The 111,329-nt window shown below is 60.9% G+C and carries 114 protein-coding genes and 2 tRNA genes (2 of these 116 running past the window's edge); 83 read left to right on the forward strand and 33 right to left on the reverse strand.

The genetic code is table 11. The features are described 5' to 3' along the window. The 22 genes from tsf to ispD all read left to right on the forward strand — a co-directional run. A protein-coding gene (gene tsf, locus Q7F16_RS06320; protein WP_018603730.1) for a translation elongation factor Ts crosses the window boundary here: on the forward strand, window positions 1–755 show its 3' portion. Its footprint begins 109 nt before the window's first position; only the last 755 of its 864 coding nucleotides appear in the window; the start codon falls outside the window, past its left edge; the stop codon is at window positions 753–755. A gap of 213 nt (window positions 756–968) precedes the next feature. Continuing rightward, window positions 969–1,712, forward strand: coding sequence for a UMP kinase (gene pyrH, locus Q7F16_RS06325; RefSeq protein ID WP_003184915.1), 744 nt, complete (start codon window positions 969–971; stop codon window positions 1,710–1,712). Further along, window positions 1,709–2,266, forward strand: a complete 558-nt coding sequence (frr, locus tag Q7F16_RS06330) for a ribosome recycling factor (RefSeq protein ID WP_003198238.1) — start codon at window positions 1,709–1,711, stop codon at window positions 2,264–2,266. The genes pyrH and frr overlap by 4 nt, the downstream gene beginning before the upstream one ends. Window positions 2,267–2,279: 13 nt before the next feature. Further along, entirely contained in the window at window positions 2,280–3,035 is a 756-nt protein-coding gene (gene uppS / locus Q7F16_RS06335) for a polyprenyl diphosphate synthase (protein ID WP_014336792.1), read from the forward strand. Beyond that, window positions 3,035–3,841, forward strand: a complete 807-nt coding sequence (locus Q7F16_RS06340; RefSeq protein WP_046065310.1) for a phosphatidate cytidylyltransferase — start codon at window positions 3,035–3,037, stop codon at window positions 3,839–3,841. Before uppS ends, Q7F16_RS06340 begins: the two co-directional genes overlap by 1 nt. After that, on the forward strand, window positions 3,838–5,028 hold the full coding sequence (gene ispC / locus Q7F16_RS06345; RefSeq protein WP_095963146.1) for a 1-deoxy-D-xylulose-5-phosphate reductoisomerase: 1,191 nt from the start codon (window positions 3,838–3,840) through the stop codon (window positions 5,026–5,028). The genes Q7F16_RS06340 and ispC overlap by 4 nt, the downstream gene beginning before the upstream one ends. 52 nt (window positions 5,029–5,080) lie before the next feature. Next, complete coding sequence (gene rseP, locus Q7F16_RS06350) at window positions 5,081–6,433, forward strand: RIP metalloprotease RseP (protein ID WP_041475753.1); 1,353 nt, start codon at window positions 5,081–5,083, stop codon at window positions 6,431–6,433. 74 nt (window positions 6,434–6,507) lie between these two features. Further along, complete coding sequence (gene bamA / locus Q7F16_RS06355; protein WP_409555906.1) at window positions 6,508–8,883, forward strand: outer membrane protein assembly factor BamA; 2,376 nt, start codon at window positions 6,508–6,510, stop codon at window positions 8,881–8,883. A gap of 45 nt (window positions 8,884–8,928) precedes the next feature. After that, a complete protein-coding gene (locus Q7F16_RS06360; protein WP_003184901.1) occupies window positions 8,929–9,432 on the forward strand; it encodes an OmpH family outer membrane protein in 504 nt (167 codons plus the stop codon). Between the two features lie 3 nt (window positions 9,433–9,435). Continuing rightward, window positions 9,436–10,491 carry a UDP-3-O-(3-hydroxymyristoyl)glucosamine N-acyltransferase gene (lpxD, locus tag Q7F16_RS06365; RefSeq protein ID WP_046065024.1) on the forward strand — a complete coding sequence of 352 codons (1,056 nt, stop codon included), beginning with the start codon at window positions 9,436–9,438 and terminating at the stop codon, window positions 10,489–10,491. Between the two features lie 105 nt (window positions 10,492–10,596). Further along, on the forward strand, window positions 10,597–11,037 hold the full coding sequence (fabZ, locus tag Q7F16_RS06370; protein WP_003184897.1) for a 3-hydroxyacyl-ACP dehydratase FabZ: 441 nt from the start codon (window positions 10,597–10,599) through the stop codon (window positions 11,035–11,037). Next, entirely contained in the window at window positions 11,034–11,810 is a 777-nt protein-coding gene (gene lpxA / locus Q7F16_RS06375) for an acyl-ACP--UDP-N-acetylglucosamine O-acyltransferase (protein ID WP_018603708.1), read from the forward strand. The genes fabZ and lpxA overlap by 4 nt, the downstream gene beginning before the upstream one ends. Window positions 11,811–11,812: 2 nt before the next feature. Further along, window positions 11,813–12,943, forward strand: coding sequence for a lipid-A-disaccharide synthase (gene lpxB / locus Q7F16_RS06380; protein ID WP_409555905.1), 1,131 nt, complete (start codon window positions 11,813–11,815; stop codon window positions 12,941–12,943). Further along, window positions 12,940–13,593, forward strand: coding sequence for a ribonuclease HII (gene rnhB / locus Q7F16_RS06385; RefSeq protein ID WP_409555904.1), 654 nt, complete (start codon window positions 12,940–12,942; stop codon window positions 13,591–13,593). The genes lpxB and rnhB overlap by 4 nt, the downstream gene beginning before the upstream one ends. A 195-nt stretch (window positions 13,594–13,788) precedes the next feature. After that, window positions 13,789–17,310, forward strand: a complete 3,522-nt coding sequence (gene dnaE, locus Q7F16_RS06390; RefSeq protein ID WP_046065021.1) for a DNA polymerase III subunit alpha — start codon at window positions 13,789–13,791, stop codon at window positions 17,308–17,310. A 149-nt stretch (window positions 17,311–17,459) separates the two neighbouring features. After that, window positions 17,460–18,407, forward strand: coding sequence for an acetyl-CoA carboxylase carboxyltransferase subunit alpha (locus Q7F16_RS06395; RefSeq protein ID WP_046065020.1), 948 nt, complete (start codon window positions 17,460–17,462; stop codon window positions 18,405–18,407). A gap of 134 nt (window positions 18,408–18,541) precedes the next feature. Further along, entirely contained in the window at window positions 18,542–19,870 is a 1,329-nt protein-coding gene (gene tilS, locus Q7F16_RS06400) for a tRNA lysidine(34) synthetase TilS (protein WP_409555903.1), read from the forward strand. Window positions 19,871–20,144: 274 nt separating this feature from the next. Then, on the forward strand, window positions 20,145–21,776 hold the full coding sequence (locus tag Q7F16_RS06405) for a CTP synthase (protein ID WP_046065018.1): 1,632 nt from the start codon (window positions 20,145–20,147) through the stop codon (window positions 21,774–21,776). Window positions 21,777–21,780: 4 nt separating this feature from the next. Beyond that, window positions 21,781–22,626 (forward strand): 3-deoxy-8-phosphooctulonate synthase, encoded by an 846-nt coding sequence (gene kdsA / locus Q7F16_RS06410; protein ID WP_003198268.1) that lies wholly within the window; start codon window positions 21,781–21,783, stop codon window positions 22,624–22,626. Between the two features lie 252 nt (window positions 22,627–22,878). Then, window positions 22,879–24,168, forward strand: a complete 1,290-nt coding sequence (gene eno / locus Q7F16_RS06415; protein ID WP_013692387.1) for a phosphopyruvate hydratase — start codon at window positions 22,879–22,881, stop codon at window positions 24,166–24,168. Window positions 24,169–24,339: 171 nt separating this feature from the next. Continuing rightward, on the forward strand, window positions 24,340–24,618 hold the full coding sequence (gene ftsB, locus Q7F16_RS06420; RefSeq protein ID WP_003184873.1) for a cell division protein FtsB: 279 nt from the start codon (window positions 24,340–24,342) through the stop codon (window positions 24,616–24,618). After that, on the forward strand, window positions 24,615–25,322 hold the full coding sequence (ispD, locus tag Q7F16_RS06425; protein ID WP_409555902.1) for a 2-C-methyl-D-erythritol 4-phosphate cytidylyltransferase: 708 nt from the start codon (window positions 24,615–24,617) through the stop codon (window positions 25,320–25,322). Before ftsB ends, ispD begins: the two co-directional genes overlap by 4 nt. A 155-nt stretch (window positions 25,323–25,477) precedes the next feature. On the opposite strand, the gene Q7F16_RS06430 is transcribed toward ispD, so the two are convergent. Continuing rightward, window positions 25,478–26,374 carry a LysR substrate-binding domain-containing protein gene (locus tag Q7F16_RS06430; RefSeq protein ID WP_014336804.1) on the reverse strand — a complete coding sequence of 299 codons (897 nt, stop codon included), beginning with the start codon at window positions 26,372–26,374 and terminating at the stop codon, window positions 25,478–25,480. A gap of 107 nt (window positions 26,375–26,481) precedes the next feature. On the opposite strand from Q7F16_RS06430, the gene Q7F16_RS06435 reads away from it, so the two are divergent. The 8 genes from Q7F16_RS06435 (at window position 26,482) to rpoS (ending at window position 33,608) form a co-directional block, all read left to right on the forward strand. Beyond that, window positions 26,482–27,594: an S-(hydroxymethyl)glutathione dehydrogenase/class III alcohol dehydrogenase gene (locus Q7F16_RS06435; protein ID WP_046065014.1), complete on the forward strand. Its 1,113-nt coding sequence runs from the start codon at window positions 26,482–26,484 to the stop codon at window positions 27,592–27,594. A gap of 8 nt (window positions 27,595–27,602) precedes the next feature. Further along, window positions 27,603–28,448: an S-formylglutathione hydrolase gene (gene fghA / locus Q7F16_RS06440; RefSeq protein ID WP_018603685.1), complete on the forward strand. Its 846-nt coding sequence runs from the start codon at window positions 27,603–27,605 to the stop codon at window positions 28,446–28,448. Window positions 28,449–28,491: 43 nt separating this feature from the next. Further along, entirely contained in the window at window positions 28,492–28,965 is a 474-nt protein-coding gene (gene ispF, locus Q7F16_RS06445; RefSeq protein ID WP_003184863.1) for a 2-C-methyl-D-erythritol 2,4-cyclodiphosphate synthase, read from the forward strand. Then, window positions 28,962–30,020, forward strand: a complete 1,059-nt coding sequence (gene truD / locus Q7F16_RS06450) for a tRNA pseudouridine(13) synthase TruD (RefSeq protein WP_409555901.1) — start codon at window positions 28,962–28,964, stop codon at window positions 30,018–30,020. The genes ispF and truD overlap by 4 nt, the downstream gene beginning before the upstream one ends. Next, window positions 30,008–30,757, forward strand: a complete 750-nt coding sequence (gene surE / locus Q7F16_RS06455) for a 5'/3'-nucleotidase SurE (RefSeq protein ID WP_038856712.1) — start codon at window positions 30,008–30,010, stop codon at window positions 30,755–30,757. The genes truD and surE overlap by 13 nt, the downstream gene beginning before the upstream one ends. Before the next feature lie 41 nt (window positions 30,758–30,798). Then, the gene (locus tag Q7F16_RS06460) at window positions 30,799–31,434 is read left to right on the forward strand and encodes a protein-L-isoaspartate(D-aspartate) O-methyltransferase (protein WP_170862085.1); all 636 of its coding nucleotides are present in this window, start codon (window positions 30,799–30,801) and stop codon (window positions 31,432–31,434) included. Between the two features lie 211 nt (window positions 31,435–31,645). Beyond that, window positions 31,646–32,494 carry a peptidoglycan DD-metalloendopeptidase family protein gene (locus Q7F16_RS06465; protein WP_409555900.1) on the forward strand — a complete coding sequence of 283 codons (849 nt, stop codon included), beginning with the start codon at window positions 31,646–31,648 and terminating at the stop codon, window positions 32,492–32,494. A gap of 106 nt (window positions 32,495–32,600) precedes the next feature. Beyond that, complete coding sequence (rpoS, locus tag Q7F16_RS06470) at window positions 32,601–33,608, forward strand: RNA polymerase sigma factor RpoS (RefSeq protein ID WP_003198289.1); 1,008 nt, start codon at window positions 32,601–32,603, stop codon at window positions 33,606–33,608. Window positions 33,609–35,106: 1,498 nt separating this feature from the next. Here rpoS and fdxA read toward each other — a convergent pair. The 3 genes from fdxA to Q7F16_RS06485 form a co-directional block, all read right to left on the reverse strand. Next, a complete protein-coding gene (fdxA, locus tag Q7F16_RS06475) occupies window positions 35,107–35,430 on the reverse strand; it encodes a ferredoxin FdxA (RefSeq protein ID WP_079302086.1) in 324 nt (107 codons plus the stop codon). Between the two features lie 142 nt (window positions 35,431–35,572). After that, window positions 35,573–38,140, reverse strand: a complete 2,568-nt coding sequence (mutS, locus tag Q7F16_RS06480; RefSeq protein ID WP_172436073.1) for a DNA mismatch repair protein MutS — start codon at window positions 38,138–38,140, stop codon at window positions 35,573–35,575. Window positions 38,141–38,888: 748 nt separating this feature from the next. Continuing rightward, window positions 38,889–39,242 carry a DUF6124 family protein gene (locus Q7F16_RS06485; RefSeq protein ID WP_079303593.1) on the reverse strand — a complete coding sequence of 118 codons (354 nt, stop codon included), beginning with the start codon at window positions 39,240–39,242 and terminating at the stop codon, window positions 38,889–38,891. Window positions 39,243–39,785: 543 nt separating this feature from the next. On the opposite strand from Q7F16_RS06485, the gene Q7F16_RS06490 reads away from it, so the two are divergent. From Q7F16_RS06490 to Q7F16_RS06645, 32 genes are all read left to right on the forward strand, one after another. Beyond that, complete coding sequence (locus Q7F16_RS06490) at window positions 39,786–40,520, forward strand: LexA family transcriptional regulator (protein ID WP_041476255.1); 735 nt, start codon at window positions 39,786–39,788, stop codon at window positions 40,518–40,520. A gap of 460 nt (window positions 40,521–40,980) precedes the next feature. Continuing rightward, window positions 40,981–41,139: a Com family DNA-binding transcriptional regulator gene (locus tag Q7F16_RS06495; protein ID WP_079303843.1), complete on the forward strand. Its 159-nt coding sequence runs from the start codon at window positions 40,981–40,983 to the stop codon at window positions 41,137–41,139. Window positions 41,140–41,178: 39 nt separating this feature from the next. Further along, on the forward strand, window positions 41,179–41,760 hold the full coding sequence (locus Q7F16_RS06500) for a DUF642 domain-containing protein (protein WP_046065009.1): 582 nt from the start codon (window positions 41,179–41,181) through the stop codon (window positions 41,758–41,760). Between the two features lie 65 nt (window positions 41,761–41,825). Continuing rightward, window positions 41,826–42,176, forward strand: coding sequence for a phage holin family protein (locus tag Q7F16_RS06505; RefSeq protein ID WP_024618257.1), 351 nt, complete (start codon window positions 41,826–41,828; stop codon window positions 42,174–42,176). A 36-nt stretch (window positions 42,177–42,212) separates the two neighbouring features. Next, window positions 42,213–42,725, forward strand: coding sequence for a hypothetical protein (locus Q7F16_RS06510; RefSeq protein WP_409555899.1), 513 nt, complete (start codon window positions 42,213–42,215; stop codon window positions 42,723–42,725). 3 nt (window positions 42,726–42,728) lie between these two features. Beyond that, window positions 42,729–43,340 (forward strand): phage baseplate assembly protein V, encoded by a 612-nt coding sequence (locus tag Q7F16_RS06515; protein WP_014336816.1) that lies wholly within the window; start codon window positions 42,729–42,731, stop codon window positions 43,338–43,340. A gap of 11 nt (window positions 43,341–43,351) precedes the next feature. After that, a complete protein-coding gene (locus Q7F16_RS06520) occupies window positions 43,352–43,684 on the forward strand; it encodes a phage baseplate protein (RefSeq protein WP_014336817.1) in 333 nt (110 codons plus the stop codon). Next, window positions 43,681–44,676, forward strand: a complete 996-nt coding sequence (locus Q7F16_RS06525; protein WP_409555898.1) for a baseplate J/gp47 family protein — start codon at window positions 43,681–43,683, stop codon at window positions 44,674–44,676. Before Q7F16_RS06520 ends, Q7F16_RS06525 begins: the two co-directional genes overlap by 4 nt. After that, a complete protein-coding gene (locus Q7F16_RS06530; RefSeq protein ID WP_014336819.1) occupies window positions 44,673–45,308 on the forward strand; it encodes a phage tail protein I in 636 nt (211 codons plus the stop codon). The genes Q7F16_RS06525 and Q7F16_RS06530 overlap by 4 nt, the downstream gene beginning before the upstream one ends. Beyond that, entirely contained in the window at window positions 45,309–47,462 is a 2,154-nt protein-coding gene (locus Q7F16_RS06535; protein ID WP_409555897.1) for a phage tail protein, read from the forward strand. Between the two features lie 10 nt (window positions 47,463–47,472). Next, window positions 47,473–47,877, forward strand: a complete 405-nt coding sequence (locus tag Q7F16_RS06540) for a phage tail assembly chaperone (RefSeq protein ID WP_095974586.1) — start codon at window positions 47,473–47,475, stop codon at window positions 47,875–47,877. Between the two features lie 101 nt (window positions 47,878–47,978). Next, a complete protein-coding gene (locus Q7F16_RS06545; RefSeq protein ID WP_409555896.1) occupies window positions 47,979–48,188 on the forward strand; it encodes a hypothetical protein in 210 nt (69 codons plus the stop codon). 2 nt (window positions 48,189–48,190) lie between these two features. Then, a complete protein-coding gene (locus Q7F16_RS06550) occupies window positions 48,191–49,357 on the forward strand; it encodes a tail protein (protein ID WP_014336823.1) in 1,167 nt (388 codons plus the stop codon). Continuing rightward, window positions 49,357–49,863 carry a phage major tail tube protein gene (locus Q7F16_RS06555; RefSeq protein WP_409555895.1) on the forward strand — a complete coding sequence of 169 codons (507 nt, stop codon included), beginning with the start codon at window positions 49,357–49,359 and terminating at the stop codon, window positions 49,861–49,863. Before Q7F16_RS06550 ends, Q7F16_RS06555 begins: the two co-directional genes overlap by 1 nt. Before the next feature lie 151 nt (window positions 49,864–50,014). Next, entirely contained in the window at window positions 50,015–50,581 is a 567-nt protein-coding gene (locus tag Q7F16_RS06560; protein WP_046065000.1) for a phage tail assembly protein, read from the forward strand. A gap of 128 nt (window positions 50,582–50,709) precedes the next feature. Then, window positions 50,710–52,863: a phage tail tape measure protein gene (locus Q7F16_RS06565; protein ID WP_409555894.1), complete on the forward strand. Its 2,154-nt coding sequence runs from the start codon at window positions 50,710–50,712 to the stop codon at window positions 52,861–52,863. Continuing rightward, on the forward strand, window positions 52,863–53,246 hold the full coding sequence (locus Q7F16_RS06570) for a phage tail protein (protein ID WP_409555893.1): 384 nt from the start codon (window positions 52,863–52,865) through the stop codon (window positions 53,244–53,246). Before Q7F16_RS06565 ends, Q7F16_RS06570 begins: the two co-directional genes overlap by 1 nt. After that, entirely contained in the window at window positions 53,239–53,451 is a 213-nt protein-coding gene (locus tag Q7F16_RS06575; protein ID WP_186651676.1) for a tail protein X, read from the forward strand. The genes Q7F16_RS06570 and Q7F16_RS06575 overlap by 8 nt, the downstream gene beginning before the upstream one ends. A 9-nt stretch (window positions 53,452–53,460) precedes the next feature. Continuing rightward, complete coding sequence (locus Q7F16_RS06580) at window positions 53,461–54,477, forward strand: phage late control D family protein (protein WP_409555892.1); 1,017 nt, start codon at window positions 53,461–53,463, stop codon at window positions 54,475–54,477. A 143-nt stretch (window positions 54,478–54,620) separates the two neighbouring features. Continuing rightward, the gene (locus Q7F16_RS06585; RefSeq protein WP_409555891.1) at window positions 54,621–55,205 is read left to right on the forward strand and encodes a phage tail terminator protein; all 585 of its coding nucleotides are present in this window, start codon (window positions 54,621–54,623) and stop codon (window positions 55,203–55,205) included. After that, complete coding sequence (locus tag Q7F16_RS06590) at window positions 55,202–55,384, forward strand: DUF2635 domain-containing protein (protein WP_003198311.1); 183 nt, start codon at window positions 55,202–55,204, stop codon at window positions 55,382–55,384. Before Q7F16_RS06585 ends, Q7F16_RS06590 begins: the two co-directional genes overlap by 4 nt. Then, window positions 55,384–56,880: a phage tail sheath subtilisin-like domain-containing protein gene (locus tag Q7F16_RS06595; protein ID WP_409555890.1), complete on the forward strand. Its 1,497-nt coding sequence runs from the start codon at window positions 55,384–55,386 to the stop codon at window positions 56,878–56,880. The genes Q7F16_RS06590 and Q7F16_RS06595 overlap by 1 nt, the downstream gene beginning before the upstream one ends. 67 nt (window positions 56,881–56,947) lie before the next feature. Then, on the forward strand, window positions 56,948–57,295 hold the full coding sequence (locus tag Q7F16_RS06600) for a phage tail tube protein (RefSeq protein WP_003198314.1): 348 nt from the start codon (window positions 56,948–56,950) through the stop codon (window positions 57,293–57,295). Beyond that, window positions 57,292–57,588: a phage tail assembly protein gene (locus Q7F16_RS06605; RefSeq protein WP_003198316.1), complete on the forward strand. Its 297-nt coding sequence runs from the start codon at window positions 57,292–57,294 to the stop codon at window positions 57,586–57,588. The genes Q7F16_RS06600 and Q7F16_RS06605 overlap by 4 nt, the downstream gene beginning before the upstream one ends. 130 nt (window positions 57,589–57,718) lie before the next feature. Further along, on the forward strand, window positions 57,719–59,293 hold the full coding sequence (locus Q7F16_RS06610) for a phage tail protein (RefSeq protein ID WP_409555889.1): 1,575 nt from the start codon (window positions 57,719–57,721) through the stop codon (window positions 59,291–59,293). After that, entirely contained in the window at window positions 59,280–60,518 is a 1,239-nt protein-coding gene (locus Q7F16_RS06615) for a DNA circularization protein (protein WP_409555888.1), read from the forward strand. The genes Q7F16_RS06610 and Q7F16_RS06615 overlap by 14 nt, the downstream gene beginning before the upstream one ends. A 3-nt stretch (window positions 60,519–60,521) precedes the next feature. Further along, entirely contained in the window at window positions 60,522–61,562 is a 1,041-nt protein-coding gene (locus tag Q7F16_RS06620) for a phage baseplate assembly protein (RefSeq protein WP_409555887.1), read from the forward strand. Window positions 61,563–61,810: 248 nt separating this feature from the next. Continuing rightward, a complete protein-coding gene (locus Q7F16_RS06625) occupies window positions 61,811–62,320 on the forward strand; it encodes a phage baseplate assembly protein V (RefSeq protein WP_409555886.1) in 510 nt (169 codons plus the stop codon). Continuing rightward, a complete protein-coding gene (locus tag Q7F16_RS06630; protein ID WP_186705541.1) occupies window positions 62,320–62,718 on the forward strand; it encodes a phage GP46 family protein in 399 nt (132 codons plus the stop codon). Before Q7F16_RS06625 ends, Q7F16_RS06630 begins: the two co-directional genes overlap by 1 nt. Beyond that, entirely contained in the window at window positions 62,708–63,748 is a 1,041-nt protein-coding gene (locus tag Q7F16_RS06635; RefSeq protein WP_409555885.1) for a baseplate J/gp47 family protein, read from the forward strand. Before Q7F16_RS06630 ends, Q7F16_RS06635 begins: the two co-directional genes overlap by 11 nt. Beyond that, on the forward strand, window positions 63,736–64,335 hold the full coding sequence (locus tag Q7F16_RS06640; RefSeq protein WP_046064986.1) for a YmfQ family protein: 600 nt from the start codon (window positions 63,736–63,738) through the stop codon (window positions 64,333–64,335). The genes Q7F16_RS06635 and Q7F16_RS06640 overlap by 13 nt, the downstream gene beginning before the upstream one ends. Before the next feature lie 10 nt (window positions 64,336–64,345). Further along, window positions 64,346–65,611: a phage tail protein gene (locus tag Q7F16_RS06645; RefSeq protein WP_409555884.1), complete on the forward strand. Its 1,266-nt coding sequence runs from the start codon at window positions 64,346–64,348 to the stop codon at window positions 65,609–65,611. A gap of 67 nt (window positions 65,612–65,678) precedes the next feature. On the opposite strand, the gene Q7F16_RS06650 is transcribed toward Q7F16_RS06645, so the two are convergent. After that, complete coding sequence (locus Q7F16_RS06650; RefSeq protein ID WP_046064984.1) at window positions 65,679–66,341, reverse strand: hypothetical protein; 663 nt, start codon at window positions 66,339–66,341, stop codon at window positions 65,679–65,681. 109 nt (window positions 66,342–66,450) lie between these two features. On the opposite strand from Q7F16_RS06650, the gene Q7F16_RS06655 reads away from it, so the two are divergent. From Q7F16_RS06655 to recX, 5 genes are all read left to right on the forward strand, one after another. Then, complete coding sequence (locus Q7F16_RS06655) at window positions 66,451–66,996, forward strand: glycoside hydrolase family 19 protein (protein ID WP_046064983.1); 546 nt, start codon at window positions 66,451–66,453, stop codon at window positions 66,994–66,996. Next, entirely contained in the window at window positions 66,993–67,508 is a 516-nt protein-coding gene (locus Q7F16_RS06660; RefSeq protein ID WP_409555883.1) for a lysis system i-spanin subunit Rz, read from the forward strand. The genes Q7F16_RS06655 and Q7F16_RS06660 overlap by 4 nt, the downstream gene beginning before the upstream one ends. A 71-nt stretch (window positions 67,509–67,579) precedes the next feature. Beyond that, window positions 67,580–68,080 carry a CinA family protein gene (locus Q7F16_RS06665; protein WP_409555882.1) on the forward strand — a complete coding sequence of 167 codons (501 nt, stop codon included), beginning with the start codon at window positions 67,580–67,582 and terminating at the stop codon, window positions 68,078–68,080. Window positions 68,081–68,163: 83 nt separating this feature from the next. Further along, window positions 68,164–69,216: a recombinase RecA gene (gene recA / locus Q7F16_RS06670; RefSeq protein WP_014336835.1), complete on the forward strand. Its 1,053-nt coding sequence runs from the start codon at window positions 68,164–68,166 to the stop codon at window positions 69,214–69,216. Between the two features lie 8 nt (window positions 69,217–69,224). Next, complete coding sequence (gene recX, locus Q7F16_RS06675) at window positions 69,225–69,692, forward strand: recombination regulator RecX (protein WP_409555881.1); 468 nt, start codon at window positions 69,225–69,227, stop codon at window positions 69,690–69,692. 47 nt (window positions 69,693–69,739) lie between these two features. Here recX and Q7F16_RS06680 read toward each other — a convergent pair whose 3' ends face one another. After that, the gene (locus tag Q7F16_RS06680; RefSeq protein WP_018607948.1) at window positions 69,740–70,858 is read right to left on the reverse strand and encodes a TIGR00730 family Rossman fold protein; all 1,119 of its coding nucleotides are present in this window, start codon (window positions 70,856–70,858) and stop codon (window positions 69,740–69,742) included. A 454-nt stretch (window positions 70,859–71,312) separates the two neighbouring features. Here Q7F16_RS06680 and Q7F16_RS06685 point away from each other — a divergent pair, with 454 nt between their 5' ends. After that, window positions 71,313–71,507 carry a hypothetical protein gene (locus Q7F16_RS06685; RefSeq protein WP_014336838.1) on the forward strand — a complete coding sequence of 65 codons (195 nt, stop codon included), beginning with the start codon at window positions 71,313–71,315 and terminating at the stop codon, window positions 71,505–71,507. Here Q7F16_RS06685 and Q7F16_RS06690 read toward each other — a convergent pair whose 3' ends face one another. Beyond that, entirely contained in the window at window positions 71,508–71,930 is a 423-nt protein-coding gene (locus Q7F16_RS06690) for a quorum-sensing-regulated virulence factor family protein (RefSeq protein WP_018607947.1), read from the reverse strand. 184 nt (window positions 71,931–72,114) lie between these two features. On the opposite strand from Q7F16_RS06690, the gene Q7F16_RS06695 reads away from it, so the two are divergent. The 3 genes from Q7F16_RS06695 (at window position 72,115) to Q7F16_RS06705 (ending at window position 74,162) form a co-directional block, all read left to right on the forward strand. Continuing rightward, window positions 72,115–72,861, forward strand: coding sequence for a tRNA-uridine aminocarboxypropyltransferase (locus tag Q7F16_RS06695; RefSeq protein WP_079303635.1), 747 nt, complete (start codon window positions 72,115–72,117; stop codon window positions 72,859–72,861). A 212-nt stretch (window positions 72,862–73,073) separates the two neighbouring features. Further along, on the forward strand, window positions 73,074–73,727 hold the full coding sequence (gene erdR / locus Q7F16_RS06700; protein ID WP_046064978.1) for a response regulator transcription factor ErdR: 654 nt from the start codon (window positions 73,074–73,076) through the stop codon (window positions 73,725–73,727). Between the two features lie 72 nt (window positions 73,728–73,799). After that, window positions 73,800–74,162: a diacylglycerol kinase gene (locus Q7F16_RS06705; protein WP_046064977.1), complete on the forward strand. Its 363-nt coding sequence runs from the start codon at window positions 73,800–73,802 to the stop codon at window positions 74,160–74,162. Window positions 74,163–74,166: 4 nt separating this feature from the next. Here Q7F16_RS06705 and Q7F16_RS06710 read toward each other — a convergent pair whose 3' ends face one another. Beyond that, window positions 74,167–75,093: a LysR family transcriptional regulator gene (locus Q7F16_RS06710; RefSeq protein ID WP_024617637.1), complete on the reverse strand. Its 927-nt coding sequence runs from the start codon at window positions 75,091–75,093 to the stop codon at window positions 74,167–74,169. A 121-nt stretch (window positions 75,094–75,214) separates the two neighbouring features. On the opposite strand from Q7F16_RS06710, the gene fpr reads away from it, so the two are divergent. Next, on the forward strand, window positions 75,215–75,994 hold the full coding sequence (fpr, locus tag Q7F16_RS06715; RefSeq protein WP_003184787.1) for a ferredoxin-NADP reductase: 780 nt from the start codon (window positions 75,215–75,217) through the stop codon (window positions 75,992–75,994). A gap of 220 nt (window positions 75,995–76,214) precedes the next feature. Here fpr and tsaA read toward each other — a convergent pair whose 3' ends face one another. From tsaA to rimO, 5 genes are all read right to left on the reverse strand, one after another. After that, window positions 76,215–76,913, reverse strand: a complete 699-nt coding sequence (gene tsaA / locus Q7F16_RS06720; RefSeq protein ID WP_046064976.1) for a tRNA (N6-threonylcarbamoyladenosine(37)-N6)-methyltransferase TrmO — start codon at window positions 76,911–76,913, stop codon at window positions 76,215–76,217. Between the two features lie 214 nt (window positions 76,914–77,127). Further along, complete coding sequence (locus Q7F16_RS06725) at window positions 77,128–77,589, reverse strand: DUF1456 family protein (protein ID WP_014336844.1); 462 nt, start codon at window positions 77,587–77,589, stop codon at window positions 77,128–77,130. A 57-nt stretch (window positions 77,590–77,646) separates the two neighbouring features. Beyond that, window positions 77,647–78,357 carry an rRNA pseudouridine synthase gene (locus tag Q7F16_RS06730; protein WP_024617635.1) on the reverse strand — a complete coding sequence of 237 codons (711 nt, stop codon included), beginning with the start codon at window positions 78,355–78,357 and terminating at the stop codon, window positions 77,647–77,649. Between the two features lie 83 nt (window positions 78,358–78,440). Beyond that, window positions 78,441–78,914, reverse strand: a complete 474-nt coding sequence (locus Q7F16_RS06735; protein ID WP_014336846.1) for a GNAT family N-acetyltransferase — start codon at window positions 78,912–78,914, stop codon at window positions 78,441–78,443. Between the two features lie 157 nt (window positions 78,915–79,071). Then, on the reverse strand, window positions 79,072–80,412 hold the full coding sequence (gene rimO, locus Q7F16_RS06740; protein ID WP_003198379.1) for a 30S ribosomal protein S12 methylthiotransferase RimO: 1,341 nt from the start codon (window positions 80,410–80,412) through the stop codon (window positions 79,072–79,074). A gap of 334 nt (window positions 80,413–80,746) precedes the next feature. On the opposite strand from rimO, the gene Q7F16_RS06745 reads away from it, so the two are divergent. Next, on the forward strand, window positions 80,747–82,588 hold the full coding sequence (locus Q7F16_RS06745; RefSeq protein WP_409556033.1) for a potassium transporter Kup: 1,842 nt from the start codon (window positions 80,747–80,749) through the stop codon (window positions 82,586–82,588). Window positions 82,589–82,843: 255 nt separating this feature from the next. Here the strand turns inward: Q7F16_RS06745 and Q7F16_RS06750 are convergent, their stop codons facing one another. The 4 genes from Q7F16_RS06750 to Q7F16_RS06765 form a co-directional block, all read right to left on the reverse strand. Further along, the gene (locus Q7F16_RS06750; protein ID WP_046064974.1) at window positions 82,844–84,133 is read right to left on the reverse strand and encodes a virulence factor family protein; all 1,290 of its coding nucleotides are present in this window, start codon (window positions 84,131–84,133) and stop codon (window positions 82,844–82,846) included. Beyond that, complete coding sequence (mprF, locus tag Q7F16_RS06755; protein ID WP_046064973.1) at window positions 84,133–86,775, reverse strand: bifunctional lysylphosphatidylglycerol flippase/synthetase MprF; 2,643 nt, start codon at window positions 86,773–86,775, stop codon at window positions 84,133–84,135. The genes Q7F16_RS06750 and mprF overlap by 1 nt, the downstream gene beginning before the upstream one ends. A 151-nt stretch (window positions 86,776–86,926) precedes the next feature. Next, a tRNA-Met gene (locus Q7F16_RS06760) sits at window positions 86,927–87,003 on the reverse strand. A 232-nt stretch (window positions 87,004–87,235) separates the two neighbouring features. Continuing rightward, window positions 87,236–87,312, reverse strand: a tRNA-Met gene (locus tag Q7F16_RS06765). A 282-nt stretch (window positions 87,313–87,594) separates the two neighbouring features. On the opposite strand from Q7F16_RS06765, the gene dinB reads away from it, so the two are divergent. Beyond that, a complete protein-coding gene (dinB, locus tag Q7F16_RS06770) occupies window positions 87,595–88,656 on the forward strand; it encodes a DNA polymerase IV (protein ID WP_409555880.1) in 1,062 nt (353 codons plus the stop codon). Between the two features lie 136 nt (window positions 88,657–88,792). Here dinB and Q7F16_RS06775 read toward each other — a convergent pair whose 3' ends face one another. The 4 genes from Q7F16_RS06775 to Q7F16_RS06790 all read right to left on the reverse strand — a co-directional run bounded on the left by Q7F16_RS06775 (window position 88,793) and on the right by Q7F16_RS06790 (window position 93,566). Further along, a complete protein-coding gene (locus Q7F16_RS06775; protein WP_409555879.1) occupies window positions 88,793–89,746 on the reverse strand; it encodes a hypothetical protein in 954 nt (317 codons plus the stop codon). Between the two features lie 17 nt (window positions 89,747–89,763). Then, window positions 89,764–91,479: a proline--tRNA ligase gene (locus tag Q7F16_RS06780; RefSeq protein WP_014336853.1), complete on the reverse strand. Its 1,716-nt coding sequence runs from the start codon at window positions 91,477–91,479 to the stop codon at window positions 89,764–89,766. Window positions 91,480–91,608: 129 nt separating this feature from the next. Beyond that, window positions 91,609–93,168: an AmpG family muropeptide MFS transporter gene (locus Q7F16_RS06785; protein ID WP_409555878.1), complete on the reverse strand. Its 1,560-nt coding sequence runs from the start codon at window positions 93,166–93,168 to the stop codon at window positions 91,609–91,611. 44 nt (window positions 93,169–93,212) lie between these two features. Beyond that, window positions 93,213–93,566 carry an MGMT family protein gene (locus Q7F16_RS06790; RefSeq protein ID WP_014336855.1) on the reverse strand — a complete coding sequence of 118 codons (354 nt, stop codon included), beginning with the start codon at window positions 93,564–93,566 and terminating at the stop codon, window positions 93,213–93,215. Window positions 93,567–93,730: 164 nt separating this feature from the next. On the opposite strand from Q7F16_RS06790, the gene Q7F16_RS06795 reads away from it, so the two are divergent. Continuing rightward, on the forward strand, window positions 93,731–94,738 hold the full coding sequence (locus tag Q7F16_RS06795) for a DUF481 domain-containing protein (RefSeq protein WP_079303645.1): 1,008 nt from the start codon (window positions 93,731–93,733) through the stop codon (window positions 94,736–94,738). 197 nt (window positions 94,739–94,935) lie between these two features. Here the strand turns inward: Q7F16_RS06795 and Q7F16_RS06800 are convergent, their stop codons facing one another. Beyond that, window positions 94,936–95,145 (reverse strand): cold-shock protein, encoded by a 210-nt coding sequence (locus tag Q7F16_RS06800; RefSeq protein ID WP_002554837.1) that lies wholly within the window; start codon window positions 95,143–95,145, stop codon window positions 94,936–94,938. 354 nt (window positions 95,146–95,499) lie between these two features. On the opposite strand from Q7F16_RS06800, the gene dcd reads away from it, so the two are divergent. Next, window positions 95,500–96,066, forward strand: a complete 567-nt coding sequence (gene dcd, locus Q7F16_RS06805; RefSeq protein WP_003184751.1) for a dCTP deaminase — start codon at window positions 95,500–95,502, stop codon at window positions 96,064–96,066. Window positions 96,067–96,165: 99 nt separating this feature from the next. Further along, window positions 96,166–96,372 (forward strand): hypothetical protein, encoded by a 207-nt coding sequence (locus tag Q7F16_RS06810; protein ID WP_014336858.1) that lies wholly within the window; start codon window positions 96,166–96,168, stop codon window positions 96,370–96,372. A 501-nt stretch (window positions 96,373–96,873) separates the two neighbouring features. Here Q7F16_RS06810 and Q7F16_RS06815 read toward each other — a convergent pair. The 6 genes from Q7F16_RS06815 to Q7F16_RS06840 all read right to left on the reverse strand — a co-directional run bounded on the left by Q7F16_RS06815 (window position 96,874) and on the right by Q7F16_RS06840 (window position 103,863). Next, the gene (locus tag Q7F16_RS06815; RefSeq protein ID WP_046064968.1) at window positions 96,874–97,638 is read right to left on the reverse strand and encodes an ABC transporter ATP-binding protein; all 765 of its coding nucleotides are present in this window, start codon (window positions 97,636–97,638) and stop codon (window positions 96,874–96,876) included. Window positions 97,639–97,651: 13 nt separating this feature from the next. Then, the gene (locus Q7F16_RS06820) at window positions 97,652–98,770 is read right to left on the reverse strand and encodes a succinylglutamate desuccinylase/aspartoacylase family protein (protein WP_095962784.1); all 1,119 of its coding nucleotides are present in this window, start codon (window positions 98,768–98,770) and stop codon (window positions 97,652–97,654) included. A 27-nt stretch (window positions 98,771–98,797) separates the two neighbouring features. Then, on the reverse strand, window positions 98,798–99,508 hold the full coding sequence (locus tag Q7F16_RS06825) for an ABC transporter permease (protein WP_046064966.1): 711 nt from the start codon (window positions 99,506–99,508) through the stop codon (window positions 98,798–98,800). Beyond that, complete coding sequence (locus tag Q7F16_RS06830; protein ID WP_014336862.1) at window positions 99,505–100,233, reverse strand: ABC transporter permease; 729 nt, start codon at window positions 100,231–100,233, stop codon at window positions 99,505–99,507. The genes Q7F16_RS06825 and Q7F16_RS06830 overlap by 4 nt, the downstream gene beginning before the upstream one ends. 58 nt (window positions 100,234–100,291) lie before the next feature. Further along, complete coding sequence (locus tag Q7F16_RS06835) at window positions 100,292–101,074, reverse strand: transporter substrate-binding domain-containing protein (RefSeq protein ID WP_409555877.1); 783 nt, start codon at window positions 101,072–101,074, stop codon at window positions 100,292–100,294. Between the two features lie 338 nt (window positions 101,075–101,412). Further along, complete coding sequence (locus Q7F16_RS06840; RefSeq protein WP_409555876.1) at window positions 101,413–103,863, reverse strand: penicillin acylase family protein; 2,451 nt, start codon at window positions 103,861–103,863, stop codon at window positions 101,413–101,415. A gap of 208 nt (window positions 103,864–104,071) precedes the next feature. Here Q7F16_RS06840 and Q7F16_RS06845 point away from each other — a divergent pair, with 208 nt between their 5' ends. Continuing rightward, window positions 104,072–104,629, forward strand: a complete 558-nt coding sequence (locus tag Q7F16_RS06845) for a cysteine hydrolase family protein (protein WP_046065452.1) — start codon at window positions 104,072–104,074, stop codon at window positions 104,627–104,629. Between the two features lie 158 nt (window positions 104,630–104,787). Here the strand turns inward: Q7F16_RS06845 and Q7F16_RS06850 are convergent, their stop codons facing one another. The 4 genes from Q7F16_RS06850 to Q7F16_RS06865 all read right to left on the reverse strand — a co-directional run bounded on the left by Q7F16_RS06850 (window position 104,788) and on the right by Q7F16_RS06865 (window position 106,540). Continuing rightward, window positions 104,788–104,991, reverse strand: a complete 204-nt coding sequence (locus Q7F16_RS06850; RefSeq protein WP_003198420.1) for an SEC-C metal-binding domain-containing protein — start codon at window positions 104,989–104,991, stop codon at window positions 104,788–104,790. 5 nt (window positions 104,992–104,996) lie between these two features. Next, window positions 104,997–105,482 (reverse strand): LEA type 2 family protein, encoded by a 486-nt coding sequence (locus Q7F16_RS06855; protein WP_409555875.1) that lies wholly within the window; start codon window positions 105,480–105,482, stop codon window positions 104,997–104,999. A gap of 69 nt (window positions 105,483–105,551) precedes the next feature. After that, window positions 105,552–106,040, reverse strand: coding sequence for a YchJ family protein (locus Q7F16_RS06860; RefSeq protein WP_409555874.1), 489 nt, complete (start codon window positions 106,038–106,040; stop codon window positions 105,552–105,554). A gap of 2 nt (window positions 106,041–106,042) precedes the next feature. Further along, window positions 106,043–106,540, reverse strand: a complete 498-nt coding sequence (locus Q7F16_RS06865; RefSeq protein ID WP_014336870.1) for a DUF6231 family protein — start codon at window positions 106,538–106,540, stop codon at window positions 106,043–106,045. A gap of 191 nt (window positions 106,541–106,731) precedes the next feature. Between Q7F16_RS06865 and Q7F16_RS06870 the strand changes: the two genes are divergently transcribed. The 4 genes from Q7F16_RS06870 to Q7F16_RS06885 all read left to right on the forward strand — a co-directional run bounded on the left by Q7F16_RS06870 (window position 106,732) and on the right by Q7F16_RS06885 (window position 109,412). Then, entirely contained in the window at window positions 106,732–107,427 is a 696-nt protein-coding gene (locus Q7F16_RS06870) for an OmpA family protein (protein WP_046065446.1), read from the forward strand. 90 nt (window positions 107,428–107,517) lie between these two features. Further along, entirely contained in the window at window positions 107,518–108,243 is a 726-nt protein-coding gene (locus Q7F16_RS06875) for an OmpA family protein (RefSeq protein WP_003198431.1), read from the forward strand. 145 nt (window positions 108,244–108,388) lie between these two features. After that, window positions 108,389–108,661 (forward strand): DUF1145 domain-containing protein, encoded by a 273-nt coding sequence (locus Q7F16_RS06880; RefSeq protein ID WP_046065445.1) that lies wholly within the window; start codon window positions 108,389–108,391, stop codon window positions 108,659–108,661. Further along, entirely contained in the window at window positions 108,654–109,412 is a 759-nt protein-coding gene (locus Q7F16_RS06885) for a collagen-like protein (RefSeq protein WP_409555873.1), read from the forward strand. The genes Q7F16_RS06880 and Q7F16_RS06885 overlap by 8 nt, the downstream gene beginning before the upstream one ends. 125 nt (window positions 109,413–109,537) lie before the next feature. On the opposite strand, the gene Q7F16_RS06890 is transcribed toward Q7F16_RS06885, so the two are convergent. After that, the gene (locus Q7F16_RS06890) at window positions 109,538–110,002 is read right to left on the reverse strand and encodes a CopD family protein (protein ID WP_014336875.1); all 465 of its coding nucleotides are present in this window, start codon (window positions 110,000–110,002) and stop codon (window positions 109,538–109,540) included. A gap of 99 nt (window positions 110,003–110,101) precedes the next feature. Between Q7F16_RS06890 and dinG the strand changes: the two genes are divergently transcribed. After that, window positions 110,102–111,329, forward strand: partial view of an ATP-dependent DNA helicase DinG gene (dinG, locus tag Q7F16_RS06895; protein ID WP_003198440.1) — the 5' portion only. It continues 917 nt past the right edge of the window; only the first 1,228 of its 2,145 coding nucleotides appear in the window; its start codon is at window positions 110,102–110,104; its stop codon lies beyond the right edge, outside the window.

The following is a 111,329-nucleotide window of genomic DNA, read 5'->3' on the forward strand; positions in this document are numbered from 1 at the left end:
CCATTGATGACATGCGTGCTTCGGGCGCCATCAAGGCTGCCAAGAAAGCTGGCAACATTGCCGCTGAAGGCGCGATCGGCATCAAGGATGACGGTAAAGCTGCCGTTATCATCGAAGTCAACTCGCAGACTGACTTCCTGGCCCTGCAAGACGACTTCAAGGCATTCGTTGCTGCCAGTGTAGAAAAAGCATTCGCCGACAAACTGACCGACGCAGCTCCGCTGATCGCCGCTCAGGAATCGGCTCGTGAAGCCCTGGTTGCCAAAGTAGGCGAAAACGTCAACATCCGTCGTCTGGTTCGCGTCGAAGGTGATGTTGTCGGTTCCTACCTGCACGGCAACAAGATCGGTGTCGTCGTAGCCCTCAAAGGCGGCAGCGTCGAGCTGGCCAAAGACATCGCGATGCACGTCGCTGCCAGCAACCCTGAGTTCCTGCTGCCGTCGGAAGTTTCCGCTGATGCCATCGAGCGCGAAAAAGCCGTGTTCATGCAGCTCAACGAAGACAAGATCAAAGGCAAACCAGCCGAAATCGTTGAAAAAATGGTTGCTGGTCGTATCACCAAGTTCCTGGCTGAAGCCAGCCTGGTTGAGCAGGCGTTCGTCAAGAACCCTGAAATCAAGGTCGGTGAACTGGCCAAGAAAGGCGGCGCTGAAATCGTTTCCTTCACCTACTTCAAAGTGGGCGAAGGCATCGAGAAGCCAGTAGACAACTTCGCTGAAGAAGTTGCTGCTCAGCTGGCTGCCAGCAAGCAATAAGACAGTTTTTATAACTGTCGCCCTGAAGAGGCTGCCCGCTTAACGCGCGCAGCCTCTTTTTGGATGGGGATGCCGATTTTTATTGGTTTCCTATCGGAACTGGCTTACAAAGCCGTGTTCCGATGGCGCTGTGTCAGCGTCAAGCTAGAGTGAACGCAGGCTGAAAACAGCTTGCAAAGAATTTTCGAAAATACGCCGCAGGAGAGATTCGCAATGGCTCAGCAGGGCAGTGGTTATCAGGCTCGCTATAAACGCATTCTACTCAAGCTTAGCGGCGAGGCCCTGATGGGCTCGGAAGAGTTCGGGATCGATCCGAAAGTGCTGGATCGCATGGCCCTGGAAGTTGGCCAGCTGGTCGGGATCGGCGTTCAGGTCGGCCTGGTCATCGGCGGCGGCAACCTGTTCCGCGGCGCGGCGCTGAGCGCGGCCGGCATGGATCGGGTCACGGGCGACCACATGGGCATGCTGGCCACTGTGATGAACGCCCTGGCTATGCGTGACGCGCTGGAGCGTGCCAATATCTCGGCCATCGTGATGTCGGCCATTTCCATGGTAGGCGTGACCGACCACTACGACCGCCGCAAAGCCATGCGCCACCTCAATGCCAAGGAAGTGGTGATTTTTGCCGCCGGTACCGGTAATCCGTTCTTCACCACGGATTCGGCCGCCTGCCTGCGAGCGATCGAGATCGATGCCGATGTCGTGCTCAAGGCAACCAAGGTCGATGGCGTCTATACCGCTGACCCGTTCAAGGACCCGCATGCCGAGAAGTTCGATCATCTGACCTACGATGAAGTGCTGGATCGCAAGCTGGGTGTAATGGATCTGACGGCTATCTGCCTGTGCCGCGACCACAAGATGCCGCTGCGCGTCTTTAACATGAACAAGCCCGGTGCCCTGCTGAATATCGTCCATGGCGGCGCCGAAGGAACACTGATCGAGGAAGCTCAACAATGATCAACGAAATCAAGAAAGACGCTGAACAGCGCATGCAGAAATCCCTGGAATCCCTGGCGCACAACTTCGGTCGCATCCGCACCGGCCAGGCGCACCCGAGCATCCTCGAAGGCGTGATGGTGCCGTACTACGGCTCCGATACCCCGATCAAGCAAGTGGCCAACATCACCGTCAAGGACGCGCGTACCCTGCAGGTCGTGGCCTTCGAGCGCAACATGCTGGGCGCAGTCGACAAGGCCATCGGCAGTGCCGGCCTGAACCTGAACCCGACCAACCTGGGTGAGCTGCTGCTGATCTCCATGCCGGCCCTGACCGAGGAGACCCGCAAGGGCTTCACCAAGCAGGCTCGTGATGTGGCTGAAGACGCCCGTGTTGCCGTGCGCAACATTCGTCGTGACGCCAACAGCCAGCTCAAGGATCTGGTCAAGGAAAAGGAAATCAGCGAAGACGAGGAGCGTCGTGCCACTGGCGAGATCGACGACCTGACCAAGAAGTACGTGGCTAAGATCGACGCGGATTTGGCGCAGAAAGAAAAAGACCTGATGGCCGTATAAGGGTCTCGTTTTCATGGAAAAGACCAAGCAGGCCGTGCCGTTCGCGGTGCCGCGCCACGTGGCGATCATCATGGACGGCAATAACCGCTGGGCCAAGAAGCGCTTTATGCCTGGCGTCGCCGGGCACAAGGCGGGGGTCGATGCGGTTCGTGCGGTCATCGAAGTGTGCGCCGAGGCAGGGGTCGAGGTGCTGACCCTGTTCGCCTTCTCCAGCGAGAACTGGCAGCGTCCGGCCGATGAAGTCAGCGCCTTGATGGACCTGTTCCTCAAGGCCCTGCGTCGCGAGGCCAAGCGCCTCAACGAGAATCAGATCAGCTTGCGGATCATCGGTGATCGCTCGCGCTTCCATCCTGAGTTGCAGGCTGCGATGCGCGAAGCTGAGGCCGCGACGGCGGGCAGTGACCGGTTTGTCCTGCAGATCGCCGCCAATTATGGCGGTCAGTGGGATATTGCCCAGGCCGCCCAGCGGCTGGCACGAGAAGTCCAGGCCGGGCATTTGCGCCCGGAAGACATCACGCCGGAGCTGCTGCAGACCTGCCTGGCGACCGGCGACCTGCCGTTGCCGGACCTGTGCATCCGTACCGGTGGCGAACATCGCATCAGCAACTTCCTGCTCTGGCAGCTGGCGTATGCCGAGTTGTACTTCTCCGACCTGTTCTGGCCGGACTTCAAACACGAAGCCATGCGCACTGCGCTGGCCGATTTCGCTTCCCGTCAGCGTCGCTTCGGTAAAACGAGCGAGCAGATCGAAGCTGGAGCCCGGGTTTAATGCTTAAACAACGAATCATCACTGCCTTGATCCTGTTGCCCATCGCCCTGGGTGGTTTCTTCCTGCTCAAAGGTGCCGGTTTTGCGCTGTTCATCGGGCTGGTCGTGACCTTGGGGGCGTGGGAGTGGGCACGGCTGGCGGGTTTTCCTGCGCAGTCGGCGCGCGTGGCCTACGCAGCGGCCGTGGCGGCCATGCTGTTCATCATGTACGTGGTGCCTGGCCTCGGGCCTTGGGTGCTGGGTGCGGCGGTGCTGTGGTGGGCGACCGCGACCTTCCTGGTCCTGACCTATCCGCGGACTACCCATCATTGGGCCAACGCGGCGACCAAGCTGGTGATCGGCCTGTTGATCCTGCTGCCGGCCTGGCAGGGGCTGATCTGGATCAAGCAAGGCCCGCTGGGCAACTGGCAGATCATGGCCGTGATGGTGCTGGTCTGGGGTGCCGACATCGGCGCCTATTTTTCCGGCAAGGCCTTCGGCAAGCGCAAGCTTGCACCGAAAGTCAGTCCCGGCAAGAGCTGGGAAGGCGTCTATGGTGGGCTGGTCTTGAGCCTGGTGATCACCACTGTGGTCGGTTTCGTGCGGGACTGGACGGTCGCGCAATTGCTGATGGGCCTGATTGGCGCCGCCCTGATCGTCTTTGTATCGGTGGTCGGCGACCTGACCGAAAGCATGTTCAAGCGTCAATCCGGGATCAAGGACAGCAGTAACCTGCTGCCCGGTCACGGTGGCGTGCTGGATCGCATCGACAGTCTTACTGCTGCGATCCCGGTCTTTGCCGTGCTGTTGTGGATGGCGGCATCGTGAGTCGCCCCCAGCAGATCACGGTCCTTGGTGCGACCGGTTCGATCGGCCTGAGTACGCTGGACGTCATTGGTCGGCACCCGGAGCGTTACCAGGTGTTCGCCCTCAGCGGTTTCACGCGCTTGAGTGAATTGCTGGCGCTGTGCATACGCCACACGCCACGGTTTGCCGTGGTGCCTGAGGCTGGCCTGGCGCGGGGGTTGCAGGACGATCTGCGCGCAGCCGGTTTGCAAACCCGCGTGCTGGTGGGGGAGGAGGGCCTCTGCCAAGTGGCTTCCGACCCCGAAGTCGACGCCGTGATGGCGGCCATCGTCGGTGCGGCGGGCTTGCGCCCGACGCTGGCGGCGGTGGAAGCCGGCAAGAAGATTCTGCTGGCCAACAAAGAGGCGCTGGTGATGTCCGGCGCGCTGTTCATGCAAGCTGTGCGCAAAAGCGGTTCGGTGTTACTGCCCATCGACAGCGAGCACAATGCGATTTTTCAATGCATGCCGCAGGATTTTTCCCGTGGACTGGGCGCGGTAGGGGTTCGGCGGATTTTGCTGACAGCCTCCGGCGGTCCGTTCCGGCAGACACCGCTGGAAGAATTGGTGCATGTTTCACCCGAGCAGGCCTGTGCACACCCGAACTGGTCCATGGGGCGCAAGATTTCCGTGGATTCGGCCAGCATGATGAACAAGGGGCTGGAGCTGATCGAGGCCTGCTGGCTGTTCGATGCCAAGCCAGCCCAGGTCGAGGTGGTGATTCATCCCCAGAGCGTGATCCACTCCCTGGTGGACTACGTCGACGGTTCGGTGCTGGCCCAGTTGGGTAATCCAGACATGCGGACCCCGATCGCCAATGCCCTGGCCTGGCCGGAGCGCATCGACTCGGGTGTTGCCCCGCTGGACCTGTTCGCCATCGCTCGCCTGGATTTCCAGGCGCCCGATGAGCAGCGTTTCCCCTGCCTGCGCCTGGCGCGTCAGGCGGCCGAGGCGGGCAACAGTGCCCCGGCGATGCTTAACGCCGCCAATGAAGTGGCGGTTGCAGCGTTTCTCGATGGACGTGTCCGTTACCTCGAGATCGCGAGTATCATCGAGGAAGTCTTGAATCTCGAGGCCGTGGTTTCGGTCAATGACCTCGATACGGTATTTACGGCGGATGCCAGGGCTCGTGAGTTGGCGGGCCAATGGCTGCAGCGCCACGGGCGTTGAAGCTGCGATACGTTAGCCAGGGTTGCCCTGGACAGGATTGCGGAGAAAACAGATGAGCGCGCTCTATATGATTGTCGGCACCCTGATTGCCTTGGGGGTGTTGGTCACATTTCACGAATTCGGTCATTTCTGGGTCGCGCGGCGCTGTGGCGTCAAGGTCCTGCGTTTTTCCGTGGGCTTTGGCATGCCCTTGCTGCGCTGGCACGACAAGAAAGGCACCGAGTTCGTCGTGGCGGCCATCCCGCTGGGCGGCTACGTCAAGATGCTCGACGAGCGCGAAGGCGAAGTCCCGGCCGACCAGCTCGATCAATCCTTCAATCGCAAGAGCGTCCGTCAGCGTATCGCCATCGTCGCGGCGGGACCGATTGCCAACTTCCTGCTGGCCATGGTGTTTTTCTGGGGCCTGGCCATGCTGGGCAGCGAGCAGGTGCGTCCGGTCATTGGTGGGGTAGAGGCCGGCAGCGTTGCCGCCCGTGCCGGGCTGGGTGCCGGGCAGGAAATCGTTGCCATCGATGGGGAGCCGACGTCCGGCTGGGCGGCGGTCAATCTGCAATTGGTACGTCGCCTGGGTGAGAGCGGTTCGTTGCAATTGATGGTGCGCGAGCAGGGTTCCACGGTGGATTCGCCTCGCGAACTGATCTTGGACAACTGGCTCAAGGGTGCCGATGAGCCGGATCCGATCCGTTCCCTGGGGATCAAGCCATGGCGTCCGGCGTTGCCGCCGATCCTCGCCGAGCTCGATCCGAAAGGCCCGGCCCACGCCGCAGGCCTGAAGACCGGCGATCGGTTGCTGGCGCTCGACGGCCAGCCGGTCACTGACTGGCAGCAGGTGGTCGATTCGGTTCGCGTACGTCCTGATAGCAAAATTGTGCTTCGCGTCGAGCGCGAGGGGGCTCCAATCGACGTCCCGGTGACCCTGGCCGCCCGTGGCGAGAGCAAGGCGCCGACCGGTTACCTGGGTGCAGGTGTCAAGGCGGTCGACTGGCCGCCGGAAATGATCCGCGAGGTCAGTTTCGGCCCTGTGGCGGCGATTGGCGAGGGTGCGCGGCGTACCTGGACCATGAGCATCCTGACGCTGGACTCGCTCAAGAAAATGTTGTTCGGCGAGCTCTCGGTAAAAAACTTGAGTGGACCGATAACCATTGCTAAAGTGGCGGGCGCTTCTGCCCAGTCGGGCGTTGCTGATTTCCTGAATTTCCTTGCTTATCTGAGCATTAGCCTGGGGGTTCTGAATTTGCTGCCCATCCCGGTACTGGATGGGGGGCATCTGCTGTTTTATCTGATCGAGTGGGCGCGTGGTCGTCCCTTGTCGGATCGGGTGCAAGGTTGGGGGATACAGATCGGTATCAGCTTGGTGGTCGGGGTCATGTTGCTTGCCCTCGTCAACGATCTGGGTCGTCTGTAACGCTTCGCTGAATTGCGAATCTGCCGCATTTTGCGGCAGTTTGTTTATTGCCAGTTGGAATAAGAAAGGACTTCATGAAACGTCTGCTGCTAACTGCGGTTCTCACCGTATTGATGATCGCCGAAGTTCACGCCGAGTCCTTCACTATCTCTGATATTCGCGTCAATGGCCTCCAGCGGGTCTCCGCGGGTAGCGTCTTTGGTGCCTTGCCGTTGAACGTCGGCGAGCAGGCGGATGATCGGCGCCTGGTGGAATCCACGCGTGCGCTGTTCAAGACCGGCTTCTTTCAAGATATCCAACTGGGCCGTGACGGCAATGTCCTGGTGATCACGGTTGTCGAGCGTCCTTCTGTCGCCAGTATCGAGATCGAAGGCAACAAGGCGATCTCCACTGAAGACCTGATGAAGGGCCTCAAGCAATCCGGGCTGGCCGAAGGCGAGATCTTCCAGCGCGCCACCCTCGAAGGTGTACGTAACGAGCTGCAACGCCAGTACGTTGCCCAGGGCCGCTACTCGGCCACTGTCGACACCGAAGTGGTGCCGCAGCCGCGCAACCGCGTCGGCCTGAAGGTCAACATCAACGAAGGCACCGTGGCGGCCATCCAGCACATCAACGTGGTGGGCAACACGGTTTTCCCTGATGAAGACCTGATCGACCTGTTCGAACTCAAGACCACCAACTGGCTGTCGTTCTTCAAGAACGACGACAAGTACGCCCGTGAAAAACTCTCCGGTGACCTGGAGCGCCTGCGTTCCTACTATCTGGACCGTGGCTACATCAACATGGACATCGCTTCGACCCAGGTGTCCATCACCCCGGACAAGAAGCACGTCTACATCACCGTCAACGTCAACGAAGGCGACAAGTACACCGTTCGTGACGTCAAACTCAGCGGTGACCTGAAGGTCCCTGAAGACCAGGTCACGTCGTTGCTGCTGGTGCAGAAGGGCCAGGTGTTCTCGCGCAAGCTGATGACCACCACGTCCGAACTGATCACCCGTCGCCTGGGTAACGAGGGCTACACCTTCGCCAACGTCAACGGCGTGCCACAGCCGCACGATGAAGACCACACCGTCGACATCACCTTCGCCGTGGATCCGGGCAAGCGTGCCTACGTCAACCGCATCAACTTCCGTGGCAACACCAAGTCCGAAGACGAAGTGCTGCGCCGTGAAATGCGCCAGATGGAAGGTGGCTGGGCGTCGACCTACCTGATCGACCAGTCCAAGACTCGCCTGGAGCGCCTGGGCTTCTTCAAGGAAGTCAACGTCGAGACCCCGGCCGTGCCGGGCGTCGATGACCAGGTCGATGTGAACTACAGCGTCGAAGAACAGGCTTCCGGCTCGATCACCGCCAGCGTCGGTTTCGCCCAGAGCGCCGGCCTGATCCTCGGTGGTTCGATCACCCAGAACAACTTCCTGGGTACCGGTAACAAGGTCAGCATCGGCTTGACCCGCAGTGAATACCAGACCCGCTACAACTTCGGCTTCGTGGACCCCTACTGGACTGCAGACGGTGTGAGCCTGGGCTACAACGCCTTCTATCGCACCACTGACTATGACGAGCTGGACTCTGATATCTCCAGCTATGCGGTGGACAGCTACGGTGTCGGCGCCAACGTGGGCTACCCGATCAGCGAGACTTCGCGCCTGACGTTCGGTCTGACTGCCCAGCAGGACAAGATCAACACTGGTATATACACCGTTGATGAGATATTTGACTTCGTTGAGAAAGAAGGCGACAGCTACCTTAACTTCAAGGCCTCTGCCGGCTGGTCCGAGTCGACCCTGAACAAAGGTGTGCTGGCGACCCGTGGTCATTCCCAGAGTCTGGTGCTGGAAACAACTACGCCTGGCAGTGACCTGTCGTTCTTCAAACTCGACTACCGCGGCCAGCTGTTCCAGCCGTTGACCGACAACTACACCATGCGCCTGCATACTGAACTGGGCTATGGTGACGGCTACGGTTCGACCGACGGCCTGCCGTTCTACGAGAACTACTACGCGGGTGGTTTCAACTCGGTACGTGGTTTCAAGGACAGTACCCTTGGTCCGCGCAGTACTCCGAGTCAGGGCAACAATCCAGGCACCGTTCGCGACCCGGACCAGGATCCACTGCCGTTCGGCGGCAACGTCCTTATCCAGGGTGGTCTCGAGGTTCTGTTCCCGATGCCGTTCGTCAAGGATCAACGCTCCCTGCGTACCTCGGTATTCTGGGACGTGGGTAACGTTTTCGACTCCAGTTGCAGTGATACCACCAACGCCAACGGCACCAAGTCCAACACACAGTGCAACGACATCAGCCTGAGCAACCTGGCCAGTTCCGTGGGTGTGGGCGTGACCTGGGTTACCGCACTGGGCCCCTTGAGCTTCGCATTGGCGATGCCGATCAAGAAACCGGATGACGCTGAAACCCAAGTGTTCCAATTCTCTCTCGGCCAGACGTTCTAAGCGTCTGACCCATGACAACGACAATGGATTTTGTAGGAGTGCATCGTGCGTAAGTTGACTCAATTGGTTCTCCTGGCGACCGTACTGGTCGCAGGTCCGGCTTTTGCCGACATGAAGATCGCCGTACTGAATTATCAGATGGCCCTGCTGGAATCCGATGCGGCGAAGAAATACGCAGTGGATGCAGAGAAGAAATTCGGTCCGCAACTGACCAAGCTCAAGGGCCTGGAAAGCAGCGCCAAGGGCATTCAGGATCGTCTGGTGGCCGGTGGCGACAAGATGGCCCAGGGTGAACGCGAGCGTCTGGAGCTTGAGTTCAAGCAAAAGGCCCGTGACTTTCAGTTCCAGTCCAAGGAGCTGAACGAAGCCAAAGCTGTTGCCGACCGCGAAATGCTCAAGCAACTCAAGCCGAAACTCGACAGCGCTGTGGAAGAAGTCATCAAGAAAGGTGGTTTTGACCTGGTGTTCGAGCGTGGCGCAGTAATTGATGTCAAGCCTCAATACGACATCACGCGCCAGGTGATCGAGCGCATGAATCAGCTGAAGTAATCCATGACAGCGACTATCAAGCTCGGCCAGTTGGCCGAGTTCCTCGGCGCCACCCTGCGTGGCGACCCGGAGAAGGCAATTACTGGGCTAGCCACTTTGCAAGAGGCTGGCCCAGCTCAGTTGAGCTTTCTGGCAAATCCTCAATACCGCAAGTACCTGGCTGACAGCCGGGCGGCCGCGCTGTTGCTCAAGGCAGCTGATGCCGATGGGTTTGTCGGCGATGCCCTGATCGTGCCCGATCCGTACCTGGCGTATGCCCGCATTTCCCATCTGTTCGATCCCAAGCCGAAATCGGCTGCAGGTATTCATCCCAGCGCAGTGATCGCGGCAGATGCCGTGGTTGATCCCACAGCCAGCGTCGGCCCATTCGTGGTCATCGAAAGCGCGGCCCGAATCGGTGCCGGTGTCACGCTGGGTGCCCATTGCGTCATTGGCGCGCGCAGCGAAATCGGCGAAGGCGGTTGGCTGGCGCCACGGGTCACCCTGTACCACGATGTGCGCATCGGCAAGCGGGTAGTGATTCAGTCCGGCGCAGTGCTGGGCGGCGAAGGGTTCGGTTTCGCCAACGAGAAAGGCATCTGGCAAAAGATCGCCCAGATCGGCGGCGTCACCGTTGGCGACGACGTCGAGATCGGCGTCAACACCGCGATCGACCGCGGCGCCCTGGCCGACACGGTCATCGGCAATGGCGTCAAGCTCGACAACCAGATCCAGATCGCCCACAACGTCCAGGTCGGTGACCACACCGCCATGGCCGCCTGCGTGGGCATCTCCGGCAGCACCAAAATCGGCAAGCATTGCATGCTCGCCGGTGGCGTGGGGCTGGTGGGCCATATCGATATCTGTGACAACGTGTTCCTGACCGGGATGACCATGGTGACCCACTCGATTACCGAGCCAGGTGCCTACTCTTCCGGTACGGCCATGCAGCCGGCAGCCGAATGGCGCAAGAGCGCGGCGCGTATACGCCAGCTCGACGACATCGCGCGTCGCCTGAAACAGGTGGAAAAGCGTGTAGGGGACGTGACCCCTGGCGGTAATGCTTCATCAGATGGCTGATACCATTTCCATATCAAGTGTGCACAGCCGTTAGGGCATCTTGATTTGCTAGCGGAGTGCGCGTCACTCGTGCGCTCCCAATCTTTACATAGGCTTCCCCCCGAAATGATGGACATCAACGAGATTCGCGAATACCTGCCTCACCGTTACCCGTTCCTGCTGGTGGATCGGGTGGTGGACCTGGACGTTGAAGGCAAGCGCATTCGCGCCTACAAGAATGTCAGCATCAACGAGCCGTTCTTCAATGGTCACTTCCCCGCGCATCCAATCATGCCGGGCGTGCTGATCATCGAGGCAATGGCTCAGGCTGCCGGGATCCTTGGTTTCAAAATGCTCGACGTAAAACCTGCCGACGGCACGCTCTATTACTTCGTCGGTTCCGACAAGCTGCGTTTCCGCCAGCCAGTCACCCCGGGTGATCAGTTGATCCTCGAAGCCAAGTTCATCAGTTGCAAGCGCCAGATCTGGAAATTCGAATGCCAGGCTTCGGTCGATGGCAAGCCAGTCTGCTCCGCTGAAATCATCTGTGCGGAACGCAAGCTATGAGTTTGATTGACCCTCGCGCAATCATCGATCCGACGGCCGTTTTGGCCGCCGATGTCGAGGTCGGCCCGTGGTCGATCGTCGGCGCAGGTGTGGAAATCGGCGAGGGTACGGTGATCGGTCCTCACGTAATTCTCAAGGGACCGACCCGGATTGGTCGACACAATCGCATCTACCAGTTTTCTTCGGTAGGCGAGGACACGCCCGATCTCAAGTACAAAGGTGAAGAAACCCGTCTGGTCATCGGCGATCACAACGTGATCCGCGAAGGCGTGACGATTCACCGTGGCACCGTTCAGGATCGCTGCGAAACAACCCTGGGCGACCACAACCTGATCATGGCCTACGCGCACATCGGCCATGACAGCGTGATTGGCAACCATTGCATCCTGGTCAACAACACCGCGCTGGCCGGCCATGTGCATGTGGATGATTGGGCGATCCTGTCCGGGTTCACCCTGGTGCACCAGTATTGCCATATCGGCGCCCACAGCTTCTCTGGCATGGGCACCGCCATCGGCAAGGACGTCCCGGCCTATGTCACGGTGTTCGGTAACCCGGCCGAAGCCCGCAGCATGAACTTCGAAGGCATGCGCCGTCGTGGGTTCAGCGAAGAGGCGATTACGGCGCTGCGTCGCGCCTACAAGGTCGTGTATCGCCAGGGCTTGACGGTCGAGCAGGCACTCGCCGAACTGGCCGAGGCTTCAGCGCAATACCCGGAAGTCGCGATCTTCCGCGATTCCATCCAGTCTTCGACCCGCGGCATCACTCGCTGACCATGGCTAATTTGCGTGTTGCACTGGTGGCGGGAGAGGCTTCCGGTGACATTCTGGGCGCCGGTCTGATGCGCGCGCTCAAGGCGCAGCATCCCGCCGTCGAATTCATTGGGGTTGGCGGGCCGTTGATGGAGGCCGAGGGCCTGACGTCCTATTTTCCGATGGAACGCCTGTCGGTGATGGGGCTGGTGGAAGTGCTCGGTCGCCTGCGCGAGCTGCTGGCCCGGCGCAAGAAGCTGATCCAGACCCTGATCAACGAAAAACCGGATGTGTTCATCGGCATCGATGCGCCGGATTTCACCCTTAATATCGAACTCAAGTTGCGTCAGGCCGGGATCAAGACCGTGCATTACGTCAGCCCGTCGGTCTGGGCCTGGCGGCAGAAGCGGGTGCTCAAGATTCGCGAAGGCTGCGACCTGATGCTGACGCTGCTGCCGTTCGAGGCCAAGTTCTACGAAGAGAAGGGCGTGCCGGTGCGGTTTGTCGGGCACACCCTGGCCGATACCATTCCCCTGGAAGCCGACCGCGATGCGGCTCGCCAGGCGTTGGGCCTGCCCGATGGGCCGCTGGTGGCCTTGATGCCCGGCAGTCGGGGCGGCGAAGTGAGTCGCCTGGGCGGTCTGTTTTTCGACGCTGCCGAACGCCTTCGGGCGCTGCGCCCCGGTGTACGTTTTGTCCTGCCGTGTGCCAGTGCGCAGCGTCGCACCCAGTTGGAAGCGCTGCTGGTGGGCCGCGATTTGCCGGTGACGCTGCTCGACGGTCGTTCCCACGAAGCGTTGGCGGCCTGCGATGCCGTGTTGATTGCCTCCGGCACTGCTACCCTTGAGGCGCTGTTGTATAAGCGCCCGATGGTGGTCGCCTATCGCCTGGCGCCACTGACGTTCTGGATCCTCAAGCGCATGGTCAAGAGCCCCTACGTGTCCTTGCCGAACCTGTTGGCCCAGCGCTTGTTGGTGCCGGAGCTGCTGCAGGATGATGCGACCGTCGAGGCGCTGGCCACCACGCTGTTGCCCTTGATTGACGGCGGCGAGGAACAGACTCGGGGCTTTGACGAAATCCACCGTACCTTGCGTCGTGATGCTTCCAACCAGGCGGCTGACGCGGTACTGACCCTGATTGGCGCAAAACCATGAGCAACTCAAAGCTACAGATGGGCCTGGATTTCAACCTGGTCGCCGAAGTGGAAGATCTGGTTGCTGGTGTCGATGAGGTGGGTCGCGGCCCGTTGTGCGGCGCGGTGGTGACGGCCGCGGTGATTCTCGACCCGAAGCGGCCGATCCTGGGCCTCAATGATTCGAAGAAGCTCACGCAAGCCCGTCGCGAAAAGCTCTACGACGAGATCTGCGAGAAAGCCCTGAGCTGGTGCATCGCCCGGGCCGAAGTCGAAGAAATCGATGAACTCAATATCCTGCACGCCACCATGCTTGCCATGCAGCGTGCGGTGCAGGGCCTGCACATCACGCCGAAACTGGCGATGATCGATGGCAATCGCTGCCCGAAACTGTCGATGCGCGCCGAAGCGGTGATCCAGGGCGACGCCAAGGTGCCGGCCATTGCGGCGGCCTCGATCCTGGCGAAGGTCAGTCGTGACCGGGAAATGGCCGCCTTCGAATTGATTTACCCGGGCTATGGCATCGGCGGCCACAAGGGTTACCCGACCCCCGTTCATCTCGAAGCCCTGGCGCGCCTTGGGCCAACGCGGATCCACCGGCGGTCGTTCGCCCCGGTGCGGCTGGCTTATGAGGCCCGTGATAGCTTGATCGAAAGCGAAGGGTTCACCTGATTCATCGTGGCGAGGGAGCTTGCTCCCGCTTGGGTGCGAAGCGCCCATAAGAAGGGGGCTGCTGCGCAGCCCTGCGGGAGCAAGCTCCCTCGCCACGGGTTCAATCCTCAAGAGCATGGGTTGCTGGCTGATGTTTTACCCAAGGCCCGGTACAATCCGGGCCTTGTTGTTTTCATGACTTAACGCAGGATCACTATGCCGGCTTCATTCGTTCATCTACGCCTGCACACTGAATACTCCCTGGTCGACGGTCTGGTGCGGATCAAGCCCCTGGTCAAGACCCTGGTGGGCATGAACATGCCTGCCGTGGCGGTCACCGACCAGAACAACATGTGTTCGCTGGTCAAGTTCTACAAGGCCGCCATGGGCGCCGGGATCAAGCCGATCTGTGGCGCCGACCTGTGGCTGTCGAACAAGGACCCGGACGCTCCGCTGAGCCGTATCAGCCTGTTGGTGATGAACGCCCTGGGTTATCGCAACCTCACCGAGCTGATCTCCCGTGGTTTTATCGACGGCCAGCGCAACGGCTCGATCATCATCGAACGCGAGTGGGTGGCCGAGGCCAGCGAAGGGCTGATCATGCTGTCGGCGGCCAAGGAAGGTGAAATCGGCCTGGCCCTGCTCAGTGGCAACCCCGAGGAAGCCGAGACCCTGGCCCGTGACTGGATGTCGGTGTTCCCGGATCGCTTCTACATCGAAGTGCAGCGCACCAATCGTCCCAATGATGAAGAGCACCTGCACGCCGCCGTGGCCCTGGCCGACAAGATCGGCGCGCCGCTGGTGGCGACCAACGACGTGCGCTTTATCAAGCAGGAAGACTTCGAAGCCCACGAAACCCGCGTCTGCATCGGTGAGGGCCGGGCCCTTGACGATCCGCGGCGGTCGAAGAACTACAGCAACCAGCAATACCTCAAGAGCGCCGAGGAAATGGCCGAGTTGTTCAGCGACCTGCCCGAGGCGCTGGAAAACACCGTCGAGATCGCCAAGCGCTGCAACATCGAAGTGAAACTGGGCAAGCACTTCCTGCCCAACTTCCCGATCCCCGATGGCATGACCATCGACGAATATTTTCGCAAGGTGTCTTTTGACGGCCTGGAGGATCGCCTCAGCGTCCTGTTGCCCAAGGACACGACTGAAGATTACGAAGCCAAGCGCCAGGTCTATGTCGACCGGTTGAATTTCGAGCTGGATATCATCATCCAGATGGGCTTCCCCGGTTACTTCCTGATCGTGATGGACTTTATCCAGTGGGCCAAGAACAACGGCGTGCCGGTGGGCCCAGGCCGTGGGTCGGGTGCCGGCTCGCTGGTGGCCTATGTGCAGAAGATCACCGACCTCGACCCGCTGGAATATGACCTGCTGTTCGAACGTTTCCTCAACCCGGAACGGGTATCCATGCCCGACTTCGACGTCGACTTCTGCATGGACGGTCGCGACCGGGTGATCGACTACGTGGCCGAGAAATATGGCCGCAACGCCGTGAGCCAGATCATCACCTTCGGTTCCATGGCCGCCAAGGCGGTGGTGCGCGACGTGGCGCGGGTGCAGGGCAAGTCCTACGGCTTGGCGGATCGTCTGTCGAAGATGATTCCGTTCGAAGTCGGCATGACCCTGGAGAAGGCCTACGAGCAGGAAGAAATCCTGCGGGACTTCATCAAGGTCGACGAAGAAGCTGCGGAAATCTGGGAGATGGCCCGCAAGCTTGAAGGCGTGGTGCGTAACGTCGGCAAGCACGCCGGGGGCGTGGTGATCGCGCCGACCAAGCTGACTGACTTCTCGCCGATCTATTGCGACGAAGAAGGCGACGGCCTGGTGACCCAGTTCGACAAGGATGACGTCGAGGCGGCGGGGCTGGTGAAGTTCGACTTCCTCGGCCTGCGGACCCTGACCATCATCGACTGGGCGCTGAAAACCATCAACCGTGACCGGGCCAAGGTCGGCGAAGAACCGCTGGACATTGCCTTCATCCCGCTGGATGACAAGCCGACCTACAGCCTGCTGCAAAAAGCCGAAACCACAGCGGTGTTCCAGCTTGAGTCCCGGGGCATGAAGGAGCTGATCAAAAAGCTCAAGCCCGACTGCCTGGAAGACCTGATCGCACTGGTGGCCCTGTTCCGTCCGGGCCCTTTGCAATCGGGCATGGTGGATGACTTCATCAACCGTAAGCACGGCCGCGCTGAGCTGGCCTACCCGCACTCGGATTATCAGTACGAAGGCTTGAAACCGGTGCTGGCACCGACCTACGGCATCATCCTGTATCAGGAACAGGTGATGCAGATTGCCCAGGTCATGGCCGGTTATACCCTCGGCGGTGCGGACATGCTGCGCCGGGCCATGGGTAAGAAAAAGCCCGAGGAAATGGCCAAGCAACGCGGCGGTTTCATTGAGGGTTGCGCGACCAACGGCATCGACCCTGACCTGGCCGGTAACATTTTCGACCTGGTGGAAAAGTTCGCCGGCTACGGCTTCAACAAATCCCACTCCGCCGCCTATGGCCTGGTGTCGTACCAGACTGCGTGGCTGAAGGCCCATTACCCGGCGCCGTTCATGGCCGCGGTACTGTCGGCGGATATGCACAACACCGACAAGGTCGTGACCTTGATCGAAGAAGTGCGGACCATGAAGCTGCGCCTCGACGCACCGGATGTGAACGCTTCGGAGTTCAAGTTCACGGTGAACGACGAAGGCCGCATCATCTATGGCCTGGGCGCGATCAAGGGCGTGGGCGAGGGGCCGGTGGAAGCCATCACCGAAGCGCGCCAGGACGGGCCGTTCAAGGACCTGTTCGATTTCTGCGCCCGGGTTGACCTCAAGCGCATCAACAAGCGCACCCTCGACGGTTTGATCCGCAGTGGTGCCCTGGACCGGCTGGGGCCTTACTTCCAGGATGAGCCCAAGGCCTACCAGGCCAACATCGACCGCAACCGCGCGGTGTTGCTGGCGGCGATGGAGGAGGCGATCAAGGCCGCCGAACAGACTGCCCGTACCCATGACAGCGGCCACGCCGACCTGTTTGGCGGGCTGTTCGTCGAAGAAGACGCCGATGTCTATGGCAACCATCGCAAGGCCAAGGAGCTGACCCTCAAGGAGCGCCTCAAGGGTGAGAAAGACACCTTGGGCCTGTACCTCACCGGTCACCCGATCGACGAATACGAAGGTGAGATCCGCCGCTTCGCCCGTCAGCGCATCATCGACCTCAAGCCGGCGCGCGACACGCAAACCGTCGCTGGCATGATCATCGCCCTGCGGGTGATGAAGAACAAAAAAGGCGACAAGATGGGCTTCATCACCCTCGACGACCGCTCCGGGCGCATCGAGGCCTCATTGTTCGCCGATGCGTTCCACTCGGCGCAGTCGCTGTTGCAGACCGACGCGATGGTGGTGGTGGAAGGCGAGGTCAGCAACGATGACTTTTCCGGTGGCCTGCGGCTGCGGGTCAAGCGGGTGATGAGCATGGAAGATGCCCGTACCAACCTGGCCGAAAGCCTGCGCCTGAAGCTGCAGACCCAGGATCTCAAGGGCGATCAGCTACGTTGGTTGGGTGAGTTGTTCAAGCGCCATCGCGGTGCCTGCCCGATCACCATGGAGTATGTTCGCCCCGATGCCAAGGCTGTGTTGCAGTTCGGCGAAGGCTGGCGAATCGATCCGGCGGATGCGTTGATTCAAGCCTTGCGTGACCAGTTCGGCAAAGACAACGTCTTCCTCCAATACCGTTGACGGCCAGGGGTCATTCTTGAAACCGGAATACCCCTGATCTCGACCCGAATTTTTAATCTCGACCTGAACGCGCCTCTCCCTTAAGGTAGGCGCGAATAGACAACCGGCCGGCCCAAGCTCTCTTGGACGTCGACCCAAGACGGACGCCTATGAACCCGAATTTTCTAGATTTCGAACAGCCGATCGCCGACCTGCAAGCCAAGATCGAAGAGTTGCGCTTGGTCGGTAATGACAATTCGCTGAATATCGGCGATGAAATCTCTCGTCTGCAGGACAAAAGCCGCACGCTGACCGAAGACATCTTCGGCAAGCTGACAAGCTGGCAGATCGCCCGCCTGGCGCGTCATCCACGTCGTCCCTACACCCTGGACTACATCGACCACATCTTCACCGAGTTCGATGAACTGCATGGTGACCGTCACTTCTCCGACGACGCCGCGATCGTCGGCGGTGTCGCCCGCCTGGACGACCAGCCGGTGATGGTTATCGGCCATCAGAAAGGCCGTGAAGTGCGCGAGAAGGTGCGCCGCAACTTCGGCATGCCGCGTCCGGAAGGCTACCGCAAGGCGTGCCGCCTGATGGAAATGGCCGAGCGCTTCAAGATGCCGATCCTGACCTTCATCGACACGCCGGGCGCCTACCCGGGCATCGACGCCGAAGAGCGCAACCAGAGCGAAGCGATTGCCTGGAACCTGCGCGTCATGGCACGCCTGAAAACCCCGATCATCGCCACTGTAATTGGCGAAGGTGGTTCCGGCGGTGCATTGGCTATTGGCGTCTGCGACCAGTTGAACATGCTGCAGTATTCCACCTATGCAGTGATCTCGCCGGAAGGCTGCGCCTCGATCCTGTGGAAAACCGCCGAGAAGGCGCCGGATGCCGCTGAGGCCATGGGCATTACCGCCGAGCGTCTCAAAGGCCTGGGCATCGTCGACAAAGTGATCAACGAGCCAGTCGGCGGCGCTCACCGCGACCCGGCTGCGGCAGCGGCACTGATCCGCGCCGAGCTGAGCACGCAACTGTCGATGCTCAAGAAGTTCGACAACGAAGCGCTGCTGGCTCGTCGCTACGAGCGGTTGATGAGCTACGGCCTCTGATTCAAGCGCTGTACCCCTGTGTGGGAGCGAGCTTGCTCGCGATGACGGGTTAACATTCAACAGATAAGTTGACTGATACACCGCTATCGCGAGCAAGCTCGCTCCCACATTTGATTTGTGTGAAGGCAGTTGCGATGAATCAGCCCACGATTGATCTGCCAACCCGGCTCCTCAAGCACATGCTCCCCTGGCGCAACGCCGCCACCTGGCGCATCGCCTTCTCCGGCGGCCTCGACTCCACCGTCCTGCTGCACCTGCTCGCGACCCTTTCGCAACACCACTCCTTGCCCGCATTGAGCGCTATCCATGTGCATCACGGCCTCCAGGCGGTGGCTGAGGCGTGGCCGGACCATTGTCGTTCGGTCTGCGCGGCCCTGGGCGTGCGGCTGGACGTGGTGAGTGTGCAAGTGCGCCCTGGTGCCAGTGTCGAGCGCGCTGCCCGGGAAGCGCGTTACGCGGCCTTTGTCGCGGCGATCCACAGCAATGAAGTGCTGCTTACCGCCCAGCATCGCGATGACCAGGCCGAAACCCTGCTGTTTCGCCTGCTAAGGGGAGCGGGGGTGAAGGGCTTGGCAGCAATGCCGCGGCAGCGTCCTTTGGGCCGAGGGCATCTGCTGCGACCGTTGCTCGATGTGTCCCGTGTGGAGCTGGAAGCTTATGCGAGGCAGCACGGCTTGAGCTGGATCGAAGATCCCTCCAACGACGACCACCGGTACGCGCGCAATTACCTGCGCCAGCGGGTTTTTCCAGTGCTGGCCGAGCAATGGCCGCAAGCCTCGGCGACCCTGGCGCGCAGCGCTGCGCACATGGGCGAAGCCCAAGGCTTGCTGGATGACTTGGCGCGGATCGACCTGGCCCAGGCCGCGACCGCGGGCGCGTTCGACTGGCTTGGGCTGCAATCCCTGGCGCTGGCGCCTTTGCGGGTGTTGTCGCCGGCCCGTCAGCGCAACGCCTTGAGCCATTGGCTGGCGCCGATGACCCTGCTGCCCGACAGCGATCACTGGTCGGGCTGGGACTCGCTGCGCGATGCCGCCGATGATGCCCGGCCGATCTGGCGACTGGCCGGTGGTGAGTTGCACCGCGCCGCCGGGCGGGTCTGGTGGTTATCCGACCACTGGCTATGTTCGCTGCCAGGCGCCGTCGACTGGGCCGATCCGACGGTTGCGCTGAGCTTGCCGGACAACGGTCGCGTGATGCTTAGCGGTACGCCGCCTGCGGGACCGCTTTGCGTACGCTATCGTCAAGGCGGCGAGGTGCTGGCGTTAGCGGGGCGTGGTCATCGCGACCTCAAGCGTTTACTCAATGAAAAGGGCGTGCCGGCGTTCGTTCGCGGCCGATTGCCGCTGCTCTATCAGGGCCAACAATTACTGGCGGTGGCCAACCTGGCCGGGCTCGATGCACAGGCTGATGGCAGTTGGCAATTGATCTGGACGCCAGGAAGCCAAGATCTGGGTTTGAGCTGAAAGGGGCTTTCCGGTAGACTACGCTCCCTTCTTGATACAACTTCTGTGGATTCGCCTGAATTGCAGGAGTTGCCGATTACCAAGCAGTCTTTGCTGGGCGATTCCAAAAAATGTGTAGCGAGCAACGTACCGGTGATTTCACTTCCGGTCTGTCCCAACGCGGCGGTTTTTTTGAAAGGTGCACTGTGATTAATGCAGGTGATCGGGGGCTTCGGCCTTCCTTCGCTTTCCCCGGCGGCTCGGACCGCTTTAACGCAGACTTCTAGGGTTTTTCATGACGCGCTACATATTCGTCACGGGCGGTGTTGTTTCTTCATTGGGGAAAGGCATTGCCTCGGCTTCATTGGCGGCCATCCTGGAGGCGCGGGGACTTAAGGTCACCATGCTCAAGCTGGACCCGTACATCAACGTTGACCCGGGCACCATGAGCCCGTTCCAGCACGGTGAAGTGTTCGTCACCCACGACGGCGCCGAGACCGACCTGGACCTGGGCCACTACGAGCGGTTCATCCGCACGACCATGACCCAGAACAACAACTTCACCACCGGCCGTGTCTACGAACACGTGCTGCGCAAGGAGCGTCGTGGTGACTACCTGGGCGCGACCATCCAGGTCATCCCGCACATCACCGACGAAATCAAGCGCCGCATCATCAAGGGTGCTGGCGATGCCGACGTGGCGATGGTCGAAATCGGCGGCACCGTGGGCGACATCGAGTCCCAGCCGTTCCTCGAAGCCATCCGCCAGTTGCGTTTCGAAATCGGCGCCAAGCGCGCGATGCTGATGCACCTGACACTGGTGCCGTACATCGCCACCGCCGGCGAAACCAAGACCAAGCCCACCCAGCACTCGGTCAAGGAACTGCGTTCCATCGGCCTGCAGCCGGACGTGCTGATCTGCCGCTCCGATCACCCGATCGACATCTCGTCGCGTCGCAAGATCGCCCAGTTCACCAACGTTGAAGAGCGCGCGGTCATCGGCCTGGAAGACGCCGACACCATCTACAAGATCCCGGGCATCCTGCACTCCCAGGGCCTGGACGACTTCGTCGTCGAGCGCTTCGGCCTGCAATGCGCCAGCGCCGACCTGTCCGAATGGGAAGCCGTGGTCGATGCCAAGCTCAACCCGGAGCACGAAGTCACCATCGCCATGGTCGGCAAGTACATGGAGCTGCTGGACGCCTACAAGTCGTTGATCGAGGCGATGAGTCACGCCGGTATCAGCAACCGCACCAAGGTCAACCTGCGCTACATCGATTCCGAAGACATCGAGAACCAGGGCACCGGCCTGCTTGAAGGCGCCGATGCGATCCTCGTGCCGGGCGGCTTCGGCCTGCGGGGCGTGGAAGGCAAGATCACCGCCGTGCAATACGCTCGCGAAAACAAGGTGCCTTACCTGGGTATCTGCCTGGGCATGCAAGTGGCGGTCATCGAGTTCGCCCGTAACGTGCTGGGCTGGAAAGACGCCAACTCCACCGAATTCGATCGTGCCAGCGGCCATCCGGTCGTGGGCCTGATCACCGAGTGGGAAGATGCCACCGGTGCCGTGGAAGTACGCACCGAAGCCTCGGACCTGGGCGGCACCATGCGTCTTGGCGCTCAGGATTGCCTGCTCGAAGCCGGCTCCAAGGTGCACGATTGCTACGCCAAGGATGTGATCGTCGAGCGTCACCGTCATCGCTACGAAGTGAACAACAACCTGCTGCCGCAGTTGATCGAAGCCGGCCTGAAAATTTCCGGTCGTTCCGGTGACGGCGCGCTGGTCGAAGTGGTCGAGGCTCCGGATCACCCATGGTTCGTCGCCTGCCAGTTCCACCCCGAGTTCACCTCGACGCCACGGGACGGTCATCCGTTGTTCAGCGGTTTCGTGAAGGCCGCTTTGGCTCAACACCAGAAAAAGGCATAAGACGATGGCCCAGAAGATCATCCGCGTCGGCGACATCGAGATTGCCAACGACAAGCCCATGGTGCTGTTCGGCGGCATGAACGTGCTGGAAAGCCGCGACATGGCGATGCAGGTCTGCGAAGAGTACGTGAAGGTCACCCAGAAACTGGGTATCCCTTATGTGTTCAAGGCCAGCTTCGACAAGGCCAACCGCTCCTCCGTGACGTCCTACCGTGGCCCGGGCCTGGAAGAAGGCATGCGGATCTTCCAGGACATCAAGCAAGCCTTTGGCGTGCCGATCATCACCGACGTCCACGAGCCGGCCCAGGCCGCGGTCGTCGCCGAGGTCTGCGACATCATCCAGTTACCGGCCTTCCTGTCGCGCCAGACCGACCTGGTGGTGGCGATGGCCAAGACCGGTGCGGTGATCAATATCAAGAAAGCCCAGTTCCTCGCGCCCCAGGAAATGAAACACATCCTGAGCAAGTGCGAAGAGGCCGGCAATGACCAGTTGATCCTCTGCGAGCGTGGTTCGAGCTTCGGCTACAACAACCTGGTGGTGGACATGCTCGGCTTCGGCATCATGAAGCAGTTCGAATACCCGGTGTTCTTCGACGTGACGCATGCCTTGCAGATGCCCGGTGGTCGTTCCGACTCCGCTGGCGGTCGTCGCGCCCAGGTCACTGATCTGGCCAAAGCCGGCATCAGCCAGTCCCTGGCCGGTCTGTTCCTCGAGGCCCACCCCGATCCAGACAACGCCAAGTGCGATGGTCCTTGTGCCTTGCGTTTGAACAAGCTGGAACCCTTCCTGTCTCAGCTCAAGGCGTTGGACGAGCTGGTCAAGAGTTTTCCGACGATAGAAACCGCGTAACGCGGTTTTCTCCGGTAAAGTACCGCTCGATTATCGCTCTGGCCCGCTGGCCGCACTGCTCTTGTGGGAGCATGGCTTGCCAGCGATGGCGTCCTTGAGGTCCCCATCGCCGGCAAGCCGTGCTCTTGTGGCGAGGGAGCTTGCTCCCGCTGGAGTGCGAAGCGCTCCCATTCGGTCTGTTTTGGCTGAATCGCCGCTGAGGGTGAGCAAGTTTTCTGCAACGTTCTAGTCAACTTTGGAGTGTTTACAACAATGGCAAAAATCGTCGACATCAAAGGTCGTGAAGTTCTCGACTCCCGTGGCAACCCCACTGTTGAAGCGGACGTGCTTCTCGACAACGGTATCATCGGCAGCGCCTGCGCGCCGTCCGGTGCTTCCACTGGCTCGCGCGAAGCGCTGGAGCTGCGTGATGGCGACAAGAGCCGTTACCTGGGCAAGGGCGTGCTCAAAGCCGTCGCCAATATCAACGGTCCGATCCGCGAGCTGTTGCTGGGCAAGGATCCTGCCGACCAGAAAGCCCTCGATCACGCGATGATCAAGCTCGACGGTACTGAAAACAAAGCCACCCTGGGCGCCAACGCGATCCTCGCCGTGTCCCTGGCCGCTGCCAAGGCCGCTGCCCAGGACCAGGACCTGCCGCTGTACGCCCACATCGCCAACCTCAACGGTACCCCGGGTGTCTACTCGATGCCGGTGCCGATGATGAACATCATCAACGGCGGCGAGCATGCCGATAACAACGTCGACATCCAGGAATTCATGGTGCAGCCGGTTGGCGCCAAGACCTTCTCCGAAGGCCTGCGCATGGGCACCGAGATTTTCCATCACCTCAAGGCTGTGCTCAAAGCCCGTGGCCTGAGCACCGCGGTTGGCGACGAAGGCGGTTTCGCACCGAACCTGGCGTCCAACGAAGACGCGCTGAAAGTGATCTCCGAAGCCGTGGCCAACGCTGGCTACAAGCTGGGCACCGACGTGACCCTGGCCCTGGACTGCGCCGCCAGTGAATTCTACGAAGACGGCAAGTACAACCTGTCCGGCGAAGGCCAGGTGTTCACCGCCGAAGGTTTCGCCGACTACCTCAAGGGCCTGACCGAACGTTATCCGATCATCTCCATCGAAGACGGCCTGGACGAGTCCGACTGGGCTGGCTGGAAAATCCTCACCGACAAGATCGGCGAGAAAACCCAGCTGGTGGGTGACGACCTGTTCGTGACCAACACCAAGATCCTGAAAGAAGGCATCGACAAGAAGATCGCCAACTCGATCCTGATCAAGTTCAACCAGATCGGCACCCTGACCGAAACCCTGGAAGCCATCCAGATGGCCAAGGCTGCCGGCTACACCGCCGTGATCTCCCACCGCTCCGGTGAAACCGAAGACTCGACCATTGCCGACCTGGCCGTGGGCACTGCGGCAGGCCAGATCAAGACCGGTTCGCTGTGCCGTTCCGACCGCGTTTCCAAGTACAACCAACTGCTGCGTATCGAAGAGCAATTGAATGGCAAGGCCAAGTACAACGGTCGCGCCGAGTTTCGCGGTTAAGCGGTAAATGGTAAAAAGACAGCGGGTTAGGTCGCAAAAATCGCCATGGCGGCGGTTTTGCCTCTAATCTGATGCCTTATCAAGCACAAGCCTGGGTTCTCCAGGCTTCGTGCTATCAGACGCTTCAAAGTTTGGCATGGCGGTCTTTTTTCACTGGATACCTGATATTCGATGCGCAGTCCCAATTGGTTGTTTCTTGTCTTGCTCCTGTTGCTGGCCGGCCTGCAGTACCGCCTGTGGGTGGGCAATGGCAGCTTGGCGCAAGTGGCCGACCTGACTCAGCAAATTGCCGACCAACACGCCGAAAACGAGGCGCTGCTGGAGCGTAATCGGGTGATGGACGCCGAAGTGACCGAGCTGAAAAAAGGCATGGAGACCGTTGAAGAGCGGGCTCGACATGAACTGGGCATGGTCAAGGAGGGCGAAACCCTCTACCAGTTGGCCCAATGAGTATTCGTTTGCCGGCCTTCTGGGCCGTGATTCCAGCCGCGGGCGTTGGCGCTCGTATGGCCGCGGACCGTCCCAAGCAATACCTGCAGTTGGGCGGACGCACAATTCTTGAACACAGCCTCGGCTGTTTCCTCGATCACCCCACCGTCAAGGGTGTGGTGGTCAGCCTGGCACACGATGATCCCTACTGGCCGACCCTGGCCTGTGCCAACGACCCACGCATCCAGCGCGTCGACGGTGGTGAACAACGTTGCGATTCAGTGCTCAATGCCTTGCTGCACCTGCACGAACAGGGCGCCGACGATCACGACTGGGTGCTGGTGCACGACGCTGCCCGGCCCAACCTGGCCCGGGCCGACCTGGACACACTGCTCAGCGAGTTGGCGACCGATCCGGTCGGCGGCCTGCTGGCTGTCCCTGCGCGCGACACCCTCAAGCGCGTCGACAAACACGGCCGCGTGCTGGAAACCGTTGATCGCAGCGTGATCTGGCAAGCCTACACGCCACAGATGTTCCGCCTCGGCGCCTTGCATCGGGCCTTGGCCGACAGCCTGGTTGCAGATGCGGTAATTACCGACGAAGCGTCCGCCATGGAATGGGCGGGACAGGCGCCTCGGCTGATCGAAGGGCGAGCCGATAACCTCAAGGTCACCCGGCCGGAAGATCTGGAGTGGTTGCGCCAGCGGTGGGCGAATCGGCATTAAGCGAGAAGTGGAGGCGTCTTCTGAGTCGCCATCGCGAGCAGGCTCGCTCCCACAAGGGATTTTGGCTGTACACAAAATTTGTATCCGCTGAAGATCCAATGTGGGAGCGAGCCTGCTCGCGATAGCAATCGCTCAAGCAACATAAAAAACCACTGTCATCCCCGATATTCCGGCCGCCCAGCCAAGCCTTCCTTCAAGTAATCCACCAACTTGCGCACCTTCGGCGACAGGTGTCGCTGCTGCGGGTACAACGCCCACACCGCCGTATTCGGGGGCTGATGAGCCTCCAGCAGCGAGATCAACGCCCCACTGTGCAAATGCTCCAGCACGTAATAATCCGGCAGTTGACACAACCCCACCCCTTGCAACGCCGCATCCAACACCGCTTGCCCACTGTTGCAGCGCCAGTTTCCCTGTACCCGTTGGGAAAATTCCCGCCCGTTCTGCTCCAGTTGCCAGACGTCGGAGCTGCCGATCAGGCAGTTGTGGCGGCTCAGTTCCGACAAACTGTGGGGCCGCCCGTAGCGTTCCAGGTACGAGGGTGAAGCGCACAGGTACATGCGCCGCGGTGCCAGGCGTGTGGCGACCAGGCGGGAGTCCTGCAAGCGACCCAGGCGAATCGCCAGGTCCAGACCCTCATGCACCAAGTCCAGAGGACGGTTGCTTAGCTCAATATCGACCCGCAACTGCGGATACAGCCCCATGAATCGAGTCACCAACGGCACGATAAACCGTTCGCCATAGGCCACGGCGCAGGTCATGCGCAGCATGCCCTTGGGTTCGCTGGTGAGATCGCCCACCGCCCGCAGTGCTTCCTCACGTCCATCCTGCAGGCGTTGGCAATGCTGCAAAAACGTCTGGCCGGCCTCGGTCAGGGTGACCCGCCGGGTGCTGCGGTAGAGCAATCGTGTCTGCAAGCGCTCTTCAAGCCGTACGATTTGTCGGCTGATGTGGGAGGAAGAAACTCCAAGACGTTCGGCGGCGGCGGTGAATTGACTGCATTCAGCCACGGCGACGAACTCGTCGATGCCTTCCCAGCGGTTATCGGACATGAAGGATTATCCCTGTACAGCAATAATGTTTTGCTTTTGGTTGGATTATTCATCGTCCGGCGGAGGATTACACTCCCGGTCTTGTTTTTATTTGCTGGAGAGTCCGGATGATCAAGTCGCGCGCTGCCGTTGCCTTCGAGGCCAAGAAACCCCTGGAAATCGTTGAAGTCGACGTCGCCATGCCCAAGGCGGGCGAAGTGCTCTTGCGCGTGGTGGCTTCCGGTGTCTGCCACACCGATGCCTACACCTTGTCGGGCGCCGACCCGGAAGGGATCTTCCCATCGATCCTCGGTCATGAAGGCGGCGCCATTGTCGAAGCCATCGGCGAAGGCGTGACCTCGGTCGCGGTGGGCGACCATGTGATCCCGCTGTACACGCCGGAATGCGGCCAGTGCAAGTTCTGTAAGTCGGGCAAGACCAACCTCTGCCAGGCGATTCGCGCCACCCAGGGCAAAGGCCTGATGCCAGATGGTACTTCGCGCTTTTCCTACAAGGGCGAGACGATTTTCCACTACATGGGCACCTCGACGTTCTCCGAGTACACCGTGCTGCCGGAAATCTCCGTCGCGAAGATTCCAAAAGAAGCCCCGCTGGAAAAAGTCTGCCTGCTGGGTTGTGGCGTCACCACCGGCATCGGCGCGGTCCTCAACACCGCCAAGGTCAAGCCGGGTGACACCGTGGCGATCTTCGGCCTGGGCGGCATCGGCCTGTCGGCGGTGATTGGTGCCGTGAAGGCCAAGGCCGCGCGCATCATTGCCATCGACATCAACCCGGCCAAGTTCGAAATCGCCAGGCAACTGGGTGCCACCGATTGCGTCAACCCGAAAGACTTCGACCGTCCGATCCAGGAAGTCATCGTCGATATGACCGACGGCGGCGTGGACTTTTCCTTCGAGTGCATCGGCAATGTCCAGTTGATGCGTGCCGCGTTGGAGTGCTGCCACAAAGGCTGGGGCGAGTCGGTGATCATCGGCGTGGCCGGCGCCGGCCAGGAAATCGCCACTCGTCCCTTCCAGTTGGTGACCGGGCGCGTCTGGCGTGGTTCGGCCTTTGGTGGCGTGCGCGGTCGCACCGAGTTGCCAAGCTACGTGGAGATGGCCGCGACGGGCGAGATCCCGCTGGATACGTTCATCACCCACACCATGGGCCTGGAAGATATCAACAAGGCATTCGACCTGATGCATGAAGGCAAGAGCATCCGCACCGTTATCCATTTCTGAGGTCGGTCATGAGTCTGGAAAACATCTCCTGCCAGAAAAGCTTCGGCGGCTGGCACAAACGTTACCGGCATCGTTCCGACGTGCTCGGTTGTGACATGGTGTTTGCCGTGTACCTGCCGCCGCAAGCGGAGCAGGGCGGCAAGTTGCCTGTGCTGTATTGGTTGTCCGGGTTGACCTGCACCGACGAGAACTTCATGCAAAAGGCCGGTGCCCAGCGCATGGCGGCCGAGTTGGGCCTGATCATCGTCGCGCCGGATACCAGCCCCCGTGGCGCCGACGTGCCGGGCGATCCGGACAATGCCTGGGACTTTGGCCTGGGGGCGGGCTTTTATTTGAACGCCACGCAGGATCCGTGGGCACGGCACTATCGGATGCATGACTACGTGGTGCAGGAATTGCCGGCACTCGTCGAAGCGCATTTCCCAGCCTCGGACAAACGCGGCATCAGTGGTCACTCCATGGGCGGCCACGGTGCGCTGGTCTGCGCCTTGCGCAACCCGGGGCGTTACCGTTCGGTGTCGGCTTTTTCGCCGATCAACAATCCGATGGATTGCCCATGGGGCCAGAAGGCTTTCTCCCGTTACCTGGGGGAAGACCGCTCGAAATGGCGGGAATGGGATGCCTGTGCATTGATTGCCGAGGCACAGGAGAAGCTGCCACTGCTGGTGGACCAGGGCGATCGCGATGATTTCCTGGCCAACCAGCTCAAGCCCGAAGCCTTGCAACAGGCGGCCAAGGCTGCCGACCATCCGTTGGAGCTGCGCCTGCAACCGGGCTACGACCACAGCTACTTCTTCATCGCCAGCTTCATTGACGACCACTTGCAGCATCATGCGCGCGCTCTAAACGCCTAATGCAGGTAGAATCACGCCCTGACAAAAATCGGGGCGTTTTTTTATGCGTATTGGCCACGGCTACGATGTTCACCGTTTCGCTGAAGGCGACTTCATTACTCTGGGCGGCGTGCGAATCGCACATGGCTTCGGGCTGCTCGCGCATTCTGACGGTGATGTCCTGCTGCACGCCTTGAGCGATGCATTGCTCGGCGCGGCTGCCCTGGGTGACATCGGCAAGCACTTTCCCGACACCGACCCGCAATTCAAGGGTGCTGACAGCCGTGTGCTGCTGCGCCATGTTGTCTCGCTGATCCATGCCAAGGGCTGGAAGGTCGGCAACGTCGATAACACCATCGTTGCCCAAGCCCCCAAGATGGCGCCGCACATCGAAGCGATGCGCCAATTGATTGCCGAGGATCTTCAAGTTGAGTTGGACCAAGTGAACGTGAAAGCCACCACCACCGAGAAGCTGGGCTTCGTCGGTCGCGAAGAAGGCATTGCCGTCCACTCCGTCGCCTTGTTGCTGCGCCCATGACGGAACTGGAACTGTTAGGGCCGCGTGCCTACGGTGAACCGCTGGGCTGTGCGGTACTCAAGGCCACCGCTGAAGATTTCCAGGTCGATGAAGTACTCGATATCCCGTTGACCGGCGATGGCGAGCACCTGTGGATCTGGGTTGAAAAACGTGGCTTGAACACCGAAGAGGCTGCCCGGCGAATTGCCAAGGCGGCTGGCGTGCCGTTGCGCACCGTCAGCTACGCCGGGCTCAAGGATCGTCAGGCGCTGACCCGCCAGTGGTTCAGCGTCCAATTGCCGGGCAAGGCCGATCCGGACCTGTCGGCGGCAGAGAACGACACGCTGAAGATCCTCAAGACCGCACGCCACAGGCGCAAGCTGCAACGCGGCGCGCACTCGGCCAATGGCTTCACCCTGCGCCTGACCCAATTCAAGGGCGACACGGCGGCGATCGATGCGCGTCTGCAACAGATTGTCCGCCAGGGCATCCCCAACTATTTTGGCGCCCAGCGCTTCGGCCATGACGGCGGCAATGTCGTCGATGCCCGGGGCTGGGCGGCGCGCAAGGCGTTGCCGGAACAGCGCAATGTGCGCTCGCGTCTGTTGTCCACCGCCCGCAGCTTTCTGTTCAACCAGGTACTGGCGGCACGGGTCGCCAACGGTACCTGGCAGCAAGCCCAGGTAGGCGACTTGCTCGCCTTCACCGACAGCCGCAGTTTTTTTCCGGCCGGTGAGGCTGAGTGCAGCGACCCGCGCCTGGCCATTCTCGATTTGCACCCGACCGGGCCGCAGTGGGGCGAGGGACCTTCGCCTGCCGCCGGTGCGACGTTCGAGCTGGAACAAGCCATCGCCGCGGGTGAGGCCGATTTGCGGGACTGGTTGATAAACGCGGGAATGAGTCACGAACGTCGCATCCTGCGACTGCCCATTGGCGGGCTGTCGTGGCATTATCCCTCGCTAGACATTCTGCAACTGGAATTCGTCCTGCCGGCCGGATGTTTCGCCACTGTCTTGGTGCGCGAACTCGTCGATCTGGTGCCGGTGGGGCAGACGGACAGCCCATGCGTATTCTGATTTCTAACGACGACGGGGTGACAGCACCCGGTCTTGCCGCGCTTTATGCTGCGCTGGCGGATTTTGCCGAGTGCGTGGTCATCGCCCCGGACCAGGACAAAAGCGGCGCCAGCAGCTCGCTGACGCTCGACCGTCCGTTGCACCCCTGCTATCTGGATAACGGTTTCATCAGCCTCAACGGCACTCCGACCGATTGCGTGCACCTGGGCCTCAATGGCTTGCTGGAGCGTGAGCCGGACATGGTGGTGTCGGGTATCAACCTTGGCGCCAACCTGGGGGACGACGTGCTGTATTCCGGCACGGTTGCCGCCGCCCTGGAAGGTCGCTTCCTGGACAAGCCATCGTTTGCCTTTTCGTTTGTTTCACGGCAGGTCGACAACTTGCCGACCGCCGCCTACTTCGCCCGTAAACTGGTCGAAGCCCACGGCGAGCTGGAGCTGCCGCCACGCACGGTGCTGAACGTGAATATCCCCAACCTGCCGCTCGATCACATCCGTGGCATCCAGCTCACTCGCCTGGGCCATCGTGCCCGCGCCGCCAAGCCGATGCACGTCGTCGACCCGCGCGGCAAGGCCGGTTACTGGATCGCCGCCGCCGGTGATGCCGAGGACGGCGGGCCGGGCACTGATTTCCATGCGGTGATGCAAGGTTATGTCTCGATCACGCCGTTGCAACTGGACCGCACCTTCAACGACGCCTTTCGAAATCTCGATGGCTGGCTGGAGGGGCTGCGCTGATGGCTCGTGAGCAAGACGATATGCTGCGCCGCGGAATCGGCATGACCTCCCAGCGCACCCGTGAACGACTGATCCAAAGGCTCTACGAAGAAGGCCTGTCCAATGCCCAGGTGTTGGAGGTGATTCGCCGCACACCACGCCATTTGTTCGTCGATGAAGCCCTGGCCCATCGCGCCTATGAAGACACGGCGTTGCCGATCGGCCACAACCAGACCATTTCCCAGCCGTACATGGTGGCCCGCATGAGCGAGCTGCTGCTGGAGGCGGGGCCGCTGGACAAGGTGATGGAGATCGGTACCGGTTCGGGTTACCAGACGGCGGTGTTGTCGCAGCTGGTCGAGCGGGTGTTTTCCGTGGAGCGGATCAAGGTACTGCAGGATCGCGCCAAGGAACGCCTGGTTGAGCTGAACCTGCGCAACGTGGTGTTTCGCTGGGGCGATGGTTGGGAAGGTTGGCCAGCCTTGGCGCCGTACAACGGCATCATTGTGACCGCGGTGGCCACCGATGTGCCCCAGGCCTTGCTGGATCAGCTTGCCCCCGGTGGACGACTGGTCATTCCGGTGGGCGCCGGCGAAGTCCAGCAACTGATGCTGATCGTACGCGAAGAACACGGTTTTTCGCGACATGTCCTGGGTGCGGTGCGGTTCGTGCCATTACTCAATGGGCCGTTGGCCTGAGCATTTATAAACAGACGCTGAATTCCGTGGCCTGGCCTATGTCTTACAGCGGCACCGATTTGCTGAACAGAGTCCAACGGCGTCGAGCAAACGTGTGCGGTGACACGTTGCGCTTCATTAATAGAGGCGCAGTCGTTGCCAGCTATATTTGTATGAGGTCTGCCTGGACAGGCAGTTTCCAATTTTTCAGCCACCACAAAGGGAGCGGCGGGTGAGTCTCACAGTCATTGCGCAGTGTATGGGTATCACGAGCTTTCAGCGCCTGGTGACTGGCCTTGTCTTGAGTACTTTGCTGGTCGGGTGTTCCAGTACGCCGTCGGGTAATGTCCGGGTTGTCGATCGCAACAACAGCGCAACACCTCAACGTCCTACAGTAACGACCGGTCAATATGTAGTCCGTCGCGGCGATACCCTGTTTTCCATCGCTTTTCGCTACGGCTTGGACTACAAAGCCCTCGCGGCGCGCAACAACATTCCTGCGCCTTATACGATTCACCCCGGTCAGACGATTCGCTTCGATGGCCGTAGTGGCTCAACGCCTACCGCCGTGGTGACGCAGTCGGGTTCGACGGCTTCGTCGTCTAGCAAAACCACGGTTATTCGCCGGCCGGCGGGGGCTGGGACGGTGGTAATACCGTCCGTCGCGAGTAAACCGACCCCTGCTCCGATGCCTCCTGCAGGCCCCGCCCCGACAGGCTGGGGATGGCCTTCTAATGGCGTTCTCATTGGAAAATTCTCTTCAAACGGTAGTTTGAATAAAGGAATTGATATCGCCGGGGATTTGGGACAGCCTGTTTTAGCCGCGTCTGATGGGACGGTTGTGTACGCCGGGAGTGGTTTAAGGGGCTACGGCGAACTCGTCATCATCAAACACAGCGATACCTACGTCAGTGCCTACGGTCACAACCGCAGGCTGTTGGTTCGGGAGGGGCAGCAGGTCAAAGTCGGACAGACAATTGCCGAAATGGGATCAACGGGAACAGACCGGGTGAAACTGCATTTTGAGATTCGCCGGCAAGGTAAACCAGTCGATCCGCTGCAATTCCTGCCTCGGCGTTGATTTGATTGTCAGCCTGTTCCGTCACGTAGAGGGAACAGGCTCCAGCGTTGCCAAGGATAAAGGCGTCGCTTGAGCTTGAGGTCGAACTCACCAAAGGACTATAACAATGGCTCTCAGTAAAGAAGTGCCGGAGTTTGACATCGACGATGAGGTTCTCCTTATGGAGACCGGCATCGCTATGGATTCGATGTCGAATGATGAAGGGGCGACTCCACCTTCCGTTCGTGCCAAATCCAAACACTCCGCTTCACTTAAACAACATAAGTACATCGACTACACCCGGGCGCTGGACGCCACTCAGCTGTACCTCAACGAAATCGGTTTCTCGCCACTGCTCTCCCCCGAGGAAGAAGTTCATTTTGCGCGGCTGTCGCAAAGTGGCGACCCGGCCGGCCGAAAACGCATGATTGAAAGCAACCTGCGCCTGGTGGTGAAAATCGCCCGACGCTACGTCAATCGCGGGCTTTCGCTGCTGGACCTGATCGAAGAGGGCAACCTGGGCCTGATTCGCGCCGTCGAGAAATTCGACCCCGAGCGCGGCTTCCGTTTCTCGACCTACGCCACCTGGTGGATCCGCCAGACCATCGAACGGGCAATCATGAATCAAACCCGGACCATCCGGTTGCCGATTCATGTGGTCAAGGAGCTGAACGTCTACCTGCGGGCTGCCCGTGAGTTGACCCAGAAACTCGACCATGAACCTTCACCCGAAGAAATCGCCAACCTGCTGGAAAAACCGGTGGGAGAGGTCAAGCGCATGCTTGGGCTCAACGAGCGTGTTTCCTCGGTAGACGTCTCGCTGGGGCCGGATTCGGATAAGACCCTGCTCGATACCCTGACCGACGATCGTCCGACCGATCCGTGCGAGTTGCTCCAGGACGATGATTTGTCCCAGAGCATTGACCAGTGGCTTTCGGAACTTACGGACAAGCAACGGGAAGTGGTGATTCGCCGCTTCGGCTTGCGCGGTCACGAAAGCAGCACGCTTGAAGATGTGGGCCTGGAGATTGGTTTGACCCGTGAGCGGGTGAGGCAGATCCAGGTTGAAGGTCTCAAGCGTCTGCGAGAGATCCTGGAGAAGAACGGCTTGTCGAGCGAGTCGTTGTTTCAATAATACCAGTGCAGCAGCGAATGCCTCCGCATCAGGGGTAATGCTGTTTAGTTAGAGAAAATGGCGCTTCTTTCAGAAATGGAAAGTGCCATTTTTTTTGGCTTGGGTTTGGGGGTATATCCGTTTTTTGCGTAACGACGGCTTATGGTTCCGCTCTTACAGCGGGTCACTTTTGAAAAGCCCGGAAGCCGGCCCAGTCAAAAGTAACCAAAACGCTCTTGCCCCACCACTCGGTGCCTCGCTTGGGCTCGGCATGCCTGAACGAAGGCATTGCTCCGTGGGCCGCCGCGAAGGGCCATCCATGGCCCAGCGCGGCTAACCCGGCATCCATGCCGGGTTGCCCACTGCGCAATACCTTCGTTCAGCCAGCGTGGTTAACGGGGCGCCCCAGATCAAAAGCAAAAGCGAGGCGGCCTTATAGCCGACCTGGTTCTGGGTGAGACCGCGATTCCCCTGTGGGAGCGAGCTTGCTCGCGATGGCGGTGGGGCAGTTTGCGGTGATGTTGGATGTGCCGGCCTCATCGCGAGCAAGCTCGCTCCCACAGGAGGTCTGTGTTGGATATGAATTTTGTGTCCGCTGAAGATCGAATGTGGGAGCGAGCCTGCTCGCGATGGCGGTGGTTCAGTTACATGGATGTTGGGCTTACTGGCCTCATCGCGAGCAAGCTTTGCTCCCACAGATCTGATGGGTGTACGACCGGGAGAGCCAGGTCGGCTACTAGGCCGCCTCGTGGTGGACGTTGATCTCGGCGCCCCGTTAACCACGCTGGCCGAACGCAGGCATTGTGGAGTGGGCATCCCGGCATGGATGCCGGGTTAGCCGCGCTGGGCCATGGATGGCCCTTCGCGGCGGGCCCACGGAGCAATGCCTTCGTTCGGGCACACCGAGCCTAGGCGAGGTGCCGAGTGGTGGGGCATGAGCGTTTTGCTTACTTTTGCGCTTCTCAAAAGTGAGCCGCTGTAAGAGCGGAACCCTAAGTGGCCGTTACCGAAGAAATGGATATACCCCCCCTCCTCAAAACTATAGATCAACATCATTACGACTGGTCCAGAACCTAAGCGTTTCTGAGGGGGCGTTTTCCAGTCCCGTTCTATTTGTAGTTTCAGCTTGTAAGCCTTTGCCTAGTCTTACGTAAGCGATCAGTTCCCCATCGGCCGGACAGACCGCTATAAATGCCGTGATCTTTTTGTATTCATCTGATTTATAACGAAAAATTGTTGATGAACGTAGCGTTACAGAGCAAGCCACCTGTATCAGCCGCGTTGCACTCGCCTGGGAAAATACTAATATCAGTCCTGTGTCGACGGACAGACACACCCGTCAAGGACGATGGGAAGGAAGGACATCGCAGGACGCGATTCATCAGGATGATGAAAAGGATTAAAGGGATTAGGGAAAAAATGTGGGCGGGTCAAACCGCCCCTTTTTTTTGCCTGCGATTTCTTGATCCGAAAAAGCAAAAAGGCCCGCAAGGGGCCTTTTCGACGAACGCAGGGGTGATCAGCGTTCGAGGTCTGCGATCTTGCCTTCCTTGCCATCCCACTCTTCAGCGTCAGGCAGCGCATCTTTCTTCTCGGTGATGTTCGGCCAGATGTCCGCCAGTTCGGCGTTCAGTTCGATGAAGTTCTCCATGCCGGTCGGCACTTCGTCTTCCGAGAAAATGGCGTTCGCCGGGCATTCCGGTTCACACAGGGCGCAGTCGATGCACTCATCCGGGTGAATGACCAGGAAGTTCGGGCCTTCGTAGAAGCAGTCCACCGGACAGACTTCTACGCAATCGGTGTACTTGCACTTGATGCAGTTGTCGGTGACGACGAAGGTCATTTCTAATTCTCTCCTCAGGCGGCGGCAGCGAAGCCCCTTCACGGTAGGGTCGCCAGGTTTGGGAGCGATAGTCTGCGGACCAGGCTAATAGTCCGCAGCATCCCAAACCGCGCGCGATTCTAACAGCTTGAAAGCCTGTGTGTTAGATCCGTGTCTTCAATGTATAGAGTAAATCCAGTGCCCGACGTGGCGTCAGGTCGTCCAGATCGAGCTTGGCCAGTTCATCGAGAACCGGATGCGGCAGGCTGGCGAACAGGTCGCTTTGCTGCGGCGCGGCCGGTTTGCCTTTGGTCGGGCGCGGTGCTTCGTGAGGCAGGCTGGTGGTTTCCAGGCGGCTCAGGTGCTCGCGGGCACGAGTAATGACTTCACTTGGCACACCGGCCAGTTGCGCCACCGCCAGGCCGTAGCTCTGGCTGGCCGGGCCGGGCAGCACGTGGTGCAGGAAGACGATGCGCTCGTTGTGCTCGGTGGCATTGAGATGCACGTTGGCCACTAAAGGCTGGCTTTCCGGCAACACGGTGAGTTCGAAGTAATGGGTGGCGAACAGCGTGTAGGCCCGCAGGTGCGCCAGGCGCTCGGCCGCTGCCCAGGCCAGGGACAAGCCGTCGAAGGTGCTGGTGCCGCGTCCGACTTCGTCCATCAGCACCAGGCTGCGTTCGGTGGCGTTGTGCAGGATGTTCGCGGTTTCGCTCATTTCCACCATGAACGTCGAACGTCCACCGGCCAGGTCATCGCTGGAGCCGATCCGGGTGAAGATCCGGTCCACCAGGGACAATTCGCAACTGGCCGCCGGGACGAAGCTGCCAATGTGGGCCAGCAGCACGATCAGTGCGGTCTGGCGCATGTAGGTGGATTTACCGCCCATGTTCGGACCGGTGATCACCAGCATGCGGGTGTTGTCGTCCAGGCTCAGGTCGTTGGCCACGAACGGCGTGGTCAGCACTTGCTCGACCACCGGGTGACGGCCTTGGCTGATGCGCATGCACGGTTCACTGACGAAGCGCGGGCAGTTCAGGTCCAGGTTCAGTGCGCGTTCGGCCAGGTTGCTCAGCACGTCCAGTTCCGCCAGGGCGCCGGCGGTGTCCTGCAAGGGCGGCAATTGGCTGATCAGGTCCTCGAGCAACGCTTCATAGAGCATCTTTTCCCGGGCCAGGGCGCGGCTCTTGGCCGACAGCGCCTTGTCTTCGAACGCTTTGAGTTCCGGGGTGATGAACCGCTCGGCGCCCTTGAGGGTCTGGCGGCGAACATAATCGGCCGGGGCCTGTTCGGCCTGCTTGCTTGGCAATTCGATGAAATAACCGTGGATGCGGTTGTAGCCGACCTTGAGGTTGGCAAGGCCCGTACGGGCTTTTTCCCGGGCTTCAAGGTCGATCAGGAACTGGCCGGCGTTCTCGCTCAGCGCTTGTAGCTCGTCGAGTTCGGCGTCGTAGCCGGTTTTCAGCACGCCACCGTCACGGATCACCGCCGGTGGGTTATCGATAATGGCTTTTTCCAGCAGCGCGGCCAGCTCCGGGTAGGTGCTGGTGGTGCGCGCCAGTTGCTGCAGGTGCGGCGCTTCGAGATCGGTCATCGCCACCTGCAATTCGGGCAACGCGCCCAGGGCATCGCGCAGGCGCGCCAGGTCACGGGGACGGGCGTTGCGCAAACCGATGCGGGCGAGGATGCGCTCGATGTCGCCGATTTCCTTGAGCTGCGGTTGCAACTGCTCGAAGCGATAACGATCGAGCAGGCAGGTAATGGAGGTTTGACGCGCCAGCAGCACGGTCAGGTCCCGCAGCGGACGATTCAACCAGCGAGTCAGCAATCGGCTGCCCATGGCGGTCTGGCAGCGATCGACCACCGATTGCAGGGTGTTGTCGCGCCCGCCGGCCAGGTTGGTGTCCAGTTCCAGGTTGCGGCGGCTCGCGCCGTCCAGCACCACGGTGTCATCCAGGCGTTCGTGCCGCAGGCTGCGCAAGTGGGGCAGGGCGGTGCGCTGGGTTTCCTTGGCGTAGGCCAGCAGGCAGCCGGCCGCACCGATGGCCAGGGTCAGGTTCTCGCAACCGAAGCCCTTGAGGTCCTGGGTGGAAAACTGCTGGCAGAGACTTTTCAGCGCCGAATCACGCTCAAAATCCCACGGCGCCCGACGCCGCACGCCACGGCGTTTTTCCGCCGGCAGGTCTTTGGGCCAGTCATCTGGGATCAACAGTTCCACCGGGTTGACCCGCTCGAGCTCCGCCAGCAGGTTTTCCCAGCCCTTGATTTCCAGCACCGAGAAGTTGCCGCTGGTGATGTCCAGCACCGCCAGGCCGAACAGGCGTTCATCGCCCAGCACTGCGGCGATCAGGTTGTCCCGGCGTTCATCCAGCAAGGCTTCGTCACTGACCGTGCCCGGGGTGATGATCCGCACGACTTGGCGTTCCACCGGGCCCTTGCTGGTGGCCGGGTCGCCGACTTGCTCGCAGATCACCACGGATTCGCCGAGCTTGACCAGTTTCGCCAGATAACCTTCCGCCGCGTGGTAAGGAATCCCACACATCGGAATGGCCATGCCCGCCGATTGCCCACGTGCCGTCAGGGTGATGTCCAATAGCTTGGCGGCTTTCTTCGCGTCCTCGTAGAAGATCTCGTAGAAGTCGCCCATGCGGTAGAACATCAGCTGGTCGGGGTGCTGGTTCTTCAGGCGCCAGTATTGCTGCATCATTGGCGTGTGGCTGGAGAGGTCGTTCACGGCTGTATTCATGGGTGTCAGGCAAGCTCGTTGAAAGGTGTAGGGCAAAAGGAGGGGCATTGGCCCGGCTTTTCCGCGATGGGCGCAAGGTTAACATGGGTGGTCGGGGGGGACCCAGGCGTGAGTGGTTTTTGGGGTGGGGTGTATATCCGTTATTTAGGTAATGGCTGCTGACGGTTCCGCTCTTACAGCGGCTCACTTTTGAGAAGCGCAAAAGTAAGCAAAACGCTCATGCCCCACCACTCGGTGCCTCGCCTAGGCTCGGCATGCCTGAACGAAGGCATTGCTCCGTGGGCCGCCGCGAAGGGCCATCCATGGCCCAGCGCGGCTAACCCGGCATCCATGCCGGGTTGCCCACTGCGCAATACCTTCGTTCAGCCAGCGTGGTTAACGGGGCGCCCCAGATCAAAAACAAAACCGAGGCGGCCTAATAGCCGACCTGGCTCTCCCGGTCGTACACCCATCATATCTGTGGGAGCAAAGCTTGCTCGCGAGGCGGCCTGATAGCCGACTTGGCTCTCCCGGTCGTACACCTATCATATCTGTGGGAGCAAAGCTTGCTCGCGAGGCGGCCTTACAGCCGGCCTGTCTCTCCGGCTGTACCCAGATCCAATGTGGGAGCGAGCTTGCTCGCGATGACGGCAACCAATACAACTTAGTTGTCACTGAACTACCGCTATCGCGAGCAAGCTCGCTCCCACAGTGATTACTCGGGCTTCTCTTAGGTCTCGGCTTGCATCATGGATGCCTACCTCACCTCGACCACATCCAACGCCCGATTCGCCAGCAACTGGCTCAGTTCGATCATCTGTTGAACCCCCAGCAAGATATTCCGCCGCGAGCCCTTCAGGTCGAATGCCAGGTCGCTGACCATGGCGTTGGCCGAGGCCAGGGTTTCGCTGAGGTTGGCGAGCAGGCATTCGGCGTCGATGTTAGGGGCGATGATGAAAAGGGTGTCGGGTGTGTCAGAGGCTTCCTTGTCGGTTTTCGGCTTGAGGTAATAGTCCAGGGCGCGAGTGGCCGCGTCGTCGAGTTTCTTGGCGTTGGCCGATTGGCTGCGGGAGACGTGATCGTCTGGGGGATTTGGAGTGTTCTTGCTCATGATGCTTGGATCCTCGAAGTGGGAGCCATCACCGATTCGCTACTAAACGAAATGGGTGGCAGCTGTACGCAGGTTAGTAGACCGGGGATCCAAGAAACCGGCGCACCCGAAGGCGCCCTGCGCACAGCTACCATCGAATGCAGGAGTAGGAACACCTGACTGGATGGAGCGATGTACATCTTGGAGATACCGAGCTACTAAACCCGATCACTGATGGGCAGTGACAGGATTAAAAGTACCGATGGGCTCCAAGGCGCACAAGCCGGCGGATTCTGGCGTAGTTGTAGGCAGAGGCGCAAGGAAACGTAGCCTTGCGTCGCACATTTGAAGGACGGGTGCGGTGCGTTTTCCTAAGGGCGTGTAGGGCGATTCAGTGGCGAGGGAGCTTGCTCCCGCTTGAGCGCAAAGCGCTCACAAAAAGGGTCTGCTGCGCAGCCCAGCGGGAGCAAGCTCCCTCGCCACAATGGATGCAAAAGGCAGGAATTGCATATTTATGCAAAACAGCATTTGTCTTCTGCGAAAAGAACAAGCACTATGCGCGTTATGCAAAAACGCAACGTTTCTTCCGTATTAAGAGCATTGCTCGATCAGCACGGGATCTCCCCCACGGAGCTTCACCGGCGTACCGGCGTGCCTCAGTCCACCCTCTCGCGGATCCTCAGCGGCAAGATCGTCGATCCTTCGGATAAACACATCTCGAAGATCGCCGAATATTTCGCCGTGAGCACCGACCAGTTGCGCGGGCGCGCGGACGTTGTGCCCGCTGGCAATACTCGCCGCGATGAGCCGCATTCCGAACTCAAGGACATAAGCCTGTGGGACGACGAAACACCCGTCGAAGAAGACGAAGTGTCGGTCCCTTTTCTGCGCGAGGTTGAATTGGCTGCTGGATCAGGAAGATTCGTCATCGAGGAAAGCGAGCGCTCAAGCCTGCGCTTTGGCAAGCGCAGCTTGCGCCATAACGGTGTGCAGTTCGACCAGGCCAAGTGCGTGACGGTGCGCGGCAACAGTATGTTGCCGGTGTTGCGCGACGGGGCCACGGTTGGGGTGAACGCAGGCAAGTGTGGGATCGGCGACATCGTCGACGGTGATCTCTATGCCATCAATCACAACGGCCAACTGCGAGTGAAGCAGCTTTATCGCCTGCCCACCGGCATTCGCCTGCGCAGTTTCAACCGTGATGAACATCCGGATGAGGACTACACCTTCCAGGAAATGCAGGATGAGCAAATCGTCATCCTCGGTCACGTCTTCTGGTGGGGCATGTACGCCCGTTAACCCCTCCACTGTCAGATAAAACCCGCCGTCGTGCGGGTTTTTTTTCGCCTCCTGAAAACCCGCGACCCCCGTATTTACGAGGCCTCAATGCATTTACGCATCCATCATGCATAAATAAATGCATTTGCGCATTGACTGGATATGCATCCATGCATATTCTGTGTCCAAGCCGCTCGACAAAGCGGCTGGCAACGAAGCTCTTTAGTTCCACCAACAGGCAGCGATGAACCGGCCTTAACGGTTCAGAGGGTTGGCAACTGACCCGGGTGTGCAGCGTAAAGCACCAGAAGCAGTTATCCGGCGGGCAGGGACCGCGGTCGGAAGAACAATTTGAATGGATCCGTACCGCGCCAGTCGCGCCGAAAGATCAAGCGCATTACTGAAAAGCCTGGGCAACCGGGCTTTTTGGAATGCCTGTGTCGTGAGGCACTTCAAACCGCCGCCAATGGGAGGGCTTTCGATGCTGAAGGATTTCAGATGCGGTAGCTGCAAAAGACTTCTGGCCCGCATGGGCGAGAACACCGAACTCCAGATCAAGTGTTCCCGATGCGGGACGTTGAATCATGTGAAGGCCGTTGAGCCTCGAGTGATCGCCAGAGAGCGGGATGAGCGCTGTTGATCAACCGCGCGATCAATCAATAACTCAAGAGGTGAAATCATGAATCGTTTCAAGAAATACGTCGCCCCACTGTTGCTGTCCATTGCGCTGCTCGGTGTCGGGAGCAACGCTAGCGCCGCCAACCTTCTGGTCAACGGTAGCTTCGAACAGCCAGGCTGCAGCGGCAGTTGCATCCTTGATACTCCGGCGAAAGCCAACTTCATCACCGGTTGGACGACGTTTTTGTCCGGTGCCGAGTACTTCAATATGCCCGCCTCGATCGGGGGTTCCGTGGCTGCGGATGGCGTTGTGATTGTCGACCTGGCCAATTATGTCTATGGCAACGGCGGTGGTATTCAGCAGAACTTCGCCACCGCGGTCGGCGCCAAGTACCGATTGACCTTCAGCGCGGGTAATTCGCGCTACGCCGGCCGCTCCGGCGACGGCACCATCCAGGTCAAGGTGGCGGGGCAGAGTGTCTCCTTCAACACGCCGTCGGCGGAAGGTACCGCGGTGGAGTGGAGCACCATCACGTATGACTTCACGGCCACTTCGGCTCAAACGACTTTGGCGTTCTCCAATGAGCAGAACCCTTACGCCAACTTCGCCTTCATCGACAACGTCATCGTTGAGCCACTGTAAAACTCGTTTGTCCTGCGAAGCCCCGCCGTCCCCAAGCAATCATCCATCACCCCAGGAAACGAGACATGACAAACGAGCAACAAGCGTTGCTGGACATGCCGATCTGGCTGGTCATCGTGCTCGCCCTGGTGGGCGGGGTGTCCGGCGAGATGTGGCGCGCAGACAAGGAGGGCGCCCGTGGCTGGTCGTTATTGCGGCGCCTGGCCTTGCGCTCCGGTGCCTGCGTGGTCTGCGGCGTATCGGCAACCATGCTTTTGTACGCCCTCGGCATGTCGATCTGGAGCGCCTGCGCCTTGGGTTGCCTGACCGCCATGGCCGGTGCCGATGTGGCGATCGGTCTTTACGAGCGCTGGGTCGCCAAGCGGCTCGGCGTCTGCGAAGTGCCGCCGCGGGACGTTCCTCCCGACCAGCCGTGAATCGACAGCGCTGATCCATACCAAAGGAGGCGATCAATGCCTGCCCTTATCGAAAAACCGTCGCAGCTACTCTCGGCCATTGCCCAGACGCTGCGCGCCATTTATCCCGCCTTGAAAGTCGGCAGCCCCCAGGATTTCGATGGCACCGACGATCAACCCTGGGTGCTGATTGCCCTTGAGCGTGATGCGCCCGGTAACCGCGCCAATGACGGGCGTATCGCCCATGTCCTGACGGTGTCCTTGCAAGTGGTCATGGCCGTTCCAGGATGGGATGCCTGCGATCTGGCCGGGGAGCTGAAACACCTGGTCATGGACAACCGCTGGGGTCTGTCGGGCGATCAATGCGACCTGCCCACGGAGCTCGATGGCCTGCCATCCACCTTCATTAACCCGGTACGGGCGTACACCGCCTGGACCCTTTCCTTCAACCAAACCCTGTACCTCGGCCCGACGCTGCTGGAGGACCCGCTGGGTATCCCGAAGTTTGCCCGCACCTGGGAAGTGTCGAACATCGACGACCCGGACCAATACACCGCACTCGAGGGTTGAGCCATGTTTGATGCGCTGTTACGGATGCATCTGGGGCCGATCATCGAGCGTCTGGCGCAGATGGAAACCGAGCTGGAAGACATGCATCGGCGGGCGGAGAGTTTCTGCCGCATCGGCGTTTGCCAGGAAGTCGACGCGGCCAGCAATACCTGCAAAGTCAGCCATGGCGGTCTGCTGACCCCGGCGATCCGCTTTTTCAATCCGAGCGCCGGTGCCCAGAGCGAGTCGCGGATCCCGTCCGTGGGCGAGCAATGTCTATTGCTCAACCATGGCGGCGGCGAGGGCGGTGGGCAGGCGGTGGCGTTGTTCGGCCTCAACGGTGGTCAGTTCCCGCCCGTCTCGACCCAGGCCTCGCTGACGCGGCGCCTCTATCAGGACGGTACGGAAAACGGCTACGACCATGCCAGCCATGTCCTGCACTGGCAAAACGGCCCGGCGGCGTTCAGCGGTTCTCGTGAATCCCTGCTGTTGAACATTGGCCCGTCGCGGCTGGCGATGACACCCGAAACCATCGAATTGCAAGTCGGCGCCGTCGGCATTCGGCTCGACGCCTCCGGCGTGCACCTGAGCGGCCCGGTGGTGGATCACCAGGGACGCGTCATCAGTACCGCCTAAGAGATTTCCTCATGATTGGAATCGATCGAAATACCGGCGCCACGGTCGACGACTGGCTGCAGTTTGTGCAGCGCGCCACCCGTGCATTGACCACGCCGTTGGGCACTCGCCAGAAGCGCCCGTTGTATGGCTGCGCACTCACGCAATTGCTGGGGCAGAACCTCGGTGACGACCTGCTGATCCTTGCCCAGAGCCACGCGGCCCAAGCGTTCTACAACCCGGACAACGGCATCGATGATTTCGAGCCGCAGGTCATTGTCGCCAGCCGGCACGGTGCCGGATTGTTGTTGCGTTTCGCCGGCACCTGGAAAAACCGCAAACAGACTTTTGAGGTGGTGACATGAGCATGTTGATACCCGGCCAGAACCAACTGGCCGAACCGGCCATCGTCACTGTCGAAGCGTTCGAGGATCTGCTGGCAGAGTTCAAGACCTTCGTGGTCGAGTACGTCGGCGCACGCTCTCCCGCCAGCGCCGCCAAATTGGTGGACAGCCTCGAGAACGAAAGCGAACTGCTGACCCTGGCCCTCGAGGCGTTCTGCGTCCGGCTGCAAACTCACGAACGCAAATACAACGCCCGCATCAAGCAGATGTTGGCGTGGTGGGCCACGGGCACCAACCTCGACGCTCGCCTCGCGGACATGGGCCTTGAGCGCCAGTTGCTCGACCCGGGCGACCCGGCAGCATTCCCGCCCATCGCCCCGGTCTACGAGAGCGACGATGACGCCCGGTTGCGTTATTACCTGGCGCCCCACGCCCCGGCGGCCGGCTCGCGCATGCAGTATCGGCGGGAGATCTTCACCCTTGGCGAACGGCCAGCGGTGAAGGTGGAAAACGCCTCGGCGGGTGTGGTGACGGTCACCTACACCTTCGACCCGGATGGTCATGCTGCGCAGGTCAAGGATGGTAATGGGCGTCGCACCGAACCGGGCGAAGTCACGGTCACAGTGCTGTCCCGTGACGGCGACGGCACGCCCACCGAGGCGCTGCTCGACGGTGTTCGCCAGCATTTCGCCCGGCCTGATGTACGCCCGGAAACGGACCTGGTCATCGTGCAGGCCGCACAGATCAAACCTTACAAAATCCGCGTCTTGGCGAAGATCAATGCCGGCCCGGATTCGGGCTTGACTCAGGTTGCCGCCGAGCAGCAGTTGCAGGCGTATGCCGAGGCGTGTCATCGCCTGGAAGGTCGGGTTGACCCAAGCTGGATCGACTACACGCTGCACAGCGCGGGCGCGGTTCAGCTGCAGATTCTCGAACCGCTTGCACCGATTGTGACAACGGCTTTTCAAGCCCCGTACTGCACGGGCATCGAGGTCGAGGTGGATACGTTATGAGTGACGACACACCTCGCCCGAGCCTGCTGCCGGTCAACAGTTCACCGCTGGAAAGGGCACTGGATCTGGGGTTCGCGCGGTTGCTCGAACGCATCGATCCGCCGTTTCCCGAGCTGATGAACCCGGCGACCACGCCCTTGGCGTTCCTGCCGTATCTCGCGGCGGATCGTGGGGTCAACGAGTGGAGCTCCGCGGCGCCCGAAGCTGAAAAGCGCCTGACCGTTGAACTCGCCTGGCCAACCGCCCGGCAGGCCGGGACGCGAAAGGCGCTGGAAAACGCGGCCAAGGGTTTGCAACTGATGCCTGAAGTGCGCGCCTGGTATGAGCAAACACCCCCTGGCCCGCCCTACAGTTTTTCCGTCAGGGCATTTACCGAGCAGCCCTACAGCGAAGAAATCGACGCCCGTCTCGACCGTCGCCTGGCGGATGCCAAAAGCGAGCGCGACACCTTGAAGGTGTCTGTCGGCTTGAGTGCATTCGGCCGTCACGTCATCGGCGCCGCCACGCTGTGCGGCGAATTGACCACGGTTTATCCGATCGTCATCCAAGGGCTGGAAGCCTCGGCTCAGGTCTTCATGGCTGCCGGGCTCTACACCGTCGAAACCTCCACTATTTATCCACAGGGGTCCTAAATGGCCGACTACTACACCCTGCTCACCGATGCGGGGATCGCCTACGAAACCGCCTGCAAGGCGGCGGGCACACCGATCAAGCTGTCGCAGATTTCCGTCGGTGACGGCGGCGGCACGGAATACAACCCGGCCGCAACCGCTACAGCACTCAAGCGCGAAGTCTGGCGCGGGCCGCTCAATGCGCTGTTCCAGGATGAAAACAACCCGAGCTGGCTGCTGGCCGAGGTCACCATCCCGTCCGACGTCGGCGGCTGGTATGTGCGTGAGGCCGGGATCTGGACCGATACCGGGATCCTGTACGCGATTGTCAAATATCCGGAATCGTTCAAGCCGGTATTGGCGACGTCCGGCTCGGGCAAAGAGTTCTACATTCGGTCGATCTTCGAGACCAGCAATGCTGAGCTGGTGACGCTGCTGATTGACGACACGGTGGTCAAGGCGACACGGGCCTGGGTGACCGGCTACGTGGCCGACGAACTCGCCAAGCTCGACAGGAAGCAGTCGGTGCGGGTGGCGACAACGGCCAACATTGTCTTGAGTGGCGCGCAGGCGATCGACGGTGTTGCGGTGATCGCCGGGAATCGGGTCCTGGTCAAGTCCCAGACCTTGGCGAAAGACAACGGTATTTACGTGGCCGCGAACGACGCTTGGGTTCGGGCAAAGGATGCCGATGCGAGTGTCGAAGTGACTTCGGGGTTGATTGTCTCGGTGGAGGAGGGCGTAACGCTTGCCAACACGATCTGGCAGTTGATTACCGATGGTGCGATTGTGCTGGGCACTACGGCGTTGGCGTTTCAGAACATCACGCAAGGTTTTGCGCCGCTCAATTCGCCGGTGTTGCTGGGCGTCCCGACGGCTCCGACTGCACCGGTCAGCACCAACAATCAGCAACTCGCGACAACTGCGTTTGTGCAGCGTGCGCTCGGCAACCATTCGAGCGTTGGTGGGCTGGACGCGAGTACCGTTCTGACTGCGGATGCGTTTGGTAAGTCGTTCATCATCAATTCGGCGAATCCGGTGAGTATCACGTTGCCGAAGGCAAGCACGGGGTTCAATGGCGGCACCATCAACCTGCTGAACGTGTCGACCGGTACTGCAACCATCGTCCTGCAAGGTACGGATTATGTGGCGGGTATTGCTGCTAATCAGTTGGTGCTCAAGACACTGGACAGCATCACGTTGTCGACTGGTGCGGGCATCACCTGGTATGCGGAGAACGGGTCGGTGCCGGATGCGTTGTCTGCTGCGTTCAATGGAGGGGTTCGGACGATTCTGGATACTTTCGGACTCGGCGCGGATCCCGCGAAAATCCCACTGATTACAGATTTCTCTGCTGACATTAAGCCCGGGCTCTACCGAGCGTTTACGCTGGAACACTCCAATGCGTCTATCGGTGGGCCGCCAGACGCTAGCTCCCAGGGCGGCACCTCGATGACTGTGCTTGTAGGCGGTGGATACATTGCTGCCGGATATAAGACGTTCCTCGCGATCATCAACAACACGGCAAACGGTCCGACGCGAGCTTATCTCGGACACAAGACTGCCACGGGCACGCAGCCATTTTGGAGTGAGCTGGGCCAGACGTCCCATCTACCCTATCGCGCAAAGATTTATTTCAAGGCTCCTGGCGTTTACCAGTGGACCGTACCGGCAAGTGTGACGAAGGTTTATGTCGAAGTCGTTGGTGGCGGCGGAAGCGGCGCCTTCGGGACATTGGACACCGGTGCTGGTGGCGGTGGCGCAGGCGGGATCAGTAATCGACTCGTCTCTGTTACACCCGGCTCAGCAGTCACGGTGACCGTCGGGGCGGGGGGCGCATACGTGACAGCAGCCAATACGATAGGCAATCCGGGTGGTTCTTCTTCCTTTGGTCCGCATTGCTCGGCAACAGGCGGCGCAGGCGGGCTGGTGGTTGGCGGTGCTGGCGCTGGTTACGGCTCTGGCGGCGACTTCAACGGTGCGTTAGGTGCCGGAAATCCACCGGTGCGTAATGCGGCGTCTAATGGCGCGATTGGCGGTGCCGGAGGGGGCGGAGAGAGCATTTTTGCCGCGGTTGACACTACCGCGCTGACGCAGCCTGGTATGGGAGGAGGCGGTCGAATCGGGACTCGATCCCAGGCCGGTGCCGATGGTTGTGTGTTCATTACCTATTGAGGAGAACTGTATGTTGTGGGCAAGAATTGAAAACGGGTCGGTGGTCGAAACGACCGACCTCGACCCCTCTGAACGTTTCCATTCGGATCTATTGTGGCAAGCCTGCCCATCCGACGTGCGACCAGGTTGGGCCATCATCGACGGGGAGTTTTCCCAACCTCCAGTGCAGACCTCTACCGAGCAAGCCGAGGTCGAACGGGTATGGCGCAATTATGAGTTGGGGGCCACGGAATGGTTGGTAACACGTCACCGTGACGAACAAGATTTAGGCGTGGCTCCTACGCTGACGGTGAAGCAATTCCCTGAACTGCTTTCTTACCGTCAGGCACTTCGGGATTGGCCGCAAGCAGCGACTTTCCCCAGCGCTGAATTTCGGCCCATCGCACCACCATGGATCGCCGAGCAATCCCAATAAACGCCCCGCACCGACGGGGCGTTTTCTTTCCCGCAACACATCAAAAAAAACTGACAACGGCCCCGCAAACATGGGGCTTTTTCATATCTGGAGAAACACAAATGGCACCACGCCAAACCTACACCGTGCTCCTCCCATTCCCCACTGGGGGTGGTCACTGGTCGAGCGTCGGCCAGGAACTCGATCTGCTCGACGTCGAGGCCAACGCCTTGCGCAGCGCCGGTCGCCTGGAGCTGAAAAAAACCGAAGTCGTCGAACCGGCTTCTGCATCCAACAAGGCCTTGAAGGCCGCCACCAAGAAGGCTGAATAACCATGGCTGAGGTTCTGAACTTCGAGCACAACGGCATTACCGTCAATGCCACCGAATCTCCCGAGGCCATGGGTGGCCTGGGTGATAACGTCATCGGGCTGGTCGGCACTGCGCCGAATGCCAACCTGCTGATCCCGAAAAACACCCCATTCCGCATCAACAGCTTCACCACCCAGGCCCAGTTGGACCCGACCGGTGCCGAGGCGGGTACGCTGTTCCAGGCGGTTTACCAGATCCTCAAAGTGGTCAAGGTGCCGGTCTACGTGGTCATCGTCGAAGAGGGCGCGACACTGGCCGATACGCAGAACAATGTGATCGGCGGTATCGAAGCGCAGACCGGCCGTAAGCTGGGCCTGGCAGCGTTGAGTGGGGTTGCCGAGGACCTGACCATCATCGGCGCGCCGGGCTTCACCGGCACCAAGGCGGTGGCCAGCGAGTTCGCTTCGTTTGGCAAACGCATCAAGGCCCGTGTGGTGCTCGACGGCAAGGATGCCGCTGTCGCCGACCAAGTGACCTACAGCCAGGAACTGGGCGGTGCCGACCTCGGTTTCGACCGTTGCCTGGTGGTGCATAACATGCCGGCGGTGTACTCCAAGGCTGCGAAGAAAAACGTCTTCCTGGCCCCGTCGAGCCTGGCTATCGCCGCCCTCGCCAAGGTCAAGCAATGGGAGAGCCCGGGCAACCAGGTGACCTACGCCGAAGACGTCTCGCGCACCGTCGAATACAACATCCTCGACACCTCCACCGAAGGCGATCTGCTCAACCGCTACGGCGTCAGCTACTACGCCCGGACCATCCTCGGCGGCTTCTCGCTGCTGGGCAACCGTTCCATCACCGGCAAGTTCATCAGCTACGTCGGCCTGGAAGATGCCATCAGCCGCAAACTGGTGAAGGCCGGCCAGAAAGCCATGGCCAAGAACCTGACCAAGTCGTTCATGGACCAGGAGGTCAAGCGCATCAACGACTGGCTGCAAACCCTGGTCGCCGACGAAACCATCCCTGGCGGCAGCGTGTACCTGCACCCGGAATTGAACAGCGTCGAGAAGTACAAGAACGGCACCTGGTACGTGGTCATCGACTACGGCCGCTACGCGCCGAACGAACACATGATTTATCAACTCAATGCCCGCGATGAAATCATCGAGCAGTTCCTGGAGGACGTTCTCTAATGTTTACCAACCGCGTAAGACAGGCCATCGCGGCCACCCTGCAAGGCCTGCCGTTGTCGGCAACCGTGGAAGATTTCACCCCGCCGAAGATCGAATTCGAGATGGAAGAGATGCGTGGCGGCCGTTTCATTGGCGAGGAAATGGCCAAGGGCGGAAAGGTGCTGACGGCCAAGCTGACGCTGCAAGGCCTCGGCCCGGAAATCATGCTGGCGCTGGGCGTGAGCGTGGGCGACGACATTCTGCTGAACGTACGTGAAGCCGGCCAGGATCAGGACGGCAACACTTGGTTCACCTACCACACGGTGGGCGGCAAGTTGAAATCCCTCGAGGAAACCCCGCTGAAAATGAACGAGAAGCCCAAGACCAATCTTGAGCTGTCCTGCCGCACCTACAACCGCCTGGAAAACGGTGTCCCGGTGATCGACATCGACGTGCGCACCCAGAAGTTCGTGCTCAACGGCGTCGACATCCTCGGTGATGCGCGCCGTGCGGTGTTGCTGCCCTAAGTCACTGCCAGCCGGCTAGATGCAGTCCCTGTGGGAGCGAGCTTGCTCGCGATAGCGGAGTGTCAGACACCTCGATGCTGAATGCACCGCCGTCATCGCGAGCAAGCTCGCTCCCACAGGTTGTCCTCTGATTCACCAAGGAACTGATTTCATGTCCTGGATGCCTCCTACCCATGAGCTGTTGTCGCCAATCACCAGTGACGACGGCTCGCAGATCGAGCAGATCACCCTCAAGCCGCTGTACTACGCGGCGCAAAAAGACGCCCTGGCCCGTGCGGGCGATGACGAAGACGATCAGTTCTTCGAGCTGGCCAAGCTGGCCACCGGCCTGTCGGTCAAGGAACTCGACCAGCTCAAGCGCCCGGACTACGTCAGCATTGCCCAGTACGTGCACGAAATGTCCACGCGCCCGGCGTCGTACTTTCTGGATGACCCACAGGCCGACCCCGACCAGGTGCAACTGCTGCAACCGCTCGACGTCGCGGGCCGCAGCCTGACGTCGCTGACCCTGGAAATGCCGGTGCTGCGTGCCACCAAGGCGATGAAAAAACTGAAGACGGCCAAGGAACGCGCCGAGTTCATCACGGCCCATTGCACTGGCCTGATGATTCCCGATCTGGACCTGCTGACCGTGCCCGACTGGACACAACTTCAGGTGCGCATTGACGATTTTTTAAACAAACCGGCGGACTTCTTTCGGAGCGCGACATCGAAGTGATCCTCGATGTGGTGCCGCTCATTTACTCGGTAAGTGAGGCGGAAATCCTGGAGTGGGACGCCGGCAAGGCCTTGCGCCGCTACGACATCGCGATCAGTCGCCTTGGCGTGAAACAGGAGTAGAGCGGGATGGCGGACGATAGATATTCGCTCAAATACGCAACCTTCAATGAGAGTGGGTTGGCGTTCGGTAGTACCAGCCTCACCAGTGGCGTGTCGGCACAAGGCGCGTTCGCCAGGGACCAACTGGCGAGCCTCGATCTGGCGCTGGAAACACTCGGGCTCAAGCTCGGGCTGCTGACCACGGCGATCGAGTCACTGACGGTGAAGCTTTCGGCGCAACGATTGTTTTCTCAAACGATGGGCGCTGACGCCAAGGGCGCGTCGGCCAATGAGCCAAAGGGCAAGTCCAGTGGCGGTATCGAACCACTGGCGCTGCTCAAGCCTGCGATAGCAATGGATTCGGCCATGGCCGAGCTGAAGCAGGTCACCGGATTTACCCCTCGCCAGCTTGAACAGACGACTGAGTCAACCCGGCACGTCGCCACCGCTAAGCTGGTGGCGGCCGGGGGCACCACGGCGGTTGAAGTGGTGGGGATGCAAAGCCTGGCGGCCAGAAAAGGCATCGGTAACGATTTGCCCGATGCCTCGGACCGACCGCAGGAACTGTCGCGTTTCGCCTCGGATGCTGCCGTCATCGCGACGGCGTCCAGGAGGCCGGCCATGGAGGTTGCCGAGATGCTCGCCGACTGGCGCATCTCCATGAAGCTCAGCGGCGTTCAAGCCTTTGACTTGGCGGATGCAACCAACCAGCTGGGCAAATTACCCAATGGTGCGAAAGCGGCTGAGATAGGCACGGTGTTGCAGCGTGACGGTGCGGCCGCGACCTCGGCAGGCCTGGCCCCGGCGCAGGCCGCAGCGGTGACGGCGGCGTTGCTCAATACCGGTACCAAGCAAGCTGAAGCCGGCTTGGCTCTGGATAGCTTCACGACGGCCCTGGGCAAGGGTGACCAGGCCTCCGCCACCGAGCAATCGGCCTGGAAACAGTTGGGGCTGGAACCCACGGCGGTGGCGAGCGGCTTGCGTGACAAGGACACGGCGTCTGGCACGGTGATGACGGTGCTGGCGGCCTTGAACGCGCAACCGGCCGAGAAGCGCTCGGCCCTTGCCACCACGCTCTTCAGCAATGGCGATGAAGCCGTGCTGCGCATGGCGCAGAAACTGACCGATGTGAATGCGGCCTTCTTGCAGGTGAAAGACCCCGGCCAGTACGCCACTTCACAATTGGGCAACAACGGCTCGGTGCGGCAGGACGCGTTGGCGCTGTCGAACACCCGGCAGGGCCAACTGAACGTCCTCAACGCCCGCAGCGAGCGTTTGTCGGTGGCCACGGGAAATGCCCTGATGCCCTCGGCGGATACCTCGTTCCAGTGGCTGGGTTCGCTGGCCGATGGCATGAGTGAGTTGGCTGAGTCCTCACCTAAAGCCGCTGCGGCCATCGTGTTGATTGGCGCGGCGATCAAACCGCTGCTGGGTGCGCTGCTCAAGGCTGTTGGGGATGAGATCTCCAGTCAGGTGGCCAAGCGGGTGTTGGGCAGGGCCGCTCCGCACCTTCCCGGCCGATTGGGTGAGGTGATCTCCGAAGATTTCAGAAACCCTCGTGTGAACAAGCTGGAAACAAGCAATGCCAACCAGCGTCCCGAATCCCCGAGCAGGCCGAAAATACCCGTCAGTACACAAGGCTCACTCGGGCCAACGGCCTCATTACGCTCGATGACTCGTAGGGCGCCCGGCCCATTGAAAGTAGTTGGCGCCGTCGCTGATGTGGCCGAGGGGGTCCTTACCGGCGACAAACGAATGATGGGCGCAGGCCTGGGCGCCGCAGGTGGCGGCTGGGCAGGCGCTGCTGCGGGGTCTGCGGCCGGTGCCGCTTTGGGCAGTGTCGTTCCGGTGCTCGGCACTGCCATTGGCGGTGTGATTGGCGGACTGCTGGGCGGCTGGTTGGGGAGCGATGCCGGTGCGTCCCTGGGTGAGAAGCTCGTCGCCCCCGCCGACAGACTCGCCGCTCCGGACCAGGTCAGCAAAGACCTGACCAACGCCCAAACCAGCCAACAACAAAACACCATGACCGCCAACATCTACATCAACGGCCAGGACCAGGCCAGCGCGAGTCAGTTGGCCAACCTGGTTGTGCAACAGCTCTCGGGCCAGTTCGGCCTGACAACCATGCCCAACTCACTTGCCATGCGCAGTGACGCGGCCCTGACCGACGGAGGTACGTGATGCGTCAGCAAATGGTACTCGGCAGTTTCATTTTCGGTCTGTCGAGAAACTTTGCGTACCACAGCCTGGTACGCACCTCGGACGGTGGCTGGAAGAGCATCGACATCCTCACCAGCAAACCCAAGTCCAGCCAGATCGGCCAAGGCCTGCAAGGGCTGACGATCACCGGCAAGTCGATGTACGCGACCGCCATGGATCGCCTGGATGAGTTGCGCGCCTTGCAGGCGCAGCGCGTGCCCGTGCCGTTGGTTGACGGCATCGGTCGCAATTGGGGCCTGTGGCAGATCAGCAAGGTCACGGAAACCCAGACCGAGATCATTGATGACGGCACGGCGATGGTGGTCGGCTGGGTGGTTGAATTGACGGAGTTCGCCAATGCGTAGGGTTCGAAGTATCGCCGGTGATTCGGTGAATCTGTTGCTGTACCGCGAGCTTGAGCGTTGTGACGATATCGTCGAGGAGGCGCTCTGGCTGCTCAATCCGGGCTTGGCTGAATGGGGCCCGGCATTGCCGGCCGGGGTGTGGGTTGTCCTGCCGGAAGTGGATCTCAAACCTGTTGCACCCACACCGGTTTCGGCCTGGGATTAAGGAGGCAACATGTCACTGGGTTTCACGCCTGCGGTGGAAATTTATGGTGCGAACGCCGCACTGCTCAACGAACGCCTGCTCAAGTGGGAGCACGTCGACGCGGCGGGGATCGAGTCCGATCAACTGACGCTCACCATTAGCCTGGACGGGCTCCAAGGGTTGCCCAGCCTGGGCGGGAAGATCGGTCTGCGGGTCGGTTATCTGGAGTCGGGGCTGGTGGATAAAGGCGAGTTCGTCATCACCCGACGCACGCCGTTCCTGTTCCCCCTGCAACTCGTGCTGGTGGCCATGGCCGCACCGTTCAGTGCTGCGGATCAGACCGGCTTCAAGCAACGCCGATCCGTCAGCCATGGCCCGACCACCCTGGGGGCCTTGTTTCGGCAACTGACTTCCAGACACGGTTTTTCTCCCCGTGTGGCGCCGGACCTGGCGCTGATAAAAATCGAGCACATCGACCAGACCAACGAAACCGACATGGGCTTCCTCACGCGCCTGGCCCATCGTTATGACGCTGTCGCCAAGCCGATCAACGAGTTGTATGTGCTGGCTCGGCGCGGCCAGGCGAAGTCGTTGTCGGGCAAGGTCCTGCCCGAGATGAAACTCTCGGTGACGACCAACAATCGCCCGGGTGACCACGCGTTCATTTCGGCCAAGTTTGATGAAACCGCCCGGGCCAAGTACCAGGGCTGCAAGACCCGGTGGTGGGATGCGGCGGCGGGCAAGCTGCAGGTCGAGGAGAGCGGCCTCGCGCCGTTCAAGACTCTGCGCCAGCGCTTCCAGAGCGCAGACGATGCCCGTGCCGCTGGAGAAGGCGAGGTACGCCGGATGGAGCGCGAAGCACTCAAGGTGAACATCGAGTGCCCTGGCAACCCGGGGCTCTCGGCCGAGGGCATCGTATTGCTGGATCCCACCTGGCCGGACTTCATGCGCGGTCGCTGGTCGATCGACAAGGTCACCGCCAGTGGCGACCGGGAAAAAAGCTACCGCTGCTTGATTAATGCAACCTGCCTGGATGCCAAGGCCTGACCTCATCGCCCCTGTGGGAGCGAGCCTGCTCGCGATTGCGGTATGACATTCAACATTTGCACTGACTGACACGCCGCTATCGCGAGCAAGCTCGCTCCCACAGGTCTCCCTGATTGCATCTTCTCTACAACCGGAATTCTTCCATGAAGATCACACCGATCCTCACGCAGTTGCGTGAGCAATGTCCGACGCTCGCCCATCGCGTGGCCGCAGGCTTTGACCTCGCCACGCTGCAAGCCGAGACCCCGCTGCAGACACCCTGCGCCTATGTCCTGCCCACCGCCGACATTGCCAGCAAGAACGCGGCTCAGAACGTCACGCTGCAAGCGGTGCGTGATCGCTTCGATGCGGTGCTGGTGCTCGACACCACTGATGCGACAAAAGCGCTGGACCTGCTGCACGACCTGCGGGCCGAACTGTGGCGCGCGTTGGTGGGGTTCAAGCCGGGCGCCGAGTACACCGGCATTGAATACGACGGCAGCGAACTGGTTTCCATCAATAGCAGCCGCGTGTTGTACCGGCTGCGCTTTTTCGCCGAGTTCCAGCTGGGCCGCAATCTGGCGAGCCAGCCTGCCGAAAGCTGGCACGAGCGTGAACTGGACGGCTTGACGTCCTTTACCGGGGCCACTGTGCGGGTCGATGCCATCGACCCGGCGGACCCCAACCTGAAACGTCCCGGCCCCGACGGGCGCGTGGAACTGACTTTCTCTGGAGACGTAACCCCATGAGCAAACGCATCACCGTGCTGCCGGCCCCGGGCCGTGCGGTACCGGACCCGGAAGCGGGCGATCTGTTGCCCCTCGAAGGCCGTGAAGTGCCAGACAACGCCTGGTGGCGTCGACGTCTGGCCGACGGCGACATCACTACCAAAGCCGTGAAAGCGGCAAAACCACAGGGAGCCAAATAATGGCGATCGGATTCAGCAACATTCCCGCGGACATTCGTGTGCCGCTGTTCTACGCCGAAATGGACAACTCGGCCGCCAATAGCGCGTCATCGGCCATGCGCCGGTTGATCGTCGCCCAGGTCAACGACAACGTCGCCCCGGCCGAGGTCGGCAAACTGGTGCTGGTGTCCAGCGTCGCATTGGCCAAGAACATCGGTGGGCAGGGCTCGATGCTCGCCTCCATGTATGAGACCTGGCGCAAGACCGACCCGCTCGGGGAGATCTGGTGCCTGCCGCTGCGCAACGTCGAAGGCGCCATCGCCGAGGGCGTGCTGACCCTCACCGGTGCGGCGACGGAAAGTGGCGTGCTCAACCTGTACGTCGGCGGTGTGCGCGTCCAGGCCGCCATCGTCAGCGGCGCCACGGTGGCGCAGGCTGCCACTGCGCTGGCCTTGAAAATCAACGCCACCGCCGACCTGCCGGTGACCGCTGCGGCCGCCGAAGGTGTCGTGACCCTCAGCGCCAAATGGACCGGCGACAGCGGCAACGACATCAGTCTGCAATTCAATCGCCTGGGCAAGAGCAACGGCGAAGACACCCCTGCGGGGCTGACCACCGCCATCACCGCGATGACCGGCGGCGCCGGTGTACCGGACCAGACCGAGGCCGTCGCGGCCCTGGGCGACGAGCCGTTCGAATTCATCGCCATGCCTTGGTCCGATGTGGCGAGCCTCAATACCTGGCAAGCGGTCATGGACGACAACACCGGTCGCTGGTCCTGGGCCAAGCAGTTGTTCGGCCATGTCTACAGCGCCAAGCGCGGCACTATCGGCACCCTGGTTGCTGCCGGTCAGGCGCGCAACGACCAGCACATGACCCTCCAGGCGCTGGAGTTGGGCGTACCGCAACCGTTCTGGGTCCAGGCTGCTGCCTTGGCGGCTCGCACCGCGGTGTTCATCTCCGCCGACGCCAGCCGTCCGACCCAGAGCGGCAGCCTGCCGGGCTTGGACCCGGCACCGGCCAGCGAACGTTTCACCCTGACCGAGCGGCAGTCGCTGCTCAACTACGGTATCGCCACGGCGTACTACGAAGGTGGCTACGTACGCATCCAGCGTTCCATCACCACGTATCAGAAGAATGCCTTCGGCCAGGCGGACAACTCCTACCTGGACAGCGAAACCATGCACCAGTCGGCGTTCATCGTGCGGCGTCTGCAGAGCGTGATCACCAGCAAGTACGGTCGCCACAAACTGGCCGCCGACGGCACCCGTTTCGGCGCCGGCCAGCCCATCGTGACCCCTAGCACGATTCGCGGCGAGCTGATCGCGCAATACGCCAAGCTCGAACTGGAAGGCCACGTGGAAAACGCCGAGCTGTTCGCCGAACACCTGGTGGTCGAGCGCGACAGCCAGGACCCGAGCCGCGTCAACGTGCTTTTCCCGCCGGATTACATCAACGGCCTGCGGGTGTTCGCGCTGCTCAACCAATTCCGCCTGCAATACGACGCCGCCGCCTGACAGTAGCACTCAGTCATATGCATTCAGCCCACCTTGCGTGGGCTTTTTATTTGAAGGGAGAAACACCATGGGTCAACTGATTGCGGGCACCTGCTACGTCAAAGTGGACGGCGCTCAACTGACCATCAACGGTGGCTGCGAAGCGCCACTGATGTTCACCAAACGCGAAACCGTCGTACCGGGTTTCTACAAGGAAACCGACATTGCCCCGTCCTTCAAGGTGACGGCGCTGCACACCGCGGACTTCCCGCTCAAGCAACTGGTTGCGGGCACCGACATGACCGTCACCTGCGAATTCAACAACGGCAAGGTCTACGTGCTGGCCGGCGCCTACCTGGTGGAAGAGCCTGTGTCCAAGGGTGACGACGCCACCATCGAACTGAAATTCGAAGGCATCAAGGGGACCTGGCAATGAGCGATGTCGTGACGCTGCGCGTGGCCATTGAGGCCCACGGCGAGCCGGTGAGCGAACTGACCCTGCGCCGTCCGACGGTGCAGGAAGTCCGGGCGATCAAGGCGCTGCCGTACAAGATCGACAAGAGCGAGGAGGTGAGCCTGGACATGGACGTCGCGGCCAAATACATCGCGGTGTGCGCCGGTATTCCGCCGTCGTCGGTCAACCAGTTGGACCTGGCTGACCTCAACGCCCTGAGCTGGGCCGTCGCGAGTTTTTTCATGAGTGCGGCGTCGCAGCCATCGGCGACCTGATCGCCGCCGCCTATGACCTGGCCTGGTTCTGGAAGGTTGACCCCGAACAGATGATGGCCAGGCCACTGGATGTGCTCCGCGAATCCCTGGAGCACGCGCAACGGATCAATGCGATGCAGCAGGTGCAGTGATGGCAGACACACAAACGGTAGAGAAAAAAGCGGTGCTGCTCACGGGCATCGATGAGCTGTCACCCAAGCTCGCCGGCCTTCGTGCGAAGGTCGCGAGTTTCAAGCAGAACCTCGACGCCACGGGCCTGGGCAGCCTGGACATTTCCGGTCTGCTGCCCAGCGGCGGCCTGGCCCAACCGTTTATGGACGGGCTCAAGTCGGCGCTGGCCTTCAAGGACGAAGCGGGCGCAGCGAGCGCGTCGGCCAGTGCCGTCCAGGCGCCTGACGCGCCCCGTGTAGCGGCACAGAACCTGGATGGATTGAAGACTTCCATCAGCAACGTGTCGGTGCAGTTCGGCTCGGCCCTGGGGCCTGCGGTCAACGCGGTGGCGGTCAGTTTGCAGCCCATGGTCAGCGGCGTGGCCCAGGTGCTGCAGGACAACCCGCAACTGGTACAGGGCCTGGCGAATGGCGTCGTGGCGTTCAACGCGATCCAGATGGCGGTCAGCGGTGCGAGCCAAGCGTTCGAAGTGGTGAACCTGGCCTTGAAGATGAATCCCATCGGCTTGATTGCCATGGGCATCGCCTTGGCGGCAGGGATGATCATCGCCCACTGGACGCCGATTTCGGCGTTCTTCGCCGGGCTCTGGCAGCGGCTTGCGCCCATCGTGCTGCCGATGGTCGAGTTCTTCAAGACGATGTTCGCCTTCACCCCGATGGGGTTGGTGATCAGTAATTGGGGCCCGATCAGCAGTTTTTTTGGCGCGCTCTGGAATGTGATCGTGGCGGCGGCAACGCCGGTCATCATTTTCATGCAGACGTTGTTCGCCTGGTCACCCTTGGGTTTGATTGTTGCCAATTGGGCGCCCCTGACCGGGTTGTTCGCGGCGATCTGGGACTTGCTCAAAGCGCTGACCGTACCGGTGATGGATGCCCTGAAAGGCCTGTTCGACTGGACGCCGTTGGGGCTGATCATGGCCAACTGGGGCACGATCGGTGAAGTCTTCGCCGGGATCTGGGAGGGCATCCGCAATCAGGTGTCGATCATGCTGGCGGTGTTCAGCGGCCTGTTCGATTGGTCACCCATTGAAGGCCTCACCCAGCAGTGGGGGCCGGTGGGCGAGTGGTTCAGCCAGTGGTGGAACGAATTGCAGGCGGTGATCGCGCCGATCAAGGCGTTATTCAACGGCGGTTTTGGCGAGATGATCACCTCGTTCACCGGTAAGGTCGAGGGACTGACCGAGGCGCAGCGCGCCACCAATGCCGAAGGCAAGGGAGAGCTGGCACCGGCGTTTTTTGGTGGGGCTGGCGAGCAGCCTCCGGGACTGTCTTCGAGCTTGGCGCCGGCGCCCACCGGTTCATCGGCGAGAGCGTCATTGGCGCCTGGGACCTTGCCACAAACCTCCAGCACCCTGGTGCAACAAAGCGCCGCCAACAACCGCACTCAACTCGAAGGCGGCCTGACCGTGCGCTTCGAAAACGCGCCGGCCGGGTTGCGCGCCGATCCGCCTCAGACCAATCAACCGGCCCTGGCGGTGAGTTCGCGCATCGGCTATCGCTCACTTTCCACAGGAGGTTCCAATGAGCTGGCGTGATCGTTTGTTGCCGGCGTCGTTTCGTGGCGTCGGGTTCTGGGTCGATCAGGCGAAAACCCCGGTCGGCCACAAAGGCCAGTTGCATGAATATCCGCAGCGTGACCAGCCGTTTTTCGAGGGGCTCGGCCAGCAGGCGAAGATTCATGAGTTGACCGCGTTCATCGTCGGCCCCGATTGCCTGGAGCAGCGCGACAAGCTGCTCAAGGCGTTGGAGCAGGGCAGCGGTGAACTGGTGCATCCATGGCTGGGGCGTCTGCAGGTCAAGGTCGGCGAATGCGACATGACTCAGACCCGTCAGGACGGAGGGGTGGTGACGTTCGCCCTGAAGTTCTACCCCGACCAGCCGTTGCAGTTTCCCTCGGTCACGATCAACAGCCAGAAACTGCTGCTGGTCTCGGCCGACAGCTTCCTCGGTTCGGCGGTGCGGCGCTTCGAAGACGCCATGACGTTGATCAAGGCTGCCCGGATCGGCATTGCTGACCTGCGCAACAGCCTCAAGGATATCTACGGCGTGATCGAGCAGGAGCTCAAGCCGTTGATCGAGACCTATCGGCAACTCAGCGATCTGGTCAAGGCGGTGAAAGAATTGCCCAAGGAAGTGGTGGCCGAGTTCAAGGGATTGCTGGGGGACATTCGGGAACTGAAGGACTTTGCCCGTGACGGCTATCGCGGCGTGATTGCCAGCGTGTCGCAACAGGTGGAAGCCATTCGCAAGGCCGACGCCCCAAAACTCACCACCGGCAAGGACACCACGGCGGCGGCCCAGGCCGTGGCCGATCTGGTGCAAGACACGCTGCTAGTGCAGGCCGCGCAATGGATTGCGGCGATGCCGGTGGCAGTGCCTGCGGTCAAGTTGGGGGCCACGCCGTCGGTGGCGCAACAGGCCGTGCAACCGGTCCAGCGCCGGGACGTGCCGGTGGCCGACGATGTGCTGGCCCTGCGAGACGCCCTTAACGATGCGATCTGGCAGGCATCCCTCAAGGCTGATCCAGAGCACTACCAGGCGATGAACAACCTGCGCCAGCAAATGGCCGCGCACTTGACGGCGGTGGCGTCGTCGGGTGTAAGGCTGATCAACCTGTCTTTCAAGCAAAGCCTGCCGGCGCTGGTGGTGGCGTATCAGCAATTCGCCGATGCCACTCGGGTGACTGAAGTGACCCAGCGTAACGGCGTCGCCCATCCTGGTTTCCTGCCGCCCAATGACCTGAAAGTCTCCGGGGAGTAAGCCATGAACGAGCTCGACAACGCTGTCTCGCTTACTGTCGGCGGGCTGGATTACGGCGGCTGGAAAAGTGTGGAAATCAGTGCGGACCTGGAGCGTCAGTTCCGCACCTTCAAACTCGATATCACCTGGCAATGGCCGGGGCAGACCCAAGCGGTGCCGATCCGTCCGGGTGATGAATGCCAGGTGCGCATTGGTGCCGACCTGGTCCTCAGCGGTTATGTGTTCAAGGCACCGGTCAGCTATGACGGTCGGCAGATCAGCCTGAGCATTGAAGGCGGTTCCAAGACCCAGGACCTGGTGGACTGCGCGGCGATCAACCGCCCGACTCAATGGCGCGGGCAAACGGTGTTGAGCATCGTCCAGGCCCTGGCGTCGCAATATGGCGTGGGGGTCATCAGTGAAATCCCTGAAACCGCGCGGTTGAGTGAACACAGCATCGTGCCGGGGGAAACGGTCTTCCAATCCATCGACCGTTTGCTGACGTTGTTCCGGGTGTTCTCCACCGATGACGCGCAAGGCCGCGTGCTACTGGCCAAACCCGGCAGCGGCGGACGGGCCAGTGATGCGTTGGAGTTGGGCAAGAACATTCTGTCGGGCAACGCACTGATGGACTACAGCCAGGTGTTCTCCGAATACCGGGTCATCGGTCAGCACAAGGGCAGTGATCAGCAGAACGGGGCGGCGGTGAGCGAAGTCTCTGGCACCGCCACGGATCTGGGCTTCAAGCGCAAGAGGGTGACGGTGATCAGCGAGAGCGCGCAGTTGACCTTCGAACTGGCCCAGCAACGGGCCGATTGGGAAAGCGCCATCCGCACCGGCAAAGCCTTGACCACCACCTACCGCGTGCAGGGCTGGCGCCAGGTCAATGGCGATTTGTGGCGGCATAACACCTTGGTGCGGGTGATCGACCCGGTGCTAGGGTTCGACGGTGACATGTTGATTTCCAAAGTGACGTATTCCCTATCGGCACAAGGCTCCGTCACCACCCTGCAAGTTGCACCGCCGCATATCTTCGACGCCAACCCGGTGCCGCCCAAAACCTGAGCCAACGCACAGCGCCTTGTGGGAGCGGGCTTGCTCGCGAAAGCGGTGGGTCAGCTTGCCTCAATGTTGAATTTGCCTGCCCCTTCGCGAGCAAGCCCGCTCCCACAGTATTTCGAGATCGCCTCCACGTTTCTGCCCACCGCAAATCCCTTGTGGGAGCGAGCCTGCTCGCGATGGCGGCAGCCCAGCCAATAGAGATGTTGATTCGAACACCGCGTTCAAGTCCCCGATTCTCAAGGAAACCCTCAATGAGCCTACTGACCCGCCTCCTGGCGCGCGGCACTGTCGTGCTCGCCAATTCGGCCACCAAGCTGCAATCGCTGCAAATGCGCCTCACCGCCGGCGAAGTGAATGACGACATGGAGCACTTCGAACCCTACGGCTTCACCAGCAACCCGTTGGCCGGTGCCGAGGCCATTGCCACGTTCCTGGGGGGCGACCGCTCCCATGCGGTGGTGCTGGTGGTCGCCGATCGCCGTTTCCGCCTCAAGGCCCTGGCCCCTGGCGAAGTGGCGCTCTACACCGATGAAGGCGACAAGCTCCACTTCAAGCGCGGCCGGGTTATCGACATCGAAACCGCGACCCTGAACATCCGCGCCAGCAGCGCGGTGAACATCGACAGCCCGGTCATCAACCACACCGGCAAGCTCGTTTCCCAGGGCGACCAGATCGCCGGCGGCATCAGCCAGATCAAGCATGTGCATGTCGGCGTGCAGGCCGGCAACGGTCAGACCGGTGCGCCGGCGGGAGGCCAATGATGTTCATCAGCCAGAACCTGCACGCCGCCCTGACCCGCTCGGTGCTGATCAGCCTGTTCACCTGGCGCCGCGCCGCCGCCGACGATGCCGTCGACGACGAGGAACGTTTCGGCTGGTGGGGCGACACCTTTCCTACCGTGGCCGACGACCGCATCGGCTCGCGGCTGTGGCTGTTGCGACGGGTCAAGCTGACCCGCCAAACCCAGCTCGATGCCGAATTCTATGCCCGCGAAGCCTTGCAATGGCTGATCGACGACGGCCATTGCAAGGCCATCGACATCATCAGCGAACGCCTCGACGCCCAACGCTTGAACCTGCGCACGGTCCTGACCCTGGCTGACGGCGAGCGCCTGGACATCAACCCCGATAACAGTTGGCAGGTGACCTATGCCGTTTGAAACCCCTTCGCTGCCGGTGCTGATCAAACGCGCCCAAAGCGACCTGGCCAGCGATTCGCTGCGCCAGTCCGATGCCCAAGTGCTGGCCCGCACCCTGGGTGGCGCCGCCTATGGCCTGTATGGCTACCTGGACTGGATCGCCGAGCAGATCCTGCCGGACAAGGCCGATGAATCCACCCTTGAGCGCATCGCTGCCCTGCGCCTGAACCAGGCGCGCAAAGCGGCTCAAGTGGCCAGCGGCAGTGTCAGTTTCACCGCCACCGCTGGCGCGGTACTGGATGTCGACACGTTGTTGCAATCGACGGATGGCCGTACGTACAAAGTGACCACCGCCCGCACCACCAGCAATGGCTTGAACACCGCCACCATCGCCGCGCTGGACGCTGGCAGCCTGGGCAATGCCGACGCCGGCCTGGTGCTGACGCCCGTTCAACCGATCCTCGGTATCGGCAGTAGCTTCACCGTGCTGGCCCCAGGGCTGACCGGCGGTGTCGCCCGGGAAAGCCTCGAATCCCTGCGGGCGCGGGTGATCCGCTCTTACCGCATCATCCCCCACGGTGGCTCGGCCCAGGACTATGAAACCTGGGCCCTGGAGTGCCCCGGCATTACCCGCGCCTGGTGTCGCGGCAGCTACCTGGGACCCGGCACTGTCGGCTTGTTCGTCATGCGTGACGACGACCCGCAACCGATCCCCAACGCCGAGCAATTGGAAGAGGTGCGGGCCTACATCGAGCCCTTGCGTCCGGTGACCGCCGAGTTGCACGTGCTGGCGCCGACGCAGCTGCCGGTGAACTACAGGCTGCGCATCACCCCGGACACCAGTGCCGTGCGGGCCGCCATCGAGGCGCAACTGCGCGACTTGCACAATCGTGAAGCTGGCCTCGGCGAAACGCTGTTGCTGAGTCATATCGCTGAAGCCATCAGCAGCGCCACCGGCGAAACCGACCACAAACTCAGCGCGCCTATCGCCGATGTCGTCGCCGCCAGCAACCAGTTGCTGACGTTCGGAGGCTGCACATGGCTGGAATAAGAACCGCCGAGCAGTACCAGGCCCAACTGCGCAGCCTGCTGCCCAGCGGCCCGGCATGGGATCCGGAGCGCGTGCCGGAACTGGACGAAGTGCTGCAAGGCATCGCCCAGGAGCTGGCCCGCCTCGACGCCCGTGCCGCCGACTTGCTCAACGAAATGGACCCGGCTGGCGTGAGTGAACTGGTGCCGGATTGGGAGCGGGTGATGAACCTGCCTGATCCGTGCCTAGGGGCTACGCCGTTGTATGACGATCGCCGTCTGGCGGTGCGTCGGCGGTTGTTGGCGGTGGGCAGCCAGACTGCGGCGTATTTCGTCAGCATCGCACGTAGTCAGGGTTACCCCAACGCGACTGTGACTGAGCACCGCGCGCCACGCATGGGGCTTTCGCGGTTTGGTCAGACGCATTTCGGAACCTGGAAAGTGCAATTCATGTGGACCCTCAACACCGGTGGACGCCTCTCGCTTGGCCGTCGTTTTGGCGCCAGCTATTGGGGCGAACGCTTCGGCATGAACCCAGGCTCTGCCTTGGAATGCCTGATCCACCGCAGCGCACCCGCTCATGCGCAGGTGCACATCAATTATGACTAAGGAGTAGAAAATGGATTATCCAAAAAGCGTGCCCAGTGTTGGCTTGGTCAATGGCAAGTTTGTCGATGAGAATCCTGTTACCGGTGCGCCAGGTTCATTGATTCCGGCAGCTTGGGGCAATTCCGTTACGCAGGAGCTATTGGGGGTCATTACTGGGGCAGGGATGGTTCCTGACGAAGCTGATCTTGGACAGTTGCTGTTGGCTGTACGCAAAATCAACCAGGCAGGATTGGTCGATTACGCATTGGATACTGGCACCGTCAACGCTTACAGCGCTACTTACAAACCTGCGCCCTCGGCTCTGGTTGATGGCTTGATATTGCGCTTCAAAGCAGCACGCGCCAATACCGGTGCTAGCACTTTCGCCCCAAATGGACTACCGGCCAACCCAATCGTAGGGTTGGACCATAACGCCATTCAAAGCGGGGAAATTACCGTTGGTGGCGATGTTTGGGTGCAATGGAATAGCTCCATCGGAAGCGGAGACTGGGTCATGATCGCCAGTACCGGGATGACCAAGGATACGGGCAGTGATGTAGGTGACATCAAAGTTGTAGCGACAGCGGGACCGCCCCAAGGCTGGCTCAAATGCAACGGTGCTTTGGTGTCTCGTGCACAGTACGCGGCATTGTTTGCGGCGATAAGTACGCGTTTCGGGGCGGGGGATGGCAGCACGACCTTCGCCTTGCCGGATCTACGAGGCGAGTTTGTTCGGGGTTGGGATGACGGGCGGGGGATTGATTCAGGAAGGGTTTTGGGGGCAGGCCAGGTCGGGCAGAACGCAACACATATCCACACGGCAACGGCTGCTAATGCTGGTGCGCATACTCATACACTTAGTGCTACGGCCGCGTCGGGCGGAGCTCATACTCACACGCTGAGTGCAACCGCTGCGGCTGATGGGGCGCATACGCATGCCGTAAGTGGTGCTGCAGCAAGTGCGGGTGAACATACTCATACTGCTCCGCGTGCGCAGAACAATGACGTGGGTGGGGGCAGCCCCAACTTTACTACCGCGAACCTGCAAAGCGGCGTGACTGCTCCCACTAACCCAGGAGGAGCACATACTCACACTGTTAGCGGTACGGCGGCCTCAGCTGGAGCCCATACGCACACTGTTTCAGGAACGGCTGCGTCGGCAGGAGACCACACTCACGTCATATCCGGCACAGCGGCGTCCGCCGGGGACCACTCGCATGTCATCACCGTAGCTGCTTCTGGTGGCAACGAGACGCGCCCTCGAAACGTGGCGCTGCTGTACGTAATAAAATACTGATCCGTCGAAAAGCGCCCTGCACAAGGGCGCACGAATGATGAGTCTTGTGGATCAGATGCCAGACGGTCTAAAAATTTCTGCGAAAAACAGTCAGATATAAATTTTTCGCGGCCGATCTAATGTGCCTGTTCCAATTTCTGCTCCAAAACGCATCGTCATTACAAGCAACGTTTTCTATGTCGCTGGACGTCAGATGTGCAGGTTGTTGCCCGAACATCATGGGGAACACGCAGTGTTGCTTGATCTGTTGCCTTACGGCTCTATCAACAGGCTCCGATTTAAATTCGAGTTTTGAAACCTCTTCACAACCCCGTCGGCTAAGTATGTACGCATGTAGTGCGGTAACCCGCCCTCGAGCGATGAAGCGGTGCCAGGTGAGCCATATTTTCCCCATGGTGTAACCCATATAGAGAATGGCGAAGTCTTTCGATGTGATGAATTTGTTGATGTGATTGACTGCACTCGGAGCGAAGGCGTACTGAAGCGCGTCGTCCTCAAGAATCAAAACCCTTGTGTAGTTGCGCTGCAGTGCGAGATTTGCGCATTTCACGTGCGATTCGAAACAGCCTCTGACCGGGTTCTCCCTGTCTGCATCTACCAGCACGAACTCTATGTCCAATCCTGAGTTCTTCATGGATTTGATCAGCAAATCCCTGCGGTCCTGTCGCTCCCTGAGGCTGATGCAAAGGACTCCATCAACCGCAAGTTTGCTGAGATCCTTCGTTTTCATCAAATCGTTCCGATGGGGGTGAGCGGCTGAATATAGCGGTGCTTCCTGCGTTGTCTATGCCGATTTGTCATTTTTCAAGATGTCCTTCAACTGCGTCAAGGAGAACGCCATGCCAATCACGCAGGCACAACTGCTGCAGATCCTCCCGAACGCCGGCGCCAATGCCGGCGTTTTTGCACCTGTGCTGAACGTAGCCATGGGTCATTATCAGGTCATCGGCTCGAAGCGTGTTGCCGCGTTCATTGCCCAGGTGGGTCATGAGTCCGGTCAACTGCGCTACGTGCGCGAGTTGGGCAACAATGCCTATCTGTCGAAATACGACACCGGTCCATTGGCCCTGCGCCTGGGTAACACGCCGCAAGTGGACGGCGATGGCCAGAAATACCGAGGCCGGGGTTTGATTCAGATTACCGGCCGGGCTAACTATCAAGCGTGCGGCGAAGCCTTGGGCCTGGACCTGGTCAATGAACCGGGGTTGCTGGAGCAGCCCCAGTGGGCCGCTCATTCGGCGGCCTGGTTCTGGGCGGTCCATGGGCTCAATACCCTGGCTGACGCAGGACTTTTCGACAAGATCACGCAGCGGATCAACGGCGGCCAGAACGGCGCGACGGAGCGTTGGGCCTTTTATACGCAGGCGTTGAAGGTGCTGGGATGAACCCCGTCATCATGAGGTTCGTCCCGGTGTTTATGCTGGCGCTTCTGCTGTTGGCGACCGGTGTGACGTGGAAAATCCAGGATTGGCGTTATGGCAAGGCATTGGCAGAGCAGGTCAGGCTTCAGGCCGAAACCCTGCGTCAGTTGACCTTGTCGGCCGCTACTGCGCAGCAGTACGAAACAGACAAACGCCTGGCCCTGGAGCAGCAACTCTCTGCCAGCGAACAAACCCATTACCGAGCCTTGAACGATGCCCAACGTGACCAGGATCGCTTGCGCGATCGCCTTGCTACTGCCGATGTCCGGCTGTCAGTCCTCCTCGACGCCGACGATGTTGCCGCCGGTTGTGCAGTGCCTGCCACCCCCCGCGCCGGCGGCGTGGATCATGGAGGCGCGAGAGCCCGACTTGACCCGGCGCATGCTCAACGAATTATCGCCATCACCGACGCCGGTGATCGCGGACTGATTGCCTTGCAGGCCTGTCAGGCCTATATCAGAGCGCTGGGTCGGTAATCCCTCGAGCCTTGCAAGCTTCGAATGCTCGTGTACGGTAGGCCTCAATTGTGTGGAATCAGGAGAGCACCATGGACGACGTCACCGAACTGGCCGCTGAGCTGGGCAGGCGCCTGCAGCTGCTCAATGCCCATGTCACCACGGCCGAGTCCTGCACGGGCGGCGGGATTGCCGAGGCGATTACCCGAATTCCCGGGAGTTCGGCCTGGTTCGAGGCCGGTTTCGTCACCTATTCCAATCGCCAGAAGACCCAGCAGCTGGATGTGCCGGCCGAGTTGTTCGAGAAGGTGGGGGCGGTCAGCCGCGAGGTGGTCGAGGCCATGGTGCGAGGAGCCCAGCAAAAAAGCCTGGCGCGTTTTGCCGTCGCGGTCAGCGGTGTAGCGGGGCCGGACGGGGGTTCTCCGAATAAACCGGTGGGCACCGTGTGGCTGGCCTGGGGTGTTGGCGAGGCGGTGATCAGCGAGCAGCGATTCTTTGCAGGCAACCGCGACGAGGTCCGCCGACAAACGGTGAAGGCCGCGCTAGACGGGCTGCTGCAACATGCCGCTGTAGAAATCTCAAATCAGGGGTAGGCGATCCTCAATCGCTGTGGAATAATACTGGCTACTTATACAGGTGTTGGCCGTCAGGCCTTATTGATTACGTGAGGACTTTAATGGACGACAACAAGAAGAAAGCCTTGGCTGCGGCCTTGGGTCAGATCGAACGTCAATTCGGCAAGGGTGCCGTAATGCGTATGGGCGATCAGGACCGTCAGGCTATTCCTTCCATCTCCACCGGCTCCCTGGGCCTGGACATTGCACTTGGCATCGGCGGCCTGCCAAAAGGCCGAATCGTTGAAATCTACGGTCCTGAATCCTCCGGTAAAACTACACTGACCTTGTCCGTGATCGCCCAGGCCCAAAAAGCCGGCGCGACCTGCGCCTTCGTCGACGCCGAACACGCCCTGGACCCGGAATACGCCGGCAAACTGGGTGTCAACGTCGACGACCTGCTGGTTTCCCAGCCGGACACCGGCGAGCAGGCCCTGGAAATCACCGACATGCTGGTGCGTTCCAACGCGGTTGACGTGATCATCGTCGACTCCGTGGCAGCACTGGTGCCAAAGGCTGAAATCGAAGGTGAAATGGGCGACATGCACGTGGGCCTCCAGGCTCGCCTGATGTCCCAGGCCCTGCGCAAGATCACCGGTAACATCAAGAATGCCAACTGCCTGGTGATCTTCATCAACCAGATCCGCATGAAGATCGGCGTGATGTTCGGCAGCCCGGAAACCACCACCGGCGGTAACGCGTTGAAGTTCTACGCCTCGGTTCGCCTGGACATCCGCCGTACTGGCGCGGTGAAAGAAGGTGATGAGGTTGTCGGCAGCGAAACCCGCGTCAAGGTCGTGAAGAACAAGGTGGCTTCGCCGTTCCGTCAGGCCGAGTTCCAGATTCTTTACGGCAAGGGCATCTACCTCAATGGCGAGATGATCGATCTGGGTGTATTGCATGGTTTCGTCGAGAAGTCGGGCGCCTGGTATGCCTACAACGGCACCAAGATCGGTCAGGGCAAGGCCAACTCGGCCAAGTTCCTGGCGGACAACCCGGAAGTTGCAGCCGCTCTCGAGAAGCAACTGCGTGACAAGCTGCTGAGCCCGGTTGCAGACGTCAAATCCGTGGCCAACCGCGAGCCCGTTGACGATCTGGCTGACGCTGACATCTGATCGATCCGATGACCGTCGTACTCGATACCCTCGTCGCGGTGCGGCGAACCGCGATGGACCTGCTCGCCAGACGCGAGCACGGTCGAGTCGAGCTGACGCGTAAACTGCGTCAGCGCGGCGCTCCCGATGAGTTGATCGACACGGCCCTCGACCGTTTGACCGAAGAGGGCTTGCTGTCGGAATCCCGTTACCTGGAAAGCTTTGTCTCTTATCGCGCCCGCTCCGGTTATGGTCCTTTGCGCATTCGTGAGGAGCTGGGCCAGCGCGGTTTACAACGCCCGGATATCGAGCTCGCCTTGCGCGAAAGCGGTATCGATTGGCAGGAGCAACTGACGGACACCTGGCGTCGCAAGTTCTCAGGACATTTGCCCATCGATGTACGGGAACGAGCCAAACAAGGGCGTTTCCTGGCGTATCGAGGCTATTCCATGGAAATGATCAACCGCTTGTTCAGCGGTCGCGGTATGGATGACTAAACAAAAAACGGCCCGCTATTTCGATAGCGGGCCGTTTTTTTATGGGCTCAGGTTACTTTGATCGGGTCCCATGTGAGGGGATGGGGCTTTTGGGCGGGCTGGGCCCAGTTTTCCGACAAGTTGATGTAGTCCACCAGCTCCCTCAAGCGGCCGTGGTCGCGGGCGTTGAAGGCAAACGCCAGTCGAGTCAGATGACTGAAACGGGCCTCATCGTGCTCCTCGCCGCTGTAGTCATGCTGATGAAAGCAGTCGTTCAGGCACAGGTCGGCAAAATCTTTCTGCATTTGCTGCAGTGCCTGTTCGCTTAGCTTGTGATTCATGCGGATCACGAACTGATGCTTGAGCCAGCGACTGGAGTGGAAGTTGCGGTAGAACTGATTGATCTCTTCCACGGCTTCTTCGGCGTTGTACACCAAACGCATGAGCTTCATGTCAGTGGGCAGGATGTAGCGGTTCTCCTCCAATTGCTCACGAATAAAGTGCAGGGCTCCTTGCCAGAACTTGCCTCCTGGAACATCCAGCAGGACCACCGGTACCAGCGGGCTCTTGCCTGTCTGCACCAGCGTCAAGACCTCCAACGCCTCATCTAACGTGCCGAAACCGCCGGGGCAGAGCACCAATGCGTCGGCCTCTTTGACGAAAAACAGTTTGCGGGTGAAGAAGAAGTGGAATGGCAGCAGGTTCGGTGTGCCTTCCACGGTCGGGTTTGCGTGTTGCTCGAAAGGCAGGGTGATATTGAATCCCAGGCTGTGGTCGCGTCCTGCGCCTTCATGGGCAGCGGCCATGATGCCACCGCCGGCACCGGTGATGACCATCATGTCCGAACGGGCCAGGGCAGCCCCCAGCTCTCGGGCCAGGCCATACAGCGGATGTTCGATGGGCGTTCGGGCCGAGCCGAAGACTGTGACCTTGCGGCGGCCCTTGAACTGTTCGAGTGTACGGAAGGCGTGCTCCAGTTCCCTCAGGGCTTGTAGCGTGATCTTGGCATTCCAGCGGTTGTGATCTTCCTGGGCCATGCGCAGCACAGTCAGGATCATGTCGCGGTAAATGGGGAGGTTGGGGCTGTTGGGGGACACCAGGTTGAGTTGCTCTTCGACCTTGCGGGTGAGGTCGTGGCCATGGTTCTCAAAATGACGACTGAGCAGGTCATTCGGTTTGTAAGGCATTCAACTTCTCCTTATTAACAGAACCCTGGCCCGAACGAGAGATTCGTCAGGGCTACGACACTCCGTGTGTCGTTGTCGGCCCAGGCCCGTGCCTGGACGTTCGACCTGGCTCGACGCGGTCTGCAGCAAAGCGATCAAGCCATCCAACAGGTTCCGTTTTTCCCTTGGATGAAAAACAATCACACGGCAAGGTGCTGGCAGGGCAGCCTCTTTCTGCCCAATGAAAAAGAGATACTTCTGAATCTAGCTGATCTTCGCAGCCTTGATCATGGCGCTCAAAAGTAACCGTTGGCAACCGCTGATACAGGCGCTGAAATATCGCGCCGCTCGTCAGATTGCCGGCCGGGTGCGTGCCGCTCTGATTTACTGATAACAAGCGTGCCAATGCAATTTGACGCCCAGGGCTGGGTGCCACGTGATGGATTGAAGCGGATCGGGCATGGAGGCGGGAGAAATGACCAGGGTGACTCTGGAGCTCGACAGGCAGTTGTACCTGATGCTGCGGGAATCGGCACAGGCCAATCGGGTGAGCCTTGAGGAAGAATGCTGTCGTCGGCTGGGAGGGCGAGCGTGGCGCTCGCGTTACTTGCAGGCGCTGGTGGCAGAGTTGCGCGCCGACGATGAGCAGCGGCGCGCAAGCTCGGGTTGATTACTTCTTCGTCTTGGCGGGTTTCGGGCAATCCGATTCCTGGAAGCGCTCGGTCGCGACCGGGCGGTTGGTTTTAACCTCGGTGAACTCATAGCGCATCGTTGCACCCTTGGCCATCAACTTGCGGAAGCCCGGATTGGTGCACACCGTGGAGCCCAACTGGAAATACACGGCCTTGGGGTCTGCGCGCATTTTCTGGGCATGGCTGCTTTGCACGCTGAGATGGTTGATCAGCTCGGTGCCTTCGACGGTATAGCCCTGGTCGAGAATATCTTCGCTGATCGCCCGCGGCGTACCGACGCTACTTTCCTTGGCAACGTTCTGCAGCATCTTGTTCAGTTCGAGTTCTTTCAGCGAAGCAGCCTGAGCGCTGAAGGACGTCGCCAGCAGAACGGCAACGGTAGGGACGATAAGGCGCAGCATGAAACTCTCCTGGTTCAGTGACTGGTGGTTCGACCGATCACATGACTGTGCGTTCAGTGGCCGGGAATTATAGGGGAGCCCGGGTGGACGGTACAGACGCGTGCGCTCTGGTAGACTGCCGGCCTTTATTGCCCTGCCGAGTGTTGTTCGTGTCGAGTTTTCCTGTCTGTCGGCGTTGCCCACGATGAATCACGCCCCTAACGCCGTAGCCCGCCTGCGTGACCAGCGCATGGATGAGGGGATCAGACCGATTCAGGCCCGTGGTTGGCGCGCGCCCCGTTGCAGCGCCTGCCGCGTGATCGAAAGCCATTGCCTGTGCGCCTGGCGTCCTAGCGTCGAGACCCGCTCCGGGGTCTGCCTGATCATGACCAGCAAGGAAGTGTTCAAGCCGAGCAACACCGGTTGGCTGATTGCCGATGTGGTGCGTGACAACCACGCGTTCATCTGGTCGCGCACCGAGGTCGATGAACAACTGCTGGCGCTGCTGAACGATCCGCAATGGCAGCCGTACCTGGTGTTTCCGGGCGAGTACGTCGAGCCATCGCGGGTCACCCACACGGTTGACCTCGATCAGTCCAGGCGTCCGCTGTTCATTCTGCTGGATGCGACCTGGACCGAGGCGCGGAAAATTTTCCGTAAAAGCCCGTATTTCGACCGACTGCCGATCCTGAGCCTGCTGCCCGACAGGCTGTCGCGTTACCGCCTGCGCCGTTCGACCCGCAGCGAGCACCTGTGCACCGCCGAAGTGGCGGCGTTGTGTCTGGAGTTGGCGGGGGACAGCGACGCCGCGTCGGCCCTGGACGCCTATTTCGATGTGTTCAGCCAGCATTACCTGGGCGCCAAGGGCCAGCAGGAGGTGAACATCTCGACCCCGGCCCACGCCGAGTTGCAAGCCTTTATTCGTACGCCGCGAGCAGTATTGGCCCAATAGTGGCCCATACTGGACACTGCGGCGGTCGTGCTGCTTGACCACCCCGGCTTCGCTGGGCATGCTTGGCGCCGACCAGGGCGCCACCAATGTTTGAAACGCCGTGTTTGGCGTTGAATGTGTCCCTGTGGATGCCGCAGACATGGCGGTGTCTTGAGTTGCTTGGCGAGGCGCGAATCATCGGGCCTGCCATTAAAAACAGGATCATTTGAAAAATGGCCACATACGAAATCCTGATTGCCGATGACCATCCGCTCTTTCGCAGCGCGTTGCATCAGGCAGTGACCCTGGGCCTCGGCCCGGCTGTCCGGTTGACGGAGGTGGCCAGTATCGCGGAACTGGAGGTCCAGTTGACGGCAAAGGCCGATTGGGACTTGGTGCTGCTGGACCTGAACATGCCCGGTGCCTATGGTTTCTCAGGGCTGGTGCTGTTGCGGGGGCAATACCCGCAGATCCCCGTGGTCATGGTCTCGGCCCAGGAAGAAGCCTCGGTGATGGTCAAGGCCCGGGAGTTCGGCGCCAGCGGCTTCATACCCAAGTCCAGTTCCCTTGAGATGATTCAGAAGGCCGTGAAGGCGGTCCTGGACGGCGATGTGTGCTGGCCGCCCCAGGCGTTCGAAGCGGTGAGCGTGTCCGAGGAAGCCAAGGCCGCCAGCGAAGGGCTGGCCAGCCTCACGCCACAGCAGTTCCGGGTATTGACCATGGTCTGCGAAGGCCTGCTGAACAAGCAGATTGCCTATGAGTTGAGTGTGTCGGAGGCCACCATCAAGGCTCACGTCACGGCAATCTTTCGTAAGCTGAACGTGCGCACCCGGACCCAGGCAGCCTTGCTGCTGCAACAACTTGAGTCAATTTCACCGCAGGCTTAGTGTTCCGGTTCACGCTTTTTTGACCGGGTTTGAATTAGCTTCTCCACTCCTTTTCGATCAGTTGCCCACTTTATGTCACCTTTTAAAGGCCAGACCGGCCTGAAACGCATCCTCAACGCCTCCGGCTATTCCTTGGACGGGCTGCGTGCGGCTTTTGTCGGCGAAGCAGCTTTCCGTCAGTTGGTGCTGGTCAACGTTGTGCTGATTCCATTGTCCTTCTTCCTGAACGTCAGCCGTGTCGAGCAGGCACTGCTGATTGCCGTGTGTCTGCTGGCATTGATCGTGGAATTGCTCAACTCGGCGGTGGAGGCGGCCATCGACCGCATCTCCCTGGAGCTGCACCCATTGTCGAAAAACGCCAAGGACATGGGCAGCGCTGCCCAGTTCGTCGCCCTGACGATGATCGCCTTGGTGTGGGGCTTGGTGCTGTTGTAACGGCTCAGGCGATGGCCGGCAGCACGATTTCGTCGCTGCGCTGGGCCCCGGCGGTGAAGGCCCGGCACAGTTCGAGGAATTCACGCATGGCCGAGGTCTGGTACTTCTGTTTGTGCCAGATGAAATAAAACTGCCGCGCCAGGTCCATGTCCGGGGTTTCCACCGCGACGAGGCTACCGCGGCGGAAGGCGTCGCGCAGGGCCAGGCGAGAGATGCAGCCAATGCCCAGGCCGGACTCCACGGCGCGCTTGATCGCTTCGGTGTGTTCCAGCTCCAGGCGGATATTCAATGCGCTGCGGTGGTGGCGCATGGCCTGGTCGAAAGTCAGTCGCGTGCCCGAACCCTGCTCCCGCAGAATCCAGGCCTCATGGGTCAACTCCTCCATGGTCGCCTGGCCGCGCTTGGCCAGCGGGTGTTGAGGGGCGCAGAACACCACCAGTTCGTCCTCGACCCAGCTTTGCACTTCGATGTCCGGATGGCTGCAGTCGCCTTCGATTAGACCCAGATCAATTTCATAGTGGGCAACCTGGTGCACGATATTGGCAGTGTTCTGCACATGCAGCTTCACCTGGCTTTCCGGATGGCGCTGCATGAAACCGCCGATCAACAAGGTCGCCAGGTAATTGCCGATGGTCAGCGTGGCACCGACCGCCAGTGAACCGAAGCCGGACTTGCCATTGAGCAGGTCTTCGATTTCCTTGGCCTGGTCCAGCAGCGCCACTGCCTGGGGCAGCAGCTGCTTGCCCAGGGCATTGAGGCTCAGGCGCTTGCCGGCACGGTCGAATAACTGGCAGCTCGATTGGCGCTCCAGTTCGGTGATGGAGGTGCTGGCCGCCGATTGCGACAGATTGAGCTGGCCCGCAGCGCGAGACACGCTTTCCTGCTGGGCGACGGCGACGAAAACTTGAAGTTGACGGAGAGTAAATCGCATATCGATATAACCGATAACCCTTATCTTAATAATCCATTTAACAGATATTGTCGCCGCCATTAGAATGCGATGCAATTGCGCAGATTATCGGCGCAGGCATTATTCCCAGGAGTCCCCGTACATGAGCAACATGAACCACGAGCGTGTCCTCAGTGTTCATCACTGGAACGACACTCTGTTCAGCTTCAAGTGCACCCGCGATCCGGGCCTGCGCTTCGAGAACGGTCAGTTCGTGATGATCGGCCTGCAACAGCCCAACGGCCGCCCGCTTATGCGCGCTTACTCGATTGCCAGCCCGAACTGGGAAGAGCATCTCGAATTCTTCAGCATCAAGGTGCCGGATGGTCCGCTGACCTCCCAGTTGCAGCACCTGAAGGAAGGCGACGAGATCATCATCAGCAAGAAACCCACCGGCACCCTCGTGCTGGACGATCTCAAGCCTGGCAAGCATTTGTACCTGCTCAGCACCGGCACTGGCCTGGCGCCGTTCATGAGCGTCATCCAGGACCCGGAAACCTATGAGCGTTTTGAAAAAGTGATCCTGTGCCACGGCGTGCGTTACGTCAATGAAGTCGCTTACCGCGAGTTCATCACCGAGCACTTGCCGCAGAACGAGTTCTTCGGCGAAGCCCTGCGTGACAAGCTGATCTACTACCCGACCGTGACGCGCGAGCCGTTCGAGAACGAAGGCCGCCTGACCGACCTGATGCGCAGCGGCAAGCTGTTCCGCGACATCGGCCTGCCACCGATCAACCCACAGGACGACCGCGCCATGTTGTGCGGTAGCCCGAGCATGCTCGACGAGACCAGCGAAGTGCTCAACAGCTTCGGCCTGACCGTTTCGCCGCGTATGCGCGAGCCGGGTGATTACCTGATCGAGCGGGCGTTTGTAGAGAAGTAAGCTGTATTTGTGGCGATTGATAGATCGCCATCGTCAGATCGCCGCCCGGAGCAAGCTCGCTCCCACATTTGATTTGCAGTGACCACAAGTGTTGTGGTCACACATGTCCCATTGTGGGAGCGAGCTTGCTCGCGATGGCAGCGACTCGGTCCAACAGATGCCCCACAAAAAAGCCCGCGCCGCCTGATGAAGGCCGCGCGGGCTTTTTCGTTTCTGGTGTTTACGGTTTCGCCGGAATCACTTCCAACACCCGAATCAACCCCGCCTGCGGGTAATGCCAACGAACGTCCAGGTCCCAGAACTGTGCGCCATATTCCCGCTCGGCGGTAGGAACCTGGTACGCCGGGCGTGGGTCTTGGGCCAGGCATTGTTCAATCAGTTCCACCAAGGGCTCTGCCAGGCGCGTGGCGTGCTCGCGGGCTTGAAGCAGGGCAGTGTCCGCCCATTGCACCGGAATCAATTCAGGCGCTGCGCTGGCGATGCTGTTGGAAGCCGAGCCGATGATGTCGGCGTAGGGCACGTAGGGCTTGATGTCGAGCACCGGCGTGCCGTCCAGCAAATCGATACCCGAGATCCACAGGCGCCCGGCTTCAACCCGTTCCAGCTTCACCACCGATTGGCCGATGCCGTTGGGGCGGTGGGTGGCGCGGGTGGCGAATACACCCATGGACTTGTTGCCGCCCAGGCGTGGCGGCCGCACTTTCAACCGTGGCTTGTCTTCCAGGGCCTGGTGGAACAGGAACAGCAGCCAGACATGGCTGACCTGCTCCAACCCCTGCACCGCCTCGCCCTGATCGAACGGCGCCACCAGCTCCAGCACACCACGTGCAGCCGGCGCCAACTGCGGTTGGCGGGGGATGGCGAACTTCTCCTTGAAGCAGGAGCGGACGAAGCCGATGGGGGAGACGCTGTAGGTCATGGGTTGGGATCGAGACAGGGTTGAATGGGCATCATAGCGCGAGGGGCCAGGTTGGCACCGCTCTCTGTGGCGAGGGCGCTTTTGTGGCGAGGGAGCTTGCTCCCGCTGGGCTGCGAAGCGGCCCCCCTGGTTCTGTCTGGCACACCGCGAGAGGACGCTGCGCGTCCAGCGGGAGCAAGCTCCCTCGCCACAAAGGCCCAGGAGGCCTGGGAAGTCAGCCGCGAACGCGCAGCGTCAGGCCCTTGAGGAAGTTGCGCAGCAACTGGTCGCCACACGGCCGGTAGTTGGTGTGGCCGAATTTGCGGAACAGTGCGCTCAGTTCCGGTTTGGACACCGGGAACTCGGCGGCCTTGAGGATCGCGTGCATGTCGTCTTCCTTCAGTTCGAAGGCCACTCGCAGTTTCTTGAGGATGATGTTGTTGGTCACCGGCACTTCGATCGGCTGTGGCGGACGGCTTTCGTCCTTGCCACGCTTGAAGATCACCAGGCCATCGAGAAAATGCGCCATGACCTCGTCAGGGCAGAACACGAAGCCTTCTTCCTCGTCTTTCTTGAGGTAGCCCGTCAGGTCGGCCAGGGAGACGTCCAGGCCGCCCAGCTTGATGATCTCGATGACTTTCTTGTCGCTGATGTCGAGCATGTAGCGCACGCTGCGCAGTACGTCGTTGTGAATCATGTGTGCAGTCCTGATCAATCGGCAGTGGGCGCCCCGGTTCGGTGCGGCGCCGGAAAATTAGAATTTCTCTTTGGCAGACAGGTAGCGCCATTGGCCCAGCGGCACCTTGCCGATGGACACGCCGCCGATGCGAATGCGGCGAATGGCGACGACCTTGAGCCCGACCGCCTGGCAAAACAGAGCGATCACGCCGGGCTGCGGGTTTTTCATGGCGAAGCGCAGGCGGTTCTCGTTCTGCCAGCTGGCTTTGACCGCCGGCAGCTCCTTGCCCTTGTAGGTCAAGCCATGGTTCAGGCGATTGAGGCCATGGGCGACCATCTCGCCTTCGACTTCCACCACGTATTCCTGCTCGATCTTGGCGGCGTCGGCGGTGAGCTTGCGCAAGATCTTCCAGTCCTGGGTGAACACCAGCAGCCCGCTGGCGTTGGCTTGCAGGTCGGCGCTGGCGGTCAGGCGCAGGAAATGGCCCTTGAGCGGGCGTTTGCCGAAGCGGTGTTCTTCGCTCAGGGTCTGCGGGCCAAGGGAGGCCATCGCGGTGTCTACATCCATGCCAGCAGGCGCATTCAGCAGGAGGGTCACCGGCTCCGGCGCGGTGGCCTTGGCCTCGGGGTCGAGTTCGACTTTCTGGGTGGTGACCTTGAACTGCGGCTCATCAATCACTTCGCCATCCACGGTGACCCAGCCGCCCTCGATGAACAGCTCAGCCTCCCGACGGGAACAGCCGACGAGTTCGATGAGGCGTTTGGAGAGACGAATCGGGTCAGTCATGACGGGGGCCGTAACAAAAAGAGGGTGGGCATTGTACCTGCCTGGCGCCGGTTAATCGCGGGTCCATTTGCCTCATGCCGTTTTTAGCCGCGCCCAGCCTTCAGGTCGGGCTGCTTGTAGCGCATGTGCAGCAGAGGGTAGGGCTGGTTCATGCCATCCTTTGCCGAACGCCCGACCACTTCGAAACCTTGCTTGAGGTAAAAGCCCAGGGCTTGCGGGTTCTGTTCGTTGACGTCCAGTTGATCGGCGTTCAGGTGTTCCATGGCGTAGCGCAGCAACTGCTTGCCCAGGCCTTGGCCACGGTGCTGTGGGTCGATGAAGAGCATCTCGACCTTGCCGGCCGCGACACCGGCGAAACCGGTGATCCGCTGGCGCGCGTCCCGGGTGCAAATGAGCATCACCGCATCCAGGTAGCGGGTGAGCACCAGGTTTTTCAGCAGCTCGATGTAGCTGTCCGGCAGGAAGTCGTGGGTGGCACGCACCGAGGCCTCCCAAACCTGGGTCAGTTCCTGATAGTCGCTCGGTTTCGGTGTGTGGATGACCGAATGCTGACGCATGCCCGCCTGTTCCTTGTGCTGGATGTGCTGGGTTTCTCCATACGATAGTCGTAAAAAAGCCCCGCATCTTGTAGCAAGAGCGGGGCTTTTCAATTTTTTACCGAGTTTCGCAAGAGCCTGTGCTCCCACAGGCCAACCGATCTGCTCAGCTCACAAATCAACCGATCTGCTCAGCCCACAAATCGTACTCATCGGCGTCGGTCACTTTGCACCAGACCTTGTCACCCGGCTTGAGGTTGCTGCCGTTGTCGATGAAGACGTTGCCGTCGATTTCCGGGGCGTCGAAGAAGCAGCGGCCCACGGCGCCTTGCTCGTCCACTTCGTCCACCAGCACTTCGATTTCACGGCCGATGCGCATTTGCAGGCGCGCCGAGCTGATGGCCTGCTGGTGCGCCATGAAGCGCTCCCAACGGTCCTGCTTGACGTCGTCCGGCACCACGTCCAGGTCCAGGTCGTTGGCTGGGGCGCCTTCGACAGGGGAATACTGGAAGCAGCCGACGCGGTCGAGCTGAGCTTCGGTCAGCCAATCCAGCAGGTACTGGAAGTCTTCTTCGGTCTCACCGGGGAAGCCGACGATGAAGGTCGAACGGATGATCAGGTCCGGGCAGATTTCGCGCCAGTTCTTGATGCGGGCCAGGGTCTTGTCTTCGAACGCCGGGCGCTTCATGGCCTTGAGGACTTTCGGGCTGGCGTGCTGGAACGGGATGTCGAGGTACGGCAGGATCTTGCCGGCGGCCATCAGCGGGATCAGTTCGTCGACATGTGGATACGGGTAGACGTAATGCAGGCGGACCCAGACGCCGAGGGTGCTGAGGGCTTCGCACAGCTCGGTCATGCGGGTTTTCACCGGCGCGCCATTCCAGAAGCCGGTGCGGTATTTCACGTCGACGCCGTAGGCGCTGGTGTCCTGGGAGATCACCAGCAGCTCCTTGACGCCGGCCTTGACCAGACGCTGGGCCTCGTCGAGCACATCGCCCACCGGGCGGCTCACCAGCTTGCCGCGCATCGACGGGATGATGCAGAAACTGCAGCTGTGGTTGCAGCCTTCGGAAATCTTCAGGTAGGCGTAGTGGCGCGGGGTCAGCTTGATGCCTTGTGGCGGCACCAGGTCGATCAGCGGGTTGTGGTCCTGGCGTGGCGGCACCACGTCATGCACGGCGTTGACCACCTGCTCGTACTGCTGCGGACCGGTCACGGACAACACGCTTGGGTGCACGTTGCGGATGTTGCCTTCTTCCACGCCCATGCAGCCGGTGACGATGACCTTGCCGTTTTCCTTGATGGCTTCGCCGATCACTTCCAGGGACTCGGCCTTGGCCGAATCGATGAAGCCGCAGGTGTTGACCACGACCACATCGGCGTCCTGATACGTGGACACGACGTCATAGCCTTCCATGCGCAGCTGGGTCAGGATGCGCTCGGAGTCGACCAGAGCTTTCGGGCAACCCAGGGATACGAAGCCAACCTTCGGATTGGCGGGCGCGGTAGTGGTGGACATGTCTAACCTCGGTGTAGGGGGATCGTCTCTTGCCGAGACAGGGCGCCTGGCGCGCCTCTGATCAAAAAGTGCGCAATTCTATCCATGGCCGACGCACTTGACCAGCTTTATACCGGGAAATGCGACGAGTGCTGCGCTATGCTTCGCGCCTTTGTGTTCTGTCGATTACTGCAGTCAACAAAACGTCTGTAACAATACGTAAAACAGCGCATGCTGCCTCAACAAAGAATAGTGCCACGTTCAAGAAGACAGGTCTGGGAATCGGGAGTGTTGGATGGGTCATGCAAGTAGTCAGGCGGTGGGTGCCGAGCATTCGGCAGCGAAGCCGCTGAGCATGCTGGTTGCGGCGGTCGGAGTGGTTTATGGCGACATCGGTACGAGCCCGTTGTACACCCTCAAGGAAGTGTTTTCCGGTGCCTACGGCGTACCTGTCAATCACGATGGGGTGCTGGGGATTCTCTCGCTGATTTTCTGGTCGCTGATCTGGGTCGTGTCGATCAAGTACATGATGTTCGTCCTGCGCGCCGACAACCAGGGCGAGGGCGGGATCATGGCGCTCACCGCCCTGGCGCGGCGCGCGGCGGCGGGAAGGGCGCGGCTGCGGACATTCCTGGTGGTCTGCGGCTTGATCGGCGCCGCGCTGTTCTATGGCGACAGCATGATCACGCCGGCGATTTCCGTGCTCTCGGCAATTGAAGGCCTTGGCCTGGCGTTCGAAGGTATCGACCACTGGGTGGTGCCCTTGTCGCTGGTGGTGCTGGTGGGGCTGTTCCTGATCCAGCGCCACGGCACTGCCCGCATTGGCATCCTGTTTGGCCCGATCATGGTGACCTGGTTCCTGGTGCTCGGCGCCCTGGGGGTGTACGGCATCCTGCAACACCCGGAAGTATTGCAGGCGGTGAACCCGGCCTGGGCCGTGCGCTTCTTTGTCGTCCACCCGGGCATGGGCGTGGCGATCCTCGGCGCTGTGGTGCTGGCGTTGACCGGCGCTGAAGCGCTGTACGCCGACATGGGCCACTTCGGTCGCAAACCGATTGCCCGCGCCTGGTTCCTCCTGGTGTTGCCAGGCCTGATGCTCAACTATTTCGGCCAGGGTGCGTTGTTGCTGGGTGATCCGGAAGCGGCGCGCAACCCGTTCTATCTGCTGGCGCCGAGCTGGGCGTTGCTGCCGTTGGTGGGCCTGTCGACGCTGGCCACGGTGATCGCTTCGCAAGCGGTGATTTCCGGCGCGTTCTCCCTGACGCGCCAGGCGATCCAGCTCGGTTACATCCCGCGCATGTACATCCAGCACACCTCCAGTGCCGAGCAGGGCCAGATCTATATCGGTGCGGTGAACTGGTCGCTGATGATCGGCGTAGTGCTGCTGGTGCTGGGTTTCGAATCTTCCGGCGCGCTGGCTTCGGCCTATGGCGTGGCAGTGACCGGTACGATGCTGATGACCACGATCCTGGTGTCCGCCGTGATACTGCTGTTGTGGAAGTGGCCACCGCTGCTGGCGGTACCGCTGTTGTTCGGTTTTCTGTTGGTGGACGGCCTGTACTTTGCCGCTAACGTACCGAAGATCGTTCAGGGCGGCGCTTTCCCGGTCATCGCCGGTATCGCCTTGTTTGTACTGATGACCACCTGGAAGCGCGGCAAGCAACTGCTGGTGGAGCGCCTGGACGAAGGCGCGTTGCCGTTGCCGATCTTCATCAGCAGTATTCGCGTGCAGCCACCCCATCGCGTACAGGGCACGGCTGTGTTCCTGACCGCACGCTCGGATGCGGTGCCCCATGCGCTGTTGCACAACCTGTTGCACAACCAGGTGCTGCATGAGCAAGTGGTGTTGCTGACGGTGGTGTACGAAGACATCCCCCGGGTACCGCCGCAGCGGCGCTTCGAGGTCGATGCTTATGGCGAAGGCTTCTTCCGGGTGATCCTGCACTTCGGCTTCACCGACGAGCCGGACGTCCCGCTCGCGCTCAAGCTCTGTCATCTCGATGACCTGGACTTCAGCCCGATGCGCACCACCTACTTCCTCAGCCGCGAGACCGTCATCGCTTCCAAGCTCGAGGGCATGGCCCGCTGGCGCGAGATACTGTTCGCCTTCATGTTGAAAAACGCCAATGGCAATCTGCGCTTCTTCAATCTGCCGCTGAACCGAGTGATTGAACTGGGGACGCAGGTGGAGATGTAGCAACCAGAAAACAAAAAGCCCTCGTTGCCTTGCGGCGGCGGGGGCTTTTTTGTGAGCCACACAATATCGATGTCAGGCGAATCTTGTGGGAGCGAGCTTGCTCGCGATAGCGCAGTGTCAGTTTGCAAAGATGTTGAATGTGCCACCGCCATCGCGAGCAAGCTCGCTCCCACAGGGTTATGTGTCAATCGAGCGGCCATAGAAAAGCCCCGGTAACCGTAAGGTTGCCGGGGCTTTTCTCAGTTCTGCGTCAGATCACTGTTCGGCTGTCTTGCTCTGGCGCTTGTTGATCTCATCGATCAGGCGCTTGGCCAGGGCCGGGTAGTTTTCGTCGAAGTGGTGGCCGCCAGGCAGCTTGATAGCTTCGCCTACGGCTGTCTTGTCGGTGCAGCCGCTTTCGTCGGCCTCTTCAGCGCCGTAGATGCACACCACCTTCTCGGCTGGCAGCTTGGCCATCTCCGGGCCGGTGGCGGCTTCGGTGCCGGCGTTGCCGAGCCAGCCTTCGACTTCGATCTCGAAGCTGCCGGTGCGGGCGAAAGCCAGCAGGATGATCGCATCGACCCGCTGTTGTTCGGTGGCCGGCAGGCGATTGTAGATGGCCGGCAACACGTCGGCGCCGAAGGAGTAGCCGGTCAGGATGAAGCGCTTGGTGCCCCAGATCTGACGGTAGTGCTGCATCAGTTCGGTCAGGTCCGCCGCGCTTTGCTCCGGGCTCTTGTGCTGCCAGTAATAGCGCAGGGTGTCGATGCCGACCACTGGGTAGCCGATCTTGGCCATTTCATCGGCCACATCGCGGTCCAGGTCGCGCCAGCCGCCGTCGCCGGAGAGAAACAGGGTGACGGTGTCCCGCGCCTGGCTGGCTGGGACTTCCACCACCGGGATGCTCAGGCCGCCCTTGGCCTTGTCGGTGCCCACCAGGATTTTGCGCAGCTCGTTGTTCAGCACTTGCGGCAGGTTGATGTCGTAGTCGCTGATGCTGGTTTCGGCATTTTTCTGATCCCTTACGAAACCGGCGCTGGTGTCGTCAGGGTTATCGTTCCAGGCCACCAGCCAATGACCGTGGGCCGCGGTTTTTGGCAGCAAGTGCGTGCAGCCGGGTTTTTCCAGGGCCAGGTCCACCGAAACGGCCTTTGCCTTGTCATCCTTCTGCTCGGCCAGCCAGCGCCAGGCCAGCACGGCGCCCGGGCCGATACCGCTGACCAGCGTGGCCGGGCCTTGCAGTTCTCTCAGGCCTGCTTGCAGGGCGCGACCTTGCAGCATGCAGTCCTTGGGCAGGATCACCTGGACGATCTGCGCCGAGCCACTGCGGCTGAGGGTCGTCAACTGCGTGTCGCTGAGCTTCTGGTCCTCATTGACTGCCACCAGCACCTGGGCGCGCGGTTTGGTGCCGGGGATGACCCGGGTCATTGCTGCGCCATCGGCGGGCGCCAGTTGTTCCAGGATCGGTTGCGGGGCCGGGCGGTTCCAGTACCAGTAACCGCCACCGAGAATTACCGCCAGCACCAGCAGGGCGGCCACTACGTATCGCCAGGAGCGTTGCATCATCAGCGTTTCACCAATCCAGTCAGGCCGCCTGCAATCAGGGCGGCGGTATCGGCCAGTGCCACCAGCGGATCGAGTCCGGCGGGCACGGCCATGTAGCGAGGTTCCCAGTCAGGCTGGAATTTGTCTTTGAAGCGGCGCAGCCCCTGGAAGTTATAGAGCTGTTCGCCGCGGCGGAACACCATCGAACCCAGGCGTTGGGTCAGCGGTGCGCCGCGCCGTGGTTGCAAGCCCGACAGCGGGACCATGCCGAGGCTGAAGCGGGCGTAGTCATGGTTTTTATAATGCTGGATGAGGCCGACCATCATGAACTCCATGGTCAGTTTCGGGGCCTCGGGGTGGGCGCGCATCAGGTCGAGGCTGGCCAGTTCGTGGCTGTGGGTTTCCAGCAGGTTGGCGAACGCCACCGGCCGGCCCTCGAAACGAATCACCGCGATGCGAAAATGCTTGAGGTAGTCATTGCTGAAACGGCCCAGGGAGAAACCTTTCTCCCGCACGTTCTTGCCGGTCAGCCAGGCATCGGAAATGACCTTGAGTTCATCCATCGGCGCCTGGCCCGGTTCGTGGATTTCCAGCGACAGGCCGTCACGGGTGCCGCGGTTCCAGGTGTAGCGCAAGTCCTTCATCTCTTTGCCCTTGGCTTCGAGATCGAAACGCTTGAGGTCGACCCGTGCTTCCTCGCCCAGCTTGATGGCTGTCAGGCCGATGTCCATGTAGTACGGCAGGTTCTCGGCACGTACCTGATAGAACACCGGGCGGGCATGATGGATGTCACACAGGTCGCGGAACTGCCAGATCATTTCAGCCCGTTGCAGGGTCGGCCCGATCGGGTCGTACAACGCCACCAGGCTGCGGCCACGGCGGGCGTACATCAGGAACGCCTCGTCATTGGGGTGAAACAGCAGCGCCTTGTCACCGGTCAGGGCCAGGCCACCGTCGGGTTGCGACGAGGTCATGAGGATCGCCCGGGCGCGCTCCAGTTCTTCTGGTGACGGCAAATGGATCACCGGCCGCGCGGTGCGCAGTAGCCAGGTCAGGGACACCACCACCAGCAGTACCGCGGCGCCCAGCAGGGAGCGCAGGCCGCGAGGGGCGTCGGCATCGAGGGTGAACTGCCACCACAGTTGATGGCTGTAGGGCACGTCCTGGTAGGCAAACAGCAGCAGCCAGGTCGACGCGCCCAGCACGCAGATACTGGCGATCAGGAACAGCGGGGAAAAGGGTAGTTCAGTCAGGCGGCTCGGACGATAGAAGGAGCGTCGGAATATCGCCAGCAAGGTGGCCGTCAGCGTCAGCAGCGTGGCTTCTTCCCAGTCAAAACCCTTGAGCAGCGAGAGCAGGGCGCCGACCAGCAGCAGAACCGTGGTCAGCATCCAGGCGGCCGACAGGCGACGGCGCAGGCCTTGGGCGAGCAACAGGCACAACACGCCCACCAGGCTGGCGCCAAAGTGCGAAGCGTCGACCAGTCGATGAGGGATCAGGAAGCCGATGTGCTCCAGGCGGGTGTCGATTTCCGGTGTCACCCCGGAAAACAGCAGCACCACGCCGGAGAGGAACACCAGCACCGCCAGGATCGGTGCTGCGAAACCCGATGCCGCCCGCAGGCTCTGGCGCGTCTGGAACAGCCGTTGCGCCTCATTGATCAGCAGCAGCACACAGGCGACCAGCATCGGCAGTAGCACGTAGATCAAGCGATACAGCAGCAGCGCGGCGGCCAGGGGCGCGGCGCCGAGCTTGTCGGCAAACGCGGCCAGCAGGATCGCTTCGAACACCCCGACACCGCCGGGTACATGGCTGAGCACCCCGGCGGCCAGCGCCAGCAGGTACACCAGCAGGAAAGCGCCGAACGGCGGTGCTTCGGGCAGCAAAAGATACAACACGGTGGCGGCGGCGGCGACATCCAGCGCGGTGATCACCAACTGCAGGAAGGTCAGGCGTCGGCCCGGCAGGCGCAGCGTACGGCGCCCGGCCTTTACCAGCAGGCTGTCTCGATGAGGCTGCTCCGGCAGGCGCCGGCGGTAGATGCCGATGGCCAACACGCTGGTGAGCAGCAGCACCGCCACGGAAATGGCCCCCAGTAAAGTGGCAGGCAGGTGCAGCGCGGCAGACGCGGCGGGCAGGTTGCTGAGCGTTGCCAGGGCCGCCAACGGTGGCAACGCGCAGCCCAGGGACAGGCTGGCGAACAACGTCATGTGGGCGACATCCGAGGCCCCCAGGCCATGACGCGCATACAGACGGTAGCGAACCGAACCGCCCGACAGCAGTGACAGGCCAATGGCGTTGCCGATGGCGAACGCGGTGAATCCGCCCAGGACCATGGTCTGTGGCGGCAGCGTCACCCCGGCATAACGGCTGGCGGACCATTCGTAGCCCAAAAGAATGATGAAGCCGGCTACCGTGGCGGCGATCGCGCCGAGCAGGGCTGGCCGGGGTACTTCCAGAATCGAGTCGTGCAGAGCGTACAGATCGAGCTCGCTCAGCAGATGGCGGCAGGCAATCAATGCAATCGCAAACAGCAGCAGCGTGACGGCGAGGCCGATGGGCTGGCGGTACTGGCTGATCCGATCCAGCCAGCGCAGTCGCTCGGCCTTGATCGGTTGTGTCGCAGTAACGGAGTCTTGCGGGTCAGACGAGTGGGCGCGCATCAATCACCTCTTGAGCTATGCGCGACAGGATGGGGGTATCCAGTCAAGTTACCAATCCCCGCGGTAAAAAATAATTACAAAATATTTGTAATGAGGCTTTTTTCACCAGGCACAAAAAAGGCCACTCTTTCGAGTAGCCTTTCTTGATGTTTGGTTGCGGGAGCCGGATTTGAACCGACGACCTTCGGGTTATGAGCCCGACGAGCTACCAGACTGCTCCATCCCGCGTCTGTGTGGCGGCATTCTACAGGCGAATGCCCGAGTGTCAACCGTTAAAAGGCGATGGGCTCAAATAAACCGTCGATCCGCCCCTTGTCTTCCTAAATGCTCGGAATTTAAAGGAAATTGTCCTACAACTGGTTGCGCGTAGGGCGTCGCAGGCGACGAGTCTCTGATCAGCTAGTCAGAAAACGAGCACGCACAAAAAAGGCCACTCTTTCGAGTAGCCTTTTTTGATGTTTGGTTGCGGGAGCCGGATTTGAACCGACGACCTTCGGGTTATGAGCCCGACGAGCTACCAGACTGCTCCATCCCGCGTCTGTGTGGCGGCATTCTACAGAGGATCGCGCCGCTGTCAACCCTGGTGTCATAAAAACCTGTTCCGCTTCAAGTGCTTAGCCTTGGGAAAAGGCATTGTGACAACGCTGTGACGCAGGCCTGGCAAGGGCTGAGGCTCTATTGACCAGCTCGTTGCGATTGAAGAAGTAAATTTGTGTAGGCCATTTCGGGTCTCAACGAAGGATCTTTCAAACTACTGGTGCTATATACAGGTGCTGGTGCGATACTGGTGGCCCGATCTGTCGCACACTCCGCTCTGCTATGACGCAACGTAAAATCATCCATGTCGACTGTGACTGTTTCTATGCCGCTATCGAGATGCGCGATGACCCGCGGCTGGCCGGCAAGCCCCTTGCGGTAGGCGGCTCGGCGGATCGGCGGGGCGTGATTGCCACCTGTAACTACGAAGCGCGGGCCTACGGGGTGCGCTCGGCCATGTCCTCCGGCCACGCCTTGAAGCTCTGCCCGGACCTCACCATCGTCAAGCCACGAATGGACGCCTATCGGGAAGCGTCGAAGGAAATTCATACGATTTTCAGCGATTACACTGACCTGATTGAGCCGCTGTCGCTGGACGAGGCCTACCTGGACGTCTCCGCCAGCGCCCATTTTGGTGGCAGCGCCACGCGCATCGCCCAGGACATTCGCCGGCGTGTTTCCAACCAGTTGCACATCACCGTGTCTGCTGGCGTCGCGCCGAACAAGTTCCTGGCCAAGATTGCCAGTGACTGGAAAAAGCCCAACGGGCTGTTCGTCATCACCCCCGACCAGGTCGAGGACTTTGTCTCGGCCCTGCCGGTCAGCAAGCTCCACGGCGTTGGGAAGGTCACCGCCGATAAGCTGAACCGGCTCGGCATCGTCGACTGCTCGCAGTTGCGTCAATGGGACAAGCTGGCGCTGGTGCGCGAATTTGGCAGTTTCGGTGAGCGGCTCTGGAGCCTGGCCCGGGGGATCGATGAGCGTCTGGTGCACAACGACAGTCGACGGCAGTCCATCAGTGTGGAAAACACCTACGATGTCGACCTGCCCGACCTGGTGAGCTGCCTCGACAAACTGCCGGAGCTGATGGAAACCCTGAAAGGGCGCATGGCGCGGATCGACAGCAGTTATCGACCGGGCAAGCCGTTCGTCAAAGTGAAGTTCCACGACTTCACCCAGACCACGCTGGAGCAGGCCGGGGCAGGGCGGGATTTGGGTAGCTACCAGTTGTTGTTGACCCAGGCGTTCAAGCGGGGCGGCAAACCGGTGCGGTTATTGGGGATCGGGGTGCGGCTGGAGGATTTGCGCGGTGGGTTTGAGCAGTTGGAGTTGTTTGAGCGGTGAGGCTGTCGGTTGGCTGAATGCCTTGCCTTACTCTTGTGGCTAGGGAGTCTTGTGGGAGCAAAGCTTGCTCGCGATGGCATCCTTGAGACCGCCATCGCGGGCAAGCCTTGCTCCCACAGCTTGCCACAGGGGTATTTCAGTTAGCGCCAGGATCCGCCACCAACCGCCCGCCATCCTTGGTCAGTGCCTTAATGAATTCGGCCTGCAACTCCGGATCATTACGCGTCAGTTCGATCAGGCTCTGCTCCAGTTCGCTGGCCTCTTCTTCAAGTCCCAGCTCCGACAGGCGCTTGACCCGATGAACCCACTGGCTCACCTCGTCGTCTTCCAGGTCGTCGTAGATCAGCGCGTGGGCTTCCACCAGCTTGCTGCGCAAAGTACTGCTGATGCTCAGGGATGAGTCGGTGTGCACCTCGTCCTGGGCATCCGTCACGCTGATCTGCAATTTGCCGAACTGGCTCAGGTCCTGCTCGGCGAACGGGCTTTCCAGCAGGTTCAAGCGCAGCACGCCGTTACGGTCGGTGCTCAGCTCGAAGGTCTGCCGGGCGGCCTTGACCTCCACCGGGCGTTCGCTCCAAGGCAGGCTCGAGTGTTCCGTGCGCTTGTCGCGCTGGACTTCGTCGATGCCCGCCAGGTTCTGCTGGGCACGGCCATGGGAAGGGACGTTCATGAACGGGTTGAGCCCGGCGAAACCGTAGCTGATCCAGTCACGGGTCACGGTGTCCGGCAGGTTGCCGAGGGCGAACACATTGACCACGTTCGCGCCGACACCGGCCACCACCGCCACGGCGCCCAAGGGGATCTCGTAGATCTCCCGCCAGGGTTGGTACGGTGTGTAGCGATCGTAATGGCGAGTGACCTCGAACTCGGTGACTTCGAAGGTCTTTTGCTCATTGATGCGCACCCGACGCTGCGGCAGGTCGAGCACCTTGGGGTCGCCCACGTCGATCTGCAGGCTGTGGTCGAGCAATTTGCGCTCGACCCGCTCTTCGTGCTCGCTGCGTTGTGACATTTGGTTGGCACAGCCGCTGACCAGCAGGGCGCCGCACAGGGCGGCGCCACCGAGGCCTAAGGTGTTTCGCTTGAACATGACGTCTCTATCTGGTGTCAGCGGCGGATACGGGCCTGGAGGAACGACAGCACGTCGGCGACCGGCAGCGCTTGCGGCTCGGCCTCGGTGCGGCTCTTGTATTCCAGGTTGCCTTCGGCCAGGCCACGGTCACTGACGACGATCCGATGCGGGATGCCGATCAGTTCCATGTCCGCGAACTTGATGCCGGGGCTGGTTTTCTTGTCGCGGTCGTCCAGCAGCACTTCAAAGCCGGCGGCCGTCAGTTCGGCGTAGAGTTTGTCGGTGGCTTCGCGCACCAGGTCGGTTTCATAGCGCAGCGGCACCAGGGCAATCTGGAAAGGCGCCAGCGTGTCGCTCCAGATGATGCCTTTCGCGTCGTTGTTCTGCTCGATGGCGGCAGCCACCACGCGGGAAACGCCAATGCCGTAGCAACCCATTTCCAGGGTAACCGGCTTGCCGTTCTCGCCCAGCACTTCGCACTTCATCGCCTTGCTGTACTTGTTGCCCAGCTGGAAGATGTGCCCGACTTCAATGCCCCGCTTGATTTCCAGGGTGCCCTTGCCGTCCGGGCTCGGGTCGCCGGCCACGACATTGCGCAGGTCCGCGACGGTTGGAACCGGCAGGTCGCGTTCCCAGTTCACGCCGAAGTAATGCTTGTCGTCGACGTTGGCGCCGATGGCGAAATCGCTCATCAACTCCACCGAGCGATCGATGATGATCGGCAGTGGCAGGTTCAATGGGCCGAGGGAGCCGGCACCGGCGCCAATGGCGTCGCGCAGGTCGGCTTCGGTGGCCATGACCAACGGGCTGGCGACGCCGGGCTGGTTGGCGGCCTTGATTTCATTGAGCTCGTGGTCACCACGGACGATCAGGGCAATCAGCTTGCCTTCCTCTTCGGCCCGCACGATCAGGGTCTTGATGGTGCGCTCGATCGGCAGGTCGTAGCCTTCCACCAACTGGGCAATGGTCTTGGCGTTCGGTGTGTCTACCAGGCGCAACTCTTCGGTCGGCGCAGCGCGGGAGGTTTCCCGTGGCACGGCTTCGGCTTTCTCGATGTTGGCGGCGTAGTCGGAGCCATTGCTGAAGACGATGTCGTCTTCGCCGGACTCGGCCAGCACGTGGAACTCGTGGGAGCCGGCACCGCCGATGGAGCCGTTGTCGGCTTCAACTGGGCGGAATTTCAGGCCCAGGCGGGTGAACACGTTGCAATATGCCTGGTGCATGCGGTCGTAGGTGACTTGCAGCGAGGCCAGGTCGGTGTGGAACGAGTAGGCGTCCTTCATGATGAATTCGCGACCGCGCATCAGGCCGAAGCGCGGACGGATTTCGTCACGGAATTTGGTCTGGATCTGGTACAGGTTGATCGGCAGCTGCTTATAGCTGCTCAACTCGTTGCGCATCAGGTCGGTGATCACTTCTTCGTGGGTCGGGCCTGCACAGAAGTCGCGACCGTGACGGTCTTTGATGCGCAGCAGCTCAGGGCCGTATTCTTCCCAGCGTCCTGATTCCTGCCACAGCTCGGCCGGTTGGGTGCCCGGCATCAACACTTCCAGGGAACCGGCGGCGTCCATCTCTTCGCGAACAATGGCTTCCACCTTGCGCATGACCCGCAGGCCCATCGGCAGCCAGGTGTACAGGCCCGAGGCGAGTTTGCGGATCATGCCGGCACGCAGCATCAACTGATGGCTGATCACGACGGCGTCGGAAGGCGTTTCTTTCTGTGTGGCGAGCAAATATTGACTGGTGCGCATGGTTGGCCGTTGTCGGTTGCTGATGACGAGAAGTGACGGAGCATTGTACGGGCGAGATGCCCTGGCGTACAGGCGCGTGGCCGGTCGCCCGCTGCGAACGCCGGTTTGTCCGGCGTTTTCTGAAGTTTCCTACGACTCTTCCGCAGGCCGGGTGGGCGCCGCTTCCTCGGTGGGCGTCGAGTCCTGGCGACGGTTCTCCTGGAACCAGTGCAGGGCGATCAGCAGCAGGGTCGGAACGCCAAGCAATGCGGTGATCAGGAAGAATTTGTGATAGCCGAACTTCTCCACCATCACCCCTGAATAACCACCGATCAAGCGCGGCAGCAGCAGCATGATCGAGCTGAGCAGGGCGTATTGGGTGGCGGAGAATTTCAGATTGGTCAGGCTCGACAGGTAGGCGACGAACGCTGACGTGGCCAGGCCGGAGCTGAAGTTGTCCAGGGAAATGGTGACAATCAGCATCTGTACGTTGGCGCCCATGTCGGTGAGCATCAGGAAGAGGATATTGGTGCCGGCCGAGGCCACGCCGCCGATGAACAGGATTGGCAGGATGCCGAAACGCACGATCAGCAGGCCGCCCATGCCGGCACCGACGAGGGTCATGATCAGCCCGAAAATCTTGCTGACGCTGGCGATCTGGTCCTTGGTGAAGCCCTGGTCGATGTAGAACACGTTGGCCATGACGCCCATGACCGTGTCGGACATCCGATAGGTTGCGATCAGCCCGAGCAGCAGCAAGGCTTGCCAGCGGTAGCGCAGGATGAAGTCGTTGACCGGCGTCAGCACCGGCGCCAGCCCTCGGCGGCCCATGGCCGACAGGCACAGGGCCGTCAGGATGATATAGAGGATGGCCCGCAGGAACGCGCGGTCTTCGAGCAACAGATCGAGCAGGCTGACACCCTCGAACAGCACGCTGGCGAAGTCGGTGTTGTAGAGCTGGGTGAACATCGCCGGGACGGATACCAGCAGCACGATCAGCACGAATACCGACGCCAGTTGATGCACGAACTTGTAGCGTCCGGCCTGCAGTTGGGTGCGCAGCGGCACCGGCGGTTCGCGCATGAACAGCGAGGTCAGCAACGCCGGGACCATCAATGCGCCGAACAGCAGGTAGGTACCGGCCCAGGCCGAGTGTTTGTAGTTGAAGCCGGTGGAGCCAAACCCTTCGGCGAAGAACAGGGCGCCGGCGGTGGCCAGCAGCGCGGCGATGCGGTAGCCGGACATGTAGCTGGCGGCGAGGGCGGCCTGGCGGGTGTCGTCGGCGATCTCCAGGCGATAGGCGTCGACGGCGATGTCCTGCGTTGCAGAGGCGAAGGCGACGATGACGGCGATGGCGATCAACCATGACAGGTGCTTTTGTGGGTCGCAGAAACCCATGCCGATCAGGCCAAGGATCACCAGGGCCTGTGAGAGCACCAGCCATGAACGGCGACGTCCCAGTTTGCCCAGCAAGGGCAGGCGCCATTGGTCGAGCAGTGGCGACCAGACCCATTTAAAGGCATACGCCAGGCCGATCAGGCTCGCGTAGCCAATGGTTTCGCGGGCGACGCCGGCTTCGCGCAACCAGACCGAAAGCGTGGAAAACACCAGCATGTATGGCAAGCCGGCGGCGAAGCCAAGCAGCAACAGCACGAGCGTCGAGGGACTGGCATAGGCGGCGAGGGCGGCGCGCCAGGTTTTACGGGGCATGGGCTGGAGTCTGCCTCAAAAATTGCGAAAACAAAGCGCGCACTCTAACCGCTGTGCTCTACCGGGCGCCAGCCATGGCGCTGAATATCAACACGATTGTTCAGGACGCTGATCCCCTCCAGGCGCAGGCGTGCGCGCTGTTCATCCCCTGAGGCGCTGCCCGCCGGCAGGCTGATCCGACCGCCGGCAGCCAAGACCCGGTGCCAGGGCAGCTTGGTGTCGTTCGGCAACTGGCTGAGGGTTCGCCCCACCCAGCGTGCGGCACGGCCCAGGCCGGCCATTTCGGCGAGTTGGCCATAGGTGACCACCTTGCCTGCCGGCACCTGTGCCAGGGTCAGATAAAGGGTGGTGCGGCGGATTTGGGCGGCGTTCTCGGTGTCCAGGGATGCATCAGTCACGTTCAGGCGTCCGGAAAAAGGGTGTATGGCCGTTTGTAGGTTAAGTCCTGTAAAGCTGGTTGAGAAATGAACTCATTACAAATACTTTGGTCAGTCCTTGCTGAGGTGTCGTCCCGGGGGATAATGCCGCCTTTTCACCGCAAACTTGAGCTCTTTATACGCTTATGTTGTCTAGAACCCTGCTATGCCTGGCTGTGGCCAGCGCCTCCATGCCCTTGCTTGCCGACACTGTCTGGTTGAAGAATGGGGACAAACTCAGTGGCAAGATTACCGTTTTCGATGGCGGCAAGTTGCTGATCCAGACCGATTACGCCGGTGCGATTCCCATCGACTGGAAACAGGTCAAGACCCTGGAGAGTGACCAGCAGCTCCTGGTCAAGCAGGATGCCTATACCGGCGAGAAAGCCAAGGCGCTGCAGGCGGCCGAGGATGGCAAGGTCACCCTGGCCAACGGCGACGGGCCTAAAACCGTCGAACTGGCCAGTATCCAGCAGATCCTCAAGCCCAAACCGGTGGTCGAGGACCTGGTGTGGAAGGGCAATATCGATGCCGCGCTGGATTATCAGCGTGCGGAAAACGATACCGACGACTACGACATCGACTTCAAGACCTCGGCACGCCACGGCAGATGGCGGCACACCGCCGAAGGCGAATACAACCGTGAGTTCCAGGACGATGTGGTTTCCGCTGATAACTGGCGCCTGGAATATTCCCTCGACCGCTTCCTGACGGACAAGTGGTTCTGGCAAGGTCGCCTGAACTACAAGCGTGACAAAGTCGAAGACCTGGCGCGCCAGCGCGTGGTGGGTACCGGTCCGGGCTATCAGTTCTGGGATGACGAGTTGGGGGCTTTCTCGTTGGGCTCTCTGCTCAATCGCACCGACTATGAATACCGCGACGGTGGAACGGACAACTTCTATTCCGTTGCCATGAAGTGGGACTACAACCGCTATCTGATTGGCAAGCGCGTCGAGTTCTTCACCAACGGCGAAGTGGGCAAGCCGCTGTCGGACGTTGCCGATTATGCCTACGACGCCGAGATCGGGCTGCGCTACAAGGTCACCGACTGGGCATCGCTCAACCTAAAGGCGGAGAAGGATGTGATCGAGGGGACCGAAGACAGTGACTTGAGCAAGACGCGCTACACGGCCGGGTTTGGCGTGACCTGGTAACCCCTCCCGGAAAGTAACAAACCCCCTGTGGGAGCGAGCTTGCTCGCGATAGCAGTCTGTCAGACAACGTTGATGTTGCTGATCCACCGCTATCGCGAGCAAGCTCGCTCCCACAGTTTTTTTGTGCCGGCAAAAACAAGCAGGCACAAAAAAGCCCCGCTTTTGAGGGCGGGGCCTTTTACTAAAGCAAGGACAAGTTAGATAACTTGAACTTCTTCAGCTTGCATGCCTTTCTGACCGCGGGTAGCGATGAAAGAAACCTGTTGGCCTTCTTTCAGGCTTTTGAAGCCGTCGGATTGGATAGCTTTGAAGTGAACGAACAGGTCGTCACCGGATTGTGGGGTGATGAAGCCGAAGCCTTTTTCATCGTTGAACCACTTAACGGTACCGGTTTGGCGATTAGACATGGTGTAACTCCTTGAACAAAGATAACTGCGACTCAGGAAGAACCCTGGCCGAGACTGAGTGCAAAGAGCAGGAAAAATTCTTGTAGATGGTTGGATCGAAATTCAACATATCGTGTAGAGATTCTCAGTGACACAAGCAACACAGTGGCGCCACCTTAACCCTTTTTCCAGAATGTGCCAATGGTCTTTGCGAAGGTTTCTCTTATTTGGTGACTGACGGCGCGGGCGATGGCCGGCAGGACCCGGAAATCAAGGTGGATCGGCGAGATTTGCGCGCCGCGCTTTGAACCCGGACCCGTGCCCCGGTAAGATGCCGGACGTATTTTTTCCACCTCGCTATTTCAGGAAACCGCCATGAGCATCAAATCGGACAAGTGGATTCGCCGCATGGCGCAAGAGCACGGCATGATCGAGCCCTTCGTCGAACGCCAGATGCGTGGCGAAGGCGCCGACCGGCTGATCTCCTTCGGTGTCTCCAGCTACGGCTACGACGTGCGCTGCGCCGACGAATTCAAGGTGTTCACCAATATCAATTCGGCTACCGTCGACCCGAAGAACTTCGACGAGAAGAGCTTCGTCGACGTCAAGAGCGACGTTTGCATCATCCCGCCGAACTCCTTCGCCCTGGCCCGCACCGTCGAGTACTTCCGCATTCCGCGCAACGTACTGACCATCTGCCTGGGCAAGAGCACCTACGCCCGTTGCGGCATCATCGTCAACGTCACGCCGCTGGAACCCGAGTGGGAAGGTCACGTGACCCTGGAATTTTCCAACACCACGACCCTGCCGGCGAAGATCTACGCCAACGAGGGTGTGGCGCAGATGCTGTTCCTTGAATCCGATGAAGAATGCGAAGTGTCCTACAAGGATCGCGGCGGCAAGTACCAGGGCCAGCGCGGTGTGACGCTACCGCGTACCTGATTCTGACGAACTGTTGGAATTCCTGGGCGGGCAGACACTCTATTGCGTGTACTGCCCGTTTTTGCGTCAGCGCAACGGGCTTCGCCCAGGAGTTGCTCTATGAAGATCGATCCGCGAATCAGTGCCGAACTGGCCAAGCTTGAGCCCAATCAGATCGGCGTCATGGCCTGGTCATTGCTGGCCCATCCTGTCGAAGCGGCGGGCGGCATCCCCGGCCAACCCGATCCCGATACCCCCAACGAACAACCCACCGAACCCGGTGAGCCGACCCTGCCGGACGAGCCGCCTCCTGCGCCTGTTGCCTGATGAACCATGGCCCGTGGCCTGTTTTTTCAGGCCACGGGCCATATTTCGTTATAGGTACTGAATCACTGATTTGTGAAGTTGTTGGATGTCGCCATGCCTGCCGTGTGCGCTCCGGCAGTCCTTCTCCAGTGACCACGGCGGGATGCGAAAGGTTTTATGCAAGATATCGTGGCAAGCGTGCTTTTGTGGCGAGGGAGCTTGCTCCCGCTGGGCTGCGAAGCGGCCCCCTGGATCTGGATGACACGCTGCAAGGGGAGGCTGCGCCTCCAGCGGGAGCAAGCTCCCTCGCCACAAAAGCAGCGCTTGGCGCCGAATGCCAGTCAGTTAAGCAGCAAACCCGTGGGAGCAAAGCTTGCTCGCGATTGCGGTAAGCCAGGCGACTAAGATATTGGCGACTCTGCTGCTATCGCGAGCAAGCTTTGCTCCCACAGAATTTATGCCGTTTGTTCCTAACTGACAGGCATTGGCGCCTGGCGCCTCCTTTTCAGGGGAATCCGAAATTTATTTCAGGTTGCCACTGAGAAACTGCTTGAGCCGTTCGCTGGTGGGATTGCCCAACACGTCTTCCGGCCTGCCTTCTTCTTCCACCAGGCCCTGGTGCAGGAACAGCACCTGGTTCGAGACTTTGCGTGCGAAGCTCATCTCGTGGGTCACCATGATCATGGTCCGGCCTTCCTCAGCCAGGCCCTGGATCACCTTCAGCACTTCGCCCACCAGCTCCGGGTCCAGGGCCGAGGTGGGTTCGTCGAACAGCATCACCTCGGGCTCCATCGCCAGGGCGCGGGCAATGGCCACCCGCTGTTGCTGGCCGCCGGAGAGGAACGCCGGGTACTGCTCGGCGACGCGTGCCGGCAAGCCGACCTTGTCGAGGTAACGCCGGGCGCGGTCATCCGCTTCCTGCTTGCTCACACCCAACACCCGGCGTGGCGCCATGGTGATGTTCTCCAGCACGCTCATGTGGCTCCACAGGTTGAAGTGCTGGAACACCATGGCCAGGCGCGTGCGCAGGCGTTGCAGTTCGTCGGCGTCGGCCACGTGCATGCCGTGGCGGTCCTTGATCATCCGGATCGGCTGGCCGTCCAGGCTCATGGCGCCGTCATTGGGTTGTTCCAGGAAGTTGATGCAGCGCAAAAAGGTACTTTTGCCTGAGCCGCTGGCACCGATGAGGCTGATGACGTCGCCGGTCTTGGCCTTGAGCGAAACGCCCTTGAGCACTTTATGTTCGCCATAGCTTTTGTGCAGGCCTTCGATGGTCAGTTTGTACATGGAGCATGCATCCTCAAGGCGAAAGTAGGTAGCCGCTGCGGTAGGCTTCGGTGCCGGCGACATGGGCGATCACCATGCCGGCCGTGGCCATGCGGCGCAGCGAACGGGCGTACAGCAGCCCGGCGTTACGGCAATGAACGGGGGTGACGGTGTCGTTGACCGGGTCGATGACTTGCGCGATCAGTTGCCCCGCCTCCAGGTATTCGCCGGGCAGGGCGCTGTAGACCAGCAAACCACCCACGGGCGTCGCCACCGGCTCGACAGCGGCCAGCGGCGTGGCCGGGTAGGGCAGCTTGGGCATTGGCATCGGTTCGCCGTCGATGGCGCCGAAGCGGATCAGGTATTGGATCAAGGCCTGGCAGTCGAGGCTCGCCAGACCGTGGTTGACGTCACCCTGGCCGCGCAGCTCCACGGTGACCGAAAAGCTGCCCAGGGGAATCTCGAAGCGTTCGCCGAAGCGTTCCTTGAGTTGCCACCAGAGCAGGGTGAAGCATTCGTCGAACGACTGGCCGCCCGAATCGGTCGCCAGCAGGCAGGCTTCGGCGCCGATGTAGCGGGCCAGCGGCTCGACCTGTGGCCAGGCTTCGGGTGTGGTGTAGAGGTGGGCCACGGCTTCGAAGTCGCAATGCAGGTCCAGCACCATGTCGGCGTCGCAGGCCAGCCGTTGCAGGGCCAGGCGCAGGGATTGCAATTGCGTGCCTGGGGTCTGTCGGGCGAGGGCATCGCGCAGGCTGGTACGGATCAGCATCAGGTTGTGCTGCGGATCGTCGGTGAGCAGGTCCTGGATTTCGTTGCCGATCTCTTCGCTCAGGTCGACGAAGCGGCGGTTGAAGTTCTGCCCGCTCTCGGTTTCGTAGCGGCCCAGGGGCACGTCCATCAACACTTGTTCGAGGCCGATGGGGTTGGCGACGGGTACCAGCACGATCTCGTGCCGCAGGTGGCCCGATGCTTCGAGTTCGGCCAGGCGCTGCTTGAGGTGCCAGGCGACCAGCATGCCCGGCAGTTCATCGGCGTGCAGGGACGCCTGGATATAGATTTTGCCGACGGCTTTTTCCGGGCCGAAGTGGAAGCTGTGGATCTTGCGTGCGGTCCCCGGTACGGGGGCCAGCAGGTCATGGATCTGGTGGCGCATGTGCGTGTGTGTCCTGGAACAAAAGCCCTAGTGGGTCGGCCCGAGAAAGGCCAGCCAGCGGCGTTCGGCGAGGCGGAAGAGGCCTACCAGTGCAAAGGTGACGGTCAGGTAGATCAACGCGGCGATCCCGAACGACTGGAACGTCAGGAACGTCGCCGAGTTGGCGTCCCGGGCGACTTTCAGCACGTCTGGAACGGTAGCGGTGAATGCCACGGTCGTCGAGTGCAGCATCAAGATGACTTCGTTGCTGTAATACGGCAGCGAGCGGCGCAGCGCCGACGGCATGATCACGTAGGTGTACAGCTTCCAACCGGTCAGGCCGTAGGCCTTGGCTGCTTCCACTTCGCCATGGTTCATGCTGCGAATCGCCCCGGCGAAAATCTCCGTGGTGTAGGCGCAGGTGTTCAAGGCGAAGGCCAGGATCGTGCAGTTCATCGCATCGCGAAAGAAGCTGTCGAGCATGGGTTGGGCGCGCACCGCCTCGATGCTGTAGATGCCGGTGTAGCAGATCAGCAACTGGATATAGAGCGGCGTGCCCCGGAACAGGTAGGTGTAGAACTGCACCGGCCAGCGGACGTAGAACTTGGGCGAAACCCGGGCGATGGACAGCGGGATCGACACCACGAAACCGATCAGCAGCGAGGCGCTGAGCAGCCACAGGGTCATCGCCAGGCCCGTGACGTTGACGCCATCGCTGTAAAGGAACGGCCGCCAGTATTCTTGCAGAAGTTCGATCATCGCACCGCCTCCCGGGCGCCGGCGGCGTAACGGCGTTCAAGCCAGCGCAGGATGACGTTGGACGCGCTGGTGATCAGCAAATAGATCAATGCCGCCAGTACCAGGAAGTAAAACAATTGGTAGGTGCTCTTGCCCGCATCCTGGGCCGCCTTGACCAGGTCGGCCAGGCCGATGATCGACACCAGCGCGGTGGCCTTGAGCATTACCATCCAGTTGTTGCCGATACCCGGCAGGGCGAAGCGCATCATTTGTGGAAACACCACGAAGCGAAAGCGCTGGCCACGCTTGAGGCCGTAGGCCGTGGCGGCTTCGACCTGGCCCCGGGGGACCGAGAGGATCGCGCCGCGAAAGGTTTCGGTGAAGTACGCGCCATAGATGAAGCCCAGGGTGATCACCCCGGCGCCGAATGGGTTGATCTCGATGTATTCCCATTCCATGAAGTCGGTAAACGAGGTCAGCCAGGTTTGCAGGCTGTAGAAGATCAGCAGCATCAGCACCAGGTCCGGCACGCCGCGGATCAGCGTGGTGTAGAGCTGGGCAGGGATTCGCAGCAGTTTGACGCTGGACAGCTTGGCGCTGGCGCCCAACAGGCCGAGCAAGACGCTCAACAACAGGGACAGGGCCGACAGCTTGATGGTCATCCAGGTGCCTTGCATCAGCAGCGGGCCAAAGCCCTGCAGGCTGAAGGCAGAGAGCCCCAGATTTTGTAGGAGTTGTTCGAACATGGAAGAAAGCCTTTGGCAGGAGAAAAGCGCCCATCCGAGACCGGATGGGCGCAGCGCATTATTTGCCGCTGTACAGATTCAGATCGCCAAAGTGTTTTTTCTGGATCTCGGCGTACTTGCCGTCGTCGTGTAACGCTTTGATACCTTTATCCAAAAGCGCCTTCAGCTCACTGTTACCTTTCTTGATACCGATGGCGGTCTTGGATGGCAGCAGTTCGCTGTCCACCGGCTTGCTGACTTCGTAGCCTTCACCTTTTGGCGACTTCAGGAAGCCCAGCTCTGCCTGCAGCATGTCCTGGATCGCCGCGTCGAGGCGGCCGGAGGTCAGGTCGGAATAAACCTGGTCCTGGTTCTGGTAGGCTTGGGTCTTGACGCCGGCCTTATCCAGCACGGCCTTGGCATAGGCTTCCTGGATGGTGCCTTGCTCGTAGCCGACGGTCTTGCCTTTGAGCGAGGCAACGTCTTCGCTCAGGCCCGAGCCCTTCTTGAATACATAGGCGGTTGGGCCGGAGAACAGCTCGCTGGAGAAGTCGATGGCTTTTTCGCGGGCCGGGGTAACGGTCATGGAGGAGATCACACCGTCGAATTTATTGGCCTTGAGGCCCGGGATCATGCCGTCGAAATCGCTTTCGACCCATTTGCATTTGACCTTCAGCTCTTCGCAGATCGCATTGCCCAGATCGATGTCGAAACCGACCAGGCTGCCGTCGGCGGCCTTGGACTCAAACGGGGCGTAGGAAGGGTCGACACCAAAACGCAGTTCCTTGTATTCCTTGGCCGTGGCGACGCCAGCAGCCATGCACAACGCCAGTGCAGAAAGGGTCAGCAGTGCTTTTTTCATTATTCAATCCCTAAAACCAATATGAGCGCTTGTGGCGCGTAAGTATTGTTACCGGTGAAGGCGAGAACGGTATGACGGCATAAAGGTAGCAATTTCCGAACCAGAGTGCCGAACAAGTGTTTTAAAAGCTTCGGCGGCAGGCAGCGGAATGCGATGGTGCGCGGGGATGAGCGTACATCAAAAAATGCACCAGGATGGCGCGCGCTCTACTGGGTAAAGCACATGTGGCGAGGGAGCTTGCTCCCGCTGGGCTGCGAAGCGGCCCCTTTATTTGCGGGCGCTGGCGCGCCCGAGCGGGAGCAAGCTCCCTCGCCACAGGAAAGCAGAACAGCCTGCAGTTATTTGCCAGGCACCAACGTCAACCGCGTCTTGCCATAGGCCCGATCGAAATTCTGCGATTGCAACGGCAAGCTCTGGTACTGCCCCTTGATCCACGGATCGATGCCATTGGCATAGTTCGGGCTGACCGGGTTGCCGGATTGGCCGGCACCGTCCTGGATCATCAACGGTTCAGGCTGGCCGAAGTCGACGATAAAGCGCATGGCTGGCGCCAGGGTGGTGTTGAAATCCTGCCCCCCAGCGAACGCTGCGGTGTTGAGCGTGCTGGCGTCGCCACCGGCCGGCAGCGGGCCGCGTACGATCTGGCCGGAGCTGTTCTTCCATGCGTAGCGATGCAACTTGCCCCACTGCCAAGCCTTGTGGTCACCGCCCAACTGGCTTTCACCGGCGCCGATGGTGGCGGCCAGGCTGCGGGCGAGAATGACGGCCTTGTCTTCTTTCTGGGGTGTGCGCACATCGTCCCAGAACGGGCTGTCTTCACGCCCCAGCAGATGATCGGCCTGGGCCGAGTAGGACAATTGGCCGTTGGCAACCAGCGCCTGCCACGCCGGGCTGCTGTCCGGGCCCAGCTCGTCGAGGAAAATCTGCTTCATGCTTTCCTGCAGGAACAGCTCATAGATCGCCGCGTCGGTGGAGGTCGGGCTGAGCCGGCCATCGAATGCCATCAAGCGGGTATAGGCCTCGTGGGCCTTGGCCCGGTCAGCCACCGGCAGGGCTTCGATCGCCTGTTTGAGCGGCTGGGCCATGCCCGGTGCCTCGAAAACTTTCTTGAGCTTGGCCGCGAAGGTCGTGCCCTGGTCGTATTGCATGGCGGTCAGGCTGCGGGTGTCGTGCTTGCCCGCGCCGGCCAGTTCGGCCATGCGTTCGCCGCGCTCCGGTGCGGCCCAGGAGTTGGACAGCTGCATGCCATAGCCGTGGGGAATGACCCGTTGGTTGGCGGTGCCGAGCCAGCCCTGGGCCGGGTCCTGATCGTAGGGGTGCAGCATGGGGTCGGCGTAACCGTCCCAATCGTAGCGACCGTCCCAGCCCGGCGACGGCAACAGGCCTTCGCCTTCACGGCGGTTTGGATAGCGACCGGTGACTTGCCAACCGATATGGCTGGCGTCGGCAAATACCAGGTTCACGGCCATGGCGCGGATTTCCCGGCTGGCGTCGGAGGCTTTCTCGACGTTCTGTGCCCGGGACAGGTCGAAGAACGCATCCAGGGTCTTGTCGTCGCTCAAGTTCGGCGTCTGCAAGGCCAGGCCAAAGCCGTTGGCCATCGCCGGGCCCTGGGCGCTGTTGAGCAGCGGGCCGTGGCGGGTCTCGAACACCGCTTCACGAATCGGCCGCTGGCCTTTGATGAAATAGGTTTCGTTGCGCACGATTGCCGGCTGCCATTTGCCGTTGACCTCATAGGACAGACTGTTGCCCTGGCGACGGATTTTTTCCAGGAACAGGTCCTGGTTGTCCCCCAGCACGCTGGTCATGCTCCAGGCCACTTTGCCGTTGAACCCGGCCAGGATCATCGGGATGCCCGCCACGGAAACCCCGGCCGCCTGGTACTTGGGCGCGCGGATCTGTACGGGGCTCCACAGCCCCGGCATGCCCAGCGGCCCATGGCTGTCGCTGGCCAGCAGGCTTTTGCCACTGCGGCTGCGTTGCGGCGCGATGGCCCAGTTACTCGAAGACGCAGCGCTCAAGAGGTTCAGCCCGGCCAACTGGCTGGTGGCCTTGCTGATCTCGTTCAGGCCCGGAATCTGGCCGTTGAGCCGCAAGCCCTGGAGTTTGTCGGCCTCGGCCACGGGCAGTGGTTCGTCCGGATAGGACGGGTTCAGCCAGGCGAGCTTGTCGTTGGTGACGGTCTGGGTCAGCACCAGGCTGGCGATTTCTTCCGGCAGGTTGGCCGACTGGCTGAAATTCAGCAGGCAGAACATCAGCGCCGAGTCTTCCGGTTTCCAGTATTCGGGTTTGTAACCGGTGGCGGCCAGGTCCGACGGCAACTTGTCGCGATAGCGGAACAGGTAGGCGTTGACGCCGCGGGCATAGACTTCGAAGAAACGCTTGAGCCGTGGCGAAGACGCCTTGTACAGCTCGTCGGCGTTTTTCTTCAGGTTGACGGCGCGCATGTAGCGGTCGACGTCCAGCCGTTCTGCGCCGGACATCTCTGCCAGCCGCCCCTGGGCCAGCAGGCGCAGGGTGACCATCTGGGTGATGCGATCGCTGGCGTGGACGTAGCCGAGGGTGAACAGGGCGTCATGGAAGCTGTTGCTTTCGATCAGCGGCATGCCCGTGGCATTGCGCCGGACCGAGACGTTCTGCGCCAGCCCCTTGAGCGGTTGCACACCGGAAGTCGGTGGGACAGTGTCCTGGGCATTCCAGGTCTGGCATCCGCTCAAACCGAGCACACTGGCCACTGCGGCGGCAACGCCGAGCCGGGGGATAAGGGAAATAGAGGCTGGCGAGGCCATGGCAAAGCTCCTGCGGGAGGGGGGTGGCACCAATAAAGGCGCTACGTTAGTGAGCAGGCGGGGGCCGCGCAAGCGGGGGCGAGGGTTATTTGTTGATTTGGCGATGAAACCCCGGTTTACGGGAGTAGCCTGCCCAAAGACTTGCCTGAAAGAAGCCCTGATGCTCAAAGTGGAGGGGGACCCAATGACTGAACAAGAGAAAACTGGCATGGAGCTACATCACAACGCAGCGCTGATCCTCATCGATCAACAAAAAGGCATCCTTCATCCCAGGCTCGGCCCTCGCAACAATCCCGAGGCAGAGCTGCGCATGCTGGAGCTACTGGCTTTATGGCGACACACGGCGCGACCGGTGATTCATGTCCACCATTTGTCCCGCTCGCCGGACTCGGTGTTCTGGCCGGGGCAGTCGGGCGTGGAGGTCCAGCCACGGTTCGAGCCGCTGGCGGGGGAATGGCTGGTGCAAAAACAGGTGCCGGATGCGTTCAGTGGCACGCGCCTGGAGGAAGACCTGCGCAGGGCGGGCGTCGGGCAACTGGTAATCGTCGGCGTGGCGACGCACAACTCGGTGGAGTCCACGGCGCGTACGGCCGGCAACCTGGGATTCGACACGTGGGTGGTCGAGGATGCCTGCTTTACCTTCGACAAGAGCGATTACTTCGGTAACGCCCGTTCGGCTGCCGAGGTGCATGCCATGTCCCTGGGCAACTTGCATGGCGAGTATGCGACGGTGGTCGATGTGAAGCGGATTCTGCAGGCGGGCTGATACATAAGCAGTGAATGTACCGGCCTCATCGCGAGCGAGCTCGCTCCCACATTGATTCTTCGGCGATCATTAAATATCGCCTCACCGCAAATCCCCTGTGGGAGCGAGCCTGCTCGCGATGACGGTCTAGCAGGCGAAAAAGTTTTTCGCCAGGACCCTCAAGCCCCGTGGCACTTCTTGAATTTCTTGCCATTGCCGCATGGGCAAGGATCGTTGCGGCCGACATCCTTCAGGGCGTTGCGCACCGGTTCCTGGTGGGCGTGGCCGCAGTTCGGACCGTGGACATGGCCGTGGTCATGATCGTGATGATGGTCGTGATCGTGGTTGCAATCAGGGCCATGGACGTGGGGTTGTTGGGTCATCGAGGTTACTCCGCAATAAAATCGGCGGCGATTATCACGCCATTGCGTTCCAGGTGCACGTAGTCGGCGATGAATAATCCGGTTTCCAGCTCACCTTCCAGACGATAGGGGATCTGTTCCCGGGGTTTTTCCAGCAACTTCACCACGTCCCGCACCTGCGGCCACAGGTTGGTGCGGATCGGCACTTTGAAATAGGCGCTGTGCCGGGGGCGCACGGTGAACCAGTGTTCATGCTCACCTTCTGTCAGCAACAGGTCGCCCAGGTGGATGCGGTAGGTCAGGCCGCGAACGGTCAGGTCGCTGTCGCCGGGGTTGTCGACGCGAAAGTGCAGCATGAACTTCTGCTCCAGCAGTCGGGCCCGCACCACCTCGACCTTGACCAGATGCACCTGTGGTTCAGGGGCTTCTTCACCTTGCCAGGACGCACAGCCGCCGAGCCCGACGAGCAGCAGCAGGCAGGTGATGCGTAGCAAGAATGATGGAGGGGTCATGTCCGTGCCTCTGGTTTACCCCCAGTCTAGCCCTCTGGGCCGATGGATGAGCGTCGGACATTTGCGAAATCAACGATTGAAGTAGCCGGCGCAGCACTTCTTGAATTTGTGCCCGCTGCCGCACGGACAGCCGTCATTGCGGCCTGTCTTGACCGGCACGGTCGGGTCGATGAAGTACCAGCGCCCAGTGTTCTGCACGAACGAGGACTGTTCACGGTGGCTATGCTCGCCCTGGCCGTCGTGCCAGCGTGCCGTGAACGTGACAAAGGCGTGTTCCGGTTGACCGCCGAACACTTCGCTGCTTTCCACGTCCAGCCCCAACCAGGTGCTGTTGGCGCTCCACTCGCTGATCGACTGGCGATCAAGGCCTTGCTGCTGGGCGGGCAGGGTGGTGGCGACCAGATAATCCACCAGGCCCAGCACATAGGCGCTATAGCGCGAGCGCATCAAGGCTTCGGCGCAGGGCGCCGGGTGACCGTCGTGGTAGTGGCCGCAGCAGGCGTCCAGTGAGTTGCCACTGCCGCAGGGGCAAATGGATGTGTGCGGGCTTGTGTTCACGGTTACCACCAATATTTTCCAAAGTTTTCCGGGTTGGCCCAAAAGCGCGAGTTGAGCCAGTCGGGGACTTGTTTGTATTCAAGCAGATCGTAGGTGAACAGGGTCAACACCTGATCTTCACGCTGGAATCGTTCGCTGGCTTGCAGGGCCAGGGAAAAAAAGTCCGTCTCTTGCCAGCCACAGGCGTTGAGGTCTGCCAGCACGGCGATGCGGCTGGCGTTGAGATTGCGAATACCACCCAACAGGTTCAGACCCTCGCGCTTGGGCAAATGCTCCAGGCAATCGAGCGCCAGGGCCAGGTCAAAACGCCGCGCCGCCACGTCCGCCGGCAGCGCGCCGGGGCCGGCGTGGATCACTTCGGTGTCGGGGTGGGCCTGCTGGAATGCTTCGAGTGCGGGAAAGTCGCTGGCACCGATCAGCAGCAGTGTTTGTGGGGCATAACGGTCAAGCACGGCCGCCAGGGCTTGCTGGGGCGTACGCGAAGAAATGGCAACGGTCATCGAAGTTCCTCAGTCAGAACCACCACGATAGCCTGCCCGGACATCGTGGCCTAGAGCGGTTTGTCCCAGAATGTGCGCAAACGTCGCAAACACGGGGCGAAAACCCGCGATTGCTCAGGCTGGCGCAGATTCGAAGACGGGTCTTTACTCCCCTGAATCGGCGCAAAGCCGATCCCTCAAGGAGAAACCCGATGAGCATAGTTCGGACAGCGTTACCCCTGGTTCTGCTAACCAGTGTGTTGACTGGTTGTGCAGGTTTGCAGAAAACCGACTGGCCGACCTGTGCGGCAGTCGGCGGTGCGATCGGTGCGGGATTAGGCGCCATAGAAAGTACTTCCTGGGCTGGCGGCGGCGCGCTGTACGTTGGCGGCATGGCGGCAGCTTATTGCTGGGTGCACGGCGATGGCGACGAAGATGGCGATGGCGTGCCGGACAGCCGCGACAAGTGCCCGGGCACACCGAAGGGCGTGCAGGTCGATGCTGACGGCTGCCCGCCACCTGTCCCAGCGCCAGTGGTTGAAGAGGCTGTGGTGGTCCAGGAAGAAACCATCGTGATCCGCGACGTGCACTTCGAGTTCAACAAAGCCACGCTGACCCCGGCCGACAAGGATGTACTGAGCACGGTCGCCACCCGGCTGAAACAGGAAACGTCCACCGCGCAACTGCGTGTCACCGGCCATACCGACAGTGTCGGCAGCGATGCCTATAACCAACGGTTGTCGGAGAAACGGGCCAACTCGGTGGTGCAATACCTGGTCGAAAACGGCGTACCGCGTGCCAGTTTTGTCTCGGTGTCCGGCGCCGGAGAGAGCCAGCCGGTGGCCGATAACAAGACCGCCGACGGCCGCGCGATGAACCGTCGCACGGAAATCAAGATAAACCGCTGAAACCCTTGCCATCCGCGGCTTGTAGAGTTGCGGATGCGGGTCTTTACTCCTGTGTGACCGGTATGGGCCGGTGACACAGGAGCCTTCACCATGAACGTTCTAATCAGGGCCGCCTTACCGGTACTGCTGGCGAGCAGTCTGTTGTCCGGTTGCGCCACTCACAGCGACGGTAGCGCACCTCTCAATCAACGCACCTGGCCAATCTGTAGCCTGATCGGCGGCTTGGTTGGCGGCGGGTTGGGGGCCATTGAAAGCAGTGGCTGGGCCGCTGGCGGCGCTGCACTGGGGCTGCTGGGCGGTGGCTTGATCTGCTATGCCCAGGATGGTGATGAAGACGACGACGGGGTGTTCGACCGCCGCGACCGTTGTCCCGATACGCCGGCCAATACCCCTGTCGAACATCACGGTTGCCCTGTGCCGCAATACCCGGCCAGCGCCCCACCCGTGGAGCCTGAAGCACCGGCTAGCGAGGTCATCACCCTCAACGACGCCGGCAAGGTACTGTTCGATTTCGACAAATCCGACCTCACCGCAGAAGCTCGAAGCCAGCTCGATGGGCTGATGGGCAAGCTCAGCCATGCCAATGTCGCCAGCATCCGGGTCGTGGGCCACACCGACAGTGTCGGCAGTGATGCCTATAACCAGGGGCTGTCTGAACGTCGGGCCAGCAGCGTCGTGGAGTATTTGCTGACCCAGGGGCTGGCCCCCGACAAGCTCACCAGCGAAGGCAAAGGCGAAAGCGAGCCGGTGGCCGACAATGAGACCGACGAAGGGCGGGCACAGAACCGTCGGGTTGAACTGCATATCCAGCGTTGAGGCTCGGGCCAGGGCTGCCGGGTCGTCAGTAAGACGATCCGGGGGCCGGGGCTCAGGTTAGATTAAATTTGCCTGGCCCTCTGGCTTATCCTGCGCGCAAGCCGTTACTGTGCGCGCAAAGAATAATTCCCGATCAGGGGGGCGTATGAAGGTGTTTTGGGGGCTGGGGCGCTTGCTGACCCTGCTGTTCTGGCTGGTGGTGCTGGTCAATCTGGTCGTGCCGTTCGTCCATCCGCTGCATCTGCTGGTCAATGTCGCCGGCGCGTTTTTGTTGGTCCTGCATGTGCTGGAACTGCTGTTGTTCAGGGCCAGTTTCCGTGGCCGCCCCGCGCCTGGCCGTGATCGCCTCAGAGTGCTGCTGTTCGGCATCTTCCACCTGAAAACCCTCCCGACCGCGCCAGAGGCTTCCCATGCGTAAATTGTGTCTGCTTGCCGCACTCGTATGCCCGTGGGCTTCAGCCCAGGTGCTTCAGGTCGAAGGCCATTCGTTGATGCGCCTGCCCAACACCACCAGCACCCTGACCCTGGAGCGCCTGGACGTGGCCGATTACGGCACGCTGCTGGTGCCTTCCAATGTCACGGAACTGACCATCGACCAATTGCACCTGGGGCGCGAGGCGCGGATCGCCATCGTGCCGGCGCAGCAGGTATTGGCCATGAAAGTGGCCCAGGCTGAGCTGGCCGAGGGCAGTCAGATCACGTCACGCGGCGCACCGGGTACCTACACCAAGGCGGCGCGGCCGGGGCGTGATCTCAACCTGCAGTTCAAGGCGTTGAATGCGCCGCTGTTGTCGGTGGATGCCCGCGGTGGTGCCGGTGCGCCGGGTTTCGTCGGCCTTGACGGTGCCAATGGCCAGGCGCCGGGCTGCACCTGGGGTTCGGCCGGTCGCGGGGCCGACGGCAGCAATGGTAGCGATGGCCAGCCGGGCGCGGCCGGTGCGCTGGTACGCCTTGAACTGCCCAACGCCTATCCTGCCGAGCAGATCAAAGTGATGGTGGATGGCGGAGCCGGTGGCGCGGCGGGTCCTGGCGGCAAGCCTGGGGCGGGGGGCAAGGCCAAGGGCTGCCTGGTCTATACCGCCGGCGGCGGCAAAAGCGGCCGTCCTGGCGCCGATGGCCAGCCAGGGCCTGCTGGAGCGGCGGGGACGGTGACGGTGCAGCGGTTCTGAAGAAAAACCTGATCTGAACCTGTGGGAGCGAGCTTGCTCGCGATAGCGGTATGTCAGTCACATAAGGCTGACTGACTCCACCGCTATCGCGAGCAAGCTCGCTCCCACAGGGTTCTATGTGATGTTCAGAACATCGGTCGCGCCGCGCCAATCGCCACCACCAGCAACCCGATCAACAGGTTGATCCCTACCAGCCTGCGAATCTTCCCCAGCACCGCCGCACCCGCCGGCCAGTCCTGCGCCGTCACGGCGTTACGCAATGTTGGCAGTTGCAGGGCCTGGATGCGGATAAACAGCGCCGTCATCACCACATACAACCCCATCATCACTTGCACATACCGCGGCGCGGTTTCGAAACCGGCGAAGCGCATATGGATCAGGCCTACACCGCTGATCGGTAAAAGCACCACCGCGACCCAGACCCAGACAAAAAAACGCTGAAACACTTCTACCCACAACTTGAGCCGGGCAGGGCCCTCAAGCGCCGTCATTGCGGCGGGGCGCAGGATCATCCAGGCGAAGAACATGCCGCCGACCCAGACCAGGGCCGCCAGTAAATGCAGGGTGTAGACGAGGGCAAAGGGTGTCATTGGGTTACTCCGTTCTGCGCAGGATTCATTAGCGGGGTATGATAGCCGCCGATCCGAACCACTGAAAATTTATCCAGCGTTTTTTGCGCCCGACCATTCATGATCAGCACCGAACTCAAAACCACGATCCAGGGCGCCTATTCGCGTTTTCTCGAAGCCAAGAGCCTCAAGCCGCGATATGGCCAGCGCCTGATGATTGCCGAAGTGGCAAAAGTCCTGGGTGACATCGACACCGACGACGAAGGCCGGCGCAGTGGCGAGCCCGCCATCGTGGCGGTGGAGGCCGGCACCGGTACCGGCAAGACCGTGGCCTACAGCCTGGCGGCGATTCCCACTGCCAAGGCCGCTGGCAAACGCCTGGTGATCGCCACGGCCACCGTCGCCCTGCAGGAGCAGATCGTCTACAAGGACCTGCCCGACCTGATGCGCAACAGCGGCCTGAACTTCACGTTCGCGCTGGCCAAGGGCCGTGGGCGCTACATGTGCCTGTCCAAGCTCGACATGTTGCTCCAGGAAGGCCATGCGCAGACCGCCACGGCCCAGTTGTTCGAAGAAGAAGGCTTCAAGATCGAAGTCGATGAGGCCAGCCAGAAGCTGTTTACCAGCATGATCGAGAAGCTGGCCGGCAATAAATGGGACGGCGACCGCGACAGCTGGTCCACGGCCCTGGAAGACGCCGACTGGTCCCGCCTGACGACCGACCATAGCCAGTGCACCAACCGCCATTGCCCGAACTTCGGCCAGTGCGCCTTCTACAAGGCCCGCGAAGGCATGGGCAAGGTCGACGTCATCGTCACCAACCACGACATGGTCCTGGCTGACCTTGCCCTGGGCGGCGGTGCGGTGCTGCCGGACCCGCGCGACACAATCTACGTATTCGACGAAGGCCATCACCTGCCGGACAAGGCCATCGGCCATTTCGCCCATTACACCCGGCTGCGTTCCACCGCCGACTGGCTGGAAACCACCGCCAAGAACCTCACCAAACTGTTGGCCCAGCATCCATTGCCGGGTGACCTGGGCAAGTTCATCGAGCAAGTGCCGGAGCTGGCGCGGGAAATCAAGACGAACCAGCAGTTCATGTTCACCGCTTGCGAGCAAGTGGCCGACTTCAAGCCCGGCGAAGACGTCGAGGGCCGCGAGCGGCCGCGCCACCGGTTTGTCGGCGGGGTAATCCCCGAGCACATGCGCGAAATGGGCATCGAGCTCAAGAAAGGTTTCGCACGCCTGACCGACCTGTTCACGCGCCTGACCGACCTGCTCAAGGAAGGCATGGATGGCGAGGTCAACATCGGAATCGCCAGCAACCAGGCCGAGGAGTGGTATC

The organism is Pseudomonas sp. Lb2C2, assembly GCF_052112205.1.
In the GTDB taxonomy this organism is placed as follows: domain Bacteria; phylum Pseudomonadota; class Gammaproteobacteria; order Pseudomonadales; family Pseudomonadaceae; genus Aquipseudomonas; species Aquipseudomonas kilonensis.

Excerpts from the sequence above, each read along its gene's own strand:
- pyrH (WP_003184915.1), top strand. The coding sequence starts at position 969 with ATGGCTCAGCAGGGCAGTGGTTATCAGGCTCGCTATAAACGCATTCTA.
- frr (WP_003198238.1), top strand. The coding sequence starts at position 1,709 with ATGATCAACGAAATCAAGAAAGACGCTGAACAGCGCATGCAGAAATCC.
- uppS (WP_014336792.1), top strand. The coding sequence starts at position 2,280 with ATGGAAAAGACCAAGCAGGCCGTGCCGTTCGCGGTGCCGCGCCACGTG.
- Q7F16_RS06340 (WP_046065310.1), top strand. The coding sequence starts at position 3,035 with ATGCTTAAACAACGAATCATCACTGCCTTGATCCTGTTGCCCATCGCC.
- rseP (WP_041475753.1), top strand. The coding sequence starts at position 5,081 with ATGAGCGCGCTCTATATGATTGTCGGCACCCTGATTGCCTTGGGGGTG.
- bamA (WP_409555906.1), top strand. The coding sequence starts at position 6,508 with ATGAAACGTCTGCTGCTAACTGCGGTTCTCACCGTATTGATGATCGCC.
- lpxD (WP_046065024.1), top strand. The coding sequence starts at position 9,436 with ATGACAGCGACTATCAAGCTCGGCCAGTTGGCCGAGTTCCTCGGCGCC.
- fabZ (WP_003184897.1), top strand. The coding sequence starts at position 10,597 with ATGATGGACATCAACGAGATTCGCGAATACCTGCCTCACCGTTACCCG.
- lpxA (WP_018603708.1), top strand. The coding sequence starts at position 11,034 with ATGAGTTTGATTGACCCTCGCGCAATCATCGATCCGACGGCCGTTTTG.
- lpxB (WP_409555905.1), top strand. The coding sequence starts at position 11,813 with ATGGCTAATTTGCGTGTTGCACTGGTGGCGGGAGAGGCTTCCGGTGAC.
- rnhB (WP_409555904.1), top strand. The coding sequence starts at position 12,940 with ATGAGCAACTCAAAGCTACAGATGGGCCTGGATTTCAACCTGGTCGCC.
- dnaE (WP_046065021.1), top strand. The coding sequence starts at position 13,789 with ATGCCGGCTTCATTCGTTCATCTACGCCTGCACACTGAATACTCCCTG.
- Q7F16_RS06395 (WP_046065020.1), top strand. The coding sequence starts at position 17,460 with ATGAACCCGAATTTTCTAGATTTCGAACAGCCGATCGCCGACCTGCAA.
- tilS (WP_409555903.1), top strand. The coding sequence starts at position 18,542 with ATGAATCAGCCCACGATTGATCTGCCAACCCGGCTCCTCAAGCACATG.
- Q7F16_RS06405 (WP_046065018.1), top strand. The coding sequence starts at position 20,145 with ATGACGCGCTACATATTCGTCACGGGCGGTGTTGTTTCTTCATTGGGG.
- kdsA (WP_003198268.1), top strand. The coding sequence starts at position 21,781 with ATGGCCCAGAAGATCATCCGCGTCGGCGACATCGAGATTGCCAACGAC.
- eno (WP_013692387.1), top strand. The coding sequence starts at position 22,879 with ATGGCAAAAATCGTCGACATCAAAGGTCGTGAAGTTCTCGACTCCCGT.
- ftsB (WP_003184873.1), top strand. The coding sequence starts at position 24,340 with ATGCGCAGTCCCAATTGGTTGTTTCTTGTCTTGCTCCTGTTGCTGGCC.
- ispD (WP_409555902.1), top strand. The coding sequence starts at position 24,615 with ATGAGTATTCGTTTGCCGGCCTTCTGGGCCGTGATTCCAGCCGCGGGC.
- Q7F16_RS06430 (WP_014336804.1), bottom strand. The coding sequence starts at position 26,374 with ATGTCCGATAACCGCTGGGAAGGCATCGACGAGTTCGTCGCCGTGGCT.
- Q7F16_RS06435 (WP_046065014.1), top strand. The coding sequence starts at position 26,482 with ATGATCAAGTCGCGCGCTGCCGTTGCCTTCGAGGCCAAGAAACCCCTG.
- fghA (WP_018603685.1), top strand. The coding sequence starts at position 27,603 with ATGAGTCTGGAAAACATCTCCTGCCAGAAAAGCTTCGGCGGCTGGCAC.
- ispF (WP_003184863.1), top strand. The coding sequence starts at position 28,492 with ATGCGTATTGGCCACGGCTACGATGTTCACCGTTTCGCTGAAGGCGAC.
- truD (WP_409555901.1), top strand. The coding sequence starts at position 28,962 with ATGACGGAACTGGAACTGTTAGGGCCGCGTGCCTACGGTGAACCGCTG.
- surE (WP_038856712.1), top strand. The coding sequence starts at position 30,008 with ATGCGTATTCTGATTTCTAACGACGACGGGGTGACAGCACCCGGTCTT.
- Q7F16_RS06460 (WP_170862085.1), top strand. The coding sequence starts at position 30,799 with ATGACCTCCCAGCGCACCCGTGAACGACTGATCCAAAGGCTCTACGAA.
- rpoS (WP_003198289.1), top strand. The coding sequence starts at position 32,601 with ATGGCTCTCAGTAAAGAAGTGCCGGAGTTTGACATCGACGATGAGGTT.
- fdxA (WP_079302086.1), bottom strand. The coding sequence starts at position 35,430 with ATGACCTTCGTCGTCACCGACAACTGCATCAAGTGCAAGTACACCGAT.
- Q7F16_RS06485 (WP_079303593.1), bottom strand. The coding sequence starts at position 39,242 with ATGAGCAAGAACACTCCAAATCCCCCAGACGATCACGTCTCCCGCAGC.
- Q7F16_RS06490 (WP_041476255.1), top strand. The coding sequence starts at position 39,786 with ATGCAAAAACGCAACGTTTCTTCCGTATTAAGAGCATTGCTCGATCAG.
- Q7F16_RS06495 (WP_079303843.1), top strand. The coding sequence starts at position 40,981 with ATGCTGAAGGATTTCAGATGCGGTAGCTGCAAAAGACTTCTGGCCCGC.
- Q7F16_RS06500 (WP_046065009.1), top strand. The coding sequence starts at position 41,179 with ATGAATCGTTTCAAGAAATACGTCGCCCCACTGTTGCTGTCCATTGCG.
- Q7F16_RS06505 (WP_024618257.1), top strand. The coding sequence starts at position 41,826 with ATGACAAACGAGCAACAAGCGTTGCTGGACATGCCGATCTGGCTGGTC.
- Q7F16_RS06510 (WP_409555899.1), top strand. The coding sequence starts at position 42,213 with ATGCCTGCCCTTATCGAAAAACCGTCGCAGCTACTCTCGGCCATTGCC.
- Q7F16_RS06515 (WP_014336816.1), top strand. The coding sequence starts at position 42,729 with ATGTTTGATGCGCTGTTACGGATGCATCTGGGGCCGATCATCGAGCGT.
- Q7F16_RS06520 (WP_014336817.1), top strand. The coding sequence starts at position 43,352 with ATGATTGGAATCGATCGAAATACCGGCGCCACGGTCGACGACTGGCTG.
- Q7F16_RS06525 (WP_409555898.1), top strand. The coding sequence starts at position 43,681 with ATGAGCATGTTGATACCCGGCCAGAACCAACTGGCCGAACCGGCCATC.
- Q7F16_RS06530 (WP_014336819.1), top strand. The coding sequence starts at position 44,673 with ATGAGTGACGACACACCTCGCCCGAGCCTGCTGCCGGTCAACAGTTCA.
- Q7F16_RS06535 (WP_409555897.1), top strand. The coding sequence starts at position 45,309 with ATGGCCGACTACTACACCCTGCTCACCGATGCGGGGATCGCCTACGAA.
- Q7F16_RS06540 (WP_095974586.1), top strand. The coding sequence starts at position 47,473 with ATGTTGTGGGCAAGAATTGAAAACGGGTCGGTGGTCGAAACGACCGAC.
- Q7F16_RS06545 (WP_409555896.1), top strand. The coding sequence starts at position 47,979 with ATGGCACCACGCCAAACCTACACCGTGCTCCTCCCATTCCCCACTGGG.
- Q7F16_RS06550 (WP_014336823.1), top strand. The coding sequence starts at position 48,191 with ATGGCTGAGGTTCTGAACTTCGAGCACAACGGCATTACCGTCAATGCC.
- Q7F16_RS06555 (WP_409555895.1), top strand. The coding sequence starts at position 49,357 with ATGTTTACCAACCGCGTAAGACAGGCCATCGCGGCCACCCTGCAAGGC.
- Q7F16_RS06560 (WP_046065000.1), top strand. The coding sequence starts at position 50,015 with ATGTCCTGGATGCCTCCTACCCATGAGCTGTTGTCGCCAATCACCAGT.
- Q7F16_RS06565 (WP_409555894.1), top strand. The coding sequence starts at position 50,710 with ATGGCGGACGATAGATATTCGCTCAAATACGCAACCTTCAATGAGAGT.
- Q7F16_RS06570 (WP_409555893.1), top strand. The coding sequence starts at position 52,863 with ATGCGTCAGCAAATGGTACTCGGCAGTTTCATTTTCGGTCTGTCGAGA.
- Q7F16_RS06575 (WP_186651676.1), top strand. The coding sequence starts at position 53,239 with ATGCGTAGGGTTCGAAGTATCGCCGGTGATTCGGTGAATCTGTTGCTG.
- Q7F16_RS06580 (WP_409555892.1), top strand. The coding sequence starts at position 53,461 with ATGTCACTGGGTTTCACGCCTGCGGTGGAAATTTATGGTGCGAACGCC.
- Q7F16_RS06585 (WP_409555891.1), top strand. The coding sequence starts at position 54,621 with ATGAAGATCACACCGATCCTCACGCAGTTGCGTGAGCAATGTCCGACG.
- Q7F16_RS06590 (WP_003198311.1), top strand. The coding sequence starts at position 55,202 with ATGAGCAAACGCATCACCGTGCTGCCGGCCCCGGGCCGTGCGGTACCG.
- Q7F16_RS06595 (WP_409555890.1), top strand. The coding sequence starts at position 55,384 with ATGGCGATCGGATTCAGCAACATTCCCGCGGACATTCGTGTGCCGCTG.
- Q7F16_RS06600 (WP_003198314.1), top strand. The coding sequence starts at position 56,948 with ATGGGTCAACTGATTGCGGGCACCTGCTACGTCAAAGTGGACGGCGCT.
- Q7F16_RS06605 (WP_003198316.1), top strand. The coding sequence starts at position 57,292 with ATGAGCGATGTCGTGACGCTGCGCGTGGCCATTGAGGCCCACGGCGAG.
- Q7F16_RS06610 (WP_409555889.1), top strand. The coding sequence starts at position 57,719 with ATGGCAGACACACAAACGGTAGAGAAAAAAGCGGTGCTGCTCACGGGC.
- Q7F16_RS06615 (WP_409555888.1), top strand. The coding sequence starts at position 59,280 with ATGAGCTGGCGTGATCGTTTGTTGCCGGCGTCGTTTCGTGGCGTCGGG.
- Q7F16_RS06620 (WP_409555887.1), top strand. The coding sequence starts at position 60,522 with ATGAACGAGCTCGACAACGCTGTCTCGCTTACTGTCGGCGGGCTGGAT.
- Q7F16_RS06625 (WP_409555886.1), top strand. The coding sequence starts at position 61,811 with ATGAGCCTACTGACCCGCCTCCTGGCGCGCGGCACTGTCGTGCTCGCC.
- Q7F16_RS06630 (WP_186705541.1), top strand. The coding sequence starts at position 62,320 with ATGTTCATCAGCCAGAACCTGCACGCCGCCCTGACCCGCTCGGTGCTG.
- Q7F16_RS06635 (WP_409555885.1), top strand. The coding sequence starts at position 62,708 with ATGCCGTTTGAAACCCCTTCGCTGCCGGTGCTGATCAAACGCGCCCAA.
- Q7F16_RS06640 (WP_046064986.1), top strand. The coding sequence starts at position 63,736 with ATGGCTGGAATAAGAACCGCCGAGCAGTACCAGGCCCAACTGCGCAGC.
- Q7F16_RS06645 (WP_409555884.1), top strand. The coding sequence starts at position 64,346 with ATGGATTATCCAAAAAGCGTGCCCAGTGTTGGCTTGGTCAATGGCAAG.
- Q7F16_RS06650 (WP_046064984.1), bottom strand. The coding sequence starts at position 66,341 with ATGAAAACGAAGGATCTCAGCAAACTTGCGGTTGATGGAGTCCTTTGC.
- Q7F16_RS06655 (WP_046064983.1), top strand. The coding sequence starts at position 66,451 with ATGCCAATCACGCAGGCACAACTGCTGCAGATCCTCCCGAACGCCGGC.
- Q7F16_RS06660 (WP_409555883.1), top strand. The coding sequence starts at position 66,993 with ATGAACCCCGTCATCATGAGGTTCGTCCCGGTGTTTATGCTGGCGCTT.
- Q7F16_RS06665 (WP_409555882.1), top strand. The coding sequence starts at position 67,580 with ATGGACGACGTCACCGAACTGGCCGCTGAGCTGGGCAGGCGCCTGCAG.
- recA (WP_014336835.1), top strand. The coding sequence starts at position 68,164 with ATGGACGACAACAAGAAGAAAGCCTTGGCTGCGGCCTTGGGTCAGATC.
- recX (WP_409555881.1), top strand. The coding sequence starts at position 69,225 with ATGACCGTCGTACTCGATACCCTCGTCGCGGTGCGGCGAACCGCGATG.
- Q7F16_RS06680 (WP_018607948.1), bottom strand. The coding sequence starts at position 70,858 with ATGCCTTACAAACCGAATGACCTGCTCAGTCGTCATTTTGAGAACCAT.
- Q7F16_RS06685 (WP_014336838.1), top strand. The coding sequence starts at position 71,313 with ATGACCAGGGTGACTCTGGAGCTCGACAGGCAGTTGTACCTGATGCTG.
- Q7F16_RS06690 (WP_018607947.1), bottom strand. The coding sequence starts at position 71,930 with ATGCTGCGCCTTATCGTCCCTACCGTTGCCGTTCTGCTGGCGACGTCC.
- Q7F16_RS06695 (WP_079303635.1), top strand. The coding sequence starts at position 72,115 with ATGAATCACGCCCCTAACGCCGTAGCCCGCCTGCGTGACCAGCGCATG.
- erdR (WP_046064978.1), top strand. The coding sequence starts at position 73,074 with ATGGCCACATACGAAATCCTGATTGCCGATGACCATCCGCTCTTTCGC.
- Q7F16_RS06705 (WP_046064977.1), top strand. The coding sequence starts at position 73,800 with ATGTCACCTTTTAAAGGCCAGACCGGCCTGAAACGCATCCTCAACGCC.
- Q7F16_RS06710 (WP_024617637.1), bottom strand. The coding sequence starts at position 75,093 with ATGCGATTTACTCTCCGTCAACTTCAAGTTTTCGTCGCCGTCGCCCAG.
- fpr (WP_003184787.1), top strand. The coding sequence starts at position 75,215 with ATGAGCAACATGAACCACGAGCGTGTCCTCAGTGTTCATCACTGGAAC.
- tsaA (WP_046064976.1), bottom strand. The coding sequence starts at position 76,913 with ATGACCTACAGCGTCTCCCCCATCGGCTTCGTCCGCTCCTGCTTCAAG.
- Q7F16_RS06725 (WP_014336844.1), bottom strand. The coding sequence starts at position 77,589 with ATGATTCACAACGACGTACTGCGCAGCGTGCGCTACATGCTCGACATC.
- Q7F16_RS06730 (WP_024617635.1), bottom strand. The coding sequence starts at position 78,357 with ATGACTGACCCGATTCGTCTCTCCAAACGCCTCATCGAACTCGTCGGC.
- Q7F16_RS06735 (WP_014336846.1), bottom strand. The coding sequence starts at position 78,914 with ATGCGTCAGCATTCGGTCATCCACACACCGAAACCGAGCGACTATCAG.
- rimO (WP_003198379.1), bottom strand. The coding sequence starts at position 80,412 with ATGTCCACCACTACCGCGCCCGCCAATCCGAAGGTTGGCTTCGTATCC.
- Q7F16_RS06745 (WP_409556033.1), top strand. The coding sequence starts at position 80,747 with ATGCTGGTTGCGGCGGTCGGAGTGGTTTATGGCGACATCGGTACGAGC.
- Q7F16_RS06750 (WP_046064974.1), bottom strand. The coding sequence starts at position 84,133 with ATGATGCAACGCTCCTGGCGATACGTAGTGGCCGCCCTGCTGGTGCTG.
- mprF (WP_046064973.1), bottom strand. The coding sequence starts at position 86,775 with ATGCGCGCCCACTCGTCTGACCCGCAAGACTCCGTTACTGCGACACAA.
- dinB (WP_409555880.1), top strand. The coding sequence starts at position 87,595 with ATGACGCAACGTAAAATCATCCATGTCGACTGTGACTGTTTCTATGCC.
- Q7F16_RS06775 (WP_409555879.1), bottom strand. The coding sequence starts at position 89,746 with ATGTTCAAGCGAAACACCTTAGGCCTCGGTGGCGCCGCCCTGTGCGGC.
- Q7F16_RS06780 (WP_014336853.1), bottom strand. The coding sequence starts at position 91,479 with ATGCGCACCAGTCAATATTTGCTCGCCACACAGAAAGAAACGCCTTCC.
- Q7F16_RS06785 (WP_409555878.1), bottom strand. The coding sequence starts at position 93,168 with ATGCCCCGTAAAACCTGGCGCGCCGCCCTCGCCGCCTATGCCAGTCCC.
- Q7F16_RS06795 (WP_079303645.1), top strand. The coding sequence starts at position 93,731 with ATGTTGTCTAGAACCCTGCTATGCCTGGCTGTGGCCAGCGCCTCCATG.
- Q7F16_RS06800 (WP_002554837.1), bottom strand. The coding sequence starts at position 95,145 with ATGTCTAATCGCCAAACCGGTACCGTTAAGTGGTTCAACGATGAAAAA.
- dcd (WP_003184751.1), top strand. The coding sequence starts at position 95,500 with ATGAGCATCAAATCGGACAAGTGGATTCGCCGCATGGCGCAAGAGCAC.
- Q7F16_RS06810 (WP_014336858.1), top strand. The coding sequence starts at position 96,166 with ATGAAGATCGATCCGCGAATCAGTGCCGAACTGGCCAAGCTTGAGCCC.
- Q7F16_RS06815 (WP_046064968.1), bottom strand. The coding sequence starts at position 97,638 with ATGTACAAACTGACCATCGAAGGCCTGCACAAAAGCTATGGCGAACAT.
- Q7F16_RS06820 (WP_095962784.1), bottom strand. The coding sequence starts at position 98,770 with ATGCGCCACCAGATCCATGACCTGCTGGCCCCCGTACCGGGGACCGCA.
- Q7F16_RS06825 (WP_046064966.1), bottom strand. The coding sequence starts at position 99,508 with ATGATCGAACTTCTGCAAGAATACTGGCGGCCGTTCCTTTACAGCGAT.
- Q7F16_RS06830 (WP_014336862.1), bottom strand. The coding sequence starts at position 100,233 with ATGTTCGAACAACTCCTACAAAATCTGGGGCTCTCTGCCTTCAGCCTG.
- Q7F16_RS06835 (WP_409555877.1), bottom strand. The coding sequence starts at position 101,074 with ATGAAAAAAGCACTGCTGACCCTTTCTGCACTGGCGTTGTGCATGGCT.
- Q7F16_RS06840 (WP_409555876.1), bottom strand. The coding sequence starts at position 103,863 with ATGGCCTCGCCAGCCTCTATTTCCCTTATCCCCCGGCTCGGCGTTGCC.
- Q7F16_RS06845 (WP_046065452.1), top strand. The coding sequence starts at position 104,072 with ATGGAGCTACATCACAACGCAGCGCTGATCCTCATCGATCAACAAAAA.
- Q7F16_RS06850 (WP_003198420.1), bottom strand. The coding sequence starts at position 104,991 with ATGACCCAACAACCCCACGTCCATGGCCCTGATTGCAACCACGATCAC.
- Q7F16_RS06855 (WP_409555875.1), bottom strand. The coding sequence starts at position 105,482 with ATGACCCCTCCATCATTCTTGCTACGCATCACCTGCCTGCTGCTGCTC.
- Q7F16_RS06865 (WP_014336870.1), bottom strand. The coding sequence starts at position 106,540 with ATGACCGTTGCCATTTCTTCGCGTACGCCCCAGCAAGCCCTGGCGGCC.
- Q7F16_RS06870 (WP_046065446.1), top strand. The coding sequence starts at position 106,732 with ATGAGCATAGTTCGGACAGCGTTACCCCTGGTTCTGCTAACCAGTGTG.
- Q7F16_RS06875 (WP_003198431.1), top strand. The coding sequence starts at position 107,518 with ATGAACGTTCTAATCAGGGCCGCCTTACCGGTACTGCTGGCGAGCAGT.
- Q7F16_RS06880 (WP_046065445.1), top strand. The coding sequence starts at position 108,389 with ATGAAGGTGTTTTGGGGGCTGGGGCGCTTGCTGACCCTGCTGTTCTGG.
- Q7F16_RS06885 (WP_409555873.1), top strand. The coding sequence starts at position 108,654 with ATGCGTAAATTGTGTCTGCTTGCCGCACTCGTATGCCCGTGGGCTTCA.
- Q7F16_RS06890 (WP_014336875.1), bottom strand. The coding sequence starts at position 110,002 with ATGACACCCTTTGCCCTCGTCTACACCCTGCATTTACTGGCGGCCCTG.